The sequence below is a fragment of the Prevotella sp. ne3005 genome, assembly GCF_900110085.1.
Classification (GTDB): Bacteria; Bacteroidota; Bacteroidia; order Bacteroidales; family Bacteroidaceae; genus Prevotella.
This window is the reverse complement of the sequence record NZ_FOCK01000002.1, coordinates 346,029-453,253: the sequence shown is the minus strand read 5'-3', so window position 1 is coordinate 453,253 and position 107,225 is coordinate 346,029. Positions and strand designations below refer to the sequence as shown.

General features: G+C 46.8%; 89 protein-coding genes and 3 pseudogenes (1 of these 92 only partly in view). 48 read left to right on the top strand and 44 right to left on the bottom strand.

The window, feature by feature from the left end; translation table 11 throughout:
• Window positions 1–91: 91 nt before the first annotated feature.
• Window positions 92–370: pseudogene (locus BMY16_RS04890) on the top strand (N-acetylmuramoyl-L-alanine amidase); the annotation flags it as partial.
• Window positions 371–544: 174 nt separating this feature from the next.
• Here the strand turns inward: BMY16_RS04890 and BMY16_RS04885 are convergent.
• The 5 genes from BMY16_RS04885 to BMY16_RS15435 all read right to left on the bottom strand — a co-directional run bounded on the left by BMY16_RS04885 (window position 545) and on the right by BMY16_RS15435 (window position 6,287).
• Window positions 545–3,091: a TonB-dependent receptor gene (locus tag BMY16_RS04885; protein WP_091840505.1), complete on the bottom strand. Its 2,547-nt coding sequence runs from the start codon at window positions 3,089–3,091 to the stop codon at window positions 545–547.
• Window positions 3,092–3,109: 18 nt separating this feature from the next.
• On the bottom strand, window positions 3,110–3,658 hold the full coding sequence (locus BMY16_RS04880) for a DUF4974 domain-containing protein (protein WP_091840504.1): 549 nt from the start codon (window positions 3,656–3,658) through the stop codon (window positions 3,110–3,112).
• The gene (locus BMY16_RS04875; protein ID WP_091840502.1) at window positions 3,648–4,148 is read right to left on the bottom strand and encodes a sigma-70 family RNA polymerase sigma factor; all 501 of its coding nucleotides are present in this window, start codon (window positions 4,146–4,148) and stop codon (window positions 3,648–3,650) included. The genes BMY16_RS04880 and BMY16_RS04875 overlap by 11 nt, the downstream gene beginning before the upstream one ends.
• Window positions 4,149–4,247: 99 nt before the next feature.
• Window positions 4,248–5,369 (bottom strand): AAA family ATPase, encoded by a 1,122-nt coding sequence (locus BMY16_RS04870; protein ID WP_091840500.1) that lies wholly within the window; start codon window positions 5,367–5,369, stop codon window positions 4,248–4,250.
• A 336-nt stretch (window positions 5,370–5,705) separates the two neighbouring features.
• Complete coding sequence (locus BMY16_RS15435) at window positions 5,706–6,287, bottom strand: outer membrane beta-barrel protein (RefSeq protein ID WP_170836005.1); 582 nt, start codon at window positions 6,285–6,287, stop codon at window positions 5,706–5,708.
• 63 nt (window positions 6,288–6,350) lie between these two features.
• Here BMY16_RS15435 and BMY16_RS15430 point away from each other — a divergent pair, with 63 nt between their 5' ends.
• Together BMY16_RS15430 and BMY16_RS15425 are read left to right on the top strand one after the other, a co-directional pair.
• Window positions 6,351–6,497, top strand: a complete 147-nt coding sequence (locus BMY16_RS15430; RefSeq protein ID WP_170836004.1) for a hypothetical protein — start codon at window positions 6,351–6,353, stop codon at window positions 6,495–6,497.
• A gap of 141 nt (window positions 6,498–6,638) precedes the next feature.
• Window positions 6,639–6,809: a hypothetical protein gene (locus BMY16_RS15425; protein WP_170836003.1), complete on the top strand. Its 171-nt coding sequence runs from the start codon at window positions 6,639–6,641 to the stop codon at window positions 6,807–6,809.
• 32 nt (window positions 6,810–6,841) lie between these two features.
• On the opposite strand, the gene BMY16_RS04860 is transcribed toward BMY16_RS15425, so the two are convergent.
• Entirely contained in the window at window positions 6,842–7,381 is a 540-nt protein-coding gene (locus tag BMY16_RS04860; protein ID WP_091840496.1) for an RNA polymerase sigma factor, read from the bottom strand.
• Window positions 7,382–7,527: 146 nt separating this feature from the next.
• Between BMY16_RS04860 and BMY16_RS04855 the strand changes: the two genes are divergently transcribed.
• Both BMY16_RS04855 and BMY16_RS04850 read left to right on the top strand, forming a co-directional pair.
• A complete protein-coding gene (locus BMY16_RS04855) occupies window positions 7,528–7,938 on the top strand; it encodes a lipocalin family protein (protein ID WP_091840494.1) in 411 nt (136 codons plus the stop codon).
• Window positions 7,939–7,952: 14 nt separating this feature from the next.
• Entirely contained in the window at window positions 7,953–9,284 is a 1,332-nt protein-coding gene (locus BMY16_RS04850; protein ID WP_091840493.1) for a serpin family protein, read from the top strand.
• Between the two features lie 49 nt (window positions 9,285–9,333).
• Here the strand turns inward: BMY16_RS04850 and BMY16_RS04845 are convergent, their stop codons facing one another.
• The 10 genes from BMY16_RS04845 to radA all read right to left on the bottom strand — a co-directional run bounded on the left by BMY16_RS04845 (window position 9,334) and on the right by radA (window position 19,363).
• On the bottom strand, window positions 9,334–9,549 hold the full coding sequence (locus tag BMY16_RS04845) for a hypothetical protein (protein WP_091840491.1): 216 nt from the start codon (window positions 9,547–9,549) through the stop codon (window positions 9,334–9,336).
• Window positions 9,546–10,022, bottom strand: a complete 477-nt coding sequence (locus BMY16_RS04840; RefSeq protein WP_091840562.1) for a DUF3990 domain-containing protein — start codon at window positions 10,020–10,022, stop codon at window positions 9,546–9,548. Before BMY16_RS04840 ends, BMY16_RS04845 begins: the two co-directional genes overlap by 4 nt.
• The gene (locus BMY16_RS04835) at window positions 10,022–10,240 is read right to left on the bottom strand and encodes a DUF3791 domain-containing protein (RefSeq protein ID WP_091840489.1); all 219 of its coding nucleotides are present in this window, start codon (window positions 10,238–10,240) and stop codon (window positions 10,022–10,024) included. Before BMY16_RS04835 ends, BMY16_RS04840 begins: the two co-directional genes overlap by 1 nt.
• A 506-nt stretch (window positions 10,241–10,746) precedes the next feature.
• Window positions 10,747–11,793, bottom strand: a complete 1,047-nt coding sequence (locus BMY16_RS04830) for a hypothetical protein (RefSeq protein WP_091840487.1) — start codon at window positions 11,791–11,793, stop codon at window positions 10,747–10,749.
• A 1-nt stretch (window position 11,794) separates the two neighbouring features.
• On the bottom strand, window positions 11,795–14,362 hold the full coding sequence (locus BMY16_RS04825) for an outer membrane beta-barrel family protein (RefSeq protein ID WP_170836002.1): 2,568 nt from the start codon (window positions 14,360–14,362) through the stop codon (window positions 11,795–11,797).
• Entirely contained in the window at window positions 14,359–14,931 is a 573-nt protein-coding gene (locus BMY16_RS04820) for a DUF4974 domain-containing protein (protein ID WP_091840561.1), read from the bottom strand. Before BMY16_RS04820 ends, BMY16_RS04825 begins: the two co-directional genes overlap by 4 nt.
• Complete coding sequence (locus BMY16_RS04815; protein WP_091840483.1) at window positions 14,928–15,410, bottom strand: RNA polymerase sigma factor; 483 nt, start codon at window positions 15,408–15,410, stop codon at window positions 14,928–14,930. Before BMY16_RS04815 ends, BMY16_RS04820 begins: the two co-directional genes overlap by 4 nt.
• Before the next feature lie 174 nt (window positions 15,411–15,584).
• Window positions 15,585–16,454: an aldose 1-epimerase family protein gene (locus tag BMY16_RS04810; protein ID WP_091840481.1), complete on the bottom strand. Its 870-nt coding sequence runs from the start codon at window positions 16,452–16,454 to the stop codon at window positions 15,585–15,587.
• Window positions 16,455–16,521: 67 nt separating this feature from the next.
• Entirely contained in the window at window positions 16,522–17,793 is a 1,272-nt protein-coding gene (locus tag BMY16_RS04805) for a phosphoglycerate kinase (RefSeq protein ID WP_091840480.1), read from the bottom strand.
• 157 nt (window positions 17,794–17,950) lie between these two features.
• Window positions 17,951–19,363, bottom strand: a complete 1,413-nt coding sequence (gene radA, locus BMY16_RS04800) for a DNA repair protein RadA (protein ID WP_091840478.1) — start codon at window positions 19,361–19,363, stop codon at window positions 17,951–17,953.
• Between the two features lie 64 nt (window positions 19,364–19,427).
• Here radA and BMY16_RS04795 point away from each other — a divergent pair, with 64 nt between their 5' ends.
• Together BMY16_RS04795 and BMY16_RS04790 are read left to right on the top strand one after the other, a co-directional pair.
• Complete coding sequence (locus BMY16_RS04795; RefSeq protein ID WP_091840477.1) at window positions 19,428–20,348, top strand: ABC transporter substrate-binding protein; 921 nt, start codon at window positions 19,428–19,430, stop codon at window positions 20,346–20,348.
• A 6-nt stretch (window positions 20,349–20,354) separates the two neighbouring features.
• A complete protein-coding gene (locus BMY16_RS04790) occupies window positions 20,355–22,511 on the top strand; it encodes a tetratricopeptide repeat protein (protein WP_091840475.1) in 2,157 nt (718 codons plus the stop codon).
• Here the strand turns inward: BMY16_RS04790 and BMY16_RS04785 are convergent.
• The 6 genes from BMY16_RS04785 to BMY16_RS04760 all read right to left on the bottom strand — a co-directional run bounded on the left by BMY16_RS04785 (window position 22,471) and on the right by BMY16_RS04760 (window position 32,907).
• Complete coding sequence (locus tag BMY16_RS04785) at window positions 22,471–23,613, bottom strand: acyltransferase family protein (RefSeq protein WP_091840474.1); 1,143 nt, start codon at window positions 23,611–23,613, stop codon at window positions 22,471–22,473. The genes BMY16_RS04790 and BMY16_RS04785 overlap by 41 nt on opposite strands.
• Window positions 23,614–23,616: 3 nt before the next feature.
• The gene (cls, locus tag BMY16_RS04780) at window positions 23,617–24,858 is read right to left on the bottom strand and encodes a cardiolipin synthase (RefSeq protein ID WP_091840472.1); all 1,242 of its coding nucleotides are present in this window, start codon (window positions 24,856–24,858) and stop codon (window positions 23,617–23,619) included.
• Window positions 24,859–24,882: 24 nt separating this feature from the next.
• Window positions 24,883–28,665: a two-component regulator propeller domain-containing protein gene (locus BMY16_RS04775; RefSeq protein WP_091840470.1), complete on the bottom strand. Its 3,783-nt coding sequence runs from the start codon at window positions 28,663–28,665 to the stop codon at window positions 24,883–24,885.
• Window positions 28,666–28,684: 19 nt separating this feature from the next.
• Window positions 28,685–29,635: a KpsF/GutQ family sugar-phosphate isomerase gene (locus BMY16_RS04770; protein WP_091840469.1), complete on the bottom strand. Its 951-nt coding sequence runs from the start codon at window positions 29,633–29,635 to the stop codon at window positions 28,685–28,687.
• Between the two features lie 80 nt (window positions 29,636–29,715).
• Window positions 29,716–30,486, bottom strand: coding sequence for a 3-deoxy-8-phosphooctulonate synthase (kdsA, locus tag BMY16_RS04765; protein WP_091840467.1), 771 nt, complete (start codon window positions 30,484–30,486; stop codon window positions 29,716–29,718).
• A 75-nt stretch (window positions 30,487–30,561) separates the two neighbouring features.
• Window positions 30,562–32,907 (bottom strand): mechanosensitive ion channel family protein, encoded by a 2,346-nt coding sequence (locus tag BMY16_RS04760; protein WP_091840465.1) that lies wholly within the window; start codon window positions 32,905–32,907, stop codon window positions 30,562–30,564.
• A gap of 133 nt (window positions 32,908–33,040) precedes the next feature.
• Here BMY16_RS04760 and BMY16_RS04755 point away from each other — a divergent pair, with 133 nt between their 5' ends.
• The 17 genes and pseudogenes from BMY16_RS04755 to BMY16_RS04680 all read left to right on the top strand — a co-directional run bounded on the left by BMY16_RS04755 (window position 33,041) and on the right by BMY16_RS04680 (window position 51,848).
• Window positions 33,041–33,931, top strand: coding sequence for a hypothetical protein (locus BMY16_RS04755; protein ID WP_091840463.1), 891 nt, complete (start codon window positions 33,041–33,043; stop codon window positions 33,929–33,931).
• 368 nt (window positions 33,932–34,299) lie between these two features.
• Window positions 34,300–35,535 (top strand): annotated as a pseudogene (locus BMY16_RS15810) (glycoside hydrolase 5 family protein); the annotation flags it as partial.
• The gene (locus tag BMY16_RS15805; RefSeq protein WP_262987321.1) at window positions 35,521–36,612 is read left to right on the top strand and encodes a glycoside hydrolase family 26 protein; all 1,092 of its coding nucleotides are present in this window, start codon (window positions 35,521–35,523) and stop codon (window positions 36,610–36,612) included. The pseudogene BMY16_RS15810 and the gene BMY16_RS15805, both read left to right, overlap by 15 nt.
• The gene (locus BMY16_RS04745) at window positions 36,594–37,988 is read left to right on the top strand and encodes an MFS transporter (protein ID WP_091840460.1); all 1,395 of its coding nucleotides are present in this window, start codon (window positions 36,594–36,596) and stop codon (window positions 37,986–37,988) included. The genes BMY16_RS15805 and BMY16_RS04745 overlap by 19 nt, the downstream gene beginning before the upstream one ends.
• A 7-nt stretch (window positions 37,989–37,995) precedes the next feature.
• The gene (locus BMY16_RS04740; protein WP_091840458.1) at window positions 37,996–39,276 is read left to right on the top strand and encodes an AGE family epimerase/isomerase; all 1,281 of its coding nucleotides are present in this window, start codon (window positions 37,996–37,998) and stop codon (window positions 39,274–39,276) included.
• The gene (locus tag BMY16_RS04735) at window positions 39,273–40,790 is read left to right on the top strand and encodes an alkaline phosphatase family protein (protein WP_091840457.1); all 1,518 of its coding nucleotides are present in this window, start codon (window positions 39,273–39,275) and stop codon (window positions 40,788–40,790) included. Before BMY16_RS04740 ends, BMY16_RS04735 begins: the two co-directional genes overlap by 4 nt.
• 157 nt (window positions 40,791–40,947) lie before the next feature.
• On the top strand, window positions 40,948–41,298 hold the full coding sequence (locus tag BMY16_RS04730; protein ID WP_091840455.1) for an NADH-quinone oxidoreductase subunit A: 351 nt from the start codon (window positions 40,948–40,950) through the stop codon (window positions 41,296–41,298).
• Window positions 41,289–42,002: an NADH-quinone oxidoreductase subunit B gene (locus BMY16_RS04725; RefSeq protein ID WP_091840454.1), complete on the top strand. Its 714-nt coding sequence runs from the start codon at window positions 41,289–41,291 to the stop codon at window positions 42,000–42,002. The genes BMY16_RS04730 and BMY16_RS04725 overlap by 10 nt, the downstream gene beginning before the upstream one ends.
• Window positions 41,999–43,612, top strand: a complete 1,614-nt coding sequence (locus tag BMY16_RS04720; protein ID WP_091840452.1) for an NADH-quinone oxidoreductase subunit D — start codon at window positions 41,999–42,001, stop codon at window positions 43,610–43,612. Before BMY16_RS04725 ends, BMY16_RS04720 begins: the two co-directional genes overlap by 4 nt.
• 4 nt (window positions 43,613–43,616) lie before the next feature.
• The gene (gene nuoH, locus BMY16_RS04715; RefSeq protein WP_091840559.1) at window positions 43,617–44,705 is read left to right on the top strand and encodes an NADH-quinone oxidoreductase subunit NuoH; all 1,089 of its coding nucleotides are present in this window, start codon (window positions 43,617–43,619) and stop codon (window positions 44,703–44,705) included.
• A 9-nt stretch (window positions 44,706–44,714) separates the two neighbouring features.
• On the top strand, window positions 44,715–45,260 hold the full coding sequence (locus BMY16_RS04710) for a 4Fe-4S dicluster domain-containing protein (protein WP_091840450.1): 546 nt from the start codon (window positions 44,715–44,717) through the stop codon (window positions 45,258–45,260).
• Window positions 45,261–45,266: 6 nt separating this feature from the next.
• Complete coding sequence (locus tag BMY16_RS04705; RefSeq protein WP_091840448.1) at window positions 45,267–45,782, top strand: NADH-quinone oxidoreductase subunit J family protein; 516 nt, start codon at window positions 45,267–45,269, stop codon at window positions 45,780–45,782.
• Window positions 45,779–46,087: an NADH-quinone oxidoreductase subunit NuoK gene (gene nuoK, locus BMY16_RS04700; protein ID WP_091840446.1), complete on the top strand. Its 309-nt coding sequence runs from the start codon at window positions 45,779–45,781 to the stop codon at window positions 46,085–46,087. Before BMY16_RS04705 ends, nuoK begins: the two co-directional genes overlap by 4 nt.
• 44 nt (window positions 46,088–46,131) lie before the next feature.
• Window positions 46,132–48,123, top strand: coding sequence for an NADH-quinone oxidoreductase subunit L (gene nuoL, locus BMY16_RS04695; RefSeq protein WP_091840445.1), 1,992 nt, complete (start codon window positions 46,132–46,134; stop codon window positions 48,121–48,123).
• 4 nt (window positions 48,124–48,127) lie between these two features.
• Entirely contained in the window at window positions 48,128–49,648 is a 1,521-nt protein-coding gene (locus BMY16_RS04690) for a complex I subunit 4 family protein (RefSeq protein ID WP_091840443.1), read from the top strand.
• A 20-nt stretch (window positions 49,649–49,668) separates the two neighbouring features.
• Window positions 49,669–51,099 carry an NADH-quinone oxidoreductase subunit N gene (locus BMY16_RS04685; RefSeq protein WP_091840441.1) on the top strand — a complete coding sequence of 477 codons (1,431 nt, stop codon included), beginning with the start codon at window positions 49,669–49,671 and terminating at the stop codon, window positions 51,097–51,099.
• A gap of 566 nt (window positions 51,100–51,665) precedes the next feature.
• Window positions 51,666–51,848: a hypothetical protein gene (locus BMY16_RS04680; RefSeq protein WP_091840440.1), complete on the top strand. Its 183-nt coding sequence runs from the start codon at window positions 51,666–51,668 to the stop codon at window positions 51,846–51,848.
• A gap of 144 nt (window positions 51,849–51,992) precedes the next feature.
• Here BMY16_RS04680 and BMY16_RS04675 read toward each other — a convergent pair whose 3' ends face one another.
• From BMY16_RS04675 to BMY16_RS04660, 4 genes and pseudogenes are all read right to left on the bottom strand, one after another.
• Window positions 51,993–54,083 (bottom strand): LruC domain-containing protein, encoded by a 2,091-nt coding sequence (locus BMY16_RS04675; RefSeq protein WP_091840438.1) that lies wholly within the window; start codon window positions 54,081–54,083, stop codon window positions 51,993–51,995.
• A gap of 195 nt (window positions 54,084–54,278) precedes the next feature.
• Window positions 54,279–54,947, bottom strand: a complete 669-nt coding sequence (locus BMY16_RS04670; protein ID WP_091840437.1) for an AlkZ-related protein — start codon at window positions 54,945–54,947, stop codon at window positions 54,279–54,281.
• Complete coding sequence (gene uvrA, locus BMY16_RS04665) at window positions 54,944–57,769, bottom strand: excinuclease ABC subunit UvrA (RefSeq protein ID WP_091840435.1); 2,826 nt, start codon at window positions 57,767–57,769, stop codon at window positions 54,944–54,946. Before uvrA ends, BMY16_RS04670 begins: the two co-directional genes overlap by 4 nt.
• A 3-nt stretch (window positions 57,770–57,772) precedes the next feature.
• A pseudogene (locus tag BMY16_RS04660) lies at window positions 57,773–58,063 on the bottom strand (gliding motility-associated C-terminal domain-containing protein); the annotation flags it as partial.
• A 216-nt stretch (window positions 58,064–58,279) separates the two neighbouring features.
• Here BMY16_RS04660 and BMY16_RS15685 point away from each other — a divergent pair.
• Genes BMY16_RS15685 through BMY16_RS04635 form a run of 6 tightly spaced genes read left to right on the top strand, consistent with a single transcriptional unit; the run spans window position 58,280 to window position 65,599 of the window.
• Window positions 58,280–59,638 (top strand): PBP1 and LysM peptidoglycan-binding domain-containing protein, encoded by a 1,359-nt coding sequence (locus BMY16_RS15685; protein WP_211839324.1) that lies wholly within the window; start codon window positions 58,280–58,282, stop codon window positions 59,636–59,638.
• Window positions 59,639–59,641: 3 nt separating this feature from the next.
• Window positions 59,642–60,454, top strand: a complete 813-nt coding sequence (locus tag BMY16_RS15680; protein ID WP_211839323.1) for a porin family protein — start codon at window positions 59,642–59,644, stop codon at window positions 60,452–60,454.
• Between the two features lie 2 nt (window positions 60,455–60,456).
• The gene (locus BMY16_RS04650; protein ID WP_091840432.1) at window positions 60,457–61,977 is read left to right on the top strand and encodes a peptide MFS transporter; all 1,521 of its coding nucleotides are present in this window, start codon (window positions 60,457–60,459) and stop codon (window positions 61,975–61,977) included.
• Window positions 61,978–63,399: a Na+/H+ antiporter NhaC family protein gene (locus BMY16_RS04645; RefSeq protein ID WP_091840431.1), complete on the top strand. Its 1,422-nt coding sequence runs from the start codon at window positions 61,978–61,980 to the stop codon at window positions 63,397–63,399.
• Between the two features lie 10 nt (window positions 63,400–63,409).
• On the top strand, window positions 63,410–64,408 hold the full coding sequence (locus BMY16_RS04640; RefSeq protein ID WP_244512878.1) for an endonuclease/exonuclease/phosphatase family protein: 999 nt from the start codon (window positions 63,410–63,412) through the stop codon (window positions 64,406–64,408).
• A gap of 60 nt (window positions 64,409–64,468) precedes the next feature.
• Window positions 64,469–65,599 carry an acyltransferase family protein gene (locus BMY16_RS04635; protein ID WP_091840429.1) on the top strand — a complete coding sequence of 377 codons (1,131 nt, stop codon included), beginning with the start codon at window positions 64,469–64,471 and terminating at the stop codon, window positions 65,597–65,599.
• Window positions 65,600–65,605: 6 nt separating this feature from the next.
• Here BMY16_RS04635 and BMY16_RS04630 read toward each other — a convergent pair whose 3' ends face one another.
• The 6 genes from BMY16_RS04630 to yidC all read right to left on the bottom strand — a co-directional run bounded on the left by BMY16_RS04630 (window position 65,606) and on the right by yidC (window position 75,946).
• Window positions 65,606–67,339, bottom strand: a complete 1,734-nt coding sequence (locus tag BMY16_RS04630) for a phosphoethanolamine transferase (protein ID WP_091840428.1) — start codon at window positions 67,337–67,339, stop codon at window positions 65,606–65,608.
• A gap of 7 nt (window positions 67,340–67,346) precedes the next feature.
• Complete coding sequence (locus tag BMY16_RS04625) at window positions 67,347–68,690, bottom strand: MFS transporter (RefSeq protein WP_091840426.1); 1,344 nt, start codon at window positions 68,688–68,690, stop codon at window positions 67,347–67,349.
• A 12-nt stretch (window positions 68,691–68,702) separates the two neighbouring features.
• Window positions 68,703–70,166 carry a DUF1846 domain-containing protein gene (locus tag BMY16_RS04620; RefSeq protein WP_091840425.1) on the bottom strand — a complete coding sequence of 488 codons (1,464 nt, stop codon included), beginning with the start codon at window positions 70,164–70,166 and terminating at the stop codon, window positions 68,703–68,705.
• Between the two features lies 1 nt (window position 70,167).
• Window positions 70,168–71,790, bottom strand: a complete 1,623-nt coding sequence (locus BMY16_RS04615) for an MFS transporter (RefSeq protein ID WP_091840423.1) — start codon at window positions 71,788–71,790, stop codon at window positions 70,168–70,170.
• Between the two features lie 99 nt (window positions 71,791–71,889).
• Window positions 71,890–74,055: a dipeptidyl-peptidase Dpp5 gene (locus tag BMY16_RS04610; protein WP_091840422.1), complete on the bottom strand. Its 2,166-nt coding sequence runs from the start codon at window positions 74,053–74,055 to the stop codon at window positions 71,890–71,892.
• A gap of 4 nt (window positions 74,056–74,059) precedes the next feature.
• On the bottom strand, window positions 74,060–75,946 hold the full coding sequence (gene yidC / locus BMY16_RS04605) for a membrane protein insertase YidC (RefSeq protein WP_091840421.1): 1,887 nt from the start codon (window positions 75,944–75,946) through the stop codon (window positions 74,060–74,062).
• Between the two features lie 183 nt (window positions 75,947–76,129).
• On the opposite strand from yidC, the gene BMY16_RS04600 reads away from it, so the two are divergent.
• The gene (locus BMY16_RS04600; protein WP_091840419.1) at window positions 76,130–77,308 is read left to right on the top strand and encodes a DUF3078 domain-containing protein; all 1,179 of its coding nucleotides are present in this window, start codon (window positions 76,130–76,132) and stop codon (window positions 77,306–77,308) included.
• Between the two features lie 33 nt (window positions 77,309–77,341).
• Here the strand turns inward: BMY16_RS04600 and BMY16_RS04595 are convergent, their stop codons facing one another.
• Entirely contained in the window at window positions 77,342–77,725 is a 384-nt protein-coding gene (locus tag BMY16_RS04595; protein WP_091840418.1) for a DUF1573 domain-containing protein, read from the bottom strand.
• Between the two features lie 171 nt (window positions 77,726–77,896).
• Between BMY16_RS04595 and aspS the strand changes: the two genes are divergently transcribed.
• The 3 genes from aspS (at window position 77,897) to BMY16_RS04580 (ending at window position 80,510) form a co-directional block, all read left to right on the top strand.
• Window positions 77,897–79,675, top strand: a complete 1,779-nt coding sequence (gene aspS / locus BMY16_RS04590) for an aspartate--tRNA ligase (protein WP_091840416.1) — start codon at window positions 77,897–77,899, stop codon at window positions 79,673–79,675.
• A gap of 122 nt (window positions 79,676–79,797) precedes the next feature.
• Window positions 79,798–80,109 carry a winged helix-turn-helix domain-containing protein gene (locus tag BMY16_RS04585; RefSeq protein WP_091840415.1) on the top strand — a complete coding sequence of 104 codons (312 nt, stop codon included), beginning with the start codon at window positions 79,798–79,800 and terminating at the stop codon, window positions 80,107–80,109.
• 62 nt (window positions 80,110–80,171) lie between these two features.
• Window positions 80,172–80,510 carry a hypothetical protein gene (locus BMY16_RS04580; protein WP_091840413.1) on the top strand — a complete coding sequence of 113 codons (339 nt, stop codon included), beginning with the start codon at window positions 80,172–80,174 and terminating at the stop codon, window positions 80,508–80,510.
• Between the two features lie 3 nt (window positions 80,511–80,513).
• Here BMY16_RS04580 and BMY16_RS04575 read toward each other — a convergent pair whose 3' ends face one another.
• Together BMY16_RS04575 and BMY16_RS04570 are read right to left on the bottom strand one after the other, a co-directional pair.
• Entirely contained in the window at window positions 80,514–81,635 is a 1,122-nt protein-coding gene (locus tag BMY16_RS04575) for a glycosyltransferase family 4 protein (RefSeq protein WP_091840411.1), read from the bottom strand.
• Window positions 81,632–82,222: an acyltransferase gene (locus tag BMY16_RS04570; protein WP_091840410.1), complete on the bottom strand. Its 591-nt coding sequence runs from the start codon at window positions 82,220–82,222 to the stop codon at window positions 81,632–81,634. Before BMY16_RS04570 ends, BMY16_RS04575 begins: the two co-directional genes overlap by 4 nt.
• Before the next feature lie 88 nt (window positions 82,223–82,310).
• Here BMY16_RS04570 and glf point away from each other — a divergent pair, with 88 nt between their 5' ends.
• Window positions 82,311–83,441 carry a UDP-galactopyranose mutase gene (gene glf / locus BMY16_RS04565; protein ID WP_091840408.1) on the top strand — a complete coding sequence of 377 codons (1,131 nt, stop codon included), beginning with the start codon at window positions 82,311–82,313 and terminating at the stop codon, window positions 83,439–83,441.
• 5 nt (window positions 83,442–83,446) lie between these two features.
• On the opposite strand, the gene BMY16_RS04560 is transcribed toward glf, so the two are convergent.
• Window positions 83,447–84,619 carry a glycosyltransferase family 4 protein gene (locus tag BMY16_RS04560; RefSeq protein WP_091840407.1) on the bottom strand — a complete coding sequence of 391 codons (1,173 nt, stop codon included), beginning with the start codon at window positions 84,617–84,619 and terminating at the stop codon, window positions 83,447–83,449.
• Window positions 84,616–85,731: a glycosyltransferase family protein gene (locus BMY16_RS04555; RefSeq protein ID WP_091840405.1), complete on the bottom strand. Its 1,116-nt coding sequence runs from the start codon at window positions 85,729–85,731 to the stop codon at window positions 84,616–84,618. The genes BMY16_RS04560 and BMY16_RS04555 overlap by 4 nt, the downstream gene beginning before the upstream one ends.
• Before the next feature lie 124 nt (window positions 85,732–85,855).
• Here BMY16_RS04555 and BMY16_RS04550 point away from each other — a divergent pair, with 124 nt between their 5' ends.
• The 5 genes from BMY16_RS04550 to BMY16_RS04530 all read left to right on the top strand — a co-directional run bounded on the left by BMY16_RS04550 (window position 85,856) and on the right by BMY16_RS04530 (window position 91,186).
• Window positions 85,856–87,013: a glycosyltransferase family 4 protein gene (locus BMY16_RS04550; RefSeq protein WP_091840404.1), complete on the top strand. Its 1,158-nt coding sequence runs from the start codon at window positions 85,856–85,858 to the stop codon at window positions 87,011–87,013.
• Window positions 87,013–88,038 carry a glycosyltransferase family 2 protein gene (locus tag BMY16_RS04545; RefSeq protein WP_091840402.1) on the top strand — a complete coding sequence of 342 codons (1,026 nt, stop codon included), beginning with the start codon at window positions 87,013–87,015 and terminating at the stop codon, window positions 88,036–88,038. The genes BMY16_RS04550 and BMY16_RS04545 overlap by 1 nt, the downstream gene beginning before the upstream one ends.
• 59 nt (window positions 88,039–88,097) lie before the next feature.
• Complete coding sequence (locus tag BMY16_RS04540; RefSeq protein WP_091840400.1) at window positions 88,098–88,949, top strand: glycosyltransferase family 2 protein; 852 nt, start codon at window positions 88,098–88,100, stop codon at window positions 88,947–88,949.
• 9 nt (window positions 88,950–88,958) lie between these two features.
• On the top strand, window positions 88,959–90,080 hold the full coding sequence (locus tag BMY16_RS04535; RefSeq protein WP_091840399.1) for a glycosyltransferase family 4 protein: 1,122 nt from the start codon (window positions 88,959–88,961) through the stop codon (window positions 90,078–90,080).
• A 68-nt stretch (window positions 90,081–90,148) separates the two neighbouring features.
• Window positions 90,149–91,186: a glycosyltransferase family 2 protein gene (locus tag BMY16_RS04530; protein ID WP_091840397.1), complete on the top strand. Its 1,038-nt coding sequence runs from the start codon at window positions 90,149–90,151 to the stop codon at window positions 91,184–91,186.
• 4 nt (window positions 91,187–91,190) lie between these two features.
• Here BMY16_RS04530 and BMY16_RS04525 read toward each other — a convergent pair whose 3' ends face one another.
• Genes BMY16_RS04525 through BMY16_RS04515 form a run of 3 tightly spaced genes read right to left on the bottom strand, consistent with a single transcriptional unit; the run spans window position 91,191 to window position 94,227 of the window.
• Window positions 91,191–92,246, bottom strand: coding sequence for a glycosyltransferase family 2 protein (locus BMY16_RS04525; protein WP_091840396.1), 1,056 nt, complete (start codon window positions 92,244–92,246; stop codon window positions 91,191–91,193).
• Between the two features lie 24 nt (window positions 92,247–92,270).
• Entirely contained in the window at window positions 92,271–93,161 is an 891-nt protein-coding gene (locus BMY16_RS04520; protein WP_091840394.1) for a LicD family protein, read from the bottom strand.
• The gene (locus tag BMY16_RS04515; protein ID WP_091840393.1) at window positions 93,100–94,227 is read right to left on the bottom strand and encodes a glycosyltransferase family 4 protein; all 1,128 of its coding nucleotides are present in this window, start codon (window positions 94,225–94,227) and stop codon (window positions 93,100–93,102) included. Before BMY16_RS04515 ends, BMY16_RS04520 begins: the two co-directional genes overlap by 62 nt.
• A 168-nt stretch (window positions 94,228–94,395) precedes the next feature.
• Here BMY16_RS04515 and BMY16_RS04510 point away from each other — a divergent pair, with 168 nt between their 5' ends.
• Genes BMY16_RS04510 through BMY16_RS04500 form a run of 3 tightly spaced genes read left to right on the top strand, consistent with a single transcriptional unit; the run spans window position 94,396 to window position 97,239 of the window.
• Entirely contained in the window at window positions 94,396–95,427 is a 1,032-nt protein-coding gene (locus BMY16_RS04510) for a glycosyltransferase family 2 protein (RefSeq protein ID WP_139207121.1), read from the top strand.
• A gap of 55 nt (window positions 95,428–95,482) precedes the next feature.
• Window positions 95,483–96,205, top strand: a complete 723-nt coding sequence (locus BMY16_RS04505; protein ID WP_091840390.1) for an IspD/TarI family cytidylyltransferase — start codon at window positions 95,483–95,485, stop codon at window positions 96,203–96,205.
• The gene (locus BMY16_RS04500) at window positions 96,193–97,239 is read left to right on the top strand and encodes an NAD-dependent epimerase/dehydratase family protein (protein ID WP_091840388.1); all 1,047 of its coding nucleotides are present in this window, start codon (window positions 96,193–96,195) and stop codon (window positions 97,237–97,239) included. Before BMY16_RS04505 ends, BMY16_RS04500 begins: the two co-directional genes overlap by 13 nt.
• On the opposite strand, the gene BMY16_RS04495 is transcribed toward BMY16_RS04500, so the two are convergent.
• Both BMY16_RS04495 and BMY16_RS04490 read right to left on the bottom strand, forming a co-directional pair.
• Window positions 97,228–98,262 carry a glycosyltransferase gene (locus BMY16_RS04495; protein WP_091840386.1) on the bottom strand — a complete coding sequence of 345 codons (1,035 nt, stop codon included), beginning with the start codon at window positions 98,260–98,262 and terminating at the stop codon, window positions 97,228–97,230. The genes BMY16_RS04500 and BMY16_RS04495 overlap by 12 nt on opposite strands.
• A 13-nt stretch (window positions 98,263–98,275) precedes the next feature.
• A complete protein-coding gene (locus BMY16_RS04490; RefSeq protein ID WP_091840385.1) occupies window positions 98,276–99,331 on the bottom strand; it encodes an acyltransferase family protein in 1,056 nt (351 codons plus the stop codon).
• A 70-nt stretch (window positions 99,332–99,401) separates the two neighbouring features.
• Here BMY16_RS04490 and BMY16_RS04485 point away from each other — a divergent pair, with 70 nt between their 5' ends.
• Window positions 99,402–100,409: an acyltransferase family protein gene (locus tag BMY16_RS04485; RefSeq protein ID WP_170836001.1), complete on the top strand. Its 1,008-nt coding sequence runs from the start codon at window positions 99,402–99,404 to the stop codon at window positions 100,407–100,409.
• Window positions 100,410–100,412: 3 nt separating this feature from the next.
• Here BMY16_RS04485 and BMY16_RS04480 read toward each other — a convergent pair whose 3' ends face one another.
• Both BMY16_RS04480 and BMY16_RS04475 read right to left on the bottom strand, forming a co-directional pair.
• Window positions 100,413–101,264: a glycoside hydrolase family 16 protein gene (locus BMY16_RS04480; protein ID WP_091840382.1), complete on the bottom strand. Its 852-nt coding sequence runs from the start codon at window positions 101,262–101,264 to the stop codon at window positions 100,413–100,415.
• Window positions 101,265–101,274: 10 nt separating this feature from the next.
• Window positions 101,275–102,153, bottom strand: coding sequence for a decaprenyl-phosphate phosphoribosyltransferase (locus tag BMY16_RS04475; protein ID WP_091840380.1), 879 nt, complete (start codon window positions 102,151–102,153; stop codon window positions 101,275–101,277).
• A gap of 869 nt (window positions 102,154–103,022) precedes the next feature.
• Between BMY16_RS04475 and BMY16_RS04470 the strand changes: the two genes are divergently transcribed.
• The 4 genes in view from BMY16_RS04470 to BMY16_RS04455 are tightly spaced (at most 52 nt apart) and all read left to right on the top strand, a layout consistent with a single transcriptional unit that may run on beyond the window.
• On the top strand, window positions 103,023–104,153 hold the full coding sequence (locus BMY16_RS04470; RefSeq protein WP_091840556.1) for an AAA family ATPase: 1,131 nt from the start codon (window positions 103,023–103,025) through the stop codon (window positions 104,151–104,153).
• A 2-nt stretch (window positions 104,154–104,155) separates the two neighbouring features.
• On the top strand, window positions 104,156–105,409 hold the full coding sequence (locus BMY16_RS04465; RefSeq protein ID WP_091840379.1) for a sialate O-acetylesterase: 1,254 nt from the start codon (window positions 104,156–104,158) through the stop codon (window positions 105,407–105,409).
• A 52-nt stretch (window positions 105,410–105,461) separates the two neighbouring features.
• Entirely contained in the window at window positions 105,462–106,391 is a 930-nt protein-coding gene (locus tag BMY16_RS04460; protein WP_170836000.1) for a glycosyltransferase family 2 protein, read from the top strand.
• Between the two features lie 23 nt (window positions 106,392–106,414).
• Window positions 106,415–107,225, top strand: partial view of an alpha-1,2-fucosyltransferase gene (locus BMY16_RS04455; protein WP_091840376.1) — the 5' portion only. The gene runs 53 nt beyond the window's last position; only the first 811 of its 864 coding nucleotides appear in the window; the start codon lies at window positions 106,415–106,417; the stop codon falls past the right edge of the window.

Genomic DNA, 107,225 nt, shown 5'->3' with positions numbered 1-107,225 from the left:
GGTAGTTATATTACGACTAACTGGTAGTTATATTACGACTAACTGGTAGTTATATTACGACTAAATCAGAATCATTATGAAAGCGAAATCAAAGATAGAGCCCGGCCGTCCGGAGTTCATGATCGGTGCCCACTGCCTGAACCACAATGCCCACTCGATAGGCATCTGCTACGAGGGCGGGCTCGACATCCGCGGTCAACCCGCCGACACCCGCACTCCCGAGCAGAAGGCTGCCCTCCGGGCACTCCTCAAGGATCTGCACCGCCGCTACCCGCAGGCCCTCATCGTAGGCCATCACGACCTAAATCCGCAGAAGGCCTGCCCCTGCATCGAGAACGTCGCCCGTGAGTACGCCAGCCTGCAGCCATGAACGATGTTCGAGCCTGCTCACGCTCGACAGCCTAAGTAAAGAAAATCCCCGAGACCACCAACGGCCCCGGGGATTTATATGCGTGATTCCATCTCGTGTTATGGGGGGATAGTCTCCCTGTGACGAATTTATCTGAACACAAAGAGTTACCAATTTAACAGTCGGCTCAATGCTTCAGAAAGCACCTGTATCCGAGTCTTTATTCTGCAGTTTGCGTTTGATCTTCAGGTTCTTTCCACTGGAGAAATCGTAACTGAAGCCGAGGACGAACATTGACTTGTTGTCGTCAATCCAAGTCTTGTGTGTACTTTGCAGGATGCTGGTGGGTAAACTGTTGCCCGAATAGTGCGAGCGGGTGAAGAGCCAATAGTCTTCCGCGTAGATCCGCCAGTTGTTCTTCTGCCAGAACACCTGCAGATGCGACTTATTCTCACCTGCATCCAAAGAAGAGCCCCTTAGGCGTTTTGATACAATGTTACCCTGATAGCTGACACCCCAGTTGCCCTTACGGAAGTTGATGCCGAAATAAAGTGGTGCCCAGGTGTGATGATAAAGTCCGATAATGGGACTACTGACGGTCTGATAATAAACATATCCTTGCATAACTAAAGTCAGGATCTCACTATTGAATGGTTTGACCGTCAGCATATAAGAGCCTCCGAAATCTGACGAGTAGTTGGCATTTTCATTCATTCCCACAATATACTTCCGACCTTTAATCTGCTGTTCTGTATAGTAATGGCTGATAGGCGAATCTCTATATGTATATAATATGGAGAATCTGGTATTGAGCCATCCAAGGTTCCATCTGTGAATCAATTCCGTTGTATAGGAATTGTAGCTCTTCAGATAAGGATTGCCTATTGTCATCACACCAGGGATCAACAAACTTGCATTGTTGCTCAGTTGTGAGATGGACGGTATGTTGGACGAAGAGGATGTAACCCATTGTAGGCTCATTGTCTTCGAGAGATTAGTGTTCAGTATGAGTTTGGGTGTGAAGAGCCAGCGCGAATCGTGGGTATCATTATTGTCCTGAGTCACCAAAGTGGCACCAGCGCCGATGCGGTAGGTCAGTTTCTGACCAAGCGAGCCAATATATTCGGCATAGAAATAGTTTTTATAACTGGCTGATGAATATTCGTAATTCTGATAGTCGGAGAGGACATTGCTGATGGTGGCAGTGGAGCGTCCGAATGTGCCGCGATAGCCGAGGCTAAGACTGCTCTTCTTCCACTTTTTTGTGTAAGCCACTTCTCCGATGAAAGAGTACTTGTCATTTTTCTTGTTCTGTGCATCCGATAGTAGACTGCTACCATTGGCAAGGTCTGTCTGCTCGTTTTTAGAAGCATCTTTGTTATGATAATAGGTTCCTACAAGATCGATGTCAAGCACTTGACCCTTGGGCAGGGTCTTCTGGATATAGACATTCAGGTTTGGACCGAAGGACCTTTCCCGGCTGCTCATCGTGCCGTCTCCTTTGATGTCGTTTACGGCAGAGTGGATATTGATATCGCTCTTTCCGTCACTATGGAAAGTATCGAAATGGGGTGTGGCCACTACTTGTACTGCGATGTTATCAGGTTTGTTATAGGTGTATTTGATAACGGGGTCATTCCATGTATAGCCAAACTTGTCATGCATCTTACGATAATAGCGTGTCGGCTGGCCATCGAGCAAATAGTTATATTCATGCTCTGAATACCGTTTGGTATATTCACGCAGGCTGAATGTGTAAGAGAGAGCCAATTGATGGTTTCCTGAAGTGTAGTTGAAGTAAGCCTCGTCATCAGTAAAGCCAGTTGTAAAGGCGGTACGCGCCTCAATACCTGCATTGAGGCCATTGTCCATCTTCTTCGTCAGTACGTTGATCACGATACCGGCATCGGCATAACGGGCAGGAGGGATGTTGTAATACTCCACTTTGGCGATCTTATTGGCAGGGATCCCCTTCAGGTCTATGTCTGATGCACTGACGCCATTAAGTAAAATCTTCACGTCACCACCGTCCATGCGCTTGATTTTATTGGTAGTGGGATCAATCTTTAAATCCTCCACATGTTCCAAAAGATCACGGACATTGCGTGCTTGTTTAATCTGATCAGCAGAAAAGGAGTGGACGGACTTATCCACATAGTTCATGATATGTGTGCCCTCAACGGTGATGCCATTGATGGTGTATTCGGCAGGCTGGAGCTGAAGGGTGCCGATGTCGCCGACCTCGCAGGTGCGGAGCAGCGTCTTGTAACCGATGAAAGTGCATTTCACGATGACGCGATAGGCCTCCGTAGGGATGACGAAGTCGCCGTTCTCATTGCTCACGCCACCACCGATGAGAGAGGAGTCGGCGGGGCTGAGCAGTGAGACGTTGGCGTAGGCCACTGGCTGGTTCTGGTTGTCGATGAGCCGTCCCTTCAGGTGGCGCTCTGTCTTGTGGGTACACTCCACGAAATACTTCTCGCCGTCGCGGACGATGCGGACGGGATAGAAGCCTACGACCTTCATCAAGGCATCCTCAAGGCTTGCCTGATCCAGTCGGCAAGTGACGGTGAAGTCTTCCAGGTCGTTATAGACGAAGGATATTTCGTGGTGCGATGTGGCGGCATTCAGATCCTCCAGCACGCGGCTGAGCGACTGGCTCTGGTAAATACGGGTAATCTTTTGCCCCTGTGCGCTGCTGACGACAGCGCACAGCAATAGCAGTATCAATATCTTTTTCATGTGTGTCTTTTTGTGGGGTTAAGGTTTCACAATCAGTTTGTCATCCTCGATGGCGAGGCTTACGTGGTCGAAGTGGTTCAGGTCGGCCACCACGTCTTCGAGCGCATCCTTCGGTTCCCACTTGTAATACAGGCGCAACTCGTGAGCCTCTTCGCTCTCGATGTCTGCCACCTTATTATAATATTGGGCTATCTCCGTGATCATCTCGTCGAGTGGTGCGTTCTCAAAGATGCGTGTCTGCGGGATGCTGTCGGCTGCTGATAGCTTAGAGTCGACAGCAGTGGGCAGGGTGGGGGCCACCGCCGTAGTGTCTGCCGCCATTTCAGCCTGCTGCGAGCGGCTGCTGCTGACGAGATGGATGGCAGCGTAGGCGATGCCCGAGAGCATCAGCAGGCCGATAAAGGCTGCTGCTATCTGCATCCAGCCCCAGGAACGGCGCTTGGGCGCAAAGTGCCTGGCCTCAAATTTCTGCCATTCCTCGTCGATGATGTCCGAGGTGTCTATGGTCTCGTCCTCTTGTGCATACATTTGCTTGAGGAGATCCTCCAGTTTGTCGTTAGATGTCATAACCTTTTGCTTTAAAGTATTCCTTCATTTGTTTGAGCGACTGCGACAGGTGATTGTGTACGGTGACCTCGCTGACCTTGAGCGTCTCGGCTATCTCGCGGTACTTCAGCCCCTGCTGGTAGCGTAGGCGGAGAATCTGCTGCGAGAGTGGGGGTAGCTCAGTGTCGATGTAGTGGTGGAGGGCGTCGAGCTGATCCTGATCTTTTGGCTCTTGGAAAGTCTCCTGCTGAAGTGGTCTCAGTTCCACCTGCGCGGCCTGTTCCCGCTGCTTGTGTGCCAACAGATTGACGCAGCGGTTACGAACACTCGTCAGCAGAAAGCCTTGCAGCGTATCCGGCCGCAGGTCGGCATGGCTGTTCAGCAATTGGGCGAACACGTCGCTTACCACATCCTTGCTTTCCTCGTCACTGCCGAGCATCCGTCTGGCCAGCCGGAACATCCCGTCGTAGTGACGTCGGAAGATCTGTTCGAACGCTTGCTTTTCAATCATCTTGTCGCTTGTCTTTTACTCTATATACAATCGGGCACCCCGTTTTCCTAAGCAAAAGTACAAAATAATTCCGCCTTTCAGTAAAAAAGCGGAATTCTGTTATTGTTGCATCAGCCACATAGCGAAGAAATTGTCGTAAACGCTATAGGTTCCCAAGTCCTGCGTAATGATGTCTTTCTCAAGCAGCCCCTTGACGGCTCCCTGAACAGTACTGGCGGTAAGATGGTGACGTTGCAGGAATGGGCGCGAGGTGATATTGGTGGCTTTTCCTTCTTTGCAAATGGCCATCAATACCTCTTTCTGTTTCGATGGCAGTTGAAAGAGAAGGGCGCTATAGGCAAAACTCTGTTGGGTAATAACCTGCTGGATAGCATAGCCTATGGATTCTGACAAGCATTTACCCCCAGGCTCCGTCATTGCGAACAGGGCGTTGAGTATCGTCTGGACATACCAGGTGACACCTTCGTAGCGTTGATAGACCTCTTCTATGGTCTCCTGTCCTATGTCTTTGCGGTATTCCCTGAACAGGCTTTGTGCAAACTCCACGTATTTTTCTATGTCAATAGGAGCAAGCGACATCATGCTGGTACTTTGATAAAACGGACGTGAGGGTGTGGCGAAGATCTCGGCCATCATGTGCCGTTGCGAACCTGCATAGATAAACCGCGTGTTCTGACAACGTTGTATGTGTGTACGGAGTATCGCCTCTGCGTTTTTCTCAGGATAGTCTGCCACAACCTGAAATTCGTCGATTGCCACGATACATGGCTTGTCTGCCTGTTCGAGATACATGAAAATCTCATCGAGTGTAGTCTGAGGTGCCTTGACATCGCCCACGCCAAGCCCCCATTCCGGCAGTCCGTTGATATCAAACGAAATGCTGCTGCGCAAGGAACTGAGTGTATTGACGAACCGTTCCCACACTTTGCGGCCTTGTGGCTTTAATGTCCCCAGGATGCTTTTGCCCAGATAGAACACCAGTTCCTGCAGATTCTTGGTGGCATAGATATCTATGATGAATGTATGGTAATGGTCTTTCATCTGTGGCTGCTCGAAGCAATGGCAGATAAGCCCGGTCTTCCCAAGGCGGCGCGGGGAGATAAGGGCGACATTGTTGCCGTTAACGACAAGGTCGGTCAGGTACTTGGTCTCCTCTACACGGTCGCAGAAATAGTGCGGCGACAGGTAGCCTTGGGTGATGAATGGATTCACAACAGTCATAGCGTGCTGATACTGAAAGGGTTCAAACTTTATGCAAAGATAATTATAATCTTATTATAAAACAAGAACCCAGCCAGTATTTTAACTTTATTTATGCTGTCACAGGCGGCTCTTCTCGGCATTGCCGGCACCGGTGCCCTTGTACTTCGAGCGGGTGGCGTTGTACGCCGACCTACAGCCATGAACGATGTTCGAGCCTGAGCAGGCTCGACAGCCTAAGTAAAGAAAATCCCCGAGACCACTAACAGTCCCGGGGATTTATATGCGTGATTCCATCTCGTGTTATGGGGGTATAGCGTTTTTTTTCGTTGAAAGCCTTGGAGGTTTCAACAATCCCTATTTGTTTAGGTGAAGCCGTATACCAAACTCAAGGGATGGTGTCCATGGGTGCTCCTTGTAATAGTGCTCCAGCGAACTGCCGTCATTGAAATAATAGCCAAGTGAAGGCTCTAAGTAGACACCAAACCGACGGGTGAAGGTGTATTCGGCACCTGCCGCAGCTTCGGCGGACCACTGCCAAGGTTTTTTGCTTATAGAACTGCCGTCCCTTTCAGCACTTATACACTTCTCCAGCATCATGCCGCCAGAAACGTAGAAGTGGAAACGGTTGGCTGACCACAACTGCCAGGTTACGCCAAGGGGGATTCCGAGATAATGCAGCTTCTGGTCGAAATTGATATTCTTATCAAGCGGGCTGCTGAATTCTGAATATAGATAGGTATAGCTGATGCCGCTGTTCAGGGCTAAGAAGGGTGTTAGCTGATAGCTTACACTTAGTCCGAAACGTATTGGGAGATGGTGCTCTGACACGTCTTTTACTTCATTGCCAGCAGTGTAGCCTGTCTCTTTTGAATTCCCATAGTAATGATTCGTTCGCTGAGAGGTATTGGCTGCAAGAAGTCCACCCGAGGCGTTCACACCCAAAGACCACTTATGAAACTGAGTAGTGGGGGAGGCGTAAGAGGTTTGATTACCTTCAAAATGAGAATAGCTATGGGTTACAGGATTAGTGGGAATGGGCGGACTTTCTGTTTGTTGAAGCGTATCAGTGTCGATGTGAGACTGCTGAAGCATTTCATCATCGGAGTGGGCTTCCTTTTCCTCTGCCAGAAGATGGGGATGCTCTGAACTTACAGACGGCTTTGGCCCTATAGACGGCTTTGAACTAACAAGTGTCTCTGAGCTTATAAATGATTCCGAACTGATAGAGGATTTAGAATTTATTGACGGTTCAGAATTTGTAGAGTACAACGGCTTTTCCGGCTCGCTTTGGAACTGATAGACCATAAAGAGCCCTATAAGGGCTATGACTGCTGCAGCCGCAACCCAATACCTGTGCCTAATGGTAAACGACTGGCGAACAGGCTCAGGAGTGAGCCCCATCTGTTCACAGATGCCCTCCCAAAGTCCGGCAGGCGGCGTCTTCCGATGCCCCTCTAGCTTTTTTCTCTGTTGTTTTATCCAGTCTTCTTTCATTTTCTTTTGTTCAAAAGTTCCTTTACCTTCTTTGATAATAGCCGTTTGGCGAAATATAGTTGAGAGGCTGATGTTGAGGGCGTGAAGCCTAATGATTCTGCAATCTTCTTATGCGAATAACCTTCGAAGACATAGAGGTTCATCACCGTGCGATAGCCGTCGGGCAATTCGCTGATTAGCTGGTGTAACTCGTCTGCAGTGATTCGTTCCGTAGAGGGCTCATCGTCGGGAATATCCAGGTTATCTATTTCCTGTGCCATAAACTGTAGTTTTTTCTTTTCTTTTAGAAAGGTCAGCGCCTCATTTACCACCACCTTTTTCATCCAACCTCGAAACGATGGCTCGTCGCGATAGTCAATAGTAGGAACCGATGTGAATATCTTCACGAAACTGTTCTGTAGTACATCCTTGGCGTCGCTCTCCGAAGGCACATAGCGATAGCAGACCGATGAGAGCTCCTCAATATACATTTGATAGAGCTGACTCATCGCCCTCTGGTCTTTCTGCCGTATGCGCTCAACGAGTTGTTCGACCATTTTAATTCCTTGTTTCTATTTTAAGAATCCAAAATTACGCAAATCTTGTATGGAATTGCTTGGTTTTTTTGATTCTTTAACACAATAACATACAAGATTTACCCTTTTCCCGTGTTATATTTGCAGAAAGAAATAGTAATGATGTTATGAATAAGAAAAGTATAATCTGGTTGTGCATGCTTCTGCTGATGTCGGCAGGATGTAGCAGTGATGATGATTATGATTCAATTATTGTCAATCCTAAACTGATTGTTGGAGAATGGGAAGCGAGTCATCAGAGTAAGAATCCAAAATATGGAGACACTGCTGACATGATTAGTTTCAAGTTCAATGCCGATGGTACTGGCAGTTCGGAACTATTTCCCACAAAATCTTTCAGATACGAAATCGAGGGAAATCGTATTACTGTGCATCTTACGAATACTGAATCCTATTACGGTCAGATAGTCTTTGAATATACTATTGTTAAATTATCAAGAGACGAGATGGAATGGGATGAGATCCCCAATGAATACTGGAGCGACAATAGTCTGTATCTTAGGTTTTCTCGAAATTAAAAAAATAATAAAATATGAAAAATCTGTTTGTGATTGTTGCTGTTGTGATAATTAGCGCGATGTCGTCGTGTTCCTCATCAGAAGATGAGAATGTTGATCTTGGTGAGGCCAAGCGATTGGTGAATATGCTGTCGGAGGCACAGCCGATACAACTGACAGAAGAACAACAGACGTTTACTAACGACAACAACGCCTTTACGTTGAACTTCCTGAAAACAGTGAATGAGGTTGATAAGACTGGCAAGAGCTTCGTCTACTCACCATTGAGCATCACCTATGTCTTGGGAATGGTGAACGATGCTGCCACAGGAATGACTGAGAAAGAGTTGGAGCAAGTGTTAGGTTTCCACGAAGGGGGGATCCAAGCAGTCAATGAATATTGCAAGAAGATGGTTGATGGTCTGCCGAAAGTGGACGAGAAGGTGACGCTAAACATGGCCAACGCCATCTTCCTAAACAAATTATACACCCTCAAGGAGCAGTTTCAAAAGGACATGCAGACCTATTACGATGCCAAAGCTGAAGCACTCGACTTCACGGATCCTCAGACACTCAACCATATCAACGGCTGGTGTGACGAAAAGACTAAAGGCATGATTCCTACCATTCTCGACGAGGTGGATCCTGCGACGGTGTCGTATCTGCTCAACGCTATCTATTTCAAGGCTGACTGGGCCTCGAAGTTCGACAAGAAGAACACCAAAGAAGAGACTTTTACAACAGAAGATGGCAAGACGAAACTTCCCCTGATGCACCAGAATGTGCTCATCCAATATATGAAGAATCGTCTCTATTCAGCCGTTAAGATCCCCTATGGCAATGGTATGTGGAACATGACAGTATTGCTTCCAGAAGAAGGAAAGACCATAGACGATGTTATCAACTCAATATCGGCAGGCGGTATTGACAATGGTGGAGCTTTCTGTGAGATAGAAGATGGAATTGCTACGATGTATGCATACTACTTCGCTCCCCATGAGGTAGACCTGAAACTACCACGCTTCGAGACAAATTCGGATACAGATGGACTTGATATTAATCATGGCCTTATCGGCTTGTTGCAAAAGATGGGCATCAATCTGGTTTTCGACCCATCTTTGGCAGAGATTCCCAATATGTGCGAAAGACCGGTCTATATCAGTATGATGCGCCAAAAGGCTGCTATTAAGGTAAATGAAGAAGGCTCTGAGGCCGCAGCCGTTACTATAGCAGGAGTTAAATTTGGATCTGCAGCCCCAGTTGAAAATCCCAAGGCTACCTTCCACGCCAACCGTCCCTTCGTTTACGTTATCCGAGAGTCCTCCTCAGGCGTTATTCTCTTCGTCGGCAGGTTTACTGGCAAATAAACCTGATGTCATTAGTTAAAGTTTTTTCCTGCTATTCTTGGGCCTCGAGTTACACAGCAATGTATGATAATACGTAGCGGGGCGACTGGAAAAAGAGCCCCGTGTTCGCATCGGAGAGTTTTTCGTAGATAGGTGAAGTATAGATTTTGTCTATAGCTTCTTCCATGGTATAGCCATGCTCCTCGACAAGGATCTGAATCATTCGGGCAGTCAGTTGTTCCTTCAGATAGCTGAACTCCTGTGGTGTTACGTTCTGGGTACTCATAGCTTTGTGAGTTTTGCGATGGCCCGTTCCGTACCGAAATAATACTGGAACGTGATACCTTTCATATACTTCAAGTTCTCCAGAAACTGGTCGAGCGTGATGTCGCCAGCCTCGTACTTACCTATCTGCACACCAACGCGGTCATTGGCGATAGGGCCGTATACTATGTCGTAGTCGTGAGCAGACTGTGCTGAGGGATTGTTGCGGTTGAGGAAAATGAACTCAGCCCAATCGCGAGTATAGCTCTCAAAGGTCAACACTCTCAATTCACCGCTGCTGAGCACTTGCTCATCAAAACAGTAGGCATTCATCACGGGCGATCCACCCTCAGTGAGTGCCTTGAATTCAGCCATGCGCCATGCTTGCTGACGATCGGCAGAAAGGTAGAAACCGCGTCCGAAATCTTTATTGGGCCGTGACTTCTGCAGATCAATATGATCGATGTCCTGCGTCGAGCCGTGGTAGAGCGTTATCATAGGCTGCCTCCATTTCTGCGGCAATAGCTGGCCATGCTCTGCACCATGTCGTCAAACGACTGGGTATGCATCACATCGTAAAAGTCGTGGGCCACCTTGATAGCGCCGTGACTGCTCAGATATCGATATGCCTCGACCTCGGTCATCTGATAATAATTGGCAAAGGCAGCAATGAGTGCCACGATGTACTCTGCAATGTCTTTTACGCTAAACATAATTTTGTATTACCTTATTTAACTGGGGACAAAGATACAACTTTTTTCTGATACTACAAGTTTTTCTCACAGAAAATGTCCTCAACGAATCCAATTGACATTCGTTGAGAACAATTTTGTCAATCACCCGCACTTACAGGGGAACCCTCTTCTATGGTACTTTGCTTATTCTAATACGTTCTGTTTGGTTCTCTTTCCTTGCTGTCATGATAGACGCCGTTGGCCTTATTGCGGCCAAAGTCTTAAGCTATGCAGAACGAGACGGAATGAGATTGTTTCCATATTTCTTGTGATTTTGATTTCTTTGAAAAGGGCAGCGTCAGCACGAAGGCTGACAACTGCCCAGACGAGAGAGAATTTATAGTCGGTTGCGTTCGTTTTGTCCAGCATGAATACACACGAAAACCGAATTACTAAACTCTTTTGGCAAGTTTTTTGTGCGAAGTTACAACTTTTTTACGAAAAAGCCCACCCTGACATGACCTTTTATATAATATTAGCCCTCACTACACTGACCTTATTCTTTCTGCAGAGATGGCAGCACGACTGTCTATGGGAAGGGTAAGGACTGATTCTAATGTATCTTTCGAACAATCGACCGCCACAACTGTAGGTTCTGCATATCTCAGTTTCATGATGAATACGCTGGGTGCAGTCGTGATGCTGCCCGCAAATTTCTTGGCATGAAGCAACAGGTCAACAGAAACAATGAGTCTGGTTATTGCTGCTTTCTTCTCCTGTGGTTCTGAATAGCTAAATGTCTGGTGAAAGTAGCCTTGGTCTTCTGGCTGGCATAGGGAAACAATACGCAATTTAGGAAACTCACTCCGCACTTTTTCTAATTTGATGTAGTTGTCGGCAAGTGCGAAGATACACTCACCATCGGCAGGATGCAGAGCTTCTATTATTTGCTTACCACTGATCAGTCGTGCTTCCTTTGCCTTGTCACCACCCCGAATCTGAACACCAGAATAAACACAGGGAAGTGAAAGACTGCCAATGGTCTCTGCTATCTGCCGTTTCACATCCGGCTGGGGTCGCCAAACCATATTTGCCAGCATTGTGTATGCCTCATAATAGGAGCCATCGAAACCAAGGGCTAGGATATGGTAGTGCATATCGGGATCGGAAACCACATCCTGACTCAACCTTACATATTCGCCATACGCCCGATAAGCAAGCCAATGGCCCATAAGCGATTTCAACAGGAACTTTAGTTTCCAGAAGACGAAAGAAAGCGATCTTGTCTTTGTAACATTCTTTATAACACGTCGCCATGTGGGTGGACGATGCAAGTTGTACTTGTGATGAAACGTCTCGTGGACTTCCTCGCAGAAAGGCTCGAAATATTCCGTCCACCCCTTACCTGTTCCGAAGTTCGCGTCTTCAGAATAGAGTTGGAACCGATACCCCTTTGCCAAGCAATAGAGCATAGCATTGATCATATAGTTCAATTCTACGCAGAAGCCACAGTCAATGCCGGCATGGTAGATGAGTCTCTTGCGGAAAGAACCGTTGATCTTCTGATAAGAAGATTGGTCTAATTGTTGCATATTATAGTCGGCTCTTGACGTCATTACCAGCACCTGTACCCTTGTATTTCGAGCGGGCAGGGTTGAAGTTATAGCGGATAGTGAGTTTCAGGCTGCGGTTGTCTGTTCGCTTATCCAGGTAGAACTGATGGATATCGCTGAAGATGGTGATCTTCTGGCGCATGGAGGCAAAGATATCGTTAACAGCCAGTTTCACGCTCAAGCGGTCATGGAAGAATGCCTTGTAAAGACTCAGGTCAAACTGCCACGACTGGGTCAAATGAATATTCTCCGAATCCCCGGCAGAGCGCCACGACAGATCGGCATTCAGCCAGATATCCTTGGGCAGGTTGACAGCATTGTTAAAGCGGACGATGTGCATCGGCTCGTTCATCTTTCTGGTCTCACCCAAGTATTTCACCTCCAAGTCCTGCCACATTATGGCAAGCATCAACTGGGGGTGATAACAGCCGAATGTCGGCGCAAGATGGAGCATGGCCTGCAGATTATTGAAACCACTGGTGTTGTTTTTCTGAAGCAGGGCGATTGTCGGGTCGCCATTGTAACTGGAGTACGAACTGATGATATAGTCGTGTACATAAGCGTAGTCTATCATCGCCATCATCCACTTCCAGTTAATGGCAAGTGAGAGGTTATCACGATAGGTTGGACGCAAGTAGGGATTTCCGCTCTCGTAGAGATATCGGTTGATGTATTTCAGATCACTCGTCAACTGACTGAAAGCAGGACGATTGATGTTACGGGCATAGCTGAGTCGTGTCTGTACCTTACCTATAGGGTATGATAGCATAGCCGAGGGGAATATATCGTTATAGGTGCGGGTCGTATCACTGTTTATCGTTCCGAAGTACCGGCTATCGACATGTTCGTAGCGCAAGCCTGCCTTGGCTGTCAGTTTTCCGATCTGCTGGGTCAGTTCTGCGAATACGGCTCCGCTGGACTCCTTGGTCTCTGTACTGCTGCTGATAATGATCCTCTCTGGGTTGAGAAAGTCATCTGTACGACGAACAGAACTGCCCTCTGCACCCAATTCGATTTTCCCCTTCCATACGGGATAGCCTACTACAAGTTTGGCAGCATAGAGTTTGTTCTTTGCCTCGCTGCGTGTTGTCACATTACGGCTTTCGCTTTCCTTGGCCATCTCCACAGTAAAGGCATCAGTGGTCTCATTCTGAATCACCATGTCGGTATTGGCATCTATCGACAACTTGCCAATAGTGCCCGAATAGTAGGCATTAACATTGTGCTCGATTCTTTTGATTTTTTCGGAACCGTCACCTGCCAGATGGTCATCGACCGTTTCGTCCTCGAATGCATCTGTTATAAAATTGCTTTTCTGTCGGGATGGTCGCGAGGCGGCTGTGTAGGTCATGCCGATGGCGTGATGATCGTCGAACATATAGTTGAATCCCAGCTTCCCATAATAGATATTGGTATGTGGCCTATAATTTGTAATACCCTGCTGCATATAGTGAGTGCTGGACTTCTGCTGAAAGGGGTGCTGGAGATAGGTATCCTGGCGGCTTTTGTTCTCCACCTTCATCCGAAAGTCTTCAATGTCAGCCGTAGCGAAGAGGTCGAGGCCACCCGTGCGATAGTTGACATTTATCTCTTCTTGCCCGAAGAGGTAATGGTTTATCCCTATCAGCGTCTTATTGTCGAAGCTGAATCCTTCACCAACAGGACGGATAGTCTTGATACGGATGACAGAACGTACCGAAGCATCATATTTGGCACCAGGTGTCATGACAACTTCCACATCCTTGATTTGGTCGCTTTTTAGTAGGCTAAGCTCACCAAGGTCACGCATCTGCCGACCATTGATATAGACGAGTGGCGTACCTCGGCCTAATACCTCGATGTTGCTGCCGTTGTGCAAGACGCCTGGTATATGTGTCAGTACATCATTGCCAGTACCCATCTTCGAGAGGTAGCTGCCCTCAACAGTTGTCACAAAGGCATCATCTTTGATTCTGACTAGCGGGCGAGAGCCTTTCACTTCTACACCATTTAGTCGGTAACTGTCAGGCTGCATCCGTATTGTGCCAAGTTCACTACTATTGAATTGTCTGGTGAGAGTCTTATAACCTATGAATGATATGCGGGCCACAACTGGCCTTACATCACAGGGAATGACGAAAAGGCCGGCCTCATTGCTCACACCACCACCGATAACTCGCCCAGAGTCTGATGGAGAAAGCAGGTAAACATTGGCGTAGGCAACGGGCTGCCCCTTTTCGTCGATAATATGGCCTTTGTAGCGAGCGCTTGTCTTTTGAATACACTCCACAAACAGAGAGCCCTTGCCCTTCTCCGATACCCGTATAGGATAGAAACCAATAATCTGGCGGAGAGCATCGGGCACGGATTGGTGCCTGATGCTAGTAGTCACACGGAAGTCTTCCAACTCATTGTACATGAAACTGATGGTATAGTCCCGCGATTGCTCGTTGAGGTCACGCAATGCCTCAGACATTGAGACATTATCGTAATTGCGCGTAACCTTCTGCGCCTGGACATCAAAGAAACAGTACAGGGCGATAAGAGAAATAACAAGATGCTTCATCATTTGACAATCAGTTTTCCGTCCTCTACAGCCAGATTGACCTGCTCGAACATATTCAACTTCTCTATGACCTCTTGCAGACTCTCTTCCTGATTCCATACGAAATAGAAACGGAGTTGACTGGCCTGCTCATTCTGTAAGTCCATATCAAGGTGATGATAGGTAGCAATGTCCTTGGCAATGCTATCGAGTGGGACATTGTCGAAAACTACAGGTCCGGCCTTGGCGTGAATCACGGGGACAGGTTCATGATTCGCCGGCAAGACGGCTGAATCACGCAACCTGTCCCCGTGATTCACTTCCTCATGCTGCGACTGGCGCACGATGTGAACTGATGCAATGGTAATACCTGATAGCGTTAATATGCCAATGAGTATGGCAGCGACCTTACGCCACGTATGCATGGGGCGCACCAAGGGTAAATGGTGCTGGGCAAACTGCTGCCATGCTTCATCTACGTCGGGCACTTGGTCAAGATCGTCCATCATGGCCTCTATCTCCTGGTCGGAATACTTGTCGGGGGCTTCCTGCATATCGCGGTAAAGCTGTTTGTTGTGGTTGTTTGTTTTCATAAGCCTTTCGGATTAAAACGGTTTCTGATTCCTTTCAAGGCGTGTGAAAGATGTTTCCATACGGCCACTCGGCTGATCCCTTCGATTGAAGCGATCTCCTCATAGCTACACCCTTCAGTGAAACGAAGGTGGAAGATGCGCTGCTCTTGTTTTGTCAGATGACTGACGACAAACTCAACGATGTCGGTTATGCGCTCGTCTTCATCCCCTGTATCAGACGTCTGTTCTGCAGTATCAGTTTCCATGCGGATCCTCATTTCTTGATGGCGGATACGCTTCAGACATTGGTTGCGAACGCTCGTCAGCAGGTAGCGTTCCTCTGTGTCGAGCATCAACACCGTTTGTCCACGGAGCAATCCCTCAAAGATGTCGCTGACCACATCTTTGCTCTCCTGCTCATCGTAGAGGATTGTGCGTGCCACCCTCAGCATCTTGGCATAGTGCTGCTTGAACAGCCGTTGGATATCATGTCTTTCCATCACGTCTTTTTATAGTAATACCCTTTAGCCGTCCGAAATGCTAACCCCATAACAAACTTTTATTGTACGATTTATATAGCAAAGATACAAAAATGCAAACAAAGAAACCTCGGCGAAACCAAGAAAACTGGTTGCCGAGGGTATGGGTCTTAACCTAGGTTAAGAGAAATAAGTTTATCCGATGATGATGTCGTATTTCGACATGAAGGAGGCACCGGGCTGGAGGTGGTTCATGAGGGGCTTGTCCTTGAACGCTCCCTGGAAGCCGCGCGGGTCACCGAGACCGTACCACGGTTCGATGCAGACAAACGGGGCTTCCTTGCCGTAGGGGCTCCAGAAGGCAATCACTGGGGTGCGGAACTCTAGGGTGACTTCGGGATTGCCAGCCTTGTTGAGCAGCTCGGCACGATGCACCTGACTCTTGTGGATCTTCACGCTGTCGTTGCGCCAGGTGTTGTCGCTGAACTCGATGACGCCCTGCTCGGTCTCTACGGGCACCTCAATCATCTCGTGTGAACCGTCGATATAGCTTTTCAGTCCGTCGAGAGGCTCGGCATTGTCGAGGCGGATGCGGCCGTACTGGCTCTCTCCGGCTTTCATGTCGGGGATGTTGAAGGCGGGATGGCCGCCAATCTGGAAATGGATCTCGCGGGTGTCGGTGTTGTGCACATGCCAGATGACGCCGATCTTATTGCCGTCGAGGACATAGCTCACGCTGAGGGTGAAGTCGTAAGGATAGACTTTCCTGGTCTCTTCGGACGACTCGAGGGCGAAGGTCACCTTACGGTCGCTTCTGCTAATCAGCTTGAAGTCGGTATCGCGGGCAAAGCCATGACGGGGCAGATGGTACTCCTGACCTTCGGCCTGATAGGTGTCGTTGTTGACGCTGCACACGATGGGGAAGAGGATGGGGGAACGGCGTGGCCAGAATGCGGGATCGCCCTGCCAGAGATATTCTTTACCATTTGCATCCTTGATGCTCTGGAGCTCAGCTCCTTTCTCCGATACGGTGATGGAGATTTGTTCGTTTCGTAGTTCTACCATAGTTTGTTTTGAAAAAGCACAACCCCTTGTGGGGGCTGTGCTATTATTAATAAATGTGTATTGGGAATTACTCGCCCTTGATGGCTGCTACACCGGGGAGAACCTTACCCTCGATAGCCTCGAGCAGGGCACCACCACCAGTAGAGATGTAGCTCACCTTGTCGGCCAGACCGAACTTGTTGACACAAGCTACAGAGTCGCCACCACCGATCAGAGAGAATGCACCCTCGGCAGTTGCCTCGGCGATAGCCTCACCGATAGCGCGGCTACCAGCTGTGAAGTCGTCGCACTCGAATACACCGGCAGGACCGTTCCACAGGATGGTCTTGGCACCCTTGATGGCCTTGCGGAAGTCGTCCTGAGAAGCAGGACCTGCGTCAACACCCTCGAAACCAGCGGGAACATTGTTGGCAGGGCAGGTGATGATCTCTGAACCGGGCTTCACGGTCATGGTACCGAAGTCGAGGCCGTTGGTAGCGGTGCAGTCAGAACCGAGCACGAGCTCTACGCCGTTCTTCTTTGCCAGCTCCTCAACGCCCAGAGCTACATCGAGCTTGTCGAGCTCAACGATAGAGTTACCGATCTCACCATTGTGAGCCTTAGCGAAGGTGTAGGTCATACCACCGCAGAGGATGAGCTTATCAACCTTACCGAGCAGGTTCTCGATGATACCGATCTTAGAAGATACCTTAGAACCACCCATGATGGCTACGAACGGACGCTTGATGTTTGAGAGCACGGCGTCGACAGCCTGTACTTCCTTCTCCATCAGCAGACCCAGCATCTTGTTGTCGGCGTCGAAGTAGTCGGCGATGACAGCGGTAGAAGCGTGCTTACGGTGAGCGGTGCCGAAGGCATCCATCACGTAGCAGTCAGCATATGATGCGAGGGTCTTGGCAAACTCCTTCTGGCTGGCCTTCATGGCCTTCTTAGCCTCGTCGTATGCAGGATCAGCCTTGTCGATACCTACGGGCTTACCTTCCTCCTCGGGATAGAAACGGAGGTTCTCGAGCAGCAGAGCCTCGCCCATCTTCAGAGCCTTAGCAGCATCAGCAGCCTTAGCGCAGTCGGGAGCGAAAGCTACGGGAACACCGAGGGCCTTCTCTACGGCCTCACGGATCTGACCCAGAGACTTCTTCATGTCTACCTTACCTTTGGGCTTACCCATGTGCGACATGATGATAGTAGCACCACCATCAGCCAGAATCTTCTTCAGGGTAGGCAGGGCACCACGGATACGGGTGTCGTCAGTGATCTTACCATTCTCATCGAGGGGTACGTTGAAGTCTACACGTACGATTGCCTTCTTACCGGCAAAGTTGAATTCGTTGATTGTCATAATTGTATTATTATTAATAATGTGAAATATGTCTCTTAAAACGCGTGCAAAGTTACGATATTTAATTGATAATTGAGAATTGATAATTGAGAATTTATACTTTTTTTGCGCTCTTTATAAATATTGTAAGTGAAATGTGCAAAAGGTTGGCAATTTGTTATCCGAAGATTGCACGTAGGGCTTCTTCCACCTTGCGGACGGGGTGGAGCTGGATGTGGTACTTCTTGGCATCGAAGCCCTGCAGATTGTACTTGGGGATAATCATATCGGTGAAGCCCAGTTTCTCGGCCTCGGCGATGCGCTGCTCGATGCGGTTGACGGGGCGCACCTCACCACTCAGGCCTACCTCGCCAGCCATACACCAGCCAGACTCAATGGGGGTGTCGACATTCGAGGAGAGCACGGCGGCGATGACGGAGAGGTCCATCGCAAGGTCGGTAACCCTTAATCCGCCGGCGATGTTGATGAAGACATCCTTCTGCATCAGCTTGAAGCCTACGCGCTTCTCAAGTACGGCGAGCAGCATGTTTAATCTTCGCTGGTCGAAGCCAGTGGCAGAGCGCTGGGGGGTTCCATAGGCGGCAGTTGATACAAGTGCCTGCGTCTCGACGAGGAAGGGGCGGATGCCCTCGATGGCCGAGGTGATGGCGATGCCAGAGAGACCGTCGCGGTCCTGTGTCAGCAGCAGCTCGGAGGGGTTGGAGACCTGACGGAGCCCGTTTTGCTGCATCTCATAAATGCCTAATTCCGAGGTACTTCCGAATCGGTTCTTAATGCTTCGCAGGATGCGGTACATATAGTGCTGGTCGCCCTCAAACTGGATGACGGTGTCGACGATATGCTCAAGGATCTTCGGGCCTGCGAGGGTGCCTTCTTTCGTGATATGGCCGATGAGGATGACGGGCACGCCACTGGTCTTGGCGAAGCGGAGTAGGGCCGAGGCACACTCGCGCACCTGAGCGATGGAGCCTGCCGACGACTCTACATCTTCGGTCATGATGGTCTGGATAGAATCGATGACCACGAGTTCGGGGGCTTCGGCCTTGATATGGTCGAAGATGGCTTCAAGGGAGTTTTCGCAGAGGATGAGGAAGTTCTCTGTTTGGGCCGGGCGGTCGTTCTCGCCTCCCAGACGGTTGGCACGCATCTTGAGCTGGTGGGCGGACTCCTCACCGCTGACGTAGAGAATCTTCTTCTCAGGCATGCGGAGCATGGTCTGGAGCGAGAGGGTGGACTTGCCGATGCCCGGCTCACCACCTAAGAGGACGATGCTGCCTGGCACCAGACCACCGCCAAGCACACGGTTCAGCTCCTCGTCGTGCATGTCGATACGGGGATCGTCGTGGTTGGAGATGTCGCGGAGGCGGAGGGCACGGTTGTCCTTGGGGTGGCTGACAAAGTTGCTGCGCAGCGAGGCAGCTGCCGAGCGTGCAGCATGAGTGCCAGTGTCGCCGGCGACGCGGATTTCCTTAAACGTGTTCCACTGTCCGCAGGCCGGACATTTCCCTATCCACTTCGGCGACTCCTGGCCGCAGTTGGAGCATACGTATGCGATCTTATCTTTTGCCATAACGAGTGCAAAGTTACGAAAATTTTTCTTTATTCCAAAAAAAAAACGTACCTTTGCAGGCGATATGAGAAAGATTCTATTGTTATTCGCAACGATATTACTGATTGCAGGCTGCGGACAGTCGTATGAGGAGACGAAACGACTGTCGCGTGCCCAGCGATTGAAGTTGTGGCGTGAGGACTCGGCAGCCCTGAAGGTGGCTGTGATGCCGACGCTCGACTGTCTGCCCGTGTTTATTGCCAAAGACCACCAGATGTTTGACACGGTGGTGGATATCCGCCTGAAGCGCTTTAATGCCCAGATGGACTGTGATACAGCCCTGATGCGGGGCAGGGTAGAGGGCTCCATCAGCGACCTGGTGAGGACGGAGCGGATGATCCAGCAGGGAACGCCCCTGAAGTATGTGGCTGCCACGAATGCCTATTGGCTGCTCATCAGCAACCGACAGTTGCGTATGTCGAACCTGAAGCATCTCGACGACCGTATGCTGGCCATGACGCGCTACTCGGTGACCGACCTGCTGAGCGACCTGGCCGTGGATAGTGCGAAACTGAAGACTGAACGCGTGTTCCGCATCCAGATCAATGATGTGAACGTGCGGCTGAAGATGTTGGAGAATAACGAGATGGACGCCCTGCTGATGACGGAGCCGCAGGCCACACAGGCCCTGTTGGGTAAGCACAAGGTGCTGCTCGATACCCGTCAGCTGGATATGCAGATGGGCGTGCTGGCCTTCCGCGAGAAGGGTATGGACGACCAGAACCGCCGTCGACAGATGGAGGTGTTTCTGAAAGGCTACAATGAGGCTTGCGACTCGCTGAACCACTATGGGGTGAAACAATACCGGGACGTTATCAGGAAATATTATAAGATCTCTGAACAGGCGCTGAAGGCCTTGCCCGACACGTTGAAGTTCCAGCATGCTGCAGCGCCGAGGGAGAAGGATGTGGAACAGGCCCGCCAGTGGCTGTCGAAGAAAAAGTAAGAAGTCATGGTTAGAAACGAAGCACTTGATACCGTCCTTGACCATTTGTTGAATCGCAACCTTGGTGAGGCCATCGTGGCGATGGACAATTTCCTGGCCGTACATCCCCATCAGATCAATACCGACCGGCTTTTTGCCATTAAGACCGACTATCAGCTGATGGCCGACTACTGGCGTCGTGGATTTAAGGATCCCCAGCTGCCGCAGCTCTACGACAACCTGTTGCGCAGGATGTATGTGCTCTATGCCAACATGGCCAGCAACTATACCGTGAGGCACATGCCTTACCTCTCGTCGCTCTTCTATAAGGGACACATGACGGCGCGCGACTGGTCGCCGCAGGTGGTGAAAGAGGAGTTGGAGGCCTTTGTGTCGGATGTGGCCGTGCTCGATCTGGAGCCAGCCCACACTTCGGCTGCCAAGCGTAGTGAACTCTATGCACAGCATCATGACCAGATGGTGGAGCTGTTTGACAATATCCTGACCTCTGGCTTGTGGACCGACAGCTATGCGACGGCGATGGAGGATCTGTTGCTGTCGCCGACGGTCGACGTGAACGACCAGCTGCTGCTCATCAGCAGTGTGATGCTCTCGTCGATGAGCTATTTTGATATGGCGAAGTTCCGTACGCTGGTGCATGTCTATCAGCAGGCCATTGACGAACAGGTGCGCCAAAGAGCCCTCGTCGGTTGGGTGTTCTCTATGGATGCCGAACTCGACGGCATCTTCCCTGAGGAGACTGAACTGCTGAAGACCCTGTTCGACGATGAGCAATGCCGTCAGGAACTGGTGGACCTGCAGAAGCAGATGATCTACTGCATCAATGTGGAGCAGGACCAGGCTACCATCCGTGATGAGATCATTCCCGACCTTATCAAGACGAAGAAGAGCCAGGACTCGCCGATTATCATCGACTGGAACAGCGAGGAAGACCAGGATCCGCTGAACGATATCCTGCACCCCAACGAGGCTGAGGAGCGACTGGAGAAGATGGAAAACAGCTACAGGAAGATGATCGACATGCAGAAGCAGGGGTCGGACATCTACTTCGGCGGCTTCTCACAGATGAAGCGCTTCCCCTTCTTCAATGAGATTGTGAACTGGCTCATGCCCTTCGATATGAATCACCCTGACATCCAGTCGGCAGCCGGAAAGTTCAAGGAGAACCGATTCCTGCAGTCTATGATGAAGAACGGTCCTTTCTGCAATAGCGACAAGTACTCCTTCCTGCTGGCGTTTGAACAGGTGATCAGTCAATTGCCCGAGAACATCCGACAGTTGCTGGACCGTGGGGAGGGAACCTTCACGGAGATGGCACCGGAGGAGACACGGACGCCAGCCTATATCCGCAGGCTCTATCTGCAGGATCTCTACCGACTCTTCCGTATCTTCTCGCAGCGCAATGCCTTCAGGAGCATCTTCGACCTCGAGGAGCGCAATTATCTCTTCTTCTCCAGTCCACTGTTCTTCGGTACACCGCTGGAGGCCCACTTCAATGAGGTGACAGCCTTCCTTCTCAAGAAGAAACGTATAGGGGATGCGAAGACGATGCTGAGATGCTATGATGTGAGCCGTCGCGACTTCCAGTATTACATGATGTCGGGCTATATCGGTGAGAACCCGAGGATGAACTATGCCAAAGCCCTGGAACTGGAGCCCGAGAACGAGCGCGCCCTGGCTGGCTATGCCCGTGCCTTGTTTGCCAACACCCTTTATGAAGAGGCTCTGGAGATGTATGAGAAACTGCTCCAGCTGCAGCCAGACAAGAAGCTTTATCTGCTGAACAAGGCCGTGTGTCAGACTAACCTCCGTCAGTATGAGGAAGCAGAGAAGATCCTGTTCCGTCTGAACTATGAGGCGCCCGACGATGAGAACGTGAACCGTGTGCTGGCCTGGACGCTGACCTGCAATGGGAAATACGAGCAGGCAGAGAAGCTATATGAAAAACTGTTGGACATCGAGAAGCCGTCGCCTAACGACCTGTTGAACGAAGGCTATTGTCTCTGGTTCAATGGTCGAATCGATGACGCAGCCGCCTGTTTCCGCCGTTATCTGGAGGAGACGGGAGAACCGAAGATGTATATCATTGATAATGAGGACAGCCTGATCCGTGAAAAAGGCATCACTGAGGCCGAGATCCAGATGATGCTTTATATCCTCTGACCCTTTCCTTGATTTTTCTACTGAGCCAGGTGCATCCCAATGGTAGGCCCACGCCGGCGATGGTGTAGAGTATCCAGAACAGATCCTGTTGGGAGTACTCGTGGATGACCATGTGGCAGCCAATCTGCCGGATGTCGAGACCGTAGTACCATATCTTCAGCAGACTAACCACCTTATAGGCAACGATGTGGAAGATGAAGATGTTGAGGGTGTTGTTGCCCGTATAGACGAGAAACTGCTTCAGACGGCCTTCGTGCCTGTCGAGCCAGAGGCTGATGTTGTAGGTCATTAGGAAGCCGAGTAGGGCAGGGATGGGCAATGACAGGAACTGCACGAAGGTGGAGCGCCAGTTCATGTTGGCCGTCAGGTATTTCGAGAAAAGAAACACGATGACGGCGAAGAGAATGGTAGTCCACAGGGCCGCGTAGTGACGGCCGATGAACTGACGATACTGACCGGCATACTGTCGGAAGATGAAGCCGCATCCGAAGAAGAAACAGCCCATCAGGTCGCGATAGCCACCCTGCACGAGGGTGATAATCTTCAGACCCTCATAGGTCTTCCAGGCGCAGAGCAGCAGCATGATGAGACAGATGAGGTAAGGGGCTGCGTTGGCTCGCTTCTCTGGGAGCACGTGGAGCACCACCTTATATATAATAAGGTATAGGATGCTGGCAACGAAGAGTCCGCGGAAGAACCAGAAGGCACCGCAGAGGAACTGGTCGTAGCCACCCATGGCGGTGAAGATATGCCAGAGGTTCTGCTGGATCTGATGGCATGTGTAGGGGTGGGTGACGCCGCCCGTCTCGTTGCCGAAGCGTTCGTTGAGAATACCGATGTCGAACATCCAGTTGTGGATGATGAGGAAAAATACCGACCACTTGACGAAGGGCCAGTAGAGCCCCTTGACACGCTTCTTGACGAAGGTGGCCTCGTCGTTGAGGTATTTCAGTGAGAAGAAGTAACCCGCCGTGATGAAGAAGAGGGGCATGTGGAACTCGAAGATGAACTTGCACAACCAGCCTGGGGCCTCGGCATGAGCCACCACCATCAGGATGATGGCGATGCCCTTGGCAATCGATATGACGGTGTCGCGATTCATCGGCTACAGGAACGGGGTCAACAAATGTCCGAACCATCCGCGGAATCGTTGCCATGTCGAACGGCTCTTGTTCCATTCCTCCATCGTAATCAGGTCGCACTGCTTGGTGTCTTCGATAAACTTGGCATCGAGCTTAGCCGTGGTCTCCGGGTCGATGATGAGGGCATTGATCTCATAGTCGAAGCGCATGCTGCGCGCATCGAGGTTGGTGCTGCCTACGGTACAGAATTTCCCGTCGACCATCATAATCTTCGAATGATGGAATCCCAGACGATAGCGCCATACGTTGACACCCCTTTTGATGAGCTTGCGCATGTTATAGTAGACGACATCGGGCGTGAGAGGCACGTCGTATTTTGCCGACATGATGATGTCCATCTTCACGCCCCGTTCGGCACAGCGCTTGAGGGCTTTCATGACGGAGGGGGTAGGGACGAAGTAGGGGTTGACAATCTTTACCGAGTCCTTGGCATTGTCGAGGGCATGGATATAGAGTCGGCGCATAATCTCGTTAGAGGTGTTTGGCTCGCGGTTGACGATGCCGATCATCTTCCTGCCGGCACAGGTGCCCTGATAGTAGCGAGGGTCGGAGAGGTCTTCCTTGCCGAGCTTCTTCCAGAAACGGGCGAAGATGGCCTGCAGGTCGTTGACGGCTGGTCCCTCGATGCGGCAATGCATGTCGCGCCATTCGCCCACCTGCTCTGTTCCCACGATGTAATAGTCGGCTACGTTCATACCGCCCGTATAACCGATACGCCCGTCGATGATTACAATCTTACGGTGGTCTCTGGGCCATATATGGTTTACCCAGGGAAAGCGGATGGGGTCGAACTCGCGGATGTTGATGCTGTCGGCATGGAGAGCGGCGAGGTGGCTCTTCTTCAGGGGCTGGTTGTTGGAGTCGTTGCCGAAGCCGTCGAAGGCGGCTCTCACCTCTACACCCTCTTTGCGTTTCTCCCTGAGGATGTCGAAGAGCAGCGAGGCGATGGAGTCGTTGCGGAAGTTGAAGTACTCCAGATGCACACTCTGCTTGGCCTGACGGATATCCTCAAAGAGCCGTTCAAACTTCTCCCGACCCGACATGAGCAGTTCCACCTTGTTGTCGTTGGTGAAATGAATGCCCAGTGCGCTCATCTGCTCAACGGTCATGGAATCGCTGGACTGTGCAGACGCCGTGAGAAGTGAATAGTGAATACTGAAAAGTAGTGGCAGAATAATCCGCCACCACTTCAATGTGTTCATCATTTTATGTTTTACGATTGTCACTTTTTATTTTCTGTGGTTCAACCGGTACTCCAACGGGGTCATGCCGAACTTCTCGCGGAAGATACTGATGAAGTTTTCTGCCGTCATGAAGCCAACGTTCGTTGCAAGTTCGCTCATGTTGATGTTCGTACGCTTCAGCAGGATGCAGGCGTGCTTCAGTCGCATGTCGCGCACCAGCTCGGCGGGCGTCTTGCCTGTGAGGTTACGCACGCGGTGGAAGAAGGGTACACGACCCATTCCCATCGCACTGGCCATCTCCTCAAGGCTGATCTGACCACGGCTCATATTCTGCATCACATACTGCTCAATATTCTTTATCAGCTGCTGGTCCATGGCGTCGAGCATTGAGTAGTCGGACATCGACTCCTCGCTCTCCTGATTGTCGGGCAGGATGCCCTCTGGCAGGTTGTTCTTCTTCACCATAGAGGTCTTCTTGATAACTGATGTCTCGACCATGTTCATCGGATCGTCGGGAGAGACCATGAGGCTCTGCTCTTCATCGATGGTCTCGCCATCAATGCTCTCCGTAGCGGTGGTCATACTGGTGTTATGATCCTCAAGCATACGTGTCTCGGCACCTTCGATGAGGTTGCTGTTCATCTTGACAGCACCCAGACCGAGTACCTGGTTGAAGCGCATCGTAGCCTCCTGCATGTTGAACGGCTTGGCCAGATAGTCATCGGCAGAGACGGTGATATTCTTCGAGTGCATATCCTGTGGCGTGAGCACACCCTCCGTCATCAATACGAACTTAATCTTCTGCGTGTTGGGGTTCGTCTTCAGCTGGTTACAGAGTTCACTACCCGTCATGACAGGCATCTCCTGCTTACAGACGACGATGTCGCACTTCATCTCGTCCAGATCGTCGGCAGCCTTTTCGATGTCGTTGTAGACATGGAAGTCGTAGACATATTTCAGTCGGGCTGAGGCGAACTTCAGGAAGTCCTCGTTGTCATCAATCATCACCACGGTGAACTTTGCTGTCGGTGAGTCGAGGGCGGCACGTGAGCGGGTGGTCTCTGCCGTTAGTGTCTCACTGGCGATCTCAGGCAGTTCGAGCTCGCCCTTGCTGTTCATCTCCAGACGGTCCTGAACCACGTTCTTGGCTTTCTCCTCTGGGTGTTCGAGGTTCATCTGCATGTCGGCCACACGGGTAATGATCTGCAGCATCTGCGAGTGAAGGGCGTTCAGCTGCTCTTTCTCCTCGAGGCTCTTCTCTTTCTCTGAGAGGTTACCGATGATGGAGGTCATGCGGGCCATGGGCTGACGCAGGTCGTCGCTGGCTGCCTTGATCTCCTCGCGCTGCATCTTCAGTTCCTGGATAACGGCAAGCTTTCTTGACTTGATGGCCTTCAGCTGCTTGATACCGATGCGCCAGAAGTAGATGATGACGAGGAGGATGATGATATAGGTTGCAATCATCCACCAGGAGAGCAGCCAGTGGCGCTCGATGGTGATGGCGAGTGTACGTTCTTGGTTGCTGACAGCTCCTTCGGCACTGATGGCCTTCACGTGGAGGGTATATTTGCCGCTACTCAGGTTTTTGAAGGTCACACCGTGGGTCAGCGCATTACCGTTGCGCCAGTCTTCGTCCTTACCTTCCATCCAATACATGAACTGCAGGCGCTCACTCTGATTGTAGTTACCTGCTGCAAACTTGATGGTGAAGGTGTTCTGGTCGTGGGCGAGTTCAATCTTATTAGTCTCGTTCATGGCCTGTGAGAGAATGACACGACCGTCGTATACATGACCAGTCAGTACCTCTTCCTCTCCGATGAACATCTGTGTGAGCATCACACGAGGCAGGGAGTTGTTGTCGTTGGCTTGTGACTGCAGTACCCAGTTTACACCGTAGAGGCCGCCCAAGAGCACGTTGCCGTCGTTCTTCGTCAGGATGGCACCAATATTGAACTCATTGCTCTGCAGACCATCGGCAGTGGAGTAGTTGTAGAGTCCGTAGTTGTTTGTGCCGTCCTCGTGGTTACGCTGGATGACGATACGCGACACACCCTTGCTGGTGGTGACCCAGATGTTATGGTTCTTATCCTCGGCAATACCGCAAATATTGTTGTTGCAGAGTCCCTGCTTTTCTGTCAGGTAGTCGATGTCATCGGTCTCAAGGTTCAGGATGTTCAGACCCTCACGTGTTCCTACCCAGATGAGTCCTCTTGAGTCCTGTAAAATCTGAGTGATGTAGTTGTTGGTGAAGGGCTCGATATTGTTCGAGTTTCCCGTCAGAACCTTCTTCTCCGTCGTCGAGAGGTTCAGGATGATCAGTCCTTCGGCCGTACCAATGAGCAGGTTGTTGCCTGTACCATCGTTTTTATAGAAAAGGCTGGTGATATTGTTGGTCGAGAGCTTGCCGTTCTCGCGGGTGTATGAGCTGAACGAGTTCATCCTGGGGTTATACACCTGCAGACCGCCATTAGTGGCAATCCAGAGGTTGCCGATCTTGTCTTGGCAGAGGGCGTTGATATGGTCGTCGATAAGTGTCGAGGCACTATCCTTTGCAAGCGAGAAGATGGTGGTGACACCATTTTTGATGCGCGTCAGACCATTGCGCTTCGAACCAATCCACAGACTACCGTCAGGTGTCGTAGCCATGCATGAAACCTTCAGACTGGCCAGCTGCCCGTCGTAGCCGATGATACCTCTATCGCTGGTGCCGTACCAGATGGTGCCGTTGGCATCCTGTGCCAGTGCGGTAATGTCACCCTTGAGGTCTGAGCCGAAGCGGTAAATATATTGTCCGGAGTAGGCTATACCTGATTTCTCCGTACCTACCCACAGCAGGTCGGTATCGTCGACATAAACGCTCTGAATGCCTACTTTGTCATGCATCCACTGCTGTTCATTGATATTGCGTGGCTGTACGGACTCAATCTCATGGGTGTTAGGATCCATCTTCATCAGTCCCAGTTGGTCGGAACCGATCCAGATGTTTCCTCTCTTGTCGCCGGCCATGCCGTTGATGTTACGGTCGACGCCAATGCCCGTCAATCCTAAGCGCTCACCGATGCTGGTATCCCAGGTGTCGGAACTCTTGTTATACATACACAGTGTGCCCTGCCCGTAGAGCCAGATATTGTCTAATTGGTCGGCAAAGGCTTTGTACGACTTCGAATGGCGGCTCTTCAGTTGTGGGATTCCGTCGGTAGCCCATACCGTATGCTGCTGGTGCATAACGTCGCAGCACACCAATCGACCATCATTATAGACGATGAGTGCACCGTCGCGGCAGTCGCTGATAGAACTGATCACACCCTGTGGCACACCTTGTGCGTCGTCGGTATAGCCGAACTCAAATAGCAGTTGCTGTTGCTGGTTATAGCAGACCACGCCTTTGTTGGGGATTGCACCCCAGAGGTTCTTATGGCGGTCGATGAATACCACCGAGGGGATGGTCTCGATACCCATACGGGCGAATGTCTGTTTCATGTCGCGCTCAAACGTCTCCGTCTGGGGATGATAGATGCAGTAACCCGACGAGGTCTCGACAAGCAGGTTGCCGTCGAGCATCTCCTGAATGGAGTTGATGTAACTGTCGTTCAGCGACGAACCGTCCTGAGAGTCACTCTGGAAGTTGCGGAACGTGTAGCCGTCGAAACGGTAGAGGCCGGCAGGGGTACCGAACCACATATAGCCGCGTGAGTCTTTAAGGATGCAGTTTACCTGACTGGATGTCAAACCATCGCGGGCATCCATCGTCTTAAACAGATAGTCGGCCACCACTGCCAATGGCAATAGCAGCATCAATACGATCAGTAGTCTTTTTATGTGCTTCATAACTTTTTACTTCTCACTTCTATATCATACACGAGTAATGGTCTACAACGCCGAGCAGATGCTGCTCTTGGTCGGTTACCAGCACCGAGTGTACCTTATATTTGTTCATGATTCGTTGTATCTCTGTAATCTTCGTTTCGGGCTTCACTGTCTTCGGGGTACGGGTCATGATATCGCTCACCGTGCGGTCGAAGAACTCTGCCTGCCATTTCTCCATGGCGCGTCGGATGTCTCCGTCGGTGATGAGACCCACGATCTTCCCGTCGACCTCTGCGATGCCCAGTCCAAGCTTGCCCTTGCTCACGAGGATGATGGCCTCACCCAGATGCATCTCCGGTGGTAGAATCGGCATGTCATCTGAGCGCATCACATCCTGTGCGGTCGTTAACAGGCGCTTACCAAGTTCTCCGCCAGGATGGAACTGTGCAAAGTCTCTCGGCTGGAAGTGACGCTTCTCGATGAGGGCTACGGCCAAGGCGTCGCCCATGGCCAGCTGTGCCATCGTAGAACTGGTGGGTGCCAGGTTCAGTGGACAGGCCTCCTTCCTTACACCTACATAGAGGTGGCAGGTGGAGTATTTGGCCAACAACGATTCTGGGTTGCCGCTCATACCGATGATAGGTATCTGCATGTGGAGCACCATGGGGATGAACCTGAGCAGTTCGTCGGTCTGTCCTGAGTTTGAGATGGCGAGTACCACGTCGTCAGGTGTCATCACGCCGAGGTCGCCGTGGAATACGTCGAGGGGGTTGATAAAAAATGAGGGGGTGCCTGTCGATGACAGGGTGGCGGCAATCTTCGCCCCGATGTGTCCGCTTTTGCCGACACCCGTCACGATCACTTTTCCCTTGCAGTCATACATCAGTCTGACCGCCTCGTCGAAGTTTTCGTCGAGTTGGTCGGTCAGTCCCATCACGGCCTCTGCCTCGTCTTTAAAACATTGTATTGCTAATTCCCTTGACGTCTTCATCTTTCAATTATCAATCTTGATATTTCATATCGAGCTCGCTCACGTTCGGCATAGCTTAGCAAGCTTAGCTCTGCTCTTACTTAATCGCGATCTTCAATCAGCTTCTTGATGAGTTCTTCCAATTTGTCGAGCTCCAGCATGTTGGCCGCATCGCTGAGCCCCTTGTCGGGGTCGGGGTGTACCTCGAAGAAATAACCAGTGGCCCCGAAGGCCTTCGCTGCCATCGCCATCATCGGCACAAAACGGCGGTCGCCGCCTGTCTTGCCATCGCTGCCCCCAGGGCGCTGTACGCTGTGGGTGCAGTCCATGATGACCTTTGGCACGATTTCCTGCATGTCGCTGATGTTACGGAAGTCGACTACGAGGTTGTTATATCCCATCATATTGCCTCGCTCAGTGAGCCAAACCTCCTTGGCACCGGATTCACGGCATTTTTCCACAGGATACCACATGTCGCGCCCTGAGAGAAACTGCGCCTTCTTGATGTTTACCGTACGCCCAGTCTTTGCTGCTGCCACAAGCAAATCGGTCTGCCGACAGAGGAAGGCCGGTATTTGGATGACGTCGCACACCTCGCCAACAGGCGCAGCCTGGAAATGCTCGTGGATGTCGGTTAGGATTCTAAGACCATATTTCTCCTTGACATCTGCCAACATCTGTAAACCGCGCTCCATGCCAGGACCACGATAGGAGTGGATAGAAGTGCGGTTGGCCTTGTCAAACGAAGCCTTGAAGATGATATCAGTGCCCAGTTTGGCGTTGATTTCCACCAACTTACGCGCCACCGTGTCGAGCAGTTCTGCTGATTCGATGACGCAAGGGCCGGCTATGATGGTTGTCATATTATTCATATTTAGCTGCAAAAATACGCATTTTATTTATAACCACCAAATTTTTCGATTTATTTTTTCTTTTCCGTAGTTTAATCACTCCTTGATGAGGTGGATATCGCGCTGTGGGAACGGGATAGAGATACCGTTTGCATTCAGCGTGTCGTAGACACATTTCAGCACATCGCTCACCACATACGATTTCTTCGGTGCGTCGGCCCATACAAATAGGTTGAAGTTCACGCTCGAATCACCCATCTCCGAACAGACGCACTTCACTGGCTTCCGCTTGTCCATCCATTGGTGACGCATATTATTAAGAGCAGTCTCCACCAGTTCTGTCACCTGCTTCAGGTTCGAGCCGTAGGCCACGCCGAAGGGCACCACAGCCAGCACATAGCCATGATTCTTTGTCAGGTTCTTATAGTTGCTCTTGAAGAGCTGAGCATTCTGGAAGGTGATAACCTCACCGTAGAGCGACTCTACAACCGTCGAAGTATAGCTGATGGATACCACCTTGCCCATACGGCCGTCGACCTCAATCCAGTCACCCACCTTCACACGACCTGCCATCAGCGAGGCACCGTAGTAGATGTTTTCAATGATATCTTTCGAGGCGAAACCGATACCAGTGGAGAGACCACCAGAAATGGCCAACAGCCAGGTGACGCTGATATGGAATAGCGAGAGGGCGATCATCAGCCATACACCCCAGACAAATACCTGAATCACGTTCTTGCCCATCACCTCCTTCGAGTCGGCTGTCGAGGGGTCGGTAGCCACATAGTGCTGTTTCAGCAGGGCCAGAATGGTGTGTACGATATAACGGAAAACGAACCACATTGTGATGACCATTGCCAGCTTTAAGATCGATACTTGAAGGTTCTCTAAGTCGATAAAGTGATACTTGAAGATACGCCAGCATAAATCACTGAGATTGAACACTTTGGCAGCCCAGAAAATGGCGAGCATAACGCTGTTTACACTCAGCGCTGGCATTACCACTTTTTCTACAAGTAGATAGCTCCACGACTTCGTGATGGGAGCCTCTTCCAAGTGCCGGCGCTTGGCATAGAGTTCGATATATCGGCTGATGCAGGTGATGGTCAGGATACACGTCAGCTGCATGATCCACCAGATGAGTAATTGTACGGCCAAAAGTGTATAGCCGGCCCATGAACAGGCCACTGAAGCGATGAATACCGTTAGTGAGATATATGTATAGAATATGTCCGAACGGGGGATATTTTTATTGTGTCGCTTAATCACGATGCGCTGCCAGATAGCACAGATCAGCAGCACTGGTGGCAGTAGAATGTTGACCAGTTCGTTGGGGATGAGGATGATGCGGCAGCCTATCACGATGAACCCCACGGTAATCAGGGGGGCGTAGATGCGGATGGCACTGCCTATCTGCTCGCCTTCCACACGCAGGAGCAACGAGATGAGGATGACGCCCAACAGCCAGGCATACTCCACCAACAGGTTTGATGCCATATAGAGGAAGGGGTAGTTCTCACCAGTGCCAATGATGCTGATGGCTCCCTGGATGATGGCAAAGGTAATGGTGGTGGTAGTCATGATAATGCAGGCTCGCTTCTTGCGGAACTCTTCTGTATCAAGTCGCTTGGGCATGAAGAACCGGAAGAACAACTGGTTCAGCACCACCGCGATGATGATGTAGAAAAGGATAGCTGAGAAGGTGAACACAATCCAACGTGCGCTCCACTGTGAGTTGGAAGTCTTGTCGAAGCTGTATTTCTTTCTCACCGTATCCGTCATCGTGGGCCATCGGCGTCCCAGGTTGCTCAGGATGGTCAGGAAATCTTCTCCACCATTAATGAAAATATTACGCTGTATCTCGCTGTAGCGCTTGTGGGCATAGTCGTTCAGGCTGCTCAGCCGCTGCTCGGTCTGGTTGTAATAGCGGATGTTACGTTTCAGCTGAGTCTGACCCTCTGACAGCATCTGGTGGATGCTACGGGCCAGTACGAGGCAAGAGTCGCGCCGCTGATTGCCGTACTTTGTAGTCATCATCTCCGGCAGCGACTCTAGACGTGTAATCAGGCTGTCATAGCGCGCCAGCTCCGTTTGGTTTCTCTCCAGAAACTCAGTAAAGGGCAGCTGTCGCTTGTGGAACTCACGATATTGTTTTGTAGCCTCATGGCAGGCATAGGTCAGGTCGAACACGTTACCCTGTTCCTGCGAATAGAGCATCAGTGCGTTCTGGTCAGCCTGTTTCATTGTAAGCATCAGCTGGGTGATGAGTTGTTTCGTTCTCGCCCTACGCACTTCTGTGCGCTGCTTCAGCTCGTTGTTGTATTGCTCCAACTCTGCCTGCAGGATGGCCATCGTCTGCTCCAGATCTTTCTCCTTCAGAACGGCATCGGCTTCGAAGCTCAAGCCCATCACGGCAACAAGTATCAGTATCAGTCTTTTCATTCCTCTTTTATTTTTGCCGTGCAAAGGTACGGCTTTTTTTCTGATTCCTCTGCAAAAAAAGGCGATTATTCTTGCTCATTATTATTTTTTTGACTACTTTTGCAGTCAGGAACATTAAAACAGTCAAATTAATATGATACTTATTGCAGATAGCGGAAGCACCAAGACCGACTGGGCCATCATTGCAGCCGGTACCGAACCTGTTGTCATCCAGACTCAGGGCATCAACCCCGTCCATCAGTCGCGTGAGGAAATTGTACGTATCCTCAGTGACGAGTTTCAAACCCGCATGTCCGAGAACCAGGAAGTGCGCAAACTTAAGAGTTCTGGCCGCCTGACACCCGAATTCCCCTATGCCGTCTATTTCTACGGCAGTGGTGTCCGTCCGGAAAAAGAGGCCCTTGTGGCGCAGATTCTTTATGAGGTGTTCCCACAGGCATCGACCGTCGAGGCCCATAGTGACCTGCTTGGCGCAGCCAGAGCCCTCTGTGGCCGTAAGGAGGGTATAGCCTGCATCCTCGGCACTGGAGCCAACTCCTGCCTCTACAACGGCACTCAGATTGTGAAGCATACGCCCGCCATGGGCTATATCCTCGGCGACGAGGGTAGTGGGGCGGTCCTCGGCAAGCGACTCATTCATCACCTCTACAGCGGACAACTTTCCGAAGATCTTAAGAACCTTTTCGAGCAAGAGACAAAGCTTACGCTTCCCATCCTTATCGAGCGTGTCTACCGTCAGCCCTTGGCTAATCGCTTCCTTGCCTCGCTGTCCGACTTTATCTCTCGCCATATCGATGAAGAGGAAGAACTCCAGACTTTGGTTCACGACAACTTCACTGACTTCCTCTCCATCAACATCAATCCCTATGGCCGTCCCGACCTGCCCGTCTCTTTTGTAGGTAGTGTTGCCTGGTACTACCAGCACCAGCTCCGCGAAGCTGCTGATCGCGTCCACTTCAAGGTGGGCACCATTTTCCGCAGTCCGCTGGAGGGTCTCATCAAATACCATCAGGAGAAGTCGTAAGGCTTTTCGTGCCTGCTGAGTCGTAATCTCGTTGTCTGTGTGCCGTAATCTCGCAGGCAGCGGGATTTTTGCAACGTCATTTTGTCACTTTGTCACTTTGTCACAATAAGCACCTTCAAGAATGCGTAAGTTAGATATTATTAATTATTATATATTAAAATATATAATAATTTTTATATACCTCCTTCTCCAAATTGCTACATCCTTATTGTTACAATGTTGCAAAGTTACAATGTGACTTTCTATTGTTAAAATATAAATATTTTATAGAAGAAATTCTTTTGTTCCATCTTTTTTTACTACCTTTGCAACAAAATTAAAATACGATGAATCTAAAACTGTTTTCATTTACAACTATCACGTGTGTGATGCTGGCGTTTTGTCAGCAGAGAGTCTTGGCTCAATCGTCTTCGTTTGTGAAGGTGGAGAATGGACATTTCGTCAAAAACGGTCAGCCCTATTATTACGTAGGGACCAATTTCTGGTATGGCGCCATCCTCGGCTCGGAAGGGCAGGGGGGAGACCGTGAGCGTCTGTGCCAGGAGCTTGACTTGATGAAGCAGATGGGTATTGACAACCTGCGCATTCTGGTGGGTTCTGACGGCAAGCGTGGCGTGACCACCAAGGTGGAGCCAACATTGCAGGTAAAGCCCGGCGTATATAACGATACCATCCTGGCAGGTCTCGACTACTTGTTGCAGGAGATGGGCAAGCGGCAGATGGTGGCCGTACTCTACCTGAATAACTCTTGGGAGTGGAGCGGCGGCTATGGATTCTATCTGGAGCACGCAGGAGCCGGTAAGCAGCCGAGGCCCGACGATGTGGGTTATCCGGCTTTTATGCAGGCTATGAGTAAATACGCTACTAATGAGAAAGCGCATCGGCTGTTTTATGATTATGTGAAGTTTATTCTCGGTCGTACGAATCGTTATACGGGTGTAGCTTATAAGGATGATCCAGCCATCATGTCGTGGCAGATAGGCAACGAGCCTCGTGCTTTCTCCAAGGAGGCACTGCCTGCCTTCGAGAAGTGGCTCGCTGAAGCATCGGCCCTCATTCGTAGTCTCGACCCTAATCATCTGATTTCGATAGGCTCAGAAGGAGCCTGGGGCTGTGAAGGAGACTACGACTGTTGGGAACGCATTACAGCCGACAACAACATTGATTATGCGAACATTCATCTCTGGCCCTACAACTGGGGGTGGGCCAAGCAGGACTCGCTGATAGAGAACCTGCCAAGGGCCAAGAAGAATACGAAGGATTATATTGACCGGCACCTGCAAATCTGCGAGAGAATTAAGAAACCGCTGGTGATGGAGGAATTTGGTTATCCGAGAGACGGATTCAAGTTTGCACTGGGCACACCAACGCGGGGGCGCGACAGTTTTTATGAATATGTGTTCTCGCTGGTTTGTGATAACATGGAGAAAGGCGGCTATTTTGCCGGCTGTAACTTCTGGGGGTGGGGTGGACTTGCCAAACCACAACACGAGCAATGGAAAGTGGGTGACGATTATACGAACGACCCTGCCCAAGAAGCTCAGGGATTGAATTCTGTGTTTGCTTCCGATGAAACGACGCTATCCGTCATCAAACGTCAGATAGACAGGACAAGAAAATCTCAGTCTCAGCGGTTGATGGAACGATTGGAAATGCTCCGTAAGAAAGGCTATATGTTCGGCCATCAGGATGATCCGTTCTATGGTCTGACATGGGACTACCAGCCCGACTCCAGCGATGTGAAGAACGTCTGTGGTGATTGGCCTGCCGTGATGGGTTTTGAACTTGGCGGCATTGAGATGGGTGACAAAAAGAATCTGGATAGCGTGCCGTTTACCCGTATGGCAGAGGAGATTATCAAGCACCATGAGCGTGGTGGCATCGTGACCATCAGTTGGCACCCTCGTAACCCCCTGACAACTATTGAGGGAGGTGGTCTGGCCGGACAGAAATTCCCGGAGGGCACAGCTTGGGATGTAACAAATACCACCGTTGTAAAGAGTATCCTTGAGGGTGGGTCAAAACACGAACTGTTTAAAACCTGGATGCAGCGTGTGAGCGACTTCTTGGCAGGACTAAAAACTTCCGATGGACAGAAAATACCTATCATTTTCCGTCCTTGGCATGAGAATACGGGCAGCTGGTTCTGGTGGGGTGAGAAACTCTGTACGGTAGAGGAATATAAGGCCCTGTGGAATATGTTGCAGGATAAGTTGACGGCCGATGGCTTTGATAACCTGTTGTGGGCATACTCGCCAGGTATGGCTTCCAATCTCGATGAGGCAAAATATCTAGAACGTTACCCAGGCAACGACCGAATACAGCTGGTGGGCATTGATGGATATCAGTGGGGGTCTAAGGAGGATTTCGTAACCCAGTTGGATGCCAACCTCGCCATGTTGACTAAGTTTGCCGCTGATCGTGGGAAAATCCCTGCTCTGACGGAGTGCGGCTTAAAGAATCTGACGGACCCCACATGGTGGACATCAACGCTAACACCTGTGCTCGACAAGTATCAGATTAGCTATTTCCTAGTATGGCGTAATTATAAGGAAGAGTGGTTCGGTCCGTCCCCGTCGAAACCCGATGCGCCTTATTTCAATGAGATGTATGCTAAAAAGAACGTATTGTTCCTGAAAGAAATAAATAATTCACAATATCTATGGCAAAGACTAAATTAATCGAGAAAATCGGTTACGGCTTCGGTGATATGTCATCGTCGACGTTCTGGAAGGTGTTCTCTTACTATCTTCCTATCTTTTATTCAAACATTTTCGGCCTATCGCTCATCGATGCGGGTGTGCTGGTTCTTGTGACTCGTATCTGGGATGCTGTTTCAGACCCGATGATGGGCATCATCGCCGACCGAACGAACACTAAGTGGGGTAAGTATCGTCCTTATCTCTTGTGGATAGCACCGCTGTTCTCTATCTGTGGTATCCTACTGTTTACCACTCCTGACTGGAACTATGGTGCCAAGCTTTGTTGGGCATATGTTACCTATATCATGATGATGACCGTCTACACAGGTATCAATGTGCCTTACGGCGCCATGTTGGGTGTAATGACAGATGATACAAACGAGAAGACGGTTTTCTCTTCGTTCCGTATGTTTTTCGCCTATGGTGGTTCGTTCATTGCCCTGTTCCTTTGGGAACCGCTGACAAACATGTTTGGTGGCTATAAGTCCCCCGACGGTTGGTTCTGGGGTATGGTATGCATCGCCTCGGCTTGTTTTGTGATGTTTATTCTTTGCTTCCTGCTGACAAAGGAACATCTGAAGACAACATCGAATGTGAGTGTGGGTAGTGACTTCAAGTCATTACTGTCAAACAAACCTTGGTGGCTGCTCATTGGTGCTGCCCTTTGCTCGAACCTTTTCAATACGGTGCGTGGTGCTACGGTAGCCTACTTCTTCCTCGATATTATCGGTCCGGATGTCAGCCTATCGTTCTTTGGTATCATGTTCCTCTTCTACTCAGGTCTGTTCCTGGGTATCGGTGAGGTGTCGAACATGGCTGGTGTGGCTCTTTGTGTTCCCATCGCCAATAAGCTCGGTAAGAAGTCGACCTTTATCCTGGTGAACGCTGCCCTCGTGGTATTCAGTGTGGCCTTCTTCTTCGTACCTTGTACCCCTGACGGCTTCTGGGTGATGCTCATCTTGCAGGTAGTAATCTCTATCTTTACTGGTATTATGTCACCATTAATCTGGAGTATGTATGCCGACGTGAGTGACTATGCCGAGTTGAAGTATCACACAGCCTCTACGGGCCTGATTTTCTCATCGGCCTCTATGGCTCAGAAATTTGGTGGTGCTATTGGTGGTGCAGCTGTGTTGTGGTTGCTGTCGGGCTTTGGTTATGAGACAGATGCAGCGGCGCTGGCTGCAGGAGCCACTCAGCCTGAGAGTGCCCTGATGGTGCTCCGTTGGTTGATGAGCTTTATTCCCGCTGCCGTGGCAGCCTTCGCAATCATCGTGGTATGGTTCTATCCGCTGACAACGAAGCGTGTACATGCCATCAATGATGAATTGAGAAAGTATCGTGATATAGAATAAAAAGATTATGGATATCAAAACAATGAAACAAGAGATGCTGGATGTGCTGGAAAGTAACATCCTGCGTTTCTGGCTTGACAAAATGCAGGATCATGAGAACGGAGGTTTTTATGGTCGTATCGACGGACAGGGCGTGCTTCATCGTGAGGCTGAGAAAGGGGCAATACTTAATGCCCGTATCTTATGGTCGTTCTCTGCGGCATATCGTGTGCTCCAGAAGGAGGAATACCTTGAGGCTGCCACACGAGCCAAAGACTATCTGATAGAACATTTTGTCGACAAAGAGTATGGGGGCGTTTACTGGAGCGTGGACTATCAAGGAAATCCGCTGGATACCAAGAAACAGTTCTATGCCATTGGATTTGCTATCTACGGACTATCGGAATACGCTCGTGCAACAGGTGACCGTGAGGCGCTCGACTATGCTATCGAACTATTTGAGTGTGTGGAGGAACATTCGTTTGATACCCAGTATAACGGTTATATAGAGGCTTGTACAAGAGAGTGGGGGGAGATGGCTGATATGCGGCTGTCGGACTTCGATGCCAACTATCCCAAATCGCAGAATACCCATCTGCACATCATTGAACCCTATACCAACCTGTATCGGTGCCTGAAAGAGATGCAGGCTGCAGAATCATGTAACTATGTGCCAGTCCTCGGCTCCGTCCTGCCCATAGGTGTCACTGTTCCAGTAGAGACCCTGGCGAGGGTAGAGGGGGCATTACGTAATCTGATAGATATTTTTACAGATAAGATTCTGAACCCGGAGACCCACCATTTGGATCTGTTCTTCGAGATGGACTGGACGCGAGGTGCTGGCCATCTTGAGAGTTATGGGCACGATATTGAATGTTCGTGGCTGATGCATGAGGCAGCCTTGGTGCTGGGTGATCAGAAAGTGCTCAAGAAGGTGGAACAGGTAGTCCGTGAGGTGGCCAAAGCCTCCGAAAAGGGGTTGCGCTCTGACGGGTCGATGATACATGAGGCGAACCTTGATACTGGTCACGTTGACGATGACCTTCACTGGTGGGTACAGGCTGAGAACGTGGTAGGGTGGTATAACATCTATCAGTATTTTGGTGATGAGGACGCACTGGAGAAAGCTGTGCATTGTTGGACGTACATCAAGACACAACTTGTAGACTGGGAAAATGGTGAGTGGTTCTGGAGTCGGCATCCTGACGGGTCGCTCAACACCACGGATGATAAGGCTGGTTTTTGGAAGTGTCCCTATCATAACAGCCGTATGTGTTTGGAAATCATTGAAAGAACAAAAGAGATATGAAGAAACTGCTGCTTTTATTAACTATGACAATGTGCTGGGCGGCTCAGCTGCAGGCGCAGACGAGGTTTAACGAACGTCCGAAGCTCGTAGTGGGAATCGTGGTCGATCAGATGCGCTGGGACTATCTCGGCAGGTATTACGACCAGTTTCAGGATGACGGATTCAAGCGTCTGATTAACAAAGGCTATAGCTGTAACAACTGTCTGATCAACTACCTGCCAACGATCACCGCTATCGGTCACACCTCTATCTACACAGGTAGTACGCCGGCTTTCCATGGCATTTGTGGTAACACTTTCTATATCAATGGTGTTAAACGCTCGAGTTGTGAGGATCCCAACGTGATGCCTGTAGGCACAAACAATGAGAAAAAGGGTAAGTCTTCACCAGTCAACCTGTTGGCCTCGACTATCGGCGACCAACTGAGGTTGCATACCGATTTCCAGTCGAAGGTGATCGGCGTAAGTTATAAGGACCGCGCCTCTGCCTTGCCGGCAGGCCGCAGTGCCAATGCCGCCTATTGGATTGACACCGACAACCGTCAGTTCATTACCAGCACCTGGTACATGCAGGAACTGCCACAGTGGGCAAAAGACTTTAATGCCCAGATGAAGAAAAACAAAGAATTGCAGAAGGTGGGCAAGGACGTGGGACTATATCCCCTTTGCGGTCATCTTATTGCCGATATGTCTATCAGTGCCCTCAAGGGTGAGCAGTTGGGTAAGGGCAAGGAAACGGATATGCTTTGTATTAGCTTCTCACAGACCGATATTATCGGACATGAGTGGGCCACCCGGGGTCAACATACTGACGAGGCTTATCTGGAACTTGACAAGGACATAGCCAGACTGTTGAAGGCCTTCGATGAACAGGTGGGAGAAGGCAACTATCTAGTGTTCCTTACTGCTGATCATGGTGGTGCCCATAATTTCCAGTTCATGGAGGATCATAAGCTCAATGGAGGTGCATGGAAATGGGATGGGGTATATGTGAAAGAGGCTGCCAAGCAACTGACAGAGAAGTTTGGCTTGACGAAAAATATCATCAAGGACTGTCTGGACTATCGTGTTGTTCTCGACAAGGAAGCTATCCGCGAGCAGGGTCTCGACGAACAGGCAATCCGCGATGCTATCGTGGAGGAAATACAGAAACTGCCTCATGTGTCGTTTGCTTTCGACTTCAAGAAAGCTGCTACGGCTCCTGTGCCTGAGTTTCTGAAAGAGCGTGCCCTAAAAGGCTATCACCACGACCGTTCTGGTGATATCATCTTCATGCTCGAACCTGGCTGGTATGGATTCGGCAAATATTCGTCGCCTGTAGGAACGACCCACGGCGAGTGGAACCCCTATGATGCACATATACCCCTATTGTTCTATGGCTGGAAAGTGGAGCATGGTGCAACGAGTCGTGAAGTGCATATTACCGACATTGCTCCCACCGTTTGCCAGAAGTTGCATATTCAGCAACCCAATGCATGTGTTGGAGAACCTATCACGGAAATTATCGACGACTGATATGAAGAAATAGGGAATTAACGATTTTTTTATAATTATTCGTTGTATTTACAAATATTTTTAGTACCTTTGCAGCTGAATAGCCGTGAAGGTACTTTCTTTTTGCCCTAACTGCTTAAGAGCGAGAACAATATTGTTATAACATTATAATTATTTTATGAACTTTACTTTGTTAATTACCGTCTTGTTGACGGCTTTGACATTGGTGGTGGCGGCTTACGTCGTAGCTAAGTTGATAGGACCGAGGTCCTATGCGAAGGTGAAGGGTGAGCCGTATGAGAGTGGTATCCCCACGCGAGGCAGCTCGTGGCTGCCCATTTCCGTGGGATTCTACCTCTTCGCCATCTTGTTCCTCATGTTTGATGTGGAAACGGTGTTTCTGTATCCATGGGCAGTAGTAGTGAAGGAGTTCGGTGCGATGGCTCTGCTGAGCATCGGTTTCTTCTTGGTAGTTCTGGTTTTAGGCTTGGCGTATGCTTGGCGGAAAGGAGACTTGGAATGGAAGTAAGAAAGCCTCACATCAAGAGTATTCCCTACGAGGAATGGAAAGATAATGCCTCGTTGGAGAAAATTATTGACGAGCTCCATGAGGGTGGCGTCAATGTGATTACGGGCACGCTTGACCAATTGATTAACTGGGGTCGAAGCAACTCTCTCTGGTCATTGACCTTTGCCACCTCATGCTGTGGTATCGAATTCATGGCATGTGGTTGTGCCCGTTACGACTTTGCCCGTTTCGGTTTCGAGGTAACGCGTAACTCTCCTCGTCAGGCCGACCTGATCATGTGTGCAGGTACCATCACCCATAAGATGGCACCAGCCCTGAAGCGTCTTTACGACGAGATGGCCGAGCCGAAGTATGTGATTGCCGTAGGTGGCTGCGCCATCAGCGGTGGTCCGTTTAAATCGAGCTATCATGTAGTGAAGGGTATCGAAGAGATTGTGCCCGTAGATGTGTTTATTCCTGGTTGCCCCCCACGTCCGGAGGCTATCATGTATGGCATGATGCAGTTGCAGCGTAAGGTGAAGATCGAGAAGTTCTTCGGTGGTGCCAACCACAAGCAGACTGCAGAGGAGCGTGAGCTTGGCGTATCTAATGAGGAGCTGACCTTCCGCTCAAAGCACAACGATCATCGTCGTGAGCCTATCGTGGTGACGAATGTTCCCCAGGAGTTTGTAGAAGAATTGAAGAAAGAGGAGGGCAAGGCATGAAGTTAGAGTTCTTATCATTCGATTTTGACAAGTTTGCACAGGAGATGCAAAACTTGAAGGACAAGAAGGGCTTTGACTATCTTGTCACCATCGTAGGCGAGGACTTTGGAAAGGAAGAGGGTCTCGGCTGTATCTATATCCTCGAGAATACCAATACCCATGAGCGTTGCTCTGTCAAGATGATTGCCAAGACTCAGGTTTGTGGCGACGGTATGTCATCTAATGGTACTGGTGAGATGGACGGTCAGATGCTTGCCTATCTGCCTACAGTCTCAAAAATCTGGCGTGTAGCCGATCTGCTGGAGCGCGAGGTGTATGACTTCTATGGCATCGTGTTCCTGGGTCATCCTGATATGCGCCGCCTCTTCCTGCGTAACGACTTTAAGGGCTACCCCTTCCGTAAGGATTGGGAATTCAACGACAAATACACGCTTGAAGACGATGTAGAACCCGACTATGGTCTGGAGTTTTATCTCGACAAGGATGGTGTTCTGCAGAGCAAACAGAATAAACTTTTCAGCGCTGACGACTATGTGATCAACATCGGTCCTCAGCACCCAGCTACTCATGGTGTGCTCCGTCTTCAGACCGTGCTGAATGGTGAGACCGTGAAGCGCATCTATCCGCACCTTGGCTATATCCACCGTGCCATTGAGAAGATGTGGGAAAGCATGACCTATCCCCAGACACTCGCTCTGACTGATCGTCTGAACTATTTGGGTGCTATGCAACATCGCCATGCGCTTGTTGGTGTTATTGAGGAGGCGCTTGAGGTAGAACTGACCGACCGTATCAAGTACATCCGTACCATCATGGATGAGCTTCAGCGTCTGGACTCTCATCTGCTGTACACCTCTTGTGTGGCTCAGGACCTGGGTGCTCTGACAGGTATGCTTTATGGTATGCGTGATCGTGAGCACGTGCTGAACTGTATGGAGGAGACTACTGGTGGTCGTCTGATTCAGAACTACTACCGTATCGGAGGTCTGCAGGATGATATTGATCCTAACTTCGTGAAGAACTGTAAGGATCTGGTGAAGTACCTGCGTCCTACGATTCAGGAGTATATGGATATCTTCGGCGACAATATCATCACCCACAACCGTCTTGAGAACTGTGGTCCGATGAGTCTTGAAGATTGTATCAACTATGCAGTGACTGGTCCTGCTGGCCGTGCTTCTGGTTGGAAGAACGACGTTCGTAAGAACCACCCGTACGATATGTACGACAAGGTAGAGTGGGAGCAGTGCACACTCAATGGTTGCGACTCTATGGACCGCTATCTCGTTCATATCAACGAGATGTACCAGAGCCTGAACATCATCGAGCAGTTGATCGACAACATCCCCGAGGGCGACTTCTATGTGAAGCAGAAGCCTATCATCAAGTGCCCCGAGGGACAGTGGTACTACTCTGTTGAGGGTGTGGCTGGTGAGTTTGGTGTTTATCTCGACTCTCGTGGTGACAAGAGCCCGTACCGCATGAAGATGCGTCCGATGGGTCTCTCATTGGTAGGTGCCTTCGATCCGATGCTTCGTGGTCAGAAGATTGCCGACCTGATTGCAACGTGTGCCGCTATTGATGTAGTTATTCCTGATATTGACAGATAAGATTATGTTCGATTTTTCTATAGTAACACAATGGTTCGACCAACTCCTCAGACTCACCATCGGGTGTCCTGACTGGTTGGCAATATTGATTGAGTGCATCTTGGTTGGCACGGCTATCCTCGTAGGATATGCGCTGATTGCGATTGTACTGATATTTATGGAGCGTAAAGTTTGTGCCTACTTCCAGTGCCGTCTAGGCCCGATGCGAGTAGGTTACTGGGGCCTTCTGCAGGTGTTTGCCGATGTGCTGAAGATGCTCATCAAGGAGATCTTCATCGTAGACCGTGCTGACAAGCTGCTCTATCTCGTGGCTCCGCTCCTGGTGATTATCGGCTCCGTGGGTGCTTTCTCGTTCCTGCCTTGGAACAATGGTGCTACGGTGCTCGACTTCAACGTAGGTGTGTTCCTGCTCACTGCCGTTTCTTCTATCGGTGTGGTAGGTATCTTCCTCGCAGGTTGGGGTTCTAACAACAAGTACTCTGTGGTTTCTGCCATGCGTGGTGCTGTGCAGATGATTTCTTACGAGATGTCGCTCTGCCTCTGTCTGATCACTGCTGTGATCCTGACAGGTACTATGCAGATGAGTGGTATCGTTGAGGCACAGACGGGTCCTTGGAAGTGGCTCATCTTCCAGGGTCATATCCCCGCCATTATCGCCTTCTTCGTATTCCTCATCGCTGGTAATGCTGAGGCTAACCGTGGCCCGTTCGATATGGCTGAGGCTGAGAGTGAGTTGACCGCTGGTCATCATACCGAGTATTCTGGTATGGGCTTCGGCTTCTTCTACCTCGCAGAGTTCCTGAACCTCTTTATCATCGCAGGTATCGCCGCTACGGTGTTCCTCGGTGGTTGGGCACCTGTGAACATCGGTATCGATGCTTTCGACGAGGTGATGAACTACATCCCCGGCATCTTCTGGTTCATGGGTAAGGCCTTCTTCCTGGTTTGGATCCTAATGTGGATTAAGTGGACATTCCCCCGTCTGCGTATCGACCAGATCCTGAAGCTGGAGTGGAAGTACTTGATGCCACTGGCGCTAGTCAACCTGGTGATTATGACTGTTGTTGTGGCCCTGGGCCTATATATTAAATAAGGTATAGCAATGGAAGATAATAAAACATATTTCGGAGAAATCGGGCATGGCCTGAAGACTTTGGCTACAGGTATGAAGACCACCTGGAAGGAATACTTCAAGGACTTCTTCACCAACAAGTCAACAGAGCAGTACCCCGAGAACCGCAAGACCACACTCCATGTAGCAAAGCGTCACCGTGGTCGCTTGACCTTCAAGCGTAATGAGGATGGCAGCTACAAGTGTACGGCTTGTACATTGTGCGAGAAGGCTTGTCCTAATGGAACCATCAAGATTACTGCCCACATGGCAGAGGATCCTGAGACGGGCAAGAAAAAGAAGGTGCTCGACGATTATCAGTACGACCTGGGTGACTGCATGTTCTGCCAGCTCTGTACGAACGCCTGCAACTTCGACGCCATCGAGTTTACGAATGATTTCGAGAATGCTGTGTTCGACCGCAGCAAGCTGGTGCTCCATCTGAATCAGGAGGTTTACCAAGGCGGTTCATTGCCTAACTTGATTGAAGGAGGCGCAGCGTGGGAGGTCGGTAAGTTTAACACTAAAACGAAGTAACGCGTTATGGGCAATACAATTATGTTTATCATTCTCGCGGTGTTCATCATTGGTTCAGCACTGATGTGTGTCACCACGACGAAGATTATGCGAGCCGCAACATTTATGTTGTTTGTGCTCTTCGGTGTAGCAGGCATCTATTTCCTGCTCGACTACACCTTCCTGGGCGCCGCTCAGATCTCAGTATATGCTGGAGGCGTTACGATGATTTATGTGTTCGCCATCCAGTTGGTGAGCAAGCGCACCCTTCAGGGGCTTGAGGAGCGAGTCAAGTCTAGTAAGATGATTGCTGGCGGTCTGGCAGCCTTTGCCGGATTGGTGGTCGTGAGTCTGATTCTGGTCAAGACGGGTTTCATCACTCAGGAGATTGCCAACGTAGAGGTGCCGATGAAGGAAATCGGTATGGCTCTGGTTGGTTCAGAGAAGTATCAGTATGTATTACCCTTCGAGTTCATCTCAGTATTCCTGCTGGCATGTATCATCGGAGGCTTGGTAGTAGCAAGAAAGGAGGATAAGGCATGATTCCCGTTGAATGTTTTTTCGCACTTAGTGCCCTGTTGTTCTTTATTGGTGTCTATGGCTTCGTTACCCGTCGTAACCTGATTGCCATGCTCATCTCTGTTGAGTTGGTGCTCAATGCAGTTGACATCAACTTTGCCGCTATCAACCGTCTGCTCTATCCCAACGGTATGGAGGGTATGTTTATGACGCTCTTTGTGATTGGCGTTGCTGCTGCCGAAAGTGCAGTTGCTATCGCTATTATTATCAATGTCTATCGCCGATTCAAGAGCGACAGCGTTGAGGCTATCAAGAATATGAAACGATAGTGGTAAATTGAACATTGTAAATTGAACATTGAAAATTGATCATTATGTTTGAATATACTATTTTCATTATGCTTCTGCCGCTGCTGTCGTTCATCGTTCTTGGACTGGCTGGCATGAAGATGCAGCACAAGGTGGCCGGACTCATCGGCACCTGCTCGCTGGGCATCGTCACGATACTTTCATACCTCACTGCTTTCCAGTATTTTGGACTGGACCGTGTGGAGGATGTCTATCAGACGTATGTTCCTTATAACTTCACTTGGTTGCCTCTTGGCAATCTGCATTTCGATCTCGGTATTCTGCTGGATCCTATCAGTGTGATGATGCTGATAGTCATCTCGACGGTATCCCTGATGGTTCATATCTACTCATTCGGCTATATGCACGGCGAGAAGGGATTCCAGCGTTACTACGCTTTCCTCTCTCTCTTCACGATGTCAATGCTGGGCTTGGTTCTGGCCACTAATATCTTCCAGATGTACATGTTCTGGGAGTTGGTAGGTGTATCGTCATACCTGCTCATTGGATTCTACTATCCTTTGAAGCCCGCCATTGCCGCCTCAAAGAAGGCCTTTATCGTGACGCGTTTTGCCGATATGTTCTTCCTCATAGGTATCCTGACCTTCGGTTATTTCACCGATTCGTTCAGCTTCTGGTTCTCCGATGGAGGTGCGGACATCGTGATGGGTGCGGGAACGACACCGTTTATCCCTGGCAATATGCTGAAGGCTATTACCGCTGGCGGATTGATTGTCCCCACGGCTCTTGTGCTGATGTTCATTGGTGGTGCCGGTAAGAGTGCTATGTTCCCGTTGCACATCTGGTTGCCTGATGCCATGGAGGGTCCGACGCCAGTATCTGCACTTATCCACGCTGCTACCATGGTGGTAGCTGGTGTGTTCCAGATTGCCCGTATGTTCCCCCTTTGGATCCAGTACGCTCCAGAGGCATTGAGCATTGTGGTCTGGGTGGGTGTGTTCACCGCTTTCTATGCTGCTGCCGTGGCTTGTGCCCAAAGTGATATCAAGCGTGTGCTCGCCTTCTCCACCATCTCGCAGATTGCATTTATGATGGTGGCTTTGGGCGTCTGCACTGTTGGTCATGACAGTCTGTGGGACAATCACGCACAGCTCGGTTTCATGGCTGGTATGTTCCACCTGTTCACTCATGCCATGTTCAAGGCTTGTTTGTTCCTTGGTGCCGGATGCATCATCCATGCTGTACACTCTAACGAGATGGCACTTATGGGCGGACTGCGTAAGTACATGCCTGTTACCCATATCACGTTCCTTATCTCGTGCTTGGCCATCGCCGGTATCCCCTTCTTCTCGGGCTTCAGCTCAAAGGATGAGATCATTACCGCCTGCATGCACTATAGTCCTGTGGTTGGCTGGATCATGACGGGTATTGCCGCCATGACAGCCTTCTACATGTTCCGTCTCTATTACGGTATCTTCTGGGGCACGGAGAATGTGGAGGCCCATGCACATCATACGCCGCATGAGGCTCCGCTCTCGATGACCATTCCTCTTATTGTACTCAGTGTCATCACGGTGGGTGTGGGTGTCTACACGACGCTCGCTGGCTTCCTTGGCTGGGGTGGCTCGTTTGGTAGTTTCGTCACTGCCAGTGGCTACGACTATACCATCCACTTCGATGTAAAGATTGCTGCCACTTCCACAGTGATAGCCATCCTGAGCATCTGCCTGGCCACCTATATCTATAAGGGTGAGACCCAGCCCATTGCCGATCGTCTGTACAAGCAGTTCCCGCGTCTGCATCGTGCAGCTTACAAGCGTTTCTATCAGGATGAGATCTGGCAGTATGTCACACACCGTATTATCTTCCGTTGCGTCTCTACGCCTATTGCCTGGTTCGACCGCCACGTTGTTGACGGCACGTTCAACTTCCTGGCATGGGGTGCTAATGAGGCTGGCGAGAGTATCCGTCCCTGGCAGAGTGGCGATGTTCGTCAGTATGCCGTTTGGTTCCTCACCGGCACGGTAGCATTAACATTAATCCTTTTATGCATCTAAAGATATGAGTATATTAAGTGTTTTCGTATTGATTCCCGCCCTGATGCTGTTGGGATTGTGGCTTGCCAAGAATCTCAATCAGGTGCGTGGTGTGATGGTAACGGGAGCTTCGTGTCTGCTGGCCCTCTCTATATGGTTGACCATCTATTTTGTCCAGGAGCGCGCCTCCGGTAACACGGCAGAGATGCTGCTCACTTATAGTGTGCCCTGGTTCAAGCCGTTGAATATTGCCTATTCAGTAGGTGTCGACGGTATATCGGTAGTGATGTTGCTGCTCTCCAGTATCATCGTGTTCACAGGCACCTTCGCCTCATGGCAGCTCAAGCCGCTCACCAAGGAGTATTTCCTCTGGTTTACCCTACTTTCTACGGGTGTGTTCGGCTTCTTTATCTCTACCGACCTCTTTACCATGTTCATGTTCTACGAGGTGGCTCTGATTCCCATGTACCTCTTGATTGGTGTTTGGGGCTCAGGACGTAAGGAGTACTCGGCCATGAAGCTGACCCTGATGCTGATGGGAGGATCGGCCCTGTTGATTCTCGGCCTGTTGGGCATCTACTATTTCAACGGCCAGTATAGCGGCACCTACACTTTCGAGTTGACTGCGATTGCTGCTGCCCACGCTATCCCCAGTTGGATACAGAACATTTTCTTCCCCTTCATCTTCATCGGTTTCGGTGTACTGGGAGCCCTGTTCCCGTTCCATACATGGTCTCCCGACGGTCACGCCTCAGCGCCTACCGCCGTGTCCATGTTGCACGCTGGTGTGCTGATGAAGCTGGGAGGTTATGGCTGCTTCCGTGTCGCCATGTATCTGTTGCCTGAGGCTGCCCAGGATCTCTCTTGGATCTTCCTCATCCTTACCACTATCTCTGTGGTTTATGGTGCTTTGAGTGCCTGTGTACAGACCGACCTGAAGTATATCAATGCTTACTCTTCAGTGTCTCACTGCGGTCTGGTGCTCTTCGCTCTCCTGATGATGAGTCAGACCGCAGTTACCGGTGCTGTGCTCCAGATGCTGTCTCACGGTCTGATGACGGCCCTCTTCTTTGCCCTGATCGGTATGATCTATGGTCGTACCCATACCCGTGACATCCGTGAGTTGGCTGGTCTGATGAAGATCATGCCTTTCCTCGCTGTGGGTTATGTGATTGCTGGTCTTGCCAATCTTGGATTGCCAGGTTTCTCTGGTTTCATTGCTGAGATGACCATCTTCGTGGGTTCTTTCGGTGCAGCAGAGCAGTTTGGCGATCCCAATGCTTCATTCCGCATGGTGGCCACCATCATTGCATGTACGTCGATTGTCGTAACGGCAGTCTATATCCTGCGTGTGGTTGGTAAGATATTGTATGGCGAGGTTGAGAACAAGCACTTCCTCGAGCTCACCGATGCTACATGGGATGAGCGCGTCGCAGTAATCTGCCTTATCTTCTGTGTGGCTGGTCTGGGTTGCATGCCGTTCTTCTTCAGCGACATGATCTCACCCGCCGCAGGTACGATTCTTCAGTCAATAGGTGTCATGTAAAAGTTAGGAGGATATAAGATATGAATTACGGACAATTCTTAAATATGATTCCCGAGTTCTACCTCGTGATCATCCTGATAGTAGTGTTTTTCACTGACTTCTGTCTGCATAAGAGCGAGAAGAAACACGACGTGTTGTTTGCTGTTACTGTCGCTCTGATGGCCGTCTTGCCATTCCGCATAGCAATCTTTTCTGAGCCCTCCGAGGCTTTTGGCGGTCTCTATGTGGCTTCAGCAGCTGTGAATGTCATGAAGACTATTCTTGCTTTTGGTTCTGTCATCGTGCTGATTATGGCTGAGCCTTGGCTCAAAAAGGGAGCTGAGAAGCTTCGTGGTGAGTTCTACATGCTGATTATCAGCACCCTGCTGGGTATGTTTATTATGATGTCAAGTGGCAACTTCCTGCTGTTCTTCCTTGGCCTCGAAACCGCCTCAGTGCCTTTGGCCTGTATGGTGGCCTTCGACCGTGATCGTAACGACAGCGCTGAGGGAGCTGCCAAGTATATCCTTGTGGCAACCTTCTCCAGCGGTGTCATGCTGTTTGGCATCTCGTTCATCTATGCAGCCACTGGTACACTTTACTTCGACGATGTAGCCGCAAAGATTGCAGCATCGCCCCTGACCATCATGGGCTTGGTGTTCTTCTTCAGTGGTCTCGGCTTTAAGATCTCCCTCGTGCCCTTCCACTTCTGGACGGCCGATACCTATCAGGGAGCTCCTACACCTGTTACCGGCTATCTGAGTGTTATCTCTAAGGGTGCTGCCGCTATTACGTTGTGCATCATCCTCATGAAGACTTTTGCCCCCATGGTTGAGTATTGGGACTACATGCTCTATATCGTGATTGTGCTCTCCATCACGGTGGCCAACCTGTTTGCCATCCGTCAGTCGGAGCTCAAGCGATTCATGGCATTTTCCAGTATCTCACAGGCGGGCTACATCATGCTTGCTGTAGTAGGCAACTCTCAGCTCGGCATTGCGTCGCTGACCTACTATGTACTTGTCTACATCGTAGCCAATATGGCCGTCTTCACCGTCATCAACGTGGTGGAGCAGAACAACGGAGGCCGTACAGACATGGCTGCTTACAACGGGTTCTACCAGACCAATCCCAAGCTCTCGTTCCTCATGACCTTGGCATTGTTCTCTCTGGCAGGTATTCCTCCGTTTGCAGGTATGTTCTCCAAGTTCTTCGTATTCATGGCAGGTGTCCAGAACGGCGAGCCCATGGCTTACTTCGTGGTGTTTGTTGCCTTGGTCAATACGGTAGTGTCTTTATACTACTACCTGCTCATTGTGAAGGCCATGTACATCACCAAGACCGACACGCCGCTGCCCACCTTCCAGAGCGACTGCTACACTCGCACGGCTCTGGCCATCTGCACCGCTGGCATCGCCTTCTTCGGTGTCGTCAGCTGCGTCTACGAGTGGATTGCCGCTGCAGGAATGTAATGCTAACCCCCTCAATAGAAAAAGGCTCCCTCACTCTTCACAGAGTGGGGGAGTTGTCTTTTTCATGTCTGACGGTCGATAGTATTGCTTAACCATTACCTCTCCCGACGGTTCGGAAAAGTAAAGAATATGTGCCTAAAAAAAGGTCTCTCAGTTTGCTCAATCTAGGAAAACTGAGAGGCACTTTTAGGCTCTTTTGAGGTTAGATACTGACTAACCATGAGTTTAGACTATCCTTTTGAGGTGTTTAGATAGTCTAAACAACTCGTTCGAACGTTCCCTATATAGTGAAAGACTATATCTGAATGAACGAAAGATGCCGTTTCGATGGGTGAAAGACTATATTTCGACGACCTAAAAGTTACCCCCTCTTTTTGCATATAAACGTAACTATCAATGAATCAGGCGGTTATCATAATGGCCCCAAAATCGTGTATTTGAAGCCGTCAGACAAGTTGCTGACTAAAACGCCCGTATTACGAGCCCGTTTGTCAATAATAACTACTCTGCATGTAAAAAAACAAAATGGTAAAAAGGAATCAGACTTTAAGCACGGTTTTGTGTTGATGGATGAACAAGGAATCATCACAGAGCGCAAACCTGGCGAATTCGTCTTTCATGTAGAATACAACCAGAAAGGTAACACCTATTGTCTGAATAAAAAGACAACCCTCCGTCTGGTCAGCATCCCCAGTGAAAAGCGCCAGCAAATCATCGATGCTCTCCACAAGTTTGAGAAAAAACAATAACTAACTCCCTCAAAAGGAAAGGCTCCCTCACTCTTCGTAGAGTGGGTGAGCCTTCATGTTGGTCGGTGCTTAATGTCTCAAAGTCGCGTGTCACGTTTTCTGTCTTTGAGCCACACACTTTAAATTCAATTATTCCCTATTTGATTATTTGATATACCAATCCTGATTCGTTGTACCACCTGAAGTTGACCACTCCAGGAAGCCCGGGAATAACTCATCGATGCGTTTGCTTTCGTTTTCGCGCTTCAGGATGGTATTTTCAAATACACTGATATTTACACCATGCATGTAGAATGCAAATGGATAATTGCCCTCGCGAACGAAATACAATCCCTTACTTGGGTCAGAACAGTCATCTTCTGTACCAAAATAACTGGTATTCATCTTTGCAGTTGGAGCTTCCATTGGGATGTGTACCTCCCAGTTCTTTTCGCCTTCAGAACGATAGATGAAAGGCTTTACTGATGCCATATCAGCAGACGAGCCCAATGGACTCTGATACGTTAGTTCAAGGATATATGTGGTTCCAAGTTCACCCTTGACGTCTGACGTCAGATAATACACATCATTACCATCCTTAGTAAACGAGACCTCCTCTGCCACCGTTGAGCCTTTGGCCATTTTCTTCATCACTATCGACTTAGGATTTTTCTTCGTATTCAAAGTAAGAGCCAAACCACTGGTCAAAGTAACATAGTTCTGATAGGTGGTAAGATAGAATGTCTCCTTGATGATTTTTCCGTTTTCATTAAACTCTTTCTCGTGCTTCACGTTTACCAGAGCGTCGTTGAGGTCATAGTCACCAGCCTTTGGCCATAGATCCTCGAAAGCATATACGCCATTGGTTGAAGATTTCTTGTGTTCTATCTCTGGCAATGGAGCAAATACTCCCACCGGCTTAAGCGCAAAAATCAAGTCATCAAAATCCTGGTCGTCGTTGGCATCCTCAAACGACACGATTGTGTAGGTCTGACCATCAGCTGTCTTGTAGCTGAACTTGGCACCACGGCTTTCCCCATTAGGATTGGGGAATTTTCCGCCATCACTAGAGTACGACAAGCCATCTGTGGTAGCACACCATGTATTATACTTATTGGACCAATATTTAGGTCCTTGACATCTGATACAATAGGCATTACCCTGCTTGCCCCATCCCTGGGTTCTCAAAATGAAACCGATTCTTGTTCCTTTAGGGAATGTCTTGGTTGCACCCGTCTTGTCATCGTTGGCAATATTAGGATAATACATCAGCTGAACCACGTCACCACGGTTTACGCCTATATTTCCTTGATAAGATTCCAACTTTCTCTCTATCGCTCTTGCCCACTGACCATCCTGGGTATTCGGGAACACCATGATGATATTAATATCCTCAGGTTTTGTCGGCTTATTATCATCTGTATAATAATAGTAACCCAATGAAGAGTTCCAACATGTACTACCGCCAAGGAGGGTAAATGTAACCTCAGAATCATTCTCAAGCAACAGGTCTGGAGATGAGCAATACTCCTTATTCATGGCACTACCTGATACAAATGCTGTACCCACTGCGGCATAAAGACCTTCCAATTCCGATTCACTGATAACCAGTTTGGGGTCTGCAGTTGTCTTATCAAGCATATAGTCAGGATAACCTGAAGCCGAGTTCCATGTACCAAGCCAGTTCTTCCATTCCTGATAGATCCTCGTCTTGCCATCAGTCTTGAGGCCCATTTTTAGTTTTGCTATATCATCTGTCGACTCGCCTGGTCCCTCCGCACGGGTTGCTGCACGGGTTGAGGCAACAGTTACTTTTTCGGCAACCACAGATGCAGTTCCGTTCTGTACATCGGCCTCCATCAGGAGCATTCCCGTAAAGAAATTGCCCGTCGCAATATACAGATGCTGGGCATAAGTGGGCAACTCTATAGTTGCACTATACTTACCATTTGCCTCTGTATAATCCTCAAATAAAGGAGCAACAGCCTCATTCCACTGATCTTCGGGGGCATCATCAACTGTTATGAATGGATTCTGGGCATAAACACCGAAGAAAACCGGCCCGTAAGTCTTAAATGCAGAATAGTCGACATTGAGTTTTACCTTTTGAACTGTTGAGAAATCAAACGAATTTGGAACCTTCGTTGTTGGGGTTGGTTCTGGGGTTGGTGTTGGCTCTGGTTTCATACCATCAAGGCCTTTTGAACAGCTGGATACAATTAATCCTAAAACCGCAATTACAATTATTTTCTTCATACGTGTCCTGATATTTATTGATTATTTATGCAAATATACAAAATAATTCGGTTAAACAAGAAGAAAACAACTACGAAATGCTTGTTCTTAACATTTATTAACCGCCTTACTGGTATAATCATACAAATTCGCTTGCAAAAGATTGTCATTTTGCAGCGGGCATTCATGACCACATTTTGATGGTAATCGTAAGGCTTATCCGATGAGTTTGAGGATTTGTTTCTCGGAGGCAGTGGGGAGGAGTGCTTCCAGATGGGTTTTGAGGCGGGCGAAGGATTCCTCGGGGGTGCGAGGGCATTGGCAGGCTTCGCGGCCTAACAATCGCTCGGGCAACGTGAGGAGCGACCAACCCCAGCCGTATTCGCGGTTGTGCTTGTCGAGGGGATAGACGAAGTCTTCGGTGACGATGCGGCACTGCATCTGTAATCGGGTGACATAGGCATCGAAACGGCTGCGCATCTTAGGCCCTGTGAAGCCACAGGCTGCCCTAAGCTCGCGGGTGATGAGGCTGCCGTGCTCGGCAAGAGTGAAGAGGATGGCTTCCTCGATGCTGCCCGCAGCTGGGACGGGCGCATGACTGCGACGCCAGTGACAAAGGTCTGGCCACCACTCACGACTGACGAAACCAGCCTTACCTGCAAAGAACTTACCATAGACACAATGTCCTTCAGTGACGATGGGACCTTTCCATTTCCACAGGGGCCAGTCCCATCCGCCATCGGGTAGTACGACGTAACGGCAGTCGGCATCTACCAACTCCTCGGCGGAATAGCCAGGGATGCCGCTATCCAACAACGGCAGGAAGCCCACCTGCTGGATATAGTCCATGAGCTCGGGGCAGGAGTGGAGTTCTACGCGGTTCATTTGAGAAGGGGTTTGAGGTAGCGTGGGGTATAGCCTTTCTTGGAGCGAGCCACCTGCTCAGGTGTGCCAGTGGAGAGAATCTGACCGCCCTTGCGACCACCTTCGGGACCGATGTCGATGATCCAGTCGGCGAGGCGGATGACGTCGAGGTTGTGCTCAATGATGATGACGGTATTGCCGCGGTCGACAAGACGCTGCAGCACGTCCATGAGGATGCGGATGTCCTCGAAGTGGAGTCCTGTGGTAGGCTCGTCGAGGATGTAGAGGGTCTTGCCAGTGTCACGTTTCGAGAGTTCGGTGGCCAGCTTGATGCGCTGGCTCTCACCACCGGAGAGGGTGGTGGAGGGTTGTCCGAGTTTGATATATCCGAGGCCTACATCCTGGATGGTCTTGATCTTACGGAGGATATCGGGCACGTTCTCGAAGAATTCAACAGCCTGGTTGATGGTCATATCGAGCACGTCGGCGATGGACTTGCCTTTGTAGCGCACTTCGAGCGTCTCGCGGTTGTATCGCTTGCCGTGGCACTCCTCGCAGGGCACCTGGATGTCGGGGAGAAAGTTCATCTCGATGGTCTTGTAGCCATTGCCGCCGCAGGTCTCGCAGCGTCCGCCCTTGACATTGAACGAGAAGCGGCCAGGTTTGTAGCCTCGGATCTTGGCTTCCGGAAGGTTGACGAACAGCGAGCGGATGTCTGAGAAGACACCCGTATAGGTGGCGGGGTTGGAGCGGGGTGTGCGGCCTATGGGACTTTGGTCGACGTTCACCACCTTATCTATATATTCCAGTCCCTCAATACTGTCGTAAGGCATGGGGACCTTGAGCGAACGATAGAAATGCTGGGAGAGGATGGGCTGCAGGGTCTCGTTGATGAGGGTAGACTTGCCGGAACCGCTGACGCCAGTAATCAGGATGAGCTTGCCGAGCGGGAACTCGACATCCACGTGCTTGAGATTGTTGCCTGTACAGCCTTTCAGCAAGAGACTGTGCCCCGAACCCGCACGCCGTTTCTCGGGCAGGGCTATCTGCTGCTGGCCGTTGAGGTACTGAGCGGTAATCGTGTTGGTCTTCAGCATCTCTTGGGGAGTGCCTTGGAAAACGACTTCGCCACCTTTCCGACCCGCACGGGGACCGATGTCTACGATGTAGTCGGCATTGAGCATCATGTCCTGATCATGCTCGACGACGATGACGGTGTTGCCCAGGTCGCGCAGTTCCTTGAGCGAACGGATGAGTCGCACGTTGTCGCGCTGATGGAGGCCGATGGACGGCTCGTCGAGGATATATAGCACGTTGACGAGCTGGGAACCTATCTGTGTGGCGAGTCGGATGCGCTGGCTCTCACCGCCGGAGAGCGAGGCCGACTGGCGGTTGAGGGCGAGGTAGTCGAGACCTACCTCGAGCAGGAAGTCGAGTCGGGTGCGTATCTCTTTCAGAATCTCATGGGCAATCTGCTGTTGCTGGTGGTCAAGGTGAGGCTCTACCTCATCGAGCCACTCGCGGAGTTCGGCAATGTCCATTGAGGCCAGTTCGGAGATGTTTTTGTCCCAGACCTTATAGGATAGGGCTTCGCGGTTGAGACGCTGGCCGTGGCATTCTGGACACTCGCACTCGGCAAGGAACTGATCAGCCCACTTCTGTCCTGCGCTGGAGTCATCGTTGTCCATCACATTGCGCAGGTACTTGATGATGCCGTCGAAGGAGACAAAATAGTCGCTGGAGGTGTGGACGAGTTCTTTGTCTATCCGCACGTTCTCCAGTGAGCCATAGAGCACCTCCTGCATCGCTTCGTCAGGGATGTCGGCGATGGGGGTCTTCAGGTCACACTCATAGCGCTTGAGGATGGCTGCAACCTGCCAGAATATCATCTGATTTTTGTACTTGCCGAGGGGGACGATGCCGCCTTCGTGGATGCTCACCTTGCGGTCGGGGATGACTTTCGTGAGGTCGATCTGATTGATGATGCCCAGTCCTTTACAATGAGGACAAGCTCCTTGGGGGGAGTTGAACGAAAAGTTATTGGGCGCCGGGTCTGAGTAGCTGATGCCTGTAGTAGGGCACATCAATCGTTTGGAGAAATGTTTGACCTGATTGGTGTCTTTGTCGAGAATCATGATAAGTCCTTCACCCTGACGCATGGCGATGGCGACCGACTTACGGAGACGTTCGTCGTCCTTCTCGCTGACCTGCAACTTGTCGATGACCACCTCGATGTCATGGTTCTTATAACGGTCGACTTTCATGCCGCGGACGATTTCGAGCATTTGGCCATCGACGCGCATGTTGAGGTAGCCCTTGCGGCGCATGGCCTCGAAGAGCTCGCGGTAGTGTCCCTTACGACTCTTGACCAGTGGGGCAAGGATAAAGATGCGGCGGCCGGCATAGTCGTGAAGAATCATGTCGAGTACCTTCTCTTCGGTGTATTTCACCATCTCCTCGCCAGTGGCGTAGCTGTATGCACGGCCTGCACGGGCAAAGAGCAGACGCATGTAGTCATAGATCTCTGTCGTAGTACCCACGGTGGAGCGGGGATTCTTGTTGGTGGTCTTTTGCTCAATGCTGATGACGGGCGAGAGCCCCGTAATCTTGTCGACATCGGGGCGCTCCATACCACCGAGGAAGTTGCGTGCATAGGCAGAGAAGGTCTCGATATAACGGCGCTGTCCCTCGGCGAAGATAGTGTCGAAGGCCAACGATGACTTACCCGAGCCACTGAGACCCGTAATGACAGTGAGGGAGTTGCGGGGAATTTCAACGTCGATGTTCTTCAGATTGTGCACCCTCGCACCATATACATTGATTTTATCGTCTTCTCGTTTCATAATTTAGCGGTTCTGATTGGAATGTCCGCGAAGCAGATTCACATCTTTACGGATATTGTAATCCTTGCCGTCAGCACCTTTGGCCTTGACGATGACGAAGTAGACACCGTCGGCCACATTGCGGCCTCCCGACGTGCCGTCCCAGCCCCCAGCGGGGTCGCTCCACTCGTAGAGCTTATGCCCCCAGCGGTTGATAATGGTGGCACGGAACTCGACGATGTTCTGACAAGTCTTGGCCTGATAGAGGTCGTTGTTTCCGTCACCGTTGGGCGAGAAGGCGTTGGGGAAGGTCAGCTGGCTGGCCTCTCCGCCGATGTTGCCATATTCTTCATCGACTTCCTGACTGAAGGCGATGAGTGGCATTAGGACTGTAAAAAGGGCAATAATTAGTCGTTGTTTGCTCATTTTTTAATGCATTATCGTGCAAAGATACGAAATATTTCCTAATTTGAGTGCGTTATTCACAATTATTTTGTACTTTTGTAGGCGAAAACCATAATAATAGAGATTATGAGACGCTATTTGAGATATTTTCTGCTGCTTGCAGTACTTTGTCTGACGGCGGGTTTGGTGACGGCTCAGGAGTCTGAATCCATCCGTGGTCTGCACAAGGTGAAGAAGAAGGAGACCGTGTTCGGCATCTCCAGAACCTATGGCATCACCATCGAGCAATTGCTGGATGCCAATCCGGAGATGAAGGAGCCAGGCTATGAGCTGAAGAAGGGTATGATACTGAAGATTCCCTATGAGAGCCATGCGGTGAAACCACAAGAGACTCCGGCACCAGTGACCGCCTCTTCCGATGATGTGCGCAATCGTGAAATCAGACTGGGAGTGATGTTACCATTGCACGACATTAATGGTGACGGGCGGCGCATGGTGGAATATTACCGTGGTGTGCTGATGGCTTGCGACAGTGTGAAGAAACTGGGCATCTCGGTAGACGTACATGCTTGGAATACGCCAGAGGACTGGGATATCCGTCAGACATTGCTCGATGAGCATGCGGCTAAGTGCGACCTGATTATCGGTCCTCTTTACTCTAAGCAAATGGAAGCTCTCTCGAAATTTGTGGAAAAGCACGACATACAGCTGGTGATTCCCTTCTCAATCAATGCACCGCAGCTGACCACTAATAGGAATATCTTTCAGGTGTGGCAGTCGCCACAGGAGATCAACGACGCTTCAGTGAACCTGTTTGTTGATCAGTTCAGGAATTTCCATACGGTAATCGTGGACTGCAACGACTCGACAAGCAAGAAGGGCTCGTTTACGGCTGCTGTGCGCCGACAGCTGGAGCAGCGGGGACTGGAGTATTCGGTAACGAGTCTGAAGTCGGGTGAGGAGAACTTCTCGAAGGCTTTCAGTCGGACGAAGTCGAATGTGGTAATCCTGAATACGGCCCGTTCGCAGGAGTTGGGTGTAGCCTTCTCAAAGTTGAACGGTCTGAAGGTGGTGAGTCCGGAGCTGAATATTACGATGTACGGCTATGCGGAGTGGCTGATGTACACAAAAGCGCATCTGGAGAATTTCTATAAGTATAACACGTATATCCCATCGACGTTCAACTACAACCCGCTGTCACTGGCAACCCAGCGCATTGAGCAGAAGTATCGCTGGAATTTCCACAGTGACATGCAAAACCGTTTGCCAAGACTGGCCATTACAGGTTTCGACCAGGCTTATTTCTTCCTGCGTGGTCTGCACAAATACGGTAAGACCTTCAATGGAGCTGCAGGCATGCTGGGCTATGAGCCAGTGCAGACGCCACTGAAGTTTGATCGTTATGGCAATGGTGGACTGAGAAACAGAATGTTGGAATTAGTGCATTATAAGCCCGACCACAAGGTAGAAACGATTAAGTTTTAGTGCATGCGTAGAGTTCTATTAGTAACACTATTCTCTGTTTTCTGTTCACTGTTCGCTGCGAATGCTCAGGTGGGTGAATATCGCACAGACTTTGCCTTGGGCGTGAACGGGGGCTACGTGTTGAGCAATATCTCGTTTGTTCCGAAGGTACCCCAGTCGATGCTGGGCGGTGTGACTGGCGGACTATCGGCCAGATATACCTGTGAGAAGTACTTCAACAGCATCTGTGCCGTGGTGGCAGAGTTTAACTATGCGCAGATAGGTTGGAAAGAGAATATCCTGGACATGAACGACAAGCCCGTTCCGCTGCATACTGATCCTTCGCAGAACCTCAGTTATACGAGGAAGATGACGTATGTGCAGGTGCCCTTGCTGGCAAGGATGGGCTGGGGGCGTGAGCGCAATGGGTTTCAGGCGTTTATCCACCTGGGACCGCAGTTCGGTATGTTCCTTAGTGAGAAGACGGAGAGTAATTTCGATGTACACGACCCTGCCTTTAATCCGAAAGTAGATGACAAGGGCTATTACAGTCCAGACTATCTGTATGGTGATAAACGAGCTAGTCAGGTGGTTGCACAGGACTCGATGGCTGTAGAGAATAAGTTTGACTATGGCATTGCTGTGGGTGCAGGCTTGGAATACAGCAACCGCCACTTCGGCCATTTCATGGTGGAGGCGCGCTATTATTATGGGTTGGGGAATATCTACGGCTCGACGAAGCGTGACTACTTTGGCCGATCTAACTTTGGCAACATCGTTATTAAATGTACGTACCTCTTTGATATTATCAGGACCAAAAATTCTAAAATTAAATAATCATGTTTGAAGGACAACCTAAAGGTTTATTTGCGTTGGCATTGGCCAACACGGGCGAGCGATTCGGCTATTATACGATGCTCGCAGTCTTTGCATTGTTTCTCCGTGCAAACTACGGACTCGATGCTGGTTGGGCAGGAGAGATCTACAGTGATTTCCTCATGCTCGTGTATTTCCTCCCCATCGTAGGTGGTTGGCTGGCTGACCGTTTCGGTTTCGGCCGTATGGTGACCATCGGTATCCTGATAATGTTTGCGGGTTACCTGTTACTCTCCGTACCCCTCGGTGGCGACACCTTTGCCCTGATTGTGATGTTGGTGGCTCTGGTGCTCATCGGCTTCGGAACGGGACTTTTCAAAGGTAACCTCCAGGTGATGGTGGGCGACCTTTACAATGACCCGAAGTATGCTAACAAGCGTGATGCGGGCTTCTCTTTGTTCTATATGGCCATCAATATTGGTGCGCTGTTTGCACCGACGGCAGCTGTACGTATCATGGAGTGGTCGCAGCAGAACCTCGGCACAAGCGTGAACGATAGTTATCACTTCGCCTTTGCCATCGCCTGTGCTTCGCTTATTCTGTCTATCGCCATCTACTATATCTTCCGCGGCACCTTCCGTCATGTAGAGGGTGGCAAGGGTAAGGCCGACAAGGCTCAGGCTGCCAGCACGGAGCCAGAACTGAGCAAGGAGGAGACGACCCAACGCGTGGTAGCCCTGTGTCTGGTGTTTGCCGTGGTAATCTTCTTCTGGATGGCTTTCCACCAGAACGGATTGTCGCTGACTTACTTCGCAGACGAGTTTACGGCTAAGTCGGCTACGGGTGCTGATACCATGCCGTTCGATGTGATAAACTTGGTAATGATCATCTTTATCGTCTATGCTGGTTTCTCACTTTTCCAGAGCAAGACTTCAAAGGGCAAGGGCATCTCTGCCGCCATCATCGTAGTGGCACTTGGTGTGCTGTACTATAAGTATACACAGGCTACTGGCGAGGTGGCCATCTCTGCACCTATCTTCCAGCAGTTCAATCCCTTCTATGTGGTAGCTCTCACACCAGTTTCAATGGCGATATTCGCTTCGTTGGCATCTAAAGGCAAAGAACCCACGCCACCACGTAAGATTGCCTATGGCATGCTGGTGGCTGCATCGGCCTTTATCGTGATGATGCTGGCCTCTCAGGGATTGTTAACGCCAAATGAGCAGAAGGAGGCTGGTGACGCCGCTTCGTTTGTTTCGCCTTACTGGCTGATTGGTACCTATCTGATTCTGACATTTGGTGAGTTGCTTCTGAGCCCCATGGGTATCTCGTTTGTATCGAAGGTGGCTCCTCCGAAATTGAAGGGTCTGATGATGGGTGGCTGGTTTGTGTCTACGGCTATTGGTAATAAGCTGGTAGGTGTTGGCGGCTATCTCTGGGGTGACATCCCTCTGACCATTGTATGGGGTGTGTTTATTGCTGTTTGCGTGGTGGCTGCCATCTTTATGTTTGCTATGATGAAACGACTCGAGAAGGTTTGCTAGATGATATCGTTTATCCCATTCCTAGTACTGATCGTACTTATCACATGTTGCGTTACCGTATTTGGTAGCGCAACATTGGATGGTGCCTCACAGGTCTCGCTATTGGCTGCATCAGCCGTCAGTGTGCTGATTGGTCATTTCTCGAAACGGCTGGAATGGGAGAATCTTGAAAAGGAGCTCACCAACAAGATTGCCAGCTGTACACCGGCAATCATCATCCTGCTGCTGATTGGAGCCATTGGTGGCACGTGGATGGTGTCGGGCATTGTGCCTACCATGATTTATTATGGTATGCAGATTATCCGTCCGGAGGTGTTTTTCGTCAGCAGCAGCCTGCTTTGTGCATTGGTTAGTCTGATGATTGGTTCATCATGGACTACAGTGGCTACAATTGGTTTGGCTCTGATGGGTATTGGCAAGGCTCATGGTTTCGAAGATGGGTGGATTGCGGGTTCCATCATTACTGGGGCCTATTTTGGTGACAAGCTATCGCCACTCTCTGACACCACCGTGCTGGCGTCGAGTGTTTCAGGTACACCGCTGTTTACACATATCCGCTATATGCTTTTTACCACGGTACCAACCTTCTGCATCTCACTTCTTATTTTCCTGATTGCAGGCTTTACGATGGATGTGCAGGGACATGGTAATGTGGCAGAGTTTATGGACGGTTTGCAACAGACGTTCGTGATTTCCCCCTGGCTGCTGATAGTACCTGTGTTGACGGGTATCATGATTGCCCGCCGTTGGCCATCGATGGTGGTACTGTTCTTGGCCATCTTTTTGGCAGCAGTCGTTGGGTTGCTGGTACAGTCTTCACTTGTCCACACCATTTCCGGATCGGAGGGTGTGGGATTCCTGGCATCGTATAAGGGAATAATGCAGGTCTGCTATGGCTCGACGAACATTGAGACAGGTGTGCCCATGTTGAATGAACTTGTGCATACCAGTGGCATGGCGGGAATGATGCCCACCATCTGGCTGATTATCTGTGCCCAGACATTCGGTGGCGCTCTGACAGCTACAGGACAGTTGCGGGATGTGATGCGGATTGTTCTCAAGGGGGTAAGGGGTGCTGCGTCGTTGGTGGCCTCTACGGTCGGTACGGCCATTTTTTGTAATATTGCCACGGCTGATCAATATCTGTCGATTATGCTGTCCAGTTCGATGTTTAAGGATACTTATCGTGAGAAGGGTTACGAACCCCGTCTGCTTAGTCGTAGCTGTGAGGATGGTGCTACAGTGACTTCCGTGTTGGTACCTTGGAATACTTGTGGACTGACGCAAAGTACGGTGCTAGGTGTGGCTACACTGACTTATCTGCCTTATTGCTTCTTTAACTATCTGTCGCCTCTTACGAGTATTGTGGTGGCGTCCATCGGCTGGAAAATCAAGCGGGTTGTCACCCAGAATGATAAATGATGAATGAAAAATGATAAAGCATAATTGGGATGTATTTATAAAAAGCTTTGTATGTTTATCATTCATCATTTATTATTCATCCTTTAACCCTGTAAGGGCGCAGTCGCTGACTTTCGTTGAATTGAACTGCGAGAATCTTTTTGACTATCGTCACGACGAGGGCAAGGATGATACGGAGTATCTTCCAGAAGCAACCCGCCATTGGACGAAGAAACGTTATTGGCGAAAACTGAACAACATTGCTCAGGAAATTCTTTCTTGTTCGGAAGATGGCATCCCTGATTTGATTGCCCTTTGTGAGGTGGAAAACGATAGTGCACTACATGATCTGACAAAGCGCTCGCTATTACGTAATGCTGGCTATGAATACTTGATGACTTCTTCGCCCGATTTTCGTGGTATTGATGTGGCACTGCTGTATTCGTCATTCTCGTTTGCCCCCATCCGTAGTTATCCTATCCGAGTTACTCCCATTGAGGGCATGCGTCCCACCAGAGATTTGCTTTATGTCTGTGGCGAGACGAGTTCGGGAGATACGCTCCACGTTTTTGTGGCTCATTTGCCAAGTCGGTTTGGTGGCGAACGCTATAGTCGACCGTTCCGTCAAACTGCAGCAGAGCGGCTCTGTCAGTCAATAGACTCCATTTATGCCATTTCACCTGAGGCGAAACTCCTGATAGCTGGTGACTTCAATGATGGTCCTGACGGTCCTGTACTCCAACAGATTTGTCAGCATGGTCTATATAATCTCACTAAGGATGCACATGGAGCCAACGACGTTAAGGGCACCTACCGCTATAAAGGCGAGTGGGAGAACATTGATCACATTCTCGGTAGTCCTCATATATATAATAAGGTGGAAACAGCGCGTATCCATTCTCCTAAGTTTTTATTAGAAGACGAACGTATCTATGGAGGTTTCAAACCCCGCCGCACCTATAACGGCATGCGCTATCAGCCTGGTTATAGTGATCACCTGCCTCTCGTTGTCCAATTTTTATTAAATTAGCTACTTTTTTTTGTTTATATTATTTTTAGTTTGTATATTTGCATAATAATATATGAGAATATGCAAAAAAGACTTGTATCCCTTGATGTGCTAAGAGGATTGGATATATTCTTTCTTGTTGTACTGTACCCAGTCGTATCAAGTATAGAATATGCAAATAATGAACTGTTTTCCTACTTAATACCTTTTTTCTTGCACTCAGACTGGAATGGCTTCTCTTTTTGGGATATTGTGATGCCTTTGTTTATGTTTATGTCGGGTGTAACTATTCCATATTCTCTAGGGAAATATCGTGAAAAATCTGCCACGTATCATATATATTTGAGACTAATCAGGCGAGTAATCCTTTTATGGATTATAGGAATGATGATTCAAGGAAATCTGCTTGGTTTTGACCCCAATTTGATTTTTATTTATACTAATGTCCTTCAGGCTATTGCGGTAGGTTATTTCATTTCCTCATTATTATATTTGAATGTGAGTGTTAAGTCTCAAATATGCGTAGCTGTTATATTGCTCTTGGCATATTGGGGCATAATGGAGTTTGTGACTATAAATGGATATGGTGGAGGTGACTATACTCCTCAGAGAAATCTTTCAGAATATGTAGATCGTGTCGTTCTTGGTAGATTTCGTGATTGTGCGCGTGTGATAGATGGTAAAGTTGTATTTCTTCCTTCATATACTTATACTTGGATTTTAAGTAGTTTGAATTTTGTTGTTACAATTTTATCTGGGCTTTTTGCTGGTGAGATATTGAGATCAACAATGTCAAATCGAAGAAAGCTTTGGTTGATGTTCGGGATGGGTATTGCGTGGTCTGTTGTTGGATGGATATTGAACATGGTCCATCCTGTCAACAAACACATATGGACCAGTTCTTTCACTTTAGTGAGTAGTGGCTACTGTATGTTATTAATGTGGCTTTTTTATTATTGGATAGATTGTTGTGGTCACAAGAAGTTCTTGGTTTTATTTATGGTATATGGTATGAATAGCATTACAGCATATGTGCTGACTGAAATACCAAATGTTACAAAGCGACTTACGATAATCAGTAATGCTTTATTTCATCCCATTGAGCCTTATGTAGGGGAGTACTATCAGGTAATAATTGCAGGATCAAATGTTTTTATTATATATTTAGTACTCTACTTTATGTATAAGAAGAAAATATATTTGCGTTTATAAAAAAGATTAAAGCGTAAAGATACTATATTTCTTTGTCTGTGGAATAAACTCTGGGCTGAATAAATCACGGGAAGGCTTGTATTCTTGAGTTTTAATCCCTGCTAGTCTGAATAGCAAATGGCACACGTTGTCAGTGGTAAATTCTCTCTCTAGGCACTGTCCGATATTTTGCCATTCATCATTGTGCTTTTGTTTCCATTGGTCAGAACACCATACGACAAATGGTATTTCGAATTGATATTTTAATTGTTGAGGAGTGATGTCTGCTTTCCCAAAAACAAACCTACCACATGAGTTCTTATAATCATAAATTTCTTCTCCATGGTCTGGAAAGTACACAAGAATAGCATTCTTGTTTCGGAATAGATTCATGACATGGAAAACCACTTCATCATTATATAGTGTAGCGTTGTCATAGTCTGCAATAGCTTGACGGCTTTCATTATTTAAATAGCTAGCTTTGCTTCTAACGTCTTTGATAGAAAACACTTTATGCTTGCTGTCATTGGGGAATTGAGTGTTTGCAGGTAAATGCTGACCCCACAAATGAAAGACAATAAGATTCTTCTTGCCAAGCTTTGACAATTTTTTATTCTCAAAATCAGAAATCAGGCCATCGTCATACGCATATCCTTTCTCATTGACTTCAGTATATGCCATTTGCATGATTCGATCATTATACATTACCGAGTTGAGTGTGAAACTCCAAGGATAGTTATGATCTTGCTGATATTGATTATCCCAAAGATACACGTTGTAACCGGCTTTTTTAAAAAGTGCAGGGAAGAAAGGTGAGTTATACCATTGCTCGCTTTCATGAACATTATTACAACATAGAACATTCTTCAGGACAATACTTGTCATGTTGTGCGGAGCTTTCACATTGGTAAATGCATATAGGTTGCCTTTGTCTCTCTCTCTACATTGTAAGGGGGTTGTGTTAGGGAGATAGTTGTATAGGCCAGAGTGGTATTTGTTATATGATTCTCCGATGATTAAAACGATGTCTAATGAGTCATTGTTAATTGATGCCACATGGTTTAGATTCCTTTCTGTCGTCTCGACCATAGCATGTATTTGTTTTCCAGAAAGATAAATAGCATTGATGGAATAACAAAGGTTACCAATAGGCATTCTTTTATAGAACAAATTATTTATAATCCATCGCTCAGAATAGTATGGATTATCATTCGCAAAAAGAGTATTGTATCTGCCTATTGCACTCGAACCAAATATGACTCCAAAGAGAAGTGTCAGTGAGAGAACAATTCTGAGATACTTGCTCTCCATCTTTTTTGAGATATAACTGTTGTAATATTCGCCAATAATTGTCGCGACTAGGAAAACAACAACGACAAAGATGGTTTTATAGGATGCGGGGGTAGTAAGATAAGTCTCAAAGAAACCAGAGATCTCTTTGTTATTTGTTTCTGCAAGAATCAAGACTATATTAGGAGTAATATCGGTGCTATATGCATAATAGAGATAAGAGTTAATGATGTATATAATGAATAGGAAAATGTATATCAATATCTTGAAATATATTTTTCGAAGCACCCATGAAAGGATGCAGAAGATAGATGCCATGAAAACAATCTCACCATATGCCTTTACCATTGCAGAGGCCGTATTCTCATGAAACAGGTATTGATGGTATGCAATATCTAAAATCCCTAATAATAATGTGGATATGATAAAAAGAGGAATATTATGTATGAATGGTTTTAAAAGACGTTTCATTTCTGTACTATTTTCTGATATTAGGCAATTGAAGGCCGTAGGATTTCTTGCGGTCTACGATGAGCATGGCGATGGCGGTGAGGGCGGCACCGAGGGCTGTAAAGCCGAAGATGAGCATCGAGGTGGTGTAGGTGGGGTCTGTCTCGTTGGCCTTGCCCACACACATGGGGATGATGGCACGCCCGAAGTTCTGTATGAAGAAGATCATCGAGTAGGCTGTACCCAGACATTTCAGGGGAATGATCTTGGGTACGCAGGGCCACAGGGCAGCAGGAGCCAGAGAGTAGCCAATCGAGAGAATCACCATCAGGGCGATGGCAACCGTGCTGCTGTGGATAGGCAGTGAGAATCCGAAATGAACAGCAGTGAGCATCAGGGCGCCAATGATGACGAGCGTCACCCCTTTCCCGTATTTGTCGTAGATGAGTCCGAAGAGTGGTGTCATCAGGATGGTGCCAAAGGGTGCAATGCTGGAGAAGAAGCCTGCGATATCCGTATCCACACCATATTTCATCACCATCAGCTTGGTAGAGAATTTCAGGAATGGCGATACAGCAGAATAGAAGAGCACACAGAAAAGTGTAATCAGCCAGAAGCCCGGATTGCGTAGGGTGATGCCAATGTCTGCCAGACGGAACTCCTCTGATTTGTCTGCCTCACAGGAGTAACCTGAGGCATCCAGTCTGCGATCCATGACGCAGAACACCAGGAAAGCCAACAATCCGATGATGAGGAATGCCAAAGCCACGAGCAGAGGTGTTGACAACACAAAGTGGCGTGCTATGGGGGCAGAGATACTCAGGGCTGCAGCTGTGCCAAGACGGGCCATCGCTAACTGAAGTCCCATGGCGAGTGCCAGTTCATGCCCCGTAAACCATCGTACCATCGCCTTCGAAACAGAGATACCTGTCATCTCGTAACCTACGCCAAACACAGCAAAGCCAAGTGATGCCCAGGCTGCTGAGGCTGGCAGATGCGTACTGAAAAACGTAAAGTCAGCCCCTCCGAAATCAGTTGTCACAGCATAGTACTTGACCAATGTGCCCACCACCATCAGACTACAGGCCAGGGTTCCCGTAAAGCGGATGCCCATCTTGTCGAGAATCAGTCCCGAGAAGAAGAGCATCAGCAGGAACACATTGATAAAGCTCCCTGCTCCGGAGAAGAACCCATAGTCTGACGGACTCCAGCCAAGTCCACCTTGTTTTATGGGCAACTCAAGCAGTGTCTCCAGTGGCGACATGACATCGTTCACGAAGTAGCCCATCATCATAGCCGTTGCTACGATAAATAGCACCGTCCATCTCGCGATAGGCGAATCGTTCAGTCTTTTGATAATCGTCTCTGCCACCAGCTGTTTCGTTTATTTCTTCTTTACAGGATCACAGGTCAGGCCACAACCCAGTTTCTTGAAGATCTTACGGTCTACCTCACTCAACATGACAGTGGTATGTACCTGACAACCACGCAGTTTCGGTAATTGTGCCAAGGCCTTGCGGCAATTTTCATCGTGGGTAGAGAGCACGCTCAAGGCTACGAGCACCTCGTCGGTATGCAGACGTGGATTCTTACCTCCCAAGTATTCAATCTTTGTCTTCTGAACAGGCTCGATGAGGCTCTGAGGAATCAGTTTCGACTCATGGTCGATCTCTGCCAGATGCTTGGTGGCGTTGAGCAGAAGGGCTGCACTACAACCCAGAAGTGGCGTAGATTTGGCTGTGATGATGGTTCCATCTTCCAACTCAATGGCTGCTGCCTGTTGTCCTGTTTCCAGTTTTTTCTCGTATGCAGCTGTGGTTACAGGGCGGAAGGCTGTGGTGATTTTGGCCTGATTGAAGAGCATACGAATCTTGTTCACCTCGCTCTCATTGTCAGCGCCATCAGCCATCTTATTGGTGGCGTCATAGAAACGACGGATAATCTCATCCTTCGAAGCCTTGCAGCAAACCTCATCGTCGCTGATGCAGAAACCAATCATGTTAACACCCATATCTGTGGGTGACTTATAAGGATTCTCACCATAGATACCTTCGAAGAGTGCATTCAGAACTGGGAAAATCTCGATGTCGCGATTATAGTTGACAGCCGTCTTGTTATAGGCCTCCAGATGGAAGGGGTCAATCATGTTCACATCGTTCAAGTCGGCAGTAGCTGCCTCGTAGGCGATGTTCACAGGGTGTTTCAGAGGCAGGTTCCAAACGGGGAAAGTCTCGAACTTGGCGTAACCAGCATGGATGCCGCGCTTGTTCTCATTGTAAAGCTGAGAAAGACAAGTAGCCATCTTGCCACTACCTGGACCAGGAGCCGTAACGATAACCAGCGGGCGTGAAGTCTCTACATAGTCGTTCTTGCCAAAGCCCTCGTCGCTGGCAATCAGCTCCACGTTGTGGGGATAGCCGTCGATGGGGTAGTGGACATACGACTTGATGCCCTCGCGCTCCAAACGATGGCGGAACTGATCGGCAGCATGCTGACCATTATAGTGGGTAATCACAACGCTGCCCACCATGAAGCTGCGACTCATAAACTCATCGCGCAGACGCAGCACATCCTCATCGTAGGTGATGCCGAGGTCGGCACGAACCTTGTTCTTCTCGATGTCATCCGCATTGACTACAATCACAATCTCAATGCTGTCGCGCAACTGGCCTAGCATGCGGAGCTTAGAGTCGGGCTTGAAACCAGGCAGAACACGTGATGCATGGTGGTCGTCAAACAGCTTTCCCCCCAACTCCATGTAGAGCTTGCCATCAAACTGAGCAATGCGCTCCTTGATATGCTCAGACTGTATCTTGAGATATTTCTCGTTATCGAAACCTGTTTTCATACTATTCTTGGATGTTTGGAAGTTCAAGACCAATACCTTTCTTCTTATCTACCACCTTCAGCACGAAGCCTAAGATGAGGGCTGCCACACCCAGCGATGCCAGCATCACCAGAGGCGCAGTATAGTCGAACTGCGTAGGATCGGTTACGCCAGGATTCGTCTTGTCGAGCACCTTGCCAATGAGCAGTGGGAACAGCCACAGACCAATGTTCTGGATCCAGAAAATCAGGGCATAGGCAGAACCTATCACCTTGGCATCCACCAACTTAGGCACTGAAGGCCAAAGCGAGGCAGGTACCAGTGAGAAGCTGGCACCCAGTACTAAAATTGTGGTGTAGGCGATGATGATGCCCCCCACGGCATTACCCTTGAACATGGGCAGGACAAAGGCGAAGGTCAGATGGCAGGCAATCAGCAGAATGCTTCCCAGTACCAGCATCGAAGCGGCCTTTCCATGATGGTCGAGATAAGAACCCAGGATGGGCGTAATCAGCACAGCCAGCAAGGGGAACACAGCAAAGATGCTCTCAGCAGACTGGCGCATGAAACCCATATAACAATAGGTAATCAGAGCCACAATCGAGAGGCCCAGCAGGCCATACTTCAGGTTGGCCTTCTTCTGGAAATTGGAGGCGAAACCAGCAGCAGCTACAATCAGCATGATGACATACTGTACGATGGTTACGCTCGATGAAGCCCAGAATGAATCGGCATCAGGAGCCGTCAGCGTCAGGTTGCACTGCAGCATGTTCACCGCATATTTCTGGAAGGGGAAGATGGCTGAATAGTAGAGCACGCAGAGCAGGGCCACAATCCAGAAACCTGCATCCGTCAGGATCTTACCCAGGTCGGAGATCTTAAACGGATCATCCTTCTCCTCAGCCTCTCCAGTCTGCGAGTCGAGCTTCTGGTCCATGAAGAAATAGACGATGGTCATGATAAGAGCGATGCACATCAGCACCACACCAAAGGCCACAGAACGGCTCACGCTTACCTCGCCACCCAGACGGGCGAAGAAGGGCGAGAAGATCATACAGGTGGCTACACCCAGACGGGCCAGTGCCATCTCAGAACCCATGGCCAGCGCCATCTCACGACCCTTGAACCATTTCACGATTCCTCTTGAAACGGTGATTCCTGCCATCTCACATCCACATCCGAAGATCATGAATCCGCAAGCGGCAAACTTGGCTGAAGCGGGCATGCCCTCGTAGAAGGGAGAAACGCCTAATTCGTCGAAAACAGGAATGTAGTTAAGGTTGTTGGTAAACCACGTCTCGAGTCCGCTTCCCATAAAGCTCTCGCTCACGGCATACCATTTCACACAGGCACCCACCAGCATCACAGCAGCAGAGAGCACAGCCGTAAAACGAACGCCCATTTTGTCGAGGATGATACCTGCGAAGATGAGGAAGAACACGAATACGTTGAGGAACACCTCCGAGCCCTGCATGGTTCCGAATGCCGTAGAGTCCCAACCACGGGTCTCCTGCATCAGGTCCTTGATGGGCGAGAGGATATCCATAAAGATATAGCTGCAGAACATCGCCATGGCGAGCAGCAGCAATGCGGTCCACCTCATTCCGGCAGAGTCGCGTAAAGTTTTTTGAATTGCTTGAGTCATTATCCTTTTTCTTTTTATTTTGCCTCTATAGGTTTACTCCGACTAAAGTCCCACTTTACTCCGAGTAAAGTCCGGTTTTACTCCGACTAAACTCCCAGCTTATTTCAACCAGCGGTCCAGCCAGTTAAAGAAGGTCCTCTGCCAGAGCACGCCGTTCTGGGGTTTCAGCACCCAATGGTTCTCATCAGGGAAGATGAGCAACTCTGCAGGAATACCCTTCATGCGAGCGGCATTGAAGGCCGACATACCCTGAGTGGCATTGATGCGATAATCCTTCTCACCATGGATGCAGAGGATGGGGGTATCCCACTTTTCAACCATCTTATGTGGGGAATTATGGTATGTCTCCTTGGCGTTGGGCAACTGCGGACGATGCCAGTATGCCTCGTCGTACTCCCAGTTGGAGAACCAGTTCTCTTCTGTCTCAGTATACATGGCTGCCAGATTGAAAGCACCATCGTGGGCGATGAAAGCCTTGAAGCGCTTTTCGTGGACACCAGCCAGATAGTAAACGCTGAAACCTCCGAACGAGGCACCAACAGCACCCAGATGATCCTTGTCTACATAGGGCAGATTCTCTGCTGCATCGTCGATTGCAGCCAGATAGTCTTTGATGCACTGGCCTGTCCAGTCGCCTGAGATTTCCTCAAGCCATTCCTGTCCGAATCCAGGCAATCCACGACGGTTGGGAGCCACCACCACATAGCCCTGAGAGGCCATGATCATGAAGTTCCAGCGATAGCTCCAGAACTGGGAAACAGGACTCTGAGGACCACCCTCGCAGAACAGCAGGGTGGGGTACTTCTTGGTCTTGTCGAAGTTTGGTGGCAGGATGATCCAGGTGAGCATCTCCTTACCGTCGCTGGTCTTAACCCAACGCTTCTCGAAGGTGGGCTTTGCCAACTGGTCGAGGATGTGCTTATTCTCGAAGGTGAGCTGAGCAATCTCAGTCTTCTCGGGCTTCTTGAAGTTGGGTGTTACGATATAGAGATCGGCTGGCGAAACGAAGTTGTGGCGCTCCATCAGCAGCTGTTTGCCATTGTTCATCAGGTGGATGGATCCGAAGTCTGCATCATTGTTGGTCATCTGCTTCAGCTCGCCCTTCCAGTTAATGGCATAGAGGTTCTCTGTAGCATGCCATACACCAATGAAGTAAATCATGGCATCCTTTGAGTCGCTCCATACGAAATCGTCTACGCCAGAGTCAAAACTTTCTGTGACGTATTTCTTGTCGCCAGTGGATAAGTCGTAGATACACAGGCGGTTACGGTCGGCCTCATAACCATTGCGCTCCATCGAGAGCCAAGCGATACACTTGCCGTCAGGAGAGAACTTAGGGTTGGTGTCATAACCCACATTGTTCTTCAGATTCTCTTTGTCGTTCACTTTCTGATACTTCATCGAGACGGTGGGATTGATCTCTGGCTCCACATAGTCTGCAGGCTTGCAGAGGTTCTTCGTCTCGCGCGTACCTATTTTATATATATAGATGTCAGAATCCGTCGAGATGCTGTAAGCCAGACCCGTCTTCTTCCTGCAAGTATAGGCGATGGACTTTGAGTCAGGGCTCCAAGCCAACTGCTCCATACCTCCAAAGGGCTCCATCGGACACTCGTAGGGCTCGCCCTCCAGCATGTCCACACCGTCCTTGATACCATCCTCTGTCACATCGGCCACGAAGGGATGCTGTATCGACTCCACATAGTGATCCCAGTGGCGATACATCAGGTCAGTCACCAAACGGCCAGTAGCCTTAGGCAGGTCGTCTGGGTTCTTCTTGATAATCTCATAGAAGTCAATCGAGTGGAGCAGGATTACCTTCTTGCCGTCAGGTGAGAACTGATAGCCTTCGATATCCTTCGAGGTCTTCGAAATCTGCTTGCGGTCTGAACCGTCAGGATTCATGGTCCAGAGCTGACCTCCGGAAAGGAAGGCAATCTTACCCTGATACCAGCTGGGGTCTGTCTCACTCTTTGTGCCTGTGGTCAGCGTGGTGTTGCCTGTACCATCTGCATTGATGATGGCAATCTTCTGCTGACTCTTGTTGGCCTTCACACTATAGTAGCCCACCTGATAGACAATCTGCTTGCCATCAGCTGAAGCCTCGGCAGCACCAATGCGCCCCATGGCCCAAAGAGCCTCGGGGGTCATCAGGTTGCTGGTGAGCTTGATGTTCTGCTTTCCGATTTTCACGTCTTCTGCTTTAATTGGAGAACCTAGGAAAAGTAGGCCTGCCAGAATGATAACGATGTTTTTAGTTCTCATAATCTTATCTCTTTTGATTCTGGCGCTGACGCTGCAATTCCTCTGCCTGCTTCTGCATAGCCTCCAGACGTGCAGCCAGTCCGCTAGTCTTTTTGTTGGGGTTGTTCTTGTTTTCCTGATACTTCGCCTCAAGGATAGCCAGCAACTTCTCGTCGTTGGTCGTCTTGCGGAGCGTCCACATGATGGCAGCAGAGAAGAAGAGTGAGATGAAGTAGTAGAAGTTCAGACCTGAAGAGTAGTCATTGAACATGAAGAAGAACATGATGGGCATCAGGTACATCATCCATTGCATCATCTTCATCTGCTCAGCCTGCTGGCCTACCATCTGGTCCTTCTGCTGGCGCATGGTCATGTAGCTGTAGAGCACATTCGATACGCAGAAGAGGATACAGGTCAGGGAGAGGTGGTCGCCAATACCCCAAATCTGGGTTCCCCACTCAATGATGGGATCGTAGGTAGAGAGGTCGTCGATCCAAAGGAACGACTGGCGACGCAGCTGGATTGCGTTAGGCACGAAGTTGAACATGGCAATCCAGATAGGCATCTGGATCAGCATGGGCAGACAGCCGCTCAGGGGCGATACGCCATACTGGGAGTACATCTGCATCATGGCCTGCTGTTTCTTCATCGAGTCCTCAGGCTTGTCATACTGCTTGGTGGCCTCGTCGAGTTTTGGTTTCAGCACACGCATCTTGGCACTCGACATATAGCTCTTCTTCACCATGGGGAAGGTGATGGCCTTCAGCAATAGGGTGATCAGAATCAGTACGATACCCATGCCAAAGCCCCAAGAGGTGAGCCAGTCGAAGACGTAGATAGTGAAGAAACGGTTGATATAACGGAACAAGGGCCATCCGAGATAAACCAGCTGCTCCAGGTCGAGATCCTTGCCAAAGGTGCTCTGCTCCTCCACATCCTTAATCAGACGGAAGTCGTTGGGACCAATATACATCTCGAACTCCGTGGGATTCATACCTGAGGGATCGAAGCTGGTCTTCATCTTGGCATTAAACTGCTTCAGGAAGCCAGAGCCTTTCTCCTGCGGAATGCTCGTCATGAGTGAGTTGGCTGCAAATTCGCTCTTGGCAATAAGGGCTGCAGAGAAGAACTGGTTTTTGAAAGCTACCCAGTCGAGTTGCTCTTCAATCTTCTCGTCGATCTTCTCCGAAGTCTCGTTCAGGTAGTCTGTACCACCATTCTTCTCCTTATAGGTCAGGGTAGAGTAGCGGTTCTCAAAAGTAAAACCCTTCTCCTGCTGGCGCGCCATATCCGTCCACTCGATGTCCATCTCCTTATAGTTGGGAGCAAACATACCGTTCAGACCCTGAGCCTGGAGGTTGAAGTGCAGCATATAGTCTTTGCCCAGCTGGTAGTTCAAAACCAGACTTCCTCCGTTGCCAGCCTGGGCTGTCATCGTAACGGTAGAGTCAGTCACGTTCGAAGGTGTGAAATACAAATCCTGAGTGATGATGTTCTCCGACTTTCCTGCCAGCATGAAGTTCATCTGCTGGCTCTTCTCGTCGAAGAGCGTTACGTCCATCTTGTCATCGCGATCCTCAAAACCCTTGATGACTGCCTTGGCGATGCTGCCTCCTTTGGTATTGAAAGTCAGCTCAACCTTGTCGTTCTTCAGCACCACGGGCTGATTCTGTCCGTTCAGGGCCGAGAAGAAAAGGGCTGTGCTGTCGCCTTTGGCTGCAGCCTCTGCCTGGGCTTTCTTGGCTGCCTCGTTAGCCTGCTGCTGTCTGGCAGCGTTATCCTTAATGGCTGAGGCAATACTGTCTTGCTTACGTGCGGCCTCAATCTCCTCTGCAGAAGGCTGGTTCCACCAGCTGAAGCCGATGAGTACCAATGCAATGAGAACGAAGCCGATGATAGTGTCTCTGTTCATTTTCTATTTAATTTTTGATTCTATTTTTCCTTTATAAATAATGTACGCAATAAATCAAGGTGCAAAGGTACAACTTTTAATTAAGAATTAAGAATTAAGAATTAAGAAATTGTATTAATTGCTGCAATTTTTTCACTTTTCACTTTTCACTTTTCATTTCTTTTTGTAACTTTGCACTCAGTTATGAGAAAAATAGCCTTATTATTCGCGGCAGTCGTTGCGCTCAGCGCAAGTGCCGCACAGTCAAATGATAGTATTGACGGACGCTATTATCGTCTGTTCGTCCCATTGACGTTCTATCATAATGTCGCAGATAAGACGCTGTCGCTCCATTCCGAGAATGCAGGAAAAGATCCTGTGGCAGATGCCGTCGATGCAGCCTTGCTCAACATCTACCTGAATCGTCCGGACCTTGTTAGTACTACGGAAACGGAGCTCGAGGAGACGGGAGATATCCGTAAGGATGTGGATACGCCTATCTTAAACAAGGTGGAACTGGTTGAGAAAGTGGAGGAGCCTGTGATTGACGTTCCAGAGGATATCCCGACGGATGTCCTTGTTCAGAAACCAAAGTTCTGGACCAAGAAAGGCGATGGCTATCTGCAGTTTATGCAGAACTATGTGTCGGAAAACTGGTATAAGGGTGGCGAAAGTAACTATTCTGCCGTTGGCTCATTGACCTTAGAGGCCAATTACGATAATAAGAACAAGTGGAAGTGGGATAATAAACTGGAGATGAAACTGGGCTTCCTCAATTCCCGTGATGACTCAGTCCATAGGTTCAAGGCAAATGAGGACCTGTTACGTTTCACCAGCAAGGTAGGACTCGAAGCAGCTAAGAATTGGTACTATACATTCCAGCTTTTGACCTATACCCAGTTTACCCAGGGCTTGAAATCAAATGACAAGAAGGTTTATTCTGATTTTATGTCGCCATTCAACCTGAACCTTGGTCTTGGTATGGATTATAAGGTGGCAACAAAGAATAAGCGTTTGACGGGTTCGCTGAACTTCTCACCACTCTCACTCAACTATTTGTATGTGGGTCGTGAGGCATTAGGCCCGGCCAATGGACTGGATGAGGGCGATCATGATAATCTGGAGTTCGCCTCTCACATGACAGCCGATCTTGTCTGGAAGATCAATGATGTGGTAACCTGGAAGACGCGTCTTTATGCCTTTACTTCTTACAAACGTGGTCTGATAGAGTGGGAAAATACCTTTGAGTTGAGAGTGTCTAAGTATATCTCAGCCAACTTGTTCCTCTATCCTCGCTTCGATGACTCCAGCTTATATCATGACGACTTAGGTTATTGGCAATTCAAGGAATATTCGTCAGTAGGTTTCTCCTATGCGTTTTAAACAGAAAGCCCGCCAAACTCTGGCGGGCTTTCTTTATTCTGTCATTTCTCCTTCTATATAGAGTCGTGTCATCTCCACAACTCCGTTAGTACGGATGGTGATTGATTTCTTGAAATGACCAGGGAACTTGCCTGTACCATTATAGGTCACCTTAATCTGTCCCTGCTCACCTGGCTTGATGGGCGACTTGGTGTATTCAGGAACGGTGCAGCCACAGCTGGCCACAGCCTGATTGATGATCAATGGCTGTTCGCCTACATTCGTATAGGTGAAAGTGTAGGTTACCACAGGATTTTTCTCTGAGAAGGTTCCAAAGTCGTGTGTCAACTTGTCGAACTTAATCTCTGCTGGTTTCTGTGCCAGTGCAGCTGTCAAGCCGCACATCAGCATCATGGTTATCATGACTAATTTCTTCATCTTTTTATCGTTTTATTGGTTTAACGGGGGCAAAGATACTAAAAAGAAGTGAAAAGTGAAAAGTGAAAAGTGAAAAAAGTGCGTTCGCATACATAATTTTTAATTTTTAATCTTTAATTTTTAATTTTCTTTGTACCTTTGCACCTCAAAAGGAATAAAAGTATTATAAATATGTATAGAAGTAAGACTTGTGGAGAGCTTCGTCTCTCCGATGCAGGAAGTGTTGTGACACTCGCAGGTTGGGTTCAGCGTACTCGAAAGATGGGAGGCATGACCTTCGTTGATCTTCGCGACCGTTATGGTCTGACACAGTTGGTGTTTAACGAGGCTGACAATGCCGAACTCTGCGAACGTGCCAATAAGCTGGGACGTGAGTTTTGTATTCAAGTGAAAGGTGAGGTCAGTGAGCGCCAAAGCAAGAACCCCAAGATGCCGACGGGCGACATTGAGATTCTGGTAAAGGAACTGAACATCCTTAGCGAGAGCCTCACACCTCCGTTTACCATTGAGGACAATACCGATGGTGGCGACGATATCCGTATGAAGTATCGTTATCTCGACCTTCGTCGTAGTGCCGTTCGTAAGAACCTGGAACTGCGCCATCGCATGACCATCCTGATTCGTAACTTCCTTGACAGTAAGGAGTTCATCGAGGTGGAGACGCCAATCCTAATTGGCTCTACGCCTGAGGGTGCTCGCGACTTCGTGGTTCCCAGCCGTATGAATCCAGGCCAGTTCTATGCATTGCCCCAGTCTCCTCAGACCCTCAAGCAGTTGCTGATGGTCAGCGGTTTCGATCGTTACTTCCAAATTGCCAAGTGCTTCCGTGATGAGGACCTGCGTGCTGATCGTCAGCCAGAGTTCACCCAGATCGACTGTGAGATGTCGTTTGTAGAGCAGGAAGATGTGCTTCAGCTCTTCGAGGATATGGCCCGCCATTTATTTAAAGAGGTACGTGGTGTGGAACTTCCTACTCTTCAGCGTATGACCTGGCATGAGGCTATGCGTCGCTTTGGTTCAGATAAGCCCGATCTTCGTTTCGGTATGGAGTTCGTGGAGCTGATGGATCAGCTGAAGGGTACGGGTACCTTCCCCGTCTTCAATGAAGCCAACTATATTGGTGGTATCTGTGTGCCTGGTTGTGCTGACTATACCCGTAAGCAGTTGGATCAGCTGACAGATTTCGTGAAGCGTCCGCAGGTAGGTGCCAAGGGCCTTGTATATGTCAAGTTCAATGCCGATGGTACAGTAAAGTCTTCCATCGATAAGTTCTATGAGCCTGAGGTGTGGGCTAAGGTCAAGGAGGCTATGGGTGCCAAAGATGGCGACCTTGTGTTGATCCTCTCTGGCGACAATGCCAACAAGACTCGTATTCAACTCTGCACTCTTCGTCTGGAGATGGGCGATCGTCTTGGACTTCGTGACAAGGACAAGTTCGTTTGTCTTTGGATTGTCGACTTCCCGCTCTTTGAGTGGAGTGATGAGGAGCAGCGCCTGATGGCTACGCACCATCCGTTTACGATGCCGAATCCTGATGATATTCCTCTGCTCGATACTGCTCCTGAAAAAGTTCGTGCAGTGGCCTATGACTTCGTCTGCAATGGTGTTGAGGTCGGTGGTGGCTCACTTCGTATTCATGACGGAAAGTTGCAGGAGAAAATGTTCCAGATTCTGGGCTTCACCCCCGAAAGGGCTATGGCTCAGTTTGGCTTCCTGATCAATGCCTTCAAATACGGAGCTCCTCCCCACGCAGGTCTTGCCTTCGGTCTCGATCGCTTTGTCAGCCTGATGGCTGGTCTCGATAGCATCCGCGACTGTATCGCATTCCCGAAGAACAACAGTGGCCGCGATGTGATGCTGGATGCTCCAGGTGAACTCGACCCGAAACAGCTGGAGGAATTGAATCTGTCGCTTGAACTTCGTTCGTCGCTTGATATTCATCAAGAATAATTTACTTTTTGCCAAAAAGTCTTAATTATCAATAACTTGTCTGAATAATTAGTGTTAATTTTGCACTCGAAATTTAGAATATAGAGGTAAAACTTCAATAAAGTATTAATTTTTTAAGAACTATGGCAGAAAAGAAAGCAACAGCTAAGAAGGCTACTGAGACAAAGGCAGCCGCAGCTAAGAAGGAAACCGTGAAGAAGGCCGCTGCTCCTAAGGCAGCCGCAAAGAAGGCAGTTCTCGCTATCACCGCTGAGAATGCAGGTTTCAAGGCAGGAGATGTTTATCAGGCACTGGCAGCAGCAGGTAAGGCTCTCACCGTTAAGGAGATTGCTAAGGCTGCAAAGATTTCAGAGGAGGAGACTCTTCTTGGTCTCGGCTGGCTCTTCAAGGAGGGCAAGCTCGCTAACGAGGGAGAGAATGTTACATTGGCATAAAGACAATTAACGTACAATAGGAAAAGGTCGGTAATTTACTTTTACCGGCCTTTTTTAATCGGATGACATACGACAGACAGATATTAGACATCCTCATGGAAGTAGGTGAGAAGGGCATCAGTGTTCAACTGTTGGCCAAGCATGTCTATAACCGCAATTCCACTTTGTTCTTCACGCCAGACCTGATCGATATCCGTAATTATGTCCAGCAATATCTGTTGAAAAACTCCAAATCCCCCCTCTCGTTGATAGAAGCTACAGGTAAACGGGGCTTCTATCGATTAAACACCCAGAACAATTCCGATGCCCGCCAGCTGATGATTGAATTCAAGGAATCCCATCGGATAGACGAAAAAGAAGAGAAGCCCGCTGTAGACCTCTCTCTTGATTTGTTTTCTTAATCTTTAGTGATTGTATACGCTCTCGTAGACAGCTAACAGCTGTTCTGCAGTCTGCCGCCATGAGAAAATCTTCGCCCTTTCCAGTCCGATTTTCTCTTGTCTGCTGTAGAAGTCGTCATCATTCTCCAATTGTAGCATTTTCTCTGCAATCTCATCTGGATTCTCCGGATTAATGAGAATGGCATTGCGTCCTGCAATCTCTGGCATTGATGAGGTGTTCGATGTGATGACGGGTGTTCCACTGGCCATCGCTTCCAACAAAGGAATGCCAAAGCTTTCCCGTAATGAGGTATATAGGAAGGCAAAGGCACTATTATAGATAAAGGGCAAGTCCTTGTTGACAATATAGCCAGGCATGACGATATAGTTGCTGATATTCTCAATATGATTCCTGTCAATGATACCGTCTAAATACGCTTGGTCAAGATCTGCCATCAATAGCTTCCGCTTCACAATCGATTTCTCCAGATATCTTGAATAGGCAATCAGGGTTCGTTCCGTATTCTTCTTTGGATCTGTATTGCCGAGGAAGAAGAAGTAGCCAGGATGATCGATATATCTTTGATAGATATGCTGAATATCATGTACAGGTTTAAACCATTCGTTATAGCCGTTGTATATCATCGCCATTCTTTCCTCTGGAATGCCCAACTTGGTCATGATATTGTTTTTCTCATAGTCAGAGACGGTGATAATCTTCTTACACTTCTTGAGGATCCGTGGGACAACCAATCTTCGATATAGCCAACCCATATTCTGGTAAAGCGATTTATTGTTTTTGTCCCTGGGCTCTAAAAAGATAATGTCGTGTAAGGTCAGAATCAAGGGAATCTTACAGCGTATTGGCGCAGTGTTGCTGGTGCAGTGTAGAATGTCAAGATTCAGTTCATTTACTGCTTTGGGCAAAGTAAATTGTTCCCAAAGTGGGTAGAAATTGCCGCCAATCTCGAAAATATGGAAATTCTTGCTGTCTTCCAAGCACCTGTCTTCTCCAGGGGCTACAAACACAAAGTACTCGTTCTTTGTATCCATCGTCTGCAACTCCTTGATCTCCTGCAACACGACATAATCCATGCCGTGTTTGTTCTGGCGGAATACCCTTTGTGCTTCTATACCTATTCTCATATTTGCTTGATAATTTTTGCGGGGACGCCTGCCACGAGCGAGTGGGGTGGTACATCTTTGGTAACAACGGCTCCAGCTGCCACCACGGAATGATGGCCTATGGTCACACCTGGCAAGACCACGGCATTGGCTCCTATCCAGATGTCATCCTCAATAACAACAGCGCTGGTGCTCACACCTTGTTCGTCAATCCTTTTCTTAGAATTCTCGAAATTATGATTCAGGGCTGTAATGGTAATGCCCTGCGCTAAATTCACGTGACTGCCAATGATGACAGGACCTATGATTGTGTTATGCAACCCGATCCTTGTATGGTCACCAATCATCACATCGCCTACCGCATTATTGATACAGGCATACGACTCAATGACGGAGTAATCGCCAAGTGAGAACTTCCGATAGGGTGGGGTGTCCATACGGGCAGAGTGGTGGATGACAGAATGTCTGCCCCGATGTTGGTAAAGCGGAGCCAGTAATCTGATAAACCAGCGCGGCCTCGTCTCCACTTGGTTCATAATCACCCAGTCAAGGAATTTCTTCCATTTGGGATTCCTATTAAACCTCTCTCTTACAACATCCTTATTCATCTCTTTTACCTTTTCTGACTACAAAAGTACAAATAATTTTGTATAATTGCAAATTTTTCCGTATTTTTGCAGAAAAATCGTTGAATAGATGAATAAGCAGTATGATTATCTGATAGTTGGTGCAGGTATCTATGGTGCCACGTTTGCTTGTATGGCCCATCGTCATGGTAAGCGTTGTCTGGTCATTGACAAACGCAATCATCTGGGTGGTAATATCTATTGTGAAAATATTGAAGGTATCAACGTCCATAAATACGGAGCACATATCTTCCATACTTCTAATAAAAAGGTGTGGGATTTCGTCAATTCGATTGTTGAGTTTAACCGTTATACCAACTCTCCGATTGCCAATTACAAAGGAAAGCAGTACAATCTTCCCTTCAACATGAATACCTTCTATCAGATGTGGGGCGTGTTGACTCCTGCTGAAGCTCAGGCTAAGATTGAGGAACAGCGTCAGGAAGCACTGGCAAAGATGCGAGCCGAAGGTGCTACAGAACCTCGTAACCTTGAGGAACAGGCGCAAATACTGATTGGTAAAGACATTTATGAGATACTAATCAAAGGATATACAGAGAAACAATGGGGACGTAAGTGCAGTGAACTGCCAGCTTTTATCATCAAGCGCCTGCCCGTTCGTTTCGTGCATGACAACAACTACTTCAACGATCGTTTCCAGGGTATCCCGATGGGCGGATTCAATAAACTCATCGATGGCATGCTCGAAGGAGTTGAGACCAGACTGAATACGGATTTCTTTGACAATCGTCAACATTGGGAGCATATTGCAGATAAGATTTTATATACTGGCAAACTCGATGAATACTATGACTATCGTCTAGGTAAACTTGAATACCGTACCGTCCGTTTCGAGGAAGAAATCCTTGATATGCCCAACTATCAGGGTAATGCTGTCATGAACTTCACTGATGCTGAAGTCCCCTATACCCGCATTATCGAGCACAAACACTTTGAGATGTTTGGTGATGATGTCTATAAGTGCCCCAAAACGGTTATTTCCCGTGAATATTCTACGGAATGGAAAGAAGGCATGGAACCATACTATAGTGTCAATGATGAGAAAAATATGTCGCTTTATCAACAATACCGAGCCCTTGCCGACCAAGAACCCAACCTCATCCTTGGAGGCCACCTTGCCGAATATAAGTATTACGACATGGCCCCGATTGTTGAAAAAGTCATGGGACTGTTTGAATAGAATGACTACTCAAGGAGTTGCTTCCATTGCTCAACGATAAGATGTAAGTCAAATCGTTGGGCAATTTTTAATGCTTCTTGTGATTTCGTCTGCCAGTCAATATGCGTTGCTTCCACTAATCGTTGAGCTAGGCCCTCAATATTTCCGTTTTCGAAATAAAGTCCAAAGTCACTAAGAATCTCCTGACAGACAGGTAGGTCTGATGTGACAATCGGTAATCCGTGTGACATGGCTTCAACCAAAACCAACGGCATTCCTTCCCATCTAGAACTTAGTACATATACTTGAGCATTGGAATAATAGTTTTGGATCTGATTCGTAAACGGATGAATCGTAATCCGATCCTCTAACTCATATTTGCTGATGAGTGCTCTGTATTTTGGTTCTTCCTTACCCTCTCCAACAATATCGAGCATCCAGCCATGATTCTTTTGTGCAAACAAGTGGAATGCCTCTATTAAAAGGTCGATGCCTTTATGAAGAGGTGTAAAACGCCCTACAGTGAGGAATCTTTTGCTTTTCCCTTGTGAAGGACTCCCAGATTTGAGTGTCAATGGGTTATAGATGACTGTCGGCAAGAATTGATGATCGTATTGGTGGAAACGGTTTGCATCATCCTGACAAAGCACTACGACATCGTCCAATTTCCTGAATTGATAAATATAATGCCTTCTCCTCTTAGCACCTATATAATAATGTGAATTGTCGCCAAACAAGGCTTCGTATGAATTATGCAACCATCCGATGAGTTTTGCTTTTGGCAAATCTTTCTTGAGTGTTGCTAATCTGGCTGCCAATGGCGCATGATCGCCAATGATAATATCGAAATCCTCTCTTTTCAATTCTGCCAGCAAAACCTGTCGTAGTTCAGACGGAAACGAACTTCTGGCATAAAGATTTGAACTCCATCTGCTTTGTGGTTGAAGTTTTAGATAAATACCACTATATGTTTTACAAAGTTTGTTTTTTAGCTCCCCGACTTTGGGATACTGAATAAATCTGTATGTGATGTTAGCCTCATTCAAGCCATACATGGTTGTATCCTTCTTCTCGGTTTTATCAAAGGTAAGAATGGTCACGTCATACTCCTTTGCCAATTCCTTGGCAATTACCGCCGTCACCCTTTGCACACCTCCAATGGTGAAGATACTATCAACTATGAAGCAGATTTTCTTCATGATTTAAATACGTTCTTGAGTACCTTCTCCATCTGGTTCTTCCATGACAGATCTTTGATGGAGTCCCTGATTTCTAAGGGAGTTAAAGATAAACTCTGATAGAAGCTAATAATGCTGTTGATATCAATGGGAGAGTCATCAGCAGGCGCCTTCAATACATATGGCTTTTGATCAAAATCACTGTCTGTTTCTGAATAGATAAATGGAATGCCCCTAGCAGCATATTCCCTGTTCTTTAGTGTCTTAATTGCTTGAATACCAACGCGATGGCGCCCTAAACTGCCAATCCCGAAATCACATAGCTCAAACAGCTTGTCTAATTCTACTCCATGTTTTTTGCCATGAAGAATCACATAATCTTCCATGTGGTGGTCAGCAATGAACTTTTTGAATTCTTGTTCTATTTCTGAATTAAAGAAATAGCCAACAATGTGGAATTTGACAATATAATTCTGTGGTATAGAATAGTATTCTGCAAGGCCTTTGACGATTCTGTCAAAACCATGCCATTCGTGGATTTCTGCTACGCCTATTAGATTGAGTTCTTTGGATGTATCATTGACTGTTGACTTCATCCTGACGCTATTGAAATCTATGCCATTTGAAATGCGTATAGTCCTTTTCCCGAATATCTCATCGTAGTCGGAGAAGGTGACAATGGCATCCAAATGCTTGGCTAGTTGATTCCTGAATAATTTGTCTTGAAAGATTTGCCTACTGATGCCTTGAGCCTTGTATTCTGTATCATATGGATAGGTCGGAATTTCCATCACAACTTTCATCCCCGCTTGTTTCATCTGTTTGACCATCCGAATAGTAAAGGGGTTCGCATTATGATTAGATCGGATATATACAAAGTCTATCTTATTTTGTATAGCATAATTTGAAATAGATGCAAACTCGATTCTTTTCAAAATCTTGCTAAAGACACCATTTCCATAGTCGGCAATAACTGTATCATCTACAATTCTTTTCTTTGTTCCATGCTCATCCATGAAGCAGATATGTGTTTGCATACCTAATACTTTAAAGACATCCAACTGATAGGAAATCTTTTTGCTGATGCCATTATTAGGATCAAAACCATGAAATATGAGAAATAGAACATTCATAAGAAGACTACTTAAAATTTGAGTGCTAAGGTAACTAAAAAACTGCAAATAACCAAATAATATGTATTTTTTTCGTTAATTACAAAGAAAAATAGTATATTTGCATGCCGAAAAGAGATTATTAATGAAGTCTAGTCCATATAAAATAGTCATTTGCACACCAGCATTATATTCTGCAGGAGGTGTGGAACGAGTGGTGTCTGTGAAGGCTAATTATTTCGCAGACGTCTTGAATTATGATGTGACTATCATCGTGACCGAAGGTCATGGAAGTAATTCTTTTTTCCAACTTTCTCCCAATGTCAATGTGATTAATTTCGCCTTGCGCTTTGAGGAGCTCTGGAACGTTCCATTTGTAAAAAAGGTATTCATTTATTTATATAAACAAAGGCAATACAAGAAACTGCTTACTGCGGAATTGATGCGTATCCAACCTGACATTACTATTACGACTTTACGCAGGGAAATCAATTTTATTTGTGATATAAATGATGGAAGTTTTAAGATTGGTGAGCTTCATCTGAGTCGGGATAATTATAGGTTAATAGATAGTAGTAAGACTAATATTGTTAAGTGGCTTTTCTCCCATTGGTGGCAAAAAGGTATTGTAAGTCATCTGCAACGACTAGATCGATTTGTGGTTTTAACCCAAAATGCGGCATTGGAATGGCCTGAATTGAGTAATATCAAGTTGATACCTGATCCGTTATCCATATCGCCAAATTGTCAGAGTTCATTATCGTCTAAGCGTATCATAACCATTGGCAGATACTCTTATGAAAAAGGTTGGGATTTGTTGTTAAGAATATGGTCATTGGTTGAGAAAGATTTTAAAGACTGGCAGTTGGATGTGTATGGTATGGGAGATCCGACACCATACGTGAGGATGTTGGATAACCTGTCTATCGACAAGAAACGTTGCCATCTGAATGCGAGTTTGGTTTCTGTAGAAGAAGGTTATCTCAGAAGTTCTATTCTTGTTCAACCCTCTCGTACGGAGGGATTCGGATTGGTGATTGTTGAGGCCATGGCATGCGGATTGCCTGTTATTGCTTTCGATTGTGAGAACGGACCCCGATCTATTATGACGGATGGCGAAGAAGGCTACTTGGTACCGGCATTCAATGTTGATTTGTTTGCCGATCGACTTAAGCAACTGATGTCAGACGAGGATCTTCGAAAAAGAATGGGAGAAAAAGGCCAAAAGAAATCGCAATGTTATCATATTGATTCTATAGGAAAACAGTGGAAACAATTGTTTGATGAGCTGATGCAGAACTAGTGAAATACGATGTAACGATAGGGATTCCTGTTTATAGGTCAAAAGACTATATTCGGCAGGCATTGGAGTCTGCTCTCGTTCAGTCATATCCCTCAATAGAATTTCTAATCGTAGATGATGCAGGCAATGACGGCTCTATGGATATCGTTCGCGAACTGCAGGCTGCACACCAGAGAGGAAAGGATATCCGTATCCTTACTCATCATGAGAATCAGGGCGTTTCGGCTTCACGCAATCAGATTATTGATAAGGCTCAGGGAGAATACTTGTATTTCATGGATTCTGACGATGTCATAGCGGAGAATACGATATCTTTAATGATGCAGAATATCCATCAATATGAGGCAGAGATCGTTTTCGGTTCTTATGAGAAAATAGAAATGTCAGGAGAGAAATACGTATATCGTTATCCCTCTTTACAACTTTTAGAAACAGATGCATTGGCATCTTTTGCTTATAGAAAATATGCAGGTATACAAGCTTCGGCCTGCAATTATTTGGTTAAAACATCACTGTTACGTGAAAATCATCTCCAGTTTATTGATACGGATTATTGGGAAGATTTGGTTTTCACTTTTGATCTGGTTACCTATATTTCTCGGGCCATTTTATTACCAAATATCACCTACACCTATTTGTGCCGTGAGAATTCGCTTTCCCATTATCAGCAGCGGAATCATATCCCGAAGGATGAAATAATGAAAAATGTGGCAGCTATCAATTATCTGAAACGATCTTCCTCTTTATTATATAATAAGGTGTACTTCCCTAACCGTTGCTATAATATCGTTATGACAGATTTTTATATCGCCTGCCATATTCTGAAGCGTCGTAATAATATTGTTCCATCAATCTCTAATCGTGAGATAAAAAACTTGGTACAGCATCCGGCGACTTGGAAACAGATTGGTACATTCCGACATTCACGTATAAAGAACATGCTGTTATTTTTGATGGGGAAACTGCCATCATTCCTTTGTGTATCTATGATATGGGGATTACGAAAGATTAAAAAGTTGATTTAAAATTTGGTGGTTTACTGAAAAATGCGTATCTTCGCAGACAAATCCTAAATATGTTTCTTATGTCCAACTGGTACGATAAATATCTCAGCATTTACGGCAAACCTTTTAGCGAGGTTTCTCAAGAAATTATAGATGGTACTCGCGAGCGATTGGCAGCTATGCAAAGTGATAAGCCATTAGCTTCCATTGTTGTGATTGCCTATAATGAAGAAACCCATCTTCAGGCTTGTCTTTGGGCTATTAGCGAGATCCAGTGTAAATATCCTGTTGAGATTATTGGCGTAGATAACGACTCCAAGGACCGTACGGCTGAGATATTTGAGAAATCAGGTATACCTTATTACACGGAATATCAGCATTCCTGTGGCTATGCCCGCCGTTGTGGCTTGCAACATTCAAAAGGGAAGTTTTATTTTGATGTGGATGGTGATACACTTTATCCGCCTCAGTATTATGAGATTATGCTTAACAATCTTTTGAAACCGGGTGTTTCCTGTGTTTCAGCCACATGGTCTTATTTCCCAGACGCCAATCATAGTAAATTCGAATTAAGGATGTTTGAGATGTGCCGTGACTTGTTCTTGTGGATTCAGCATTTTAAGCGACCTGAGCTGAGTGTACGAGGCTTGGTTTTTGCCTATAATGCTGACTATGGCCGTCAAGAGGAGTATCGTGTAGACATCATCCGTGGTGAGGATGGCTCCATGGCTTTGGCATTGAAAAAATATGGTAAGATTGTCTTTGTTCGTGATCGTCGATGCCGTGCCATTACTGGCTATGGAACAATTGGCAATCAGTCCATGTGGCAGAGTTTTATCCAACATGTCAAGATACAGAGTAAGGGCATCTCTCGAATCTTTTATAAGAAAGAACACTATGAGGATAGTGACGATAATCTGGTGAAACCATAGTGTCATCGAATGAAAGTCCTGTATGTCTTCCGTTCTTTGGCTGTTTGGGGAGGAATTGAGCGCATCTTGGTTGAAAAGATGAATTATCTCTCCCAAGTTTATGGCTATGATGTCTATATGTTGACATCAGATCAGGGCAATCATCCTATTCCCTATCATTTGGATGATAATGTACATTTTGAGGACTTGAACATTCGTTTTCATCAACAATATCAATACTCATTCTTTCGAAGGTTATGGGTGGCAAGAACATTAAAGAGAAAATATGAGAAATGTTTGTCTGAACGTATATGCCAAATTAAACCTGATATCATCATATGTACAACGGCCGATCATATTGATTCGTTGGGCAAATTGAAAGGATCGATTCCTTTGGTAGTGGAATCACATTCAATTTGCATACGTACCATAGAAGATGGTCATTGCTGGCTTAGAAGAAAATGGCATCGTTATCATTATATGAAAGCCCTTTCAGAAGTCGATGTTCTAGTGGCATTGACAGAAGGGGATGCCGTCGAATGGCGCAAGGTGCACCCTCATGTGGTTGTTATCCCAAATCTTCTTCATTTGAATGATGGCGCGGTTTCCACACTTGGGAATAAACGGGTGATATGGGTAGGTCGGTTTGACTATCAGAAACGCCCCATGCAAATGATTCGTATCTGGGAGAAAATTTATCCGTTGCATCCTGATTGGCAATTGGATATTTATGGGGAAGGAGAACAACGGCAGGAATTAGAGAATAAAGCTCGTTCGTTAGGTATGAATATTGTGATTCATCAACCCACAGAAGACATCTTTGAATGTTATAGGGAGAGTTCAATCCTGGTTTCAACCTCCTTGTTTGAACCTTTCGGACTTGTCATTCCCGAGGCCATGAGCTGTGGTTTGCCAGTTGTTGCCTATGATTGTCCTTATGGGCCAGCAAGTCTTATTCTGGATGGTGAGAATGGTTTCTTAATTAAATGTGGTAATATGAAGGCTTTTGCAAATAAAGTTAGTTTGTTGATGGATAACCTAAAGCTGAGAAAGAAAATGGGATCAGCAGGAGCGCTAACCTCAAAAAACTATGATTCCGGTCGAATCATGCCTCTATGGATAGACCTTTTTGCCCAATTGTTAAATAGATAGAAAGATTTTTGGTCCTTTATTTGTTTGTTTCCATATAAATAGTTATCTTTGCCAAAAATTGAAGAAATATGAATGGTCCTCTTGTTTCCATTGGCATTCCTGTATATAATGTGGAGCCTTATATTGAAAAGTGTCTGTTATCTGCATTGAGTCAGTCCTACGAGAATCTGGAGATTCTTGTGGTAGATGATTGTGGCTCCGACAATTCTATGGCTATTGTTTCGGGTTTGATACAGACACATTCTAGAGGAAATATTGTGAGGATTATTCATCATAAGCTGAATAAAGGTATTGGAGAAGCAAGAAATACGATAATAAAAGAGTGCAAAGGTAAATATGTCTATTTCATAGATTCGGATGATTTCATAGAACCTAATGCTATAGATCTGTTATGTGCCCAAGCAGAGAAATTTGAAACGGACGTCGCAATTGCTTCTCATAGAAAAGTTGCTTTAAAAACGGGAGAAGAATTACCTACGTACCAATATAAATCATTCCAACTATTTCAAGGCGATGATGCATTTGCAAATTATGTATGTTCAGATTTGAGATGGCATGTTGCGATTGTTGTATGGAATATCTTGTTTTCTGTAGAATTCCTTCGGACTAATAATTTGTTGTTTGCTGGCAGAAAAGATGAAGATGCATTATTTCTCTCAGACTATTATTCAGAAGTGAAAAGTGCTGTAATAATGCCAGATATAACCTATAACTATGTTGCACGCCCAGATTCTATTATGGGTTATATGGCAAGAAAAATGATTCCCATTAGGGAGATTCACGAACGTTTCAATACTGACGCTATCATGACAGAGCATTGTGCTCGATTAAGAGGCCGCTCATTCTATGATGTTCATTGTGCAAGGGTTATGAAACATAAATTTCGTGCCGCTTGTGTTGCATTAAGACACCGTAAACGTTTCACAGAGCCATTGACAAATCAAGAAATTTGTCAAGAATTGAAACATCCTGCATCTATCTCAGATATTATAAACTTTAAACGTTATAAATTATTCCATTTGTTTTTTTATACTCTCAGTAAGCTACCACAATCATTAGCTGTAAGTTTGACATATATAGTAGGAAAGTTAATCCGATGGATCTAACTTTTTACAGTACGCGCTTTCTTTTTCCTATTATTTTTATAACCTGGACTGAAAGATTTGAAGGCATCTTGCCTATGACATAAAAGCCAATATTAATAAGTTTGTGCTTTTTAAACCCTATTATGTTTGATAATGACAAAGGATGTCTCATAGCATCTCTAACCATTTCATTTTTTAATGCAGGTTTAATACGATCCCTATTTTTAAGTACACCACATATCATGAAAAACATTAGAATCATCCCTTTAGTACAACGAGTTTCAAAATAGGGTTTACTTTTTAACTCGAGACATTTGTTTTTGAGGTAGGTGTATATCCTGATAAACTCCTCTATTTCATCTAATTTGATTTCCTTCCGATGTTGATAATTAGATAGTGAGTTGTCTCTAATTACATAATAGTAAGTATGATCAGGAATAATAACGGCACTTTTTACTAATGGGATCATATCACAACTACAAATCATATCGTCGTTAAATCTTGCTTGTTTGAAACGGATATGATTCTTTTCAATAAAGTCGTGTTTAAACAAAATATTCCAAATGAAATCCCTTAGAGTAGGGTGAACATCTTTATTGGCATAATTTGCTAAACAATCTTCGCCTCTTAAGACTAAATATGGTTGATTTAGAAAATCTTGGCCTATGTCCATGGGATTTCCATCAATGTCCACGGGAAGTACAGAACCATAAACCACATCCACTTGATGCTTTACAGCTTGGTTGTATAGCTTTTCTAAGCAGTCTTCTGAAATATAGTCATCAGAATCTATTAACATGATGTATTCGCCCTGAGCTTCTTCAAGAATACGATTCCGAGCAGCCCAACAACGCATATTCTGAGGTTGGGTGATAATTCTAATATTCTTACCCTTTGGATGTGATTCTTGTAACTCTTTAATAATATCAATCGATTTGTCCGGTCCGCGATCATCTACAGCAAGAATTTCGATATCGTCCGCAAACGACTGGTTTAAAACAGACAACATACATTTCCTAATATATGGTTCTACACCATAAACCGGCATTCCTATTGTTACTTTGTATTTATATTCATTCATATGTTTCTCTGTTATTATGAGGTTTTACATATAATTTTTGTATGGTGTATTTAGATCGATAAATTTTATATGAAGGGGAACTTGCTTCTCTTTTGGTTCATAGAAGTCTGTCCTGTTATATCTGGTTTTAAGATATTCTATGTAATCACGAACAATCATAGCCTTTCTATTTTCAAATTCTATTGTGGTATAATTCTCAAATATGGAAGCTTGATAGGGTATCATATTATAATAATGATATCCCCCAAAAAGTTCACGATATGTATATTGGGTAGAAACATGACTGAGTATTTCTACAACTTTCTGGAAGAACATCAAATATAATCGTCGGTTAGATAAGATAGTATCTATTGCAAAATTTTTTAGTTTATCTTTTAGTCCGTTGCTTGGTGTCCTGTCTTTGTCAATAGTCATTATTCTTTTACACAAAAATAAGTCTATGTTTTTTAAGAATCCTTCAGGTACTTTATCGTAAACGTCAATATCAACGAAAGCTCCCAAAATATTACCATCATAATGAATGACTGTCGTATTGTCATTGACGATTTTGGTAAAACAGATTTTTAATTTTGTTGTATAGTCACTATTTTGATAGTTTATTATAGAAAAACCATTAGGCAAACTTTGTTCAGCAACCTTCAGAAATTTATTATAATTCTCACGTGTCATCATTATGTCAATATCATCATCCCATGGAAGAATTCTTTTATATAGGTGTGCACCTACAACAGAACCTCCACATAGAGAATAATTTATGTGGTGCTCCCTGCAGATTCTGTCAACAATATCGAAAATCTCCAGACATTTCAGTTGCAATTGCCTTAATTCTGAATCCATTCTAAGTTCGGGGAGACTATTTAAAACTTTCGAAAAGGGCTTTCCATCGGCCCATAATAATATCAATGTTAAAATCATTGGCTCTGATCTTTGCTGCCTCAGAGAACTGTTGCCGTAAATGATCGTTTTCCATTAGAGAACATAGTCTCTCTATGAACAAAGAACTATTACCATCTTCTACAAGAAAGCCGTTCTTCCCATCTTCAATAATATTTCTTGGACCGTTTGGACAATCAAAAGCGATACAAGGTACACCGTGTTTCATGGCTTCTAATATAATTAAGGGGAAACCCTCAAAATAGGAAGTAATAACACAAATGGAACTATTAGCATATTCTATACTTATATCTTGGGTGGCACCTCGTAAAGAGAGGTTCTTGACATTATTCTTATTGATAAGGAGTGTTAGTTGGTCTTTTATTATTCCATCACCAAAAATATCTAACTGCCAATCAGGAAAATGGGTATTAATTGATGGCCATATGCTAATAAGTCTATCAAACCCTTTTTCTTTGTTTAATCGTCCAACGGCAATCACCCTTTTCTTATTACAAGTACTGTATTGTGATATACGCATGGATGAAAAGTTGGGTATCACTTCTACCTGTTTAGCTTTTTTCCACTGTGCTTTATCTTCTTTAGTTAATGTGACTATAATATCTGCCTTCTTCTCGATATTACGGATGTAAATCCATTTTGCGTAGAGTTTGGAGATAAATGATCCACAATAGATACTTGAAAATATAAGGGATCTGGGTTCGTGACACTCAATAATCTTTTTTGCATTACATGGGATGGAACATACTAAATCTGCCAGAGAATAACTTACTCCAATTAGTATGTCAGGCTTAATCAAGTTAATATGATAAGACAATTTTTTACGCATATCATACATTATCTTTAGTTTTATGAATAAGCGTTTTGGATATTTGTATCGGTATTGTATATGATATGGTATTCCTAAATTGATTTGATGAATAGAATCTGATAAAAGATATAAATTCGGAGTGTCATTGTCTTGAAATAGATTTATAAAATATACATTATAGCCAAAATGCTTTGTTAAATAATTAGCTTTTTCGGCTATAATTCTTTCTGCTCCTCCCATTTTTCCTAAAGAGGGTAGGATATATACAATTTTCATATGTAACGGTCTAAGTTCACACTTTGTTTTTTTGTTTCTTTGCTATGTTTTTTCTGCAAATATACAGCATTTTTGTGAAATTTGCAAATATTTGGTCTTATTTTTAAAATAAAATATTATATTTGCAGTCAAAAATAATAAAAAGAGTAAAATTATAAATTGAATAGAATGAAAATATCGATTATAATTCCTATTTATAATGTACATGATTATGTAGAAAGGTGCTTAGATTCTGTCATATGTCAAGAATGTGAAGACTTTGATTTGGAGTGTATTTTGGTCAATGATTGTACGCCAGATGATAGTATGGATGTAGTTGAACGTAAACTAAGAGATTACGTTGGCAAGATTGAATTTGTTATTGTTAATCATTTAGATAATAAAGGGTTATCTGCTTCTAGGAATACAGGTGTGCGGCATGCCAAGGGAGATTTCGTGTTTTTTCTAGATTCTGACGACAAACTTGAAGTTGGCGCTTTTAAGTATATGATTAATACTGTTAGGAAAGATACTGAAATAAACTCTGATGTTGATGTGATTATTGGTAATACCTTTATATGTAAAGATGGTAAACAGTCAATGTATTATAAGGAAGTATCCCCCTTTTTCCTTGATAATTCTGACGAGACAGCACTTCGTAGTTTGCTTAATCGAGATTTATATCATATTGCATGTAATAAATTGGTGAAACGTGAATTGATATTGAAGCATAACGTTTTTTTTCAAGAAGGTATAATAGACGAAGATATGCTATGGTCTTATCTTGTTTTTTATTATGCAAAAGGTGTTTGGGTGTTGCCCCAAACAACATATATATATGAAGATAATCCAGGCTCAATAATGAATACATCTTCAGAAAGAATTGCTCAGAGAATATATAGTCGTATTATAATATGTAATACGATATTAAACTATCTTCCAAGATTATCGTTCATTGAATATTATATGTATCTTTTTTATATTTTGACTAGAGCGATAAATCTATTTGAGATAAATAAATCAGACAGTTTTGTAAGAGGATATAGCGATGATCTTTTCAAGTTAAGAGACCGGATTCTTACTGAGGTGTTTGATAGACAGTTGTATTTCATGTATATGTTCTTCCTAACAACAAAAAAGCCCTTAAATGCTCTTACTAAATTTAGGTGGTTTCGTCGATATTATGATAAAATAGCGAAATTTATTATGATGATAAGTTGATTTATTTGTCCATTTTTTATTTGTGAATTATTGATAAAATTGAAGCCTTTTATATATGAATGTTGCAATTATCATAGCTGCTGGGTCAGGAAATAGGATGGGACAAGATATTCCCAAACAGTTTATCAATGTGTATGATAAACCTGTGCTGATTTATACCTTGGAGAGTTTTCAACGACACCCGATGGTAGATGCCATCGAGGTGGTTTGCCTCGATGGTTGGCATGAGGTGCTTTGGGCTTATGCCCATCAGTTTAATATCACGAAACTGAAGTGGGTCGTTTCTGGTGGTAACACAGGACAGGAGAGTATCCGCAATGGTGTTTATAACCTGGAGGATAAAGCGGGTGATGACGATATCGTGATTATCCATGATGGTATTCGGCCATTGGTGGATGCTACGGTCCTGACGGATGTTATCCAGAAAGCCAAGCAATATGGTAATGCAGTGACCTCACTGCCTTATAATGAGCAGATATTTATTGTTAACTCCGAGGATGATTCGACAACGAAGGCATATATCCCCCGTGAAACCTTACGGCGTGTTTCTACTCCGCAGGCTTATCAATTCAAGAAGTTGGACTGGGCCTACCATGAGGCATTCGAAAAGGAGATTGGTATCTATGGCTCAGCCTATACCAACACGATGATGGTGGAATTGGGTGAGACACTACATTTTGCGGCAGGCTCTGATAAGAATATTAAATTGACAACGAAGGATGACCTGGAGCTCTTTAAGGGTTACCTTAATATGGATAAAGACACATGGCTGAAATGATCAATAAACAACACCCACTTTATCAGGAAGACTTGAAAAATATCCTAGATATTCCTGAATTTGAGCAACTTAAAGGTAAGTCTTTTCTGATTACTGGCGCGACTGGGCTGATTGGCGTCTGCATGATTGATGCTCTGATGAGATACAATAGTCAAGGCGCAGATATTCAAATTTATGCCGTTGGCAGAAGTTGGGAGAGGGCAAAATCTCGCCTTGGGGAGTATGAGCAGGATGAGCATTTTCATTTCATGGAACAAGATGTTCGTCAGCCATTGCCGGAGGATATTCGAGTGGATGTGGTTATCCCTTTGGCCTCCAACACCCATCCGCTGGCCTATTCCCAATATCCGATAGAGACCATTGAGATTAATGTGAAAGGTGCTGAACATGCCTTGAATAAGGCTCTGGCTTGTGGAGCCACGGTTCTTTATCCGTCTTCTGTAGAGGTTTATGGCAATGCCCGTGGTGAGGATGTCTTTACGGAGGATTATACAGGAAAACTGAATCTTGAGAATGCCCGTGCCTGCTATCCCGAATCGAAACGTTTGAGCGAAGCACTCTGTCTGTCATATATGGCTGAACGTGGTGTTGATGTGAAGATTGCTCGTCTGAGCCGAGCCTTTGGGCCAACGATGCTGATGTCGGATACCAAAGCCTCATCACAGTTTATCCTGAAGGCCTTGGCAGGTGAGGATATTATTCTGAAGAGTAAAGGTGAACAGTTTTTTTCTTATACTTATGTGGCTGATGTTGTCAGGTCGATGCTGTTTATTCTGCTTCATGGAGAATCAGGAAAGGCCTATAATGTGTCAAACCAAGATTGCAATGTGAAGTTGAAAGACTTTGCTGGGGCCTGTGCCCATTGGGCTGGTAAGGAGGTGGTGTTTGACCTTCCGTCTGAGGTGGAACAAAAGGGCTATTCCGTTGCGATGCATGCCATTCTTGATAATTCTCGATTATTGTCCATCGGCTGTCTGCCTCTCTATCCGTTTGATGAGGCTATTCTGCGTACGTTTGAAATACTATCCTTTTAGATGGTGATAATAAAATGGCAAAACCCGATCTTCAATGATAATTTTATAGAAATAACGAAGTCGAATAAATAAATGAGGTGTATTTTGTAATAGAAAAGAAATAATGATCTGCCTTTTCCCGTTATGAAAAGAGATGTTTTTGCCTTCTTTCCTTATGTAATCTATGATTTCAATTCTATCTTTATCTTTTTTTATAGATTTACATACAAGACGGATCATGAATGAAAAAGATGTCCACATGTCCTCTCGAAGTTTATGGTCAATGGCAGAATTTAAAAAATTTGAGTGTGTTAAATCCATAGTTCTACTTATTGCGATACAATATTTTATTGCATTCTCCTTATTAAAAGAGTGAGTTATGCTATTGGACCTTTGACGGTATATGTAGAAATTCCAAAAGATCCTTAAACATTGTTTTGCTTTCAGATAGCATTCGTGAGTAAAGGGAATGTCCTCGTATTTAATGTTTGGATAGAATTTAAGATTGGCTTCAATTAGAAAATTCTTATTATAGAGTGTATGCCATACATAACATTCGTTAGGATTGAGATCTTCTAGAAATAGTTGTTCTCCAGTTTTCTTTTGAATGCAAAAGTCTTTTTGAGGTATAGCCTGGAGATTGATTATTTCCTCATTGGTCATTCTAATGAAATCGGCCACTACTAAATCAACTTGAGATTCAATGGCCTTTTCAAAGAGAGGCTTAAGACTATTATCAATTAATAAATCATCTGAGTCTAGCATCAGGATGTATTGACCTTTAGCCTTGGAGATACCGTTGTTGCGTGCCAAAGATAATCCAAGATTCTCTTGATTAATAACAATGATGTTCTTGTGCTGGTCTATGATGTCCTGGATGACCTCCATACTGTGGTCTTGAGTCCCGTCATTCACTATAATAACTTCGAAGCTGTCTTCATCAAGTCCTTGTCGGAAGATGCTTTCAATACATAGACGGATATAATCCTCTACGTTATAGACGGGGACAATGATACTTAGTGCTAAGTTTATGGTTTCTTCCATTTTGGATATTTTGCTACAAAAATAGTAAGATATTCCGATATAACCAAATACTTTTGCATTTTTTGCCTAAAAGTATTGGGGCATGCGTCTTTGACCACAAAATGATGGGGTAGAGAAAGGCAACAATGACGATGGCTGTGGGTAATGCTGTGTACCAGTGATAACAGATGATGCCGTTGATTCCAAGGGTATGTTCGAGGGAGAAATTAGCAATCGTGACCAGCATGATGTGGAGGCCGATGATGACGAGGGTTCCAATGGAGATGTTGGTGACTATAGAGGATCTGAGTCCATTAAGGACCTTACAACCGTACAACACTCCAAAAAGAAATAGTACGTTGATGGGGTAGAAGAGGGCGATGTGTAGGATGTGCTGCCCTGCATAGAAGGCTTCCAGATGCCAGGAAAAGAGCATGATGCTTGCCAAAAGACATGCGATGCAGCCAGTGATATCCCATCTGAGATGACACTCTCTAAATAGATGATATTGACCAAACAGGTACCCCATATAATAATAAGGTAGATTCCGCATGATGCCAATGGGCGTCAGCTGAGGTGCAAACTCCCAGTATTTGTTGGCGCCATAGAGGATGACGGAGAGGATGCAAAGTCCTGTCATTATCCAATGCTGATATTCGGTCTTCCTGCAGAGATCGACCAGGATGTGCATAAATAGAATGGCTGGCAGATACCAGAGCGGACCATTCAGTGGTTCGGCAAATGAACTCTCATGCTCCATCAGTAAGGCTCCAATCAGTGGTCGCATGGCCTGAAACATATCGGGCATCCCTCCATGAACAAGGTAATATTTCAGGATCCAATATGGATATACCACCACATTATATATAATATAAGGTATGATGAGGCCGTACCAATATTTCTTCCAGTTCTCCTTGTCGCTCCCACGATTTTTCTTCAGATAACCTGAGATGAAAATGAAAATCACCATTGTCAGTGCCTGAAGATACCGATAGTAGAACCACTCCTGCGATTGGGGCAGATGGCAGAACACTACGCTACAAACGGCGAGTGCTTTGGCCCAATCTATCCAGTTGATTCTCTCTTTCATGCTACAAAGTTACATTTTTCTCATGAAACAGCCAAGAGTCCCAACTTTTTTCTTTACTTTTGCAGATGAAATGGCAAAGCAACGTATAGCATATATTGACGCAATGCGAGGATTCACGATGATTCTCGTTGTGTTTGCTCATGTCTGTTATTTCTGCATGGATGCCCCGTTGATGGGATATAATCGCATCTTCTATCTTTTTCGATTGCCGTGTTTCTTTATGATTAGCGGTTGGCTGTTCGAACCAATAGCCAGTCGTCCGTTCAAGGAAGTCATTCGTCACAAGGCGATGGTGCAACTGCTGCCTACTTTTATATTTCTTCTGCTTTTGGCTCCTCCACCAGAGTTCTTCCATCAGTTGGGTACCTTGAAGGGAGGCTACTGGTTCACGTTTGTGTTGTTCGAGTTCTTTGTACTCTATCTGCTGATTGTCCGTCTTGGCAAAGCTTGGCGCCCTTGGGTTGCGTTGGGCATTGCATTGACGGCCTTTTGCTGTGCTAGATATTACAATGAAATTCATCTTTCTGCTGTTGGCGCACAAAAATATGTGGTGGATGCCTTCGGCTTTTTGAGCATTACCTTATGGCGATTCTTCCTATTTTTCTATATCGGTGCCTGGATGCGTAGACATTTCGAGGCTTTTATCCGATGGACCAATCACACATGGGCCTTGCCTGCGATGGCCGTCATCTTCTTTCTGATTGCCTCAACTTCCCACAAGGACATACTGTGGTATGAGATGTTACGATTCTTCTTGGGAGGAATTACAGGCATGTGGATGATCTTTACCTGCTTCCGACTCTCTGAATCGTGGCTGAATAAGATTCATCTATCCAAACCACTTCAATATGTAGGAACGCGAACCTTGGATATCTATCTGCTGCACTACTTCTTCCTGCCCCGATTTCTGATTCCTTATGCAGATCAGTTGCGGGCTTACGATAGTCAGTTCATCGAATTCCTAGTGATTCTTGTTATAGCCCTCGTCGTCTTAGCCATCACCCTGCTGGCAAGCTACCTCATCCGCCTCAGTCCCTTCTTGGGACATTACCTCTTCGGGGTGAAGTACGAGAAATAGCTCTCATTTCTGGTACACCCTGACATAATCAATAAGGTATCTTAAAGGGAACTGAGAGCAATCCGGCTCGCCGCCGTTGGAGCCGAGGGCGAGGTTGAGGAGGATATAGTGTTTGAAGCCTGGAATGGTGTTGGAGAATGGGTTTTCGTGGTTGCCGCCATAGCCTCCATTAACTGTCTTTGAGAGGTCGATTTCGTTCAAGAGTTCATCATCCAGATAGAGGCGGATGAAGTCTTTGTCCCAATCCATGCGCCAAATGTGGAACTTATCGGCCCAATCAGGATCCTTTTCCGTGAAGTGGCTAAAGGGCATCACCACAGAATCCCAAACAGCCTTCCATCGCTCTGTTGAACCCCAGCAGGCATTGGCCAAAATAGAAGGTACGCCATCCTTGATGTAATACTCCATCATGTCAATCTCACCATTCTGCGGCCATTCCCATTTGTTGCCCAATAACCAGATGGCTGGCCACGAACCTGAGGCAACAGGAATCTTGGCGCGCACCTCAACCCTTCCATACAGGAATTGAAAACCCAATCGCGTGGTCAGACTACTCGAGGTGTATTCGATAAACTCGCGATTCTTTCGCCAATCACTACTGCCAGCTTCATAAAGAGGATTCTTACGATGCTCCTTTCGTCCCTCAATCACCAGACAACCATCTTTTACCCAAGCATTCTGCGACTGATACCACTGTAATTCTTGGTTCCGCTTAAAGCCTCGCTCAAAAGTCCAATCCTTCGAAGGACGACCATCGACTTCAAACTCATCACTCCACACCAAACGATATTCCTTCTGCCCTTTGACTAAGACAGGGAACATCAGAAAGAGTAATATACCGATTACAGTCTTCATTCTCAACACTTTACAGATAGATAATCACAAAGAAAGAGGCAAGCCAGCCGAGGATGCAGAACTGGACGAAATGGTCCTTGACGAGCGATTTAGTGGGTGAGCCACTAAGACCAAATACAATCATATTTTGCAGATAACGAAGCATGCCAGCAAGTACCCAACCGCTCGTCAGATAGACATAACGGGTTCCCATTCGCTCGATGACCTCTGGCGACATGGTGTACATGATGTAGCAAACCAGAGTGACAGAAGCAATGATGGCTGTGGCTTCGTTGATGAAGGTCTTGTTGTAACCCGTAATCGAAACACGCGGTTTCTGACCCGTCTTTTCATAGATGCGGTAGTCGTCGTTGCGCTTGGTGAAGGCCAGGAAAAGCGTCACCAAGAAGGTCATCATCACCAGCCAATGGGAGATCCAGATATCAGTAGTGACACCTCCGATGAGCACTCGCATCACGAATCCGATAGCGATAATCGAGACATCAAGGATGGCATATTGCTTCAGTCGGATGCAGTAGGCGATGTTCATCAGCCAATACGCCGCCATGATCATATATAAATAAGGTGTATTCACGCTCTGGGCCAAGGGCACCAGGGCAAAGGCGGCAATCGTACAAAGCAGCATCATCGCGTAACCAGCTCCTACACTAACGGCTCCTGATGCTATCGGACGAAGACGCTTCTTGGGATGCAAACGGTCTGCCTCAACATCCTTCAAATCATTGAAACAGTAGATGGAACTGGATATGAGACAAAACGATGCGAAGATAATAAGTGTTGGCCACAGCAAATCCCACTTCAACAGATTGTTGCTGAAGAAGATAGGCGCAAAGACGAACACGTTCTTGAGCCATTGCAGTGGGCGTAGCAGCTTGATGTATTGTATCATCGGGTGCAAAGATAGTATAAATCGAATGAAATGCAAAATAAATTGCGATTTATTTTCATTTCTGAGATGCCGCCTATCTTCGAACATGTTCAAAGATACGAATAAGTGAGAGATTTTCCAAATTTATTTGAGAAAAACCGAACGTGAGTATCTTCGAGCGAAGCTCAAAGATAGTGCAAAATTTCGATTAAGCGAAGAGAATACAAATCATGTACTACAAGAAGTTGGAAAAATCGTGCTACTGGTGCTACAGAGGCTTGTAACTATCTGATAATCAGTCAAAGTACGGTGCAAGATTGGCTAAAAATCGTGCTACTATGGTGCTACTGATTGTGCTACTGAAGCGATTTTTTCCATCAAAAAGGGTATATCTTACGTTGTTGCAGATATCTTCTTACGTTGATGGAGATATCTTCTTTGCATCAAAGGAAATATTCCTTATTGGGTAAAGAGACTATCTCCTCAGGGGTAAAAGCCTATCTAAATCGGGATTAAGTGCCGTCTAAACCACCTTTCGCCTACGCCCAAAATGGTTTGCGCCTATAGCCAAAACACCTTGCGCCTATGCCCAAAACAGAAACGTTTGTTTTTCAGTGACTTACAAATACGTTTTCTGGTGCAAGATCAGTAGCACCATAGTAGCACGATTTTTAGCCAATCTTGCACCGCACTTTGGTTGATTATCAGATAGTTACAAGTTTCAGTAGCACCAGTAGCACGATTTATTTCATCTCACTCTATGGCAGATGACTCCTTTGAAATATGAAAGCGTCAAAAAGTTAAATAAAACGAAATTCTTAGCTTAATGCTTCTTTATTACGATTATAATTATTATATTTGCAATAAAATTATGGTTGCATATGTCTGAGATGAATGTCCAGAATCCATTTATTGTAGGTAAGTATCTGTCAGACAGCTATTTCTGTGACAGAGAAAATGAAACCGAATTCTTGAGAAAACAAATCGTTAATGGACGAAATGTTGCTCTTATTTCTCCCCGTCGTATTGGCAAGTCGGGGTTGATTCAGCATTTCTTTCATCAACAGGATATTCAAGAGAACTATTATCTGTTTTTTGTTGACATATATGCAACGACTTCATTGGGAGAGTTTGTATATACACTTGGAAAAGAGATCTTCGAACAACTTAAACCACAGCCGACCGCTTGGAAAGAAAAGTTCTTCCAGATAATCTCCTCTTTTAGGATAGGATGTAAGTTGGATCCATATACGGGAGTGCCAACACTTGACATTGGACTTGGTGATATCCAAACTCCAACAACATCGCTAGATGAGATTTTCACCTATATTAATGAAGCTGATAAGCCTTGTGTTATAGCTATAGACGAGTTCCAGCAGATAGGAGAATATGCAGAAAAGAACGTTGAGGCCTTACTTCGAACAAAGATCCAACAGTGTAATAAGGTACAGTTCATTTTCTCAGGAAGCAAACGCCATATCATGAGTAATATGTTCAACTCACCATCGAAACCATTCTATCAGAGTGCTATCAGTATGGGCTTGGAACCACTCCCCATGGATGTTTATTCAGATTTTGCCATCCGTCTATTTGAGGAAAGAAGTCGAAAGTTGGAGCGTGAGGTGGTTGAAACGATATGGCAAAGATATGATGGATACACATGGTTTGTTCAGATGATGATGAATGAACTCTTTGCTTTGACTCCGGATGGCGGGACTTGTCTGCCACCGATGATACCGATAGCCCGGAAAAACGTCATCATGTCGCAGGAGGGTAGTTACAAGGACCTGCTTTCCAATCTGCCTCCAAAGCAGAAAATGGTGCTCCAAGCTATAGCCAAGGAAGGCATTGCTCAAAATATTACCTCTGGCAAATTCATCAAGAAGTACAACCTCAATTCTGCCAGTACTGTCCAGTCAGCCGTTAAACTCCTGCTAAACAATGACCTTGTGACAAAAACCGATACTGGCTATCGTGTATATGATTTCTTCCTTTCTGATTGGTTGGCAACGATTTATTAAATATGATTCTGATGAAACGACGAAATAGGTTTTCTGTCATTCTTGTGATATTGATCATCTGCCAAGCCTTATATATATATAATAAGGTGGGGAAGAGAGGCTTTGGTCATAAGGTCGTGGTCTGTATACCAGTTTATGGGCAGAGCTATGCTTTGGGAGAGGAAGCTCAGAGAATTACCAACTTTGATTCGCTAAGGATTAAATATAATGGTAGAATCGTAACAGAGCACATGGGGCATGTCTTTGGTTATTTCGACCATAGCAGTCGGTACAAACAGTATCTCAAACGACTTCTTCATTACGATAGGAAAGCGTTTGAACTCTCAGTCTATTCTATGGCAGAGTCACTAGCGAGTCAATTAGGTGAAGATACGCTCATCTGCATCTTTCCTGGAGGACACGGTATGAATACTATACAAGAGTTGATGAAACCCGTTGATCCTTATAACAAATTTATTGCTGAGATAGCTCATGCTAATCATGAAGCCAAGCGTAGAGGGTGGGAGTTTTACGTTCCTGCAGTCTGTTGGATGCAGGGAGAGTCGGATATCGTGGAATACCCAGATTACGATTATAAAGAATATTTCCATCGAATGTATAATGATCTGAATACGGATATCAAGGCTGTAACAGGGCAAAAGGATGATATTCGTATCATCAGTTACCAAACGACTACAGTTACAAAAGGCTTAAAGTACAAGCCTAATCATTATGAGGGCGTAGAAGGTCGTACACCAACAGCACAGATGGAACTAGTGAGGGATGACTCTCTCATATGGGTAAGTGGACCGACCTATCCTTATGACTTTGTAAACGAATCTCTTCATATTGATGCGGTTGGACAGAAAAGTATTGGTCTTCTTGCTGCAAAATCTGCGATGGGAATTCTTAGAAATGAAAAGCGAAACATCGGTCTTGTGCCAATAAAATATGAAGTTGACGGCAATGATATCAGAATCCTCTTTAATGTCCCAGAACCTCCCTTATGTTTTGATACCATCAACGTTCGAAAGGCGGACAACTATGGCTTTAATGTTATCCGAAAGGATGATACGGATATCATCTCTGATGTCTTGATTGAGCAGAACACTGTTGTAGTCAAATGTACAGAGTCACCTAGTGGCTGCAAGTTGCGCTATGGCATCAATGGTGAGTTCCTGAAAGGTGGAAGGGTAAATGGCTCTCGAGGGAATCTAAGGGATTCACAGAATTCATTAAGCAATTGGTGTTTTTTATTTGAAGTTGATCTTTTATAAATTCATTAAGGAAATGCATCCATTATTGAGTATCATAACTCCTGTTTACAATGTGAAGCCATATCTGAATAGATGTGTTGAGAGCATATTGAATCAATCATATTCTAATATTGAATTAATTATGATTGATGATGGATCTACTGATGGCTCATCTATCTTATGTGATGAATGGGCAGCAAAAGATAATCGTATCATTGTTATTCATAAAGAAAATGGCGGAGTTAGTTCTGCAAGGAATGCCGGATTGGGAAAGGCTAAAGGAGAATACCTGACTTTCGTAGATCCTGATGATTTCCTTGCACCAGATACTTATGGGAGTAATATGGACTATCTATTGAATCATCAGGAGGTTGACATACTTCAATATCCGTATTGTCATTATGTCAATGATAACAATATATCAAACTATCATAAACCATCTTCAGTTGTGTTCGTAGGTGCTAAAGAAATCTTCAGGAACTGGTGGTCTGGTAGTCCATTAGAGTATGTCATATGGAATAAGATATATAAGCGTTGCCTTTGGCATGATATTCATTTTAATGTAGATCACATTTCTGAAGACACTTGTCTCGTTCCAAAATTCGTTAATCGCGCGAAGATTGTTTATATCTCTGAGAATGGATTATATTATTATCAACGAGCTAGAGAAGAGTCGTATACATTTGGGGAATATACATTTGAAAAACATCTTGATCTGTTTTATGCGCATGCTGCAATCTTCAATTGCTTCAAATTGTTTCCAGATATGGTGACTGAGAAAGTCACGGCATTTACTCGATTATATAGACGTTTAATATCTGCAAAACAATCAGATATTAATGCGGATATTCATACTCCACTAAAAATAATATCTGAGTTTTCCCCATCTTGGCGTGAGATTATGATATCTCACAATACAGATAAGATTTGGTTATTATCAGCTAAGATTTTTGGACCATCAATATTTGTTAAACTATTTTTGAGTTATTTGAGATTAATATAATGTTTCTTTAATAGTAGAGTAATATGCTGATATATGTTAAGCATTATGGACAGATGTGTAATAGGCTATGGGCAATAATGCCCGTAATTGCTTATGCATTGCAAAAGAAGAAGAAGTTATATGTTATATTTGCTAAGAAAAGTTACTTGGGTTACTTCCCTCATCTAAAAAAATGCAAATGGGTGAGGTTTATGTTTAGCCATAATTGTATTCATCCCAAATCGTTAGAATGGCGTCTATCATTATTGTCTGAAAAGTATAATCTTGAGTTAAAAGAGGATCTAAAGACTATAAATCATGTCGGCTTATTTTCTTTTGTTGATGGATGGCAACATTCCAGTGATGTGTCATACATTATTGAACAGAAATTGGAAATAGTGAAGATCTTTGAACCAGAAGAAAAGGTTATTCATAAAGTTAATTATTATTTTGATAAATATAAGGGGATAACTATAGGTGTTCATGTTAGACGAGGAGATTATAAAGATTATTTAGATGGAAAGTATTTTTTTTCAGATGAAGTATATTTGGATGCCATAACGCAAGTTCGAAAGTTGTTTTCTTATGGGAATGGTAATGTGCGTTTCTTGATTTGTTCGAATGAGCCTTTTAATGTGCCTCAAAACTATGGTGACATTTTCTCTATAGATAACACAGATGGAATGATAGATCTTTATGCATTAAGTTGCTGTGATTATATAATTGGTCCTCCGAGTAGCTATTCACAATGGGCTTCGTTTTATGGAAATGTACCACTTTGTATGTTGCTTGATGAAAATATAGATATAAATAAAGAATCTTTCTCTCGAATTGTATCTTTTAATACTTTTGAAA

What these genes read in the sequence shown, in the direction of transcription:
- BMY16_RS04885 (WP_091840505.1), bottom strand. Translation starts at nt 3,091, where the DNA reads ATGAAAAAGATATTGATACTGCTATTGCTGTGCGCTGTCGTCAGCAGC.
- BMY16_RS04880 (WP_091840504.1), bottom strand. Translation starts at nt 3,658, where the DNA reads ATGACATCTAACGACAAACTGGAGGATCTCCTCAAGCAAATGTATGCA.
- BMY16_RS04875 (WP_091840502.1), bottom strand. Translation starts at nt 4,148, where the DNA reads ATGATTGAAAAGCAAGCGTTCGAACAGATCTTCCGACGTCACTACGAC.
- BMY16_RS04870 (WP_091840500.1), bottom strand. Translation starts at nt 5,369, where the DNA reads ATGACTGTTGTGAATCCATTCATCACCCAAGGCTACCTGTCGCCGCAC.
- BMY16_RS15430 (WP_170836004.1), top strand. Translation starts at nt 6,351, where the DNA reads ATGAGAATAGCTATGGGTTACAGGATTAGTGGGAATGGGCGGACTTTC.
- BMY16_RS04860 (WP_091840496.1), bottom strand. Translation starts at nt 7,381, where the DNA reads ATGGTCGAACAACTCGTTGAGCGCATACGGCAGAAAGACCAGAGGGCG.
- BMY16_RS04855 (WP_091840494.1), top strand. Translation starts at nt 7,528, where the DNA reads ATGAATAAGAAAAGTATAATCTGGTTGTGCATGCTTCTGCTGATGTCG.
- BMY16_RS04850 (WP_091840493.1), top strand. Translation starts at nt 7,953, where the DNA reads ATGAAAAATCTGTTTGTGATTGTTGCTGTTGTGATAATTAGCGCGATG.
- BMY16_RS04845 (WP_091840491.1), bottom strand. Translation starts at nt 9,549, where the DNA reads ATGAGTACCCAGAACGTAACACCACAGGAGTTCAGCTATCTGAAGGAA.
- BMY16_RS04835 (WP_091840489.1), bottom strand. Translation starts at nt 10,240, where the DNA reads ATGTTTAGCGTAAAAGACATTGCAGAGTACATCGTGGCACTCATTGCT.
- BMY16_RS04830 (WP_091840487.1), bottom strand. Translation starts at nt 11,793, where the DNA reads ATGCAACAATTAGACCAATCTTCTTATCAGAAGATCAACGGTTCTTTC.
- BMY16_RS04825 (WP_170836002.1), bottom strand. Translation starts at nt 14,362, where the DNA reads ATGATGAAGCATCTTGTTATTTCTCTTATCGCCCTGTACTGTTTCTTT.
- BMY16_RS04820 (WP_091840561.1), bottom strand. Translation starts at nt 14,931, where the DNA reads ATGAAAACAAACAACCACAACAAACAGCTTTACCGCGATATGCAGGAA.
- BMY16_RS04815 (WP_091840483.1), bottom strand. Translation starts at nt 15,410, where the DNA reads ATGGAAAGACATGATATCCAACGGCTGTTCAAGCAGCACTATGCCAAG.
- BMY16_RS04810 (WP_091840481.1), bottom strand. Translation starts at nt 16,454, where the DNA reads ATGGTAGAACTACGAAACGAACAAATCTCCATCACCGTATCGGAGAAA.
- BMY16_RS04805 (WP_091840480.1), bottom strand. Translation starts at nt 17,793, where the DNA reads ATGACAATCAACGAATTCAACTTTGCCGGTAAGAAGGCAATCGTACGT.
- radA (WP_091840478.1), bottom strand. Translation starts at nt 19,363, where the DNA reads ATGGCAAAAGATAAGATCGCATACGTATGCTCCAACTGCGGCCAGGAG.
- BMY16_RS04795 (WP_091840477.1), top strand. Translation starts at nt 19,428, where the DNA reads ATGAGAAAGATTCTATTGTTATTCGCAACGATATTACTGATTGCAGGC.
- BMY16_RS04790 (WP_091840475.1), top strand. Translation starts at nt 20,355, where the DNA reads ATGGTTAGAAACGAAGCACTTGATACCGTCCTTGACCATTTGTTGAAT.
- BMY16_RS04785 (WP_091840474.1), bottom strand. Translation starts at nt 23,613, where the DNA reads ATGAATCGCGACACCGTCATATCGATTGCCAAGGGCATCGCCATCATC.
- cls (WP_091840472.1), bottom strand. Translation starts at nt 24,858, where the DNA reads ATGATGAACACATTGAAGTGGTGGCGGATTATTCTGCCACTACTTTTC.
- BMY16_RS04775 (WP_091840470.1), bottom strand. Translation starts at nt 28,665, where the DNA reads ATGAAGCACATAAAAAGACTACTGATCGTATTGATGCTGCTATTGCCA.
- BMY16_RS04770 (WP_091840469.1), bottom strand. Translation starts at nt 29,635, where the DNA reads ATGAAGACGTCAAGGGAATTAGCAATACAATGTTTTAAAGACGAGGCA.
- kdsA (WP_091840467.1), bottom strand. Translation starts at nt 30,486, where the DNA reads ATGAATAATATGACAACCATCATAGCCGGCCCTTGCGTCATCGAATCA.
- BMY16_RS04760 (WP_091840465.1), bottom strand. Translation starts at nt 32,907, where the DNA reads ATGAAAAGACTGATACTGATACTTGTTGCCGTGATGGGCTTGAGCTTC.
- BMY16_RS04755 (WP_091840463.1), top strand. Translation starts at nt 33,041, where the DNA reads ATGATACTTATTGCAGATAGCGGAAGCACCAAGACCGACTGGGCCATC.
- BMY16_RS04745 (WP_091840460.1), top strand. Translation starts at nt 36,594, where the DNA reads ATGGCAAAGACTAAATTAATCGAGAAAATCGGTTACGGCTTCGGTGAT.
- BMY16_RS04740 (WP_091840458.1), top strand. Translation starts at nt 37,996, where the DNA reads ATGGATATCAAAACAATGAAACAAGAGATGCTGGATGTGCTGGAAAGT.
- BMY16_RS04735 (WP_091840457.1), top strand. Translation starts at nt 39,273, where the DNA reads ATGAAGAAACTGCTGCTTTTATTAACTATGACAATGTGCTGGGCGGCT.
- BMY16_RS04730 (WP_091840455.1), top strand. Translation starts at nt 40,948, where the DNA reads ATGAACTTTACTTTGTTAATTACCGTCTTGTTGACGGCTTTGACATTG.
- BMY16_RS04725 (WP_091840454.1), top strand. Translation starts at nt 41,289, where the DNA reads ATGGAAGTAAGAAAGCCTCACATCAAGAGTATTCCCTACGAGGAATGG.
- BMY16_RS04720 (WP_091840452.1), top strand. Translation starts at nt 41,999, where the DNA reads ATGAAGTTAGAGTTCTTATCATTCGATTTTGACAAGTTTGCACAGGAG.
- nuoH (WP_091840559.1), top strand. Translation starts at nt 43,617, where the DNA reads ATGTTCGATTTTTCTATAGTAACACAATGGTTCGACCAACTCCTCAGA.
- BMY16_RS04710 (WP_091840450.1), top strand. Translation starts at nt 44,715, where the DNA reads ATGGAAGATAATAAAACATATTTCGGAGAAATCGGGCATGGCCTGAAG.
- BMY16_RS04705 (WP_091840448.1), top strand. Translation starts at nt 45,267, where the DNA reads ATGGGCAATACAATTATGTTTATCATTCTCGCGGTGTTCATCATTGGT.
- nuoK (WP_091840446.1), top strand. Translation starts at nt 45,779, where the DNA reads ATGATTCCCGTTGAATGTTTTTTCGCACTTAGTGCCCTGTTGTTCTTT.
- nuoL (WP_091840445.1), top strand. Translation starts at nt 46,132, where the DNA reads ATGTTTGAATATACTATTTTCATTATGCTTCTGCCGCTGCTGTCGTTC.
- BMY16_RS04690 (WP_091840443.1), top strand. Translation starts at nt 48,128, where the DNA reads ATGAGTATATTAAGTGTTTTCGTATTGATTCCCGCCCTGATGCTGTTG.
- BMY16_RS04685 (WP_091840441.1), top strand. Translation starts at nt 49,669, where the DNA reads ATGAATTACGGACAATTCTTAAATATGATTCCCGAGTTCTACCTCGTG.
- BMY16_RS04680 (WP_091840440.1), top strand. Translation starts at nt 51,666, where the DNA reads ATGGATGAACAAGGAATCATCACAGAGCGCAAACCTGGCGAATTCGTC.
- BMY16_RS04675 (WP_091840438.1), bottom strand. Translation starts at nt 54,083, where the DNA reads ATGAAGAAAATAATTGTAATTGCGGTTTTAGGATTAATTGTATCCAGC.
- BMY16_RS04670 (WP_091840437.1), bottom strand. Translation starts at nt 54,947, where the DNA reads ATGAACCGCGTAGAACTCCACTCCTGCCCCGAGCTCATGGACTATATC.
- uvrA (WP_091840435.1), bottom strand. Translation starts at nt 57,769, where the DNA reads ATGAAACGAGAAGACGATAAAATCAATGTATATGGTGCGAGGGTGCAC.
- BMY16_RS15685 (WP_211839324.1), top strand. Translation starts at nt 58,280, where the DNA reads ATGAGACGCTATTTGAGATATTTTCTGCTGCTTGCAGTACTTTGTCTG.
- BMY16_RS15680 (WP_211839323.1), top strand. Translation starts at nt 59,642, where the DNA reads ATGCGTAGAGTTCTATTAGTAACACTATTCTCTGTTTTCTGTTCACTG.
- BMY16_RS04650 (WP_091840432.1), top strand. Translation starts at nt 60,457, where the DNA reads ATGTTTGAAGGACAACCTAAAGGTTTATTTGCGTTGGCATTGGCCAAC.
- BMY16_RS04645 (WP_091840431.1), top strand. Translation starts at nt 61,978, where the DNA reads ATGATATCGTTTATCCCATTCCTAGTACTGATCGTACTTATCACATGT.
- BMY16_RS04640 (WP_244512878.1), top strand. Translation starts at nt 63,410, where the DNA reads ATGATAAAGCATAATTGGGATGTATTTATAAAAAGCTTTGTATGTTTA.
- BMY16_RS04635 (WP_091840429.1), top strand. Translation starts at nt 64,469, where the DNA reads ATGCAAAAAAGACTTGTATCCCTTGATGTGCTAAGAGGATTGGATATA.
- BMY16_RS04630 (WP_091840428.1), bottom strand. Translation starts at nt 67,339, where the DNA reads ATGAAACGTCTTTTAAAACCATTCATACATAATATTCCTCTTTTTATC.
- BMY16_RS04620 (WP_091840425.1), bottom strand. Translation starts at nt 70,166, where the DNA reads ATGAAAACAGGTTTCGATAACGAGAAATATCTCAAGATACAGTCTGAG.
- BMY16_RS04615 (WP_091840423.1), bottom strand. Translation starts at nt 71,790, where the DNA reads ATGACTCAAGCAATTCAAAAAACTTTACGCGACTCTGCCGGAATGAGG.
- BMY16_RS04610 (WP_091840422.1), bottom strand. Translation starts at nt 74,055, where the DNA reads ATGAGAACTAAAAACATCGTTATCATTCTGGCAGGCCTACTTTTCCTA.
- yidC (WP_091840421.1), bottom strand. Translation starts at nt 75,946, where the DNA reads ATGAACAGAGACACTATCATCGGCTTCGTTCTCATTGCATTGGTACTC.
- BMY16_RS04600 (WP_091840419.1), top strand. Translation starts at nt 76,130, where the DNA reads ATGAGAAAAATAGCCTTATTATTCGCGGCAGTCGTTGCGCTCAGCGCA.
- BMY16_RS04595 (WP_091840418.1), bottom strand. Translation starts at nt 77,725, where the DNA reads ATGAAGAAATTAGTCATGATAACCATGATGCTGATGTGCGGCTTGACA.
- aspS (WP_091840416.1), top strand. Translation starts at nt 77,897, where the DNA reads ATGTATAGAAGTAAGACTTGTGGAGAGCTTCGTCTCTCCGATGCAGGA.
- BMY16_RS04585 (WP_091840415.1), top strand. Translation starts at nt 79,798, where the DNA reads ATGGCAGAAAAGAAAGCAACAGCTAAGAAGGCTACTGAGACAAAGGCA.
- BMY16_RS04580 (WP_091840413.1), top strand. Translation starts at nt 80,172, where the DNA reads ATGACATACGACAGACAGATATTAGACATCCTCATGGAAGTAGGTGAG.
- BMY16_RS04575 (WP_091840411.1), bottom strand. Translation starts at nt 81,635, where the DNA reads ATGAGAATAGGTATAGAAGCACAAAGGGTATTCCGCCAGAACAAACAC.
- BMY16_RS04570 (WP_091840410.1), bottom strand. Translation starts at nt 82,222, where the DNA reads ATGAATAAGGATGTTGTAAGAGAGAGGTTTAATAGGAATCCCAAATGG.
- glf (WP_091840408.1), top strand. Translation starts at nt 82,311, where the DNA reads ATGAATAAGCAGTATGATTATCTGATAGTTGGTGCAGGTATCTATGGT.
- BMY16_RS04560 (WP_091840407.1), bottom strand. Translation starts at nt 84,619, where the DNA reads ATGAAGAAAATCTGCTTCATAGTTGATAGTATCTTCACCATTGGAGGT.
- BMY16_RS04555 (WP_091840405.1), bottom strand. Translation starts at nt 85,731, where the DNA reads ATGAATGTTCTATTTCTCATATTTCATGGTTTTGATCCTAATAATGGC.
- BMY16_RS04550 (WP_091840404.1), top strand. Translation starts at nt 85,856, where the DNA reads ATGAAGTCTAGTCCATATAAAATAGTCATTTGCACACCAGCATTATAT.
- BMY16_RS04540 (WP_091840400.1), top strand. Translation starts at nt 88,098, where the DNA reads ATGTCCAACTGGTACGATAAATATCTCAGCATTTACGGCAAACCTTTT.
- BMY16_RS04535 (WP_091840399.1), top strand. Translation starts at nt 88,959, where the DNA reads ATGAAAGTCCTGTATGTCTTCCGTTCTTTGGCTGTTTGGGGAGGAATT.
- BMY16_RS04530 (WP_091840397.1), top strand. Translation starts at nt 90,149, where the DNA reads ATGAATGGTCCTCTTGTTTCCATTGGCATTCCTGTATATAATGTGGAG.
- BMY16_RS04525 (WP_091840396.1), bottom strand. Translation starts at nt 92,246, where the DNA reads ATGAATGAATATAAATACAAAGTAACAATAGGAATGCCGGTTTATGGT.
- BMY16_RS04520 (WP_091840394.1), bottom strand. Translation starts at nt 93,161, where the DNA reads ATGATTTTAACATTGATATTATTATGGGCCGATGGAAAGCCCTTTTCG.
- BMY16_RS04515 (WP_091840393.1), bottom strand. Translation starts at nt 94,227, where the DNA reads ATGAAAATTGTATATATCCTACCCTCTTTAGGAAAAATGGGAGGAGCA.
- BMY16_RS04510 (WP_139207121.1), top strand. Translation starts at nt 94,396, where the DNA reads ATGAAAATATCGATTATAATTCCTATTTATAATGTACATGATTATGTA.
- BMY16_RS04505 (WP_091840390.1), top strand. Translation starts at nt 95,483, where the DNA reads ATGAATGTTGCAATTATCATAGCTGCTGGGTCAGGAAATAGGATGGGA.
- BMY16_RS04500 (WP_091840388.1), top strand. Translation starts at nt 96,193, where the DNA reads ATGGCTGAAATGATCAATAAACAACACCCACTTTATCAGGAAGACTTG.
- BMY16_RS04495 (WP_091840386.1), bottom strand. Translation starts at nt 98,262, where the DNA reads ATGGAAGAAACCATAAACTTAGCACTAAGTATCATTGTCCCCGTCTAT.
- BMY16_RS04490 (WP_091840385.1), bottom strand. Translation starts at nt 99,331, where the DNA reads ATGAAAGAGAGAATCAACTGGATAGATTGGGCCAAAGCACTCGCCGTT.
- BMY16_RS04485 (WP_170836001.1), top strand. Translation starts at nt 99,402, where the DNA reads ATGGCAAAGCAACGTATAGCATATATTGACGCAATGCGAGGATTCACG.
- BMY16_RS04480 (WP_091840382.1), bottom strand. Translation starts at nt 101,264, where the DNA reads ATGAAGACTGTAATCGGTATATTACTCTTTCTGATGTTCCCTGTCTTA.
- BMY16_RS04475 (WP_091840380.1), bottom strand. Translation starts at nt 102,153, where the DNA reads ATGATACAATACATCAAGCTGCTACGCCCACTGCAATGGCTCAAGAAC.
- BMY16_RS04470 (WP_091840556.1), top strand. Translation starts at nt 103,023, where the DNA reads ATGAATGTCCAGAATCCATTTATTGTAGGTAAGTATCTGTCAGACAGC.
- BMY16_RS04465 (WP_091840379.1), top strand. Translation starts at nt 104,156, where the DNA reads ATGATTCTGATGAAACGACGAAATAGGTTTTCTGTCATTCTTGTGATA.